This is a genomic window from Streptomyces fradiae ATCC 10745 = DSM 40063 (assembly GCF_008704425.1).
GTDB classification, from domain to species: Bacteria; Actinomycetota; Actinomycetes; order Streptomycetales; family Streptomycetaceae; genus Streptomyces; species Streptomyces fradiae.
Map to the genome: position 1 here is coordinate 3,647,443 of NZ_CP023696.1, position 113,835 is coordinate 3,761,277.

Below are 113,835 nucleotides of genomic sequence, written 5' to 3' on the forward strand. Positions count from 1 at the left end.
CAACCGCGTCGAGTTCGGCGTGTGGGGCGGGATGACGGAGCGCGAGCGGCGGGCCCTGCTGCGGCGGCGGCCGACCGTGACCTCCTGGCGGCGCCTCCTGGAGACGGCGCGCACGGAGTACGAGCGCAGCGCGGGCATCCTGCCGGTCGCGCTCAACGACGACGAGACGTACGAGACGTACGCCGCGGCCGGCTGAGCGCCGGCGCCCGTTCCGCTCCCAGGCCCGCGTGGGCACCCCCCGGCGGAACGACGCCCGATGAGGCCCCGCCGCGCGCGGCGGACCGGACGGTCGCCGCACAGCGGCCGCACGGCGCCGGGTGACCGCCGCACAGCAGTCGCACGGCCCCAGAGTGCCGGCCACACAGCAGCTGCGCGGTGCCGGAGTGACCGCCGCGCACACGGTCGGTTCGTAGCCGCCGAAGAGTCGGTCGCCGCCACGCGGGTGGCGCGTAGGCCGCCGCGCGGGTCGCCGCCGGGGTGTCGTCGCGCAGTGGCTCGTGCGCCGTTCCGTTGCGCGAGCCCTGCGCCGTTCGTGGTGGGCCGTGCCGGGACCGGCCGGCCGGGGTGCGGCGCGCGCGGCCGGTGCGCGCGGTCCGTACGTGCAGGGCCCGCTCACGCGCGGCCCTGCCGGTGGTGGCCCCGGTGCGCGGTCCGGTGGCCGTGGTGCGGTGTGGGTGGTCAGAGGTCCCGGTGCGGTGGAGACGCCAGGTGCGTGCCGATGGAGCGCAGCGCGGACAGGTCGTGGACGTCGGCGGCGAGCGCCGGGACCTCCGTCACCGGGACGTCCGGGTGGAGCGCGGTGAAACGGTTCCGCGTACGCCGCTCGCGGTCGAGTACCCGCATCCGCTCGGCGTGGAGGCGCAGCAGTCCCGCCGTCAACTGCGCCACGGCGGGCGGGATATCGGTCGTACGGGGGGAGCCGGTCGTGCGGGATGTGCCGGTCGGGCCGGTCGTGCGGTCGAGTGCGGGAGCCTCGGGGGAGGTGGCCGCGGGGCCACCGACACCAGTCTGCCCGTCCCCCTGATCCACAATCCCCGGCCCGGCAAGATTTTCCGCCGCGGTGAGTGCCCGCTCCGCCGACAGCCGACCGGCTCCGCTCCCGTGCACGCGGTTGAGGACCAGCCCCTCCAGCGGCATGTCGTCCGCCGCCAGCCGCTCCACGAAGTACGCGGCCTCCCGCAGCGCGTCCGGCTCCGGCGCCGCCACCACGAGGAACGCCGTGCCCGGCGCCTGGAGCAGCCGGTACGTCGCGTCCGCCCGCGTACGGAAGCCGCCGAACATCGTGTCCATCGCCGCCACGAACGTCTGCACGTCCCGCAGCAGCTGACCGCCCAGCAGCTTCCCGAGGGTGCCCGTCATCATCGACATGCCGACGTTCAGGAACTTCATGCCCGCCCGGCCGCCCACCTTCGCCGGGGCCGTCAGCGCCCGGATCAGCCGGCCGTCGAGGAACGAGCCCAGCCGCTTCGGCGCGTCCAGGAAGTCCAGCGCCGACCGCGACGGCGGGGTGTCCACGACGATCAGGTCCCACTCGTCGCGCGCCCGCAGCTGGCCCAGCTTCTCCATCGCCATGTACTCCTGCGTGCCCGCGAAGCCGGCCGACAGCGACTGGTAGAAGGGGTTCGCCAGGATGGCGCGGGCCCGCTCCGGGTCCGCGTGCGCCTCGACGGTCTCGTCGAAGGTGCGCTTCATGTCGAGCATCATCGCGTGCAGCTCGCCGCCGGCCGCGCCGTCGACGCCCGGCACCCTGCGTGGGACGTTGTCCAGTTCGTCGATGCCCATCGACTGGGCCAGCCGGCGGGCCGGGTCGATCGTCAGGACGACGACCCTCCGGCCCCGCTCCGCGGCCCGCAGGGCCAGCGCCGCCGCCGTCGTGGTCTTGCCGACCCCGCCCGAGCCGCAGCACACCACGATCCGGGTCGCCGGGTCGTCGATCAGCGGGTCCACCTCCAGCGCGCGCGGCGCACCGGCAGGCCCGTCCGGCGCCGCGGCTGTGGTGGTCGCCGGCCTGTCCGGGGTCTCAGCTGCACTGGTCGTCGGGTCGTCCGGCGTCTCAGCTGTGCCGGTTCGCCGCCCGTCCGGTGCCTCGGCGGTACCAGCTGGTGCCGTGTACGGCTCACCGGCCTCAGCCCCGGTCGGCATTCCGCCGGGCGCCCCGGCCGTGCCCCCCGCCCGTGTCGCCTCCGCGCCGGTCATGCGTCGCTCACCCCGAGGTCCCTCCGCAGCTCCCTTGCCAGGTGGTACAGCCCGGCGAGGTCCACGCCCCCGCCGAGCAGCGGCAGCTCGTACATGGGCACCCGCAGTTTCGCCAGCGCCTCGCGCTGCTCCCGCTCCAGCTCCACCCGCCGCGCGTGCTCGGCGGCCTGCTCGAACAGCGGGTCCACCAGCTGCTCGGCGCCGCCCACCCCGGCCGCCGCCAGGGCCCGCGCCACGTCGGCGCGCCGGTCGCCGGAGGGGGCCCGAACCGCGCCACCGGCATCCGCACGTGCCCCGCCTGCTGAGGCGGCCCGTACCGCGTCGTCGTCCAGCAGGCGCGGGCGGACCATGTTCACCAGGACGTTGCCCACCGGCAGCCCCGCCGCGCGCAGCTCCTCGACGCCGTCCGCGGTCTCCTGGACCGGCATCTCCTCCAGCAGCGTCACCAGGTGGACGGCCGTCTCCGGCGACTTGATGACCCGCATGACCGACTGCGCCTGGTGGTGGACGGGCCCCATCCGGGCCAGCCCGGCGACCTCGTCGTTGACGTTGAGGAAGCGGGTCACCCGGCCGGTGGGCGGCGCGTCCATCACGACGTGGTCGTAGACGAAGCGCCCGGACCGGTCCTTGCGCCGCACCGCCTCGCACGCCTTGCCGGTCAGCAGGACGTCCCGTACGCCCGGGGCGACGGTCGTCGCGAAGTCGATGGCGCCGAGCTTCCTGAGGGCGCGGCCGGCCGCTCCCAGCTTGTAGAACATCTGGAGGTAGTCGAGCAGGGCCAGCTCGGCGTCGATCGCGAGGGCGTACACCTCCCCGCCACCCGGTGCGACGGCGATCTTCCGCTCCTCGTAGGGGAGCGCCTCCGTCCCGAAGAGCTGTGCGATGCCCTGTCTGCCTTCGACCTCGACCAGGAGGGTGCGCTTCCCCTCCGCGGCGAGGGCGAGGGCGAGGGCGGCGGCGACCGTCGTCTTACCGGTACCGCCCTTGCCGCTGACGACCTGGAGCCTGCTCACAGGGCGAGCGTATCCAGTGGCGCCGCGGCCCACGCAGGAGGCTGCCCCGGGGCCGCGCGCGGCAGCGGATACAGTCGGCCCATGACCAAGTGGGAATACGCGACCGTGCCCCTTCTCGTGCACGCGACCAAGCAGATTCTGGACACCTGGGGCGAGGACGGCTGGGAGCTGGTCCAGGTCGTCCCCGGCCCGAACAACCCCGAGCAGCTCGTGGCGTACCTGAAGCGGGAGAAGCCGTGACGGGCCGTGTCGAGGCCGCCCTCGCGGAGCGCGGTCTGACGCTGCCGCAGGTGGTGCCGCCGCTGGCCGCCTACCAGCCGGCCGTGCGGTCCGGGGTGTACGTCTACACGGCGGGCCAGCTGCCCATGGTGGACGGCAAGCTCCCGGTCACCGGCAAGGTCGGCGCGGAGGTGACGCCGGAGGAGGCCAAGGACCTGGCCCGCGTCTGCGCGCTCAACGGGCTCGCCGCGATCAAGTCCGTGGCGGGTGACCTGGACCGGATCGCGCGCGTCGTGAAGGTCGTCGGCTTCGTCGCGTCGGCGCCCGACTTCACGGGGCAGCCGGCCGTCCTGAACGGTGCGAGCGAGCTGCTCGCCGAGGTCCTGGGCGAGGCGGGCGTCCACGCGCGCAGCGCCGTCGGCGTAGCGGTGCTGCCGCTGGACGCGCCCGTGGAGGTCGAGTTCCAGGTGGAGCTGCTGCCGGAGGCCTGACCGGCTGCTTTGTGCCGGGGGGCCGTACCGGTTCCCGCGCCGCCCCGCGCGCGTGGGGGTGCGGGAACCGGTACGGCCCCCCTACGCGCGAGGGGCCGCGCTTCGGGCGCGGTGGGCCGTGTACCGCGCGAAGGGCCGCGCTCCGTCCGTGCGGAGGGGCGTCCCCGCGCGCGTGGGCCCGCGAGGACGAGGGCGCCGACCCCGTACGGCGGCGTCGGCGTCCCCGCGCGCGTGGGGCCCGCTCTCCGGGCCCGCGCGGCCGACCGGGGAAGCTCTCGAACATCCGCTCCGATCGGCATAGGCTCCGGCCATGTCCAATGGTCAGTGGTACCCACCGGAATGGCCCGACCGGATCCGCGCCCTCGCGGCCGGTGAGCTGACGGCCGTGGCGCCCAGACGGGCCGCCACCGTGATGCTGCTGCGCGCCGCCGGCGACGCCACCGAGGTGCACATGCTGCGCCGCCGCGCCTCCATGGCCTTCGCAGGCGGCGCGTACGCCTACCCCGGCGGAGGCGTCGACCCGCGCGACGAGCAGCCGGTGCGCTGGGCCGGGCCCGCCCCGGCGGAGTGGGCCGAGCGGCTCGGCGTGGCCACCGAGGCGGAGGCGCGGGCCATCGTCTGCGCGGCGGTCCGCGAGACGTTCGAGGAGGCGGGCGTCCTCCTCGCCGGGCCCACGGCCGACTCGGTGGTCGACGACACCACCGGCGACGACTGGGAGGCGGCCCGCGCGGCGCTGGTCGCGCGCGAGCTGTCGTTCGCGGAGTTCCTCGACGGCCGCGACCTCGTCCTGCGTTCCGACCTGCTGGGCGCCTGGGCCCGCTGGATCACCCCCGAGTTCGAGCCGCGCCGCTACGACACCTGGTTCTTCGTCGCCGCGCTCCCCACCGGCCAGCGCGCCTCCAACGCCTCCACGGAGGCCGACCGGACGGTGTGGATCCGCCCCGCCGACGCGGCGGCCGGGTACGACCGCGGCGAGCTGCTGATGATGCCGCCGACCATCGCCACGCTGCGCGCCCTGACCGCGTACGGCTCCCCGCTCGCCGCCCTCGCCGCGGCCGGCGACCAGGACCTCGCGCCCGTGCTCGCGCGGGCCCGCCTCGACGGCGACCGGGTGGTGCTGAGCTGGCCCGGCCACGACGAGTTCACCAAGCACGTGCCGGGCGCCCCCGGTGAAAGCACCGGCGCGGTCGCCTCCGGCAGGACCACCGGCACGGGCGCCGCCGCCCCCGCCTCCGGTACGGCTCCGGGCGCGGTTCCCGCCTCCGGGGCGGCTTCCGGTACGGCTCCGGACGCGGCCCCCGCGTCCGCCGGAGGTGCCGTATGACCGACGCCGCCGCCCTTCCCGGCCAGCCGCGCGGCGCCGTCGTGTCCGGCCCCGCCACCGAGCGGGCCGTCAACGTCCTGGCGCCCAACCCGTCCGCCATGACCCTGGACGGCACCAACACCTGGCTCCTGTCCGAGCCCGACTCGCCGCTCGCCGTCGTCGTGGACCCCGGCCCGCTCGACGAGGGCCACCTCGCGCGCGTACGGGACACGGCCGAGCGCCTGGGCAAGCGCGTGGCCCTCACGCTGCTCACGCACGGCCACCCCGACCACGCGGAGGGCGCCGCCCGGTTCGCGGAGCTGACCAGGACGCGCGTGCGGGCCCTCGACCCGGCACTGCGCCTGGGCGACGAGGGGCTGTCCGCCGGCCAGGCCGTCACGGTCGGCGGCCTGGAGCTGCGGGTCGTGCCGACGCCCGGCCACACCGCGGACTCGCTCAGCTTCCACCTGCCGGCCGACCGGGCCGTCCTGACCGGCGACACGATCCTGGGCCGGGGCACCACGATGGTGGCGCACCCCGACGGGCGCCTCGGGGACTACCTGGACTCGCTGCGGCGGCTGCGCTCCCTGACCGTGGACGACGGCGTGCACACCGTCCTGCCGGGCCACGGGCCGGTGCTCGACGACGCGCAGGGCGCCGTCGAGTTCTACCTGGCGCACCGGGCGCACCGGCTCGCCCAGGTGGAGACCGCCGTGGAGGACGGCTACACGACGCCCGCGGAGGTGGTGGCGCACGTGTACGCCGACGTCGACCGGTCGCTCTGGCCGGCCGCGGAGCTGTCCGTACGGGCGCAGCTCGAGTACCTGGCGGAGCACGGGCTGATCTGACGCCGGCGGTGGCGAGGCCGGCGCGCGCCGACCACGCCGGTGTGCGGCACGCCCACGGCGGCCGGAGGCATCCGCCGGGGGCGTTCGGAGGCATCCGCGGGGAGCGTCCGGAGGCGTCCGCGGGGGGCGTCCGGAGGGGCCATGGCGGCGGCCGGGGGTGCCGCGGCGGCTTGTTGCGCGTCCGTGACGACGGGCGGGGCTCCCGGCGCACGGGCGATGCTTTAGCCTCCCTTTACATCAGCGTCCATCAAGCACACCTGCCGATGTGTCGCTTGTCGTACAAACGGGGGGTCGCATGTTCGTTCTGTCCATCCTGCTGCTCATAGCGGCGGTGGTGCTCTACTTCGTCGGGCGGGCCGCCGAAGGCCGCACCGGCTTCCGGCTCGGCGCGCTCGGCGCGCTGCTGGCCGGCCTCTTCGCGGGCGTCGTCAGCTGCGTGCACGTCGTCGGCGCGTACGAGGTCGGCGTCCCGGTGACCTTCGGCAAGGTCGGCACGCCCATGCACCCGGGCGTCAACGTCATCTCGCCGTTCACCAGCGTCACCAGCTTCTCCACCCGTCCCGTCGACCTCAGCCTGTCCGACAAGGACGTGGTGGAGGTCCGCTCCTCGCAGGGCGGGGTGATGTACGCGGAGCTGACCGTCAAGTGGGCGGTCAAGCCGACCAAGGCGGTCGAGCTGTACCGGCTCGCGGGCAACGAGGCGGCCATCCAGCAGCGGCTGGTCTTCCCGGACAGCCGCGAGATCGTGCGCAACGTCTTCGCGCGCCACACCAGCGAGGAGGGCTACACGTCCGCCCGCGAGAAGATCAACGCGGAGATCGGTGAGCTGATCAAGGAGCGCCTGGCGCCCCGCGGCATCGACGTGACCACCGTGAACCTGCGGAACGTGAAGCCGTCGGAGCAGCTGCAGGACCAGATCGACCGCAAGATCCAGCAGCAGCAGGCCACCGAGCGGGCCCAGGAGGCGGCCCGTACGGCCACGGCCGAGGCCGAGCGGCGCCGGATCGAGGCGGAGGGCATCGCCCGCGCCAACAAGATCCTCAACGACTCGCTCACCGACAAGGTGCTGCTCAACCAGTGCATCGACGCCTACAAGGAGGCCGCGGCGAAGAACCCGGTCTACGCGGTGCCGTGCGGCGGCGGCAGCGGTACGCCGGTGATCGTGGACGGCACCAAGAAGGACTGACGCGCCACCGGGCCGTACGCGTGTGAAGGCCCGCCCCGCGGTGACTGCGGGGCGGGCCTTCGTCTGTGCGTACGGGGGCCGAGGTGCGTCGGCGCCGACGCGCGCGCGTACGGGAGGCGACCCCGCGCGCGTACCGGAGGCGATCCCGCGCGCGTACGGGAGGCGACCCCGCGCGCGTACCGGAGGCGATCCCGCGCGCGTACGGGAGGCGACCCCGCGCGCGTAGGAGGCGCCGAGGCGCGCGTGCGGGACCGGGGGCCGCGCCCGGCGCGCCGTATCCGGCGGGCGGGCATGCGGGGCCGGGGCCCCACCGGGCGGGCGGCACCGGCGCCGTACCCCGGCGGGGCGGGGCGCCGGTCCGGTGGCTCAGCGGGAGCGCTTCGCCAGGCGCTCGACGTCCAGCAGGATCACGGCGCGCGCCTCCAGGCGCAGCCAGCCGCGGCCCGCGAAGTCGGCCAGCGCCTTGTTGACGGTCTCGCGGGAGGCGCCGACGAGCTGGGCCAGCTCCTCCTGCGTCAGGTCGTGCACCACGTGGATGCCCTCCTCCGACTGCACGCCGAACCGGCGCGACAGGTCGAGCAGGGCCCGCGCGACACGGCCCGGCACGTCGGAGAAGACCAGGTCGGACATCTGGTCGTTGGTCTTGCGCAGGCGGCGGGCGACGGCGCGCAGCAGGGCCGAGGCCACCTCGGGGCGGGCGTTCAGCCAGGGCTGGAGGTCACCGTGGCCGAGGCCGAGCAGCTTCACCTCGGTCAGCGCGGTCGCCGTGGCCGTACGGGGGCCCGGGTCGAACAGGGACAGCTCGCCGATCAGCTCGCCCGGACCGAGGACGGCGAGCATGTTCTCGCGGCCGTCGGGGGACGTGCGGTGGAGCTTGACCTTGCCCTCGGTGACCACGTAGAGCCGGTCGCCCGGGTCGCCTTCGTGGAAGAGGGCGTCGCCGCGGGCGAGCGTCACCTCACTCATCGAGGCGCGGAGCTCCGCGGCCTGCTCGTCATCGAGCGCCGCGAAGAGCGGGGCGCGCCGCAGAACGTCGTCCACGAGTTCACTCCTATGTCGACCTGCTCAGGGACGTTGGTCCCCATGATGCCGGACCGCGCGGCCCTCTTCCGGGGACGGAGCGCGACGCGGGCCCCTCCCGGGGGCCCGCCTCCGCCGGCCGACTGCCGTGCGATCAGTCACACCAAGTCTGACGTACCGGTACGGGTGCCCCCACGCCAGGGGCCCGATCGGGTCCACATCGCCGGTGTCCAGGGCGGATGTCGGTGGTGGCGCTTAGGCTGGCCGGGTGTCCAATTCGCCGGTGAGAGCGCACGCCGAGGGGGCCGGGAGCATGCCAGGGGAGCAGAATTCCGCTGTGGGCGAACAAGCCCCGGCGTCGGCTGGAAAGACCGCGCGGAAGCGCGTGAAGGCGACGAAGAAGGCGAGCGGGCCGGAATCGCGCCTCGCCCTGGTGCGCCGCGCGCGGCGGATCAACCGCGAACTGGCCGAGGTGTACCCGTACGCCCATCCCGAGCTGGACTTCCGCAGCCCCTTCGAGCTTCTCGTCGCGACCGTCCTGTCGGCGCAGACGACCGACCTGCGGGTGAACCAGACGACGCCGGCGCTCTTCGCCAGGTATCCCACCCCGGAGGACCTGGCGGCGGCCGTGCCCGAGGAGCTGGAGGAGATCATCCGGCCCACCGGCTTCTTCCGCGCCAAGGCCCGCTCCCTGATCGGCCTGTCCACGGCCCTGCGGGACCGGTTCGGCGGCGAGGTGCCGGGCCGGCTGGAGGATCTGGTCACGCTGCCGGGCGTCGGCCGCAAGACGGCGAACGTCGTCCTCGGGAACGCCTTCGGGGTGCCCGGGATCACCGTCGACACGCACTTCGGGCGGCTGGTGCGCCGGTGGAAGTGGACGGACGAGGAGGACCCGGAGAAGGTCGAGGCCGTCGTCTGCGACCTGTTCCCGAAGGCCGACTGGACGATGCTGTCCCACCGGGTGATCTTCCACGGCCGCCGCATCTGCCACGCCCGCAGGCCCGCGTGCGGCGCCTGCCCGATCGCACCGCTCTGCCCCGCGTACGGCGAGGGCGAGACGGACCCGGAGAAGGCGAAGAAGCTGCTCAAGTACGAGATGGGCGGGTATCCGGGGCAGCGCCTGGCCCCGCCCCCGGACTTTCCGGGCCGCCCGGCCGCCCCGCTGGGCACGGGCGACGCGGATGAAGCCCGGGAGGCGGTCTGACCGGGCGGAACGATCGGAGGGCCGGCAGGCGTTGGGTGAGCTGGGGGTGCCAATGACGCGCGCGAGAGAAGAGGCCGGGGCCGGTGGCGCCCCGCCGCGGGACGGCGGCGCCGGTCCGCGCGGCGGTGGCGCGGGTCCGCGGGGACGCGGTGCCGGGCCTCGGGGCGGTGGTGCCGGTCCGGCCGGCGGTGACGCGGCTGCGCCTGGCGCGGGCGCCGTGTCGCGGGACGGCGGTGGGGCCGGTCCGCCGGGCGGCCGTGCCACGCCGCGGGGCGAAGGCGCCGGCCGGCCGGCGGGCGGCGCCGATCCGCAGGCGGGCGGCGCCGATCCGGTGCCCGTCGAGGTCACGGTCGAAGGGCTGCCCGGCTGGCTGGAGCCCGTGGCCAAGGCGGCGCACACGGTCGCGCCCGAGCAGCTCAGCCGTTTCCTGCCGCCGCCGCAGGGCGGGCGCCAGGCGGCCGTCCTGATCCTCTTCGGCGAGGGCGCGCGCGGCCCCGAACTGCTGCTGATGGAGCGCGCCGGGACGCTCCGCTCCCACGCGGGGCAGCCGTCCTTCCCCGGCGGCGCCCTCGACCCCGAGGACGGCGACCCGGCGACGTACGGCCCGCTGCGCGCCGCGCTGCGCGAAGCCCGCGAGGAGACCGGCCTCGACCCCTCGGGCGTCCAGGTCTTCTCCGCGCTGCCCCGCCTCTACATTCCGGTGAGCGGCTTCGTCGTCACGCCCGTGCTCGGCTGGTGGCGGGAGCCGAGCCCGGTGGGCGCGGTGGACCCGGCCGAGACGGCGCGGGTCTTCACCGCGTCGGTGGCGGACCTGGCGGATCCCGCGAACCGCTCCATGGCCGTCCACCCCAGCGGTTACAAGGGCCCCGCGTTCCTGGTGGAGTCCGCGCTCGTCTGGGGCTTCACGGCGGGGCTGATCGACCGGCTCCTGCACTTCGCCGGGTGGGAGGAGCCGTGGGACCGGGGGCGCATGGTCCCGCTCGACTGGCGTGCATGACAGGCTGACCGCTGGGCTCCGCAGCCGTACGGGGCCGCCGGAGACGAATCTGCGAGGCTGACGACGGTGAACGTGCTGGACATCCTGCTGCTGGTCGCCGCCGTGTGGTTCGCGATCGTCGGATACCGACAGGGGTTCGTGGTCGGCATCCTGTCCGTGATCGGTTTCCTCGGGGGCGGGCTCGCCGCCGTCTACCTGCTGCCGCTCGTGTGGGGGCCCCTCACCGGTGACGCCGAGGTGTCCACCACCGCGGCCATCGTGGCCATCGCCGTCGTGCTGGTCTTCGCCTCCGTCGGGCAGACCCTCACCACCCACCTGGGCAACAGGCTGCGCGGCCACATCAGCTGGTCGCCGGCCCGCGCCCTCGACGCGACGGGCGGTGCGCTGGTCAACGTGGTGGCGATGCTCGTCGTCGCCTGGATCATCGGCGCCCTCCTCGCCAAGACGACGCTCCCGCCCTTCGGCAAGCAGGCCCGGGAGTCCCAGGTGCTGCAGGGCGTCACCCAGGTGATGCCGTTCGAGGCGACCGCGCTCTTCTCGGACTTCACGTCGATCCTCGCGCAGAACGGCTTCCCGCCGGTCTTCAGCCCCTTCGCCAACGAGCCCATCACGGAGGTCCTCCCGCCGGACCCGGCACTCGTCGACAGCCCCGTCGCCGCCCGGGCCAAGCAGTCCATCGTCAAGGTCGTCGGCACGGCCGGCGGCTGCGGCAAGGTCCTGGAGGGCACCGGCTTCGTCTTCGGCGAGCGCCGCGTCATGACCAACGCGCACGTGGTGGGCGGGGTGGACGAGCCGACCGTGCAGATAGGCGGTCAGGGCCGGCTGTACGACGCGACGGTCGTCCTCTACGACTGGCAGCGCGACATCGCCGTACTGGACGTGCCGGACCTGCGGGCGACGCCCCTGGAGTTCACCGAGGCGGACGCGCGCAGCGGCGACAACGCCATCGTCGCCGGCTTCCCGGAGAACGGCGCCTACGACGTCCGCTCGGCCCGCGTCCGGGGCCGCATCAACGCCAACGGCCCCGACATCTACCAGCGCGGGGAGGTCCGCCGCGACGTGTACTCGCTGTACGCGACGGTCCGCCAGGGCAACTCGGGCGGGCCGCTCCTGACGGAGGACGGCAAGGTGTACGGCGTGATCTTCGCGCGCTCGCTGGACGACGCCAACACCGGGTACGCGCTGACGGTGGACGAGATCCGCGAGGACATCAGCCGCGGTCTGAGCGCCAACCAGCAGGTCGACAGCCAGAACTGCGCGCTCTGACGGTCGCCGGCCGACGGCCGGTCAGTGGGCCGGGCGCCGCCGCCGGGCCCCGCGGTCCGGGCTCCGTTCACCGCTGACGCGGCGCCGAGTCCGTGCGGCGCCGGGCTGTGCGATGCCGGGCCCGTACGGCGGCTTCGTCGGCGTACGGACGTGTCGTCGGCGTACGGAGGCGAGGCGGGCCCCGGTGCGGCGACGCCACCGGCGGGCGCGGGGATGGCGCGGGACCGGCACGGGGCCTGCGCGCACGGCCGGTCAGTCGCGCTGGTGCCGGAGGCGGGCGGACACCCAGCGGGCACGGCGGCGCAGGATGTGCGGGATCCCGAGGCGGCCGTCCAGCTCCGGGTCACGCGGTCCGCCGCTCCTCTCGGGAGGCGGCACCGCGGCCGTGCGGCGGTTGCGTGCGGCGTCAACATGGTCGTGCGTCCAGCCCATACCCCGACGTGTGCCCGGGCCCCATGGTCGGTAACCTCCCGAGCGACGGCCAATCGGCCTATGCGCGGGGCATTTGGCCGATCGTGGGACCACGGTCCCCGCCGGTTCACGTCCCCTCGGCCGAACGGCCCGCGCGGCCCCGGCTCAGCGGTCCGGCTCGGGGTCCTTCAGCCAGTTGACGAGCTCCGAGGAGAAGGCCAGCGGGTCCTCCTCGTGCGGGTAGTGGCCCAGTCCGTCGAACAGGCGCCAGCGGTACGGGGCTTCGACGTACTCGCCGGAGCCCGCCGCGCTGCGGGTGCGCATCACCGGGTCGGCGGAGCCGTGCAGATGGAGCGTCGGCACGCGCACGGGGCGCTTCATGCGCCGGTTGAACTGGATGCCGTCCGGGCGGGCCAGCGAGCGGACCATCCAGCGGTACGGCTCGATGGAGCAGTGCGCGGTCGACGGGATCGACATCGCCCGGCGGTACACGTCCAGCGTCTCGTCGTCCGGCCCCGATGAGCCCGACGGGCCCGACGGCCCGGACCATTCGTGGATCAGCCTTCCCACGAGCGCCGCGCCGTCGGCGGCCAGCCGCCGCTCCGGCAGCCACGGGCGCTGGAAGCCCCACACGTACGAACCGGCGCGGGTCTGCGCGAAGTCGGAGAGCATCGCCGAGCGCCACCGCCGGGGGTGCGGCATCGACGACACGGCCAGGCGCCGCACCAGCTTGGGCCGCATCACCGCGGCCGTCCACGCCAGGTACCCGCCCAGGTCGTGGCCGACCAGCGCCGCGTCGGGCTCGCCCAGGGACCGCACGACGCCGGTGATGTCGAGGGCCAGGTTCGCCGGGTCGTAGCCGCGCGGGGTGCGGTCGCTGCCGCCCACGCCCCGCAGGTCCATCGCCACGGCGCGGAAGCCCGCCTCCGCGAGCGCGGGCAGCTGGTGCCGCCAGGTCCACCAGAACTGCGGGAAGCCGTGCAGGAGCAGGACGAGCGGGCCGTCACCCATCTCCGCGATGTGGAACCGCGCCCCGTTCGCCGCCACGTCGCGGTGCGTCCACGGGCCGTCGATCCGGACGGGGCCGCCGGGGGCGCCGGTACTGCTCTCAGGGACGGTCATGCGGACGAGCGTGCCACAACCGCCGCCTTCTCCCCGGCGGTCGGCCCCTCGGGGCGGGGGTGCGGCTTCACGTTCTGCAGCACCGCGGCCGTCTGCTTCACGGACGCGGCGGTCTTCTGCGCACCCTTGCCGCGCTTCGCCTTCTTGGCGAACACCGCGCCGATCAGGCCGAGAAGACCCGCCACGACCACGTTGACGGCGAAGGACAGCAGGAAGCACACCGACAGGTGCCAGCCGGTCCACGCACGGAAGCCGTACGCGAGCGCAAAGCTCAGCATCGGCAGCGAGAACAGCAGCACCATGCCCGCGGCCGTGAACCCCATGCCGCTGACGGCGCCGCGCTTGACGTCCTGCCGGAGCTGGGCCTTGGCCAGCGCGATCTCGTCGTGCACGAGCGCGGACATCTCGGCGGTCGCGGAGGCGACCAACTGCCCGAGGTTGTCCTCCGCACCGCTTCCGGCGATACCGGTCCTCCCGGCGGGGTCGCTCATCGTCTCGCTCCCTTACTCGTCTACGGTCCGACCTCAGATCATGCCGGACGGTCGCCGTTCGTGCGCGCTGCACCCGTCTCCTCGGCCAGGCGGCGGTGCTCGGCGGCCTTGCGCTCGTAGATGTCGGCGAGACGGCGGTGGTGCTCCGGGTCGTCCACCTCGTACACGTCGGGGATGCCGCTCAGGTCGTCGTCGCGCTCCTCCGCCTCGACCATCGCCTGGTACTTGCGGACGCGCAGCTTCAGCAGCACGGTGGCGAGGAGCGCGGCGATCAGCGAGCCGGCGAGGACGGCGGCCTTGACCTCGTCGGTCAGCCGGGCGTCGCCCTCGAACGCCAGCTCCCCGATGAGGAGGGAGACGGTGAAGCCGATGCCGGCGAGTGCGGAGACGGCGAACAGGTCGGCCCAGGCCAGGTCCTCGTTGAGCTTGGCACGGGTGAAGCGGGCGGTGAGCCAGGTGCCGCCGAAGATGCCGACGGTCTTGCCGACGACGAGGCCGAGGACCACGCCCAGGGTCTCGGGCTGGGTGAACACATCCCGCATGGCACCGCCGGACACCGCCACACCGGCGGAGAACAGCGCGAACATCGGCACGGCGAAACCGGCGGAGAGCGGGCGCACCTGGTGCTCGATGTGCTCGCCCGGGGAGTGCTCCTCGCCCTCGCGGCGGGTGCAGCGCAGCATCAGGCCCATGGCGACACCGGCGATGGTGGCGTGGACGCCGCTGTTGTACATCAGGCCCCAGATGGCCAGGGCGAGCGGCACGTAGACGTACCAGCCCCGGACGTTCTGGCGGAGCAGGAACCAGAAGAGGGCCAGCCCGGCGACGGCCCCGCCGAGCGCGGCGAAGTTCAGGTCGCTGGTGAAGAACACCGCGATGATCAGGATGGCGAAGAGGTCGTCGACGACGGCGAGGGTGAGCAGGAAGGCGCGGAGCGCCGAGGGCAGCGACGTGCCGATGACGGCCAGCACGGCGAGCGCGAAGGCGATGTCGGTGGCGGTCGGGACGGCCCAGCCGTCGAGCGAGCCGCCGCTGGTCGTGTTGATCACCACGTAGACGAGGGCCGGCGCGATCATGCCGCAGAGCGCGGCGACCACGGGGAGCGCCGCCGCCTTCGGGTCGCGCAGCTCACCGGCGACCAGCTCGCGCTTGAGCTCGATGCCGGCGACGAAGAAGAAGATCGCCAGGAGTCCGTCCGCCGCCCAGTGCTGGAGCGAGAGGTCCAGCCCGAGGGAGGAGGGTCCTATGTGGAAGTCCCGGACCGTCTCGTAGCTGTCGCTCAGCGGGGTGTTCGCCCAGAGGAGGGCAGCGATGGCGGCGACGAGCAGCAGGACGCCGCCTACGGTCTCGGCGCGCAGGGCGTCCAGTACGAACGTCCGCTCGGGCAGCGGGAGCCGGGAGAGGACTCTGCGCTCGGTGCCCTTCGTCTCGGTGGTCGCGGGGGCGCCGCCGGTCTTGTCGCTGCCGGGGGAGTGGGGCGTCTTGGGCGCGGTCACGGGTCGAAGACCTCCGGGGGTGTCGGTGGACATGGCTGTTCACATGCCGACCAGACTTCCCGGCGCCCCATTGGATTTTTATCGCTTTGTTGATGCGACGCACACCTTACAGGCAGGGCGCAAGGACTTATCTGACTATCGTGACTTTACGTGCGAAAAGGACACCCGGCACGGTGTGGCCGGGTGTCCTTCGCGTGCCCCGGGAGGCGCGGTTCAGTCCTGCCGCGCCCGCCGTCTGCCGGCCCCTGCGTGGGCCTGGCGGCCCCTGCGGGCCTGGCGGCCCCCGGAGGGCGCTGACGGCACACGGGGGGCTGACGGCCCACGGGAGGGCTGACGGGCCCCACGGGGGCTCTCCGTGCTCGCCCGCGTGCGTGTCAGTCCTCGCTGGGCGCCGCCGGCAGCTTGGCCTGGATCAGGCTCATCACCGACGAGTCGGTCAGGGTCGTGACGTCACCGAGCTCGCGGTTCTCGGCGACATCGCGCAGCAGGCGCCGCATGATCTTGCCGGAGCGGGTCTTGGGCAGCTCCGCGACGGGGAGGACGCGCTTCGGCTTGGCGATCGGGCCGAGCGTGGCGCCGACGTGGTCGCGCAGGGCGGCGACGAGCGCGTCGGTGTCCCCCTCGGCCTCCGCCGCCGCGTGCCCGCGCAGGATCACGAACGCCACGATGGCCTGGCCGGTCGTCTCGTCGGCGGCTCCGACGACGGCGGCCTCCGCGACCTTCGGGTGCGACACGAGCGCGGACTCGACCTCCGTGGTGGAGATGTTGTGGCCCGAGACCAGCATCACGTCGTCCACCCGGCCCAGCAGCCAGATGTCGCCGTCGTCGTCCTTCTTGGCCCCGTCGCCCGCGAAGTAGACACCCTCGAAGCGCGACCAGTACGTGTCGACGAACCGCTGGTCGTCACCCCAGATGGTGCGCAGCATGGACGGCCACGGCTCGGTCAGCACCAGGTAGCCGCCACCGCCGTCGGGGACCTCGCGCGCCTCGTCGTCCACGACGGTCGCGGAGATGCCGGGGAGCGGGCGCTGCGCCGATCCGGGCTTCGTGGCCGTCACGCCGGGCAGCGGTGAGATCATCATGGCGCCCGTCTCGGTCTGCCACCAGGTGTCCACGATCGGGCACCGCCCGCCGCCGATGTTCTCCCGGTACCAGATCCACGCCTCCGGGTTGATCGGCTCGCCCACCGAGCCCAGGACGCGCAGGCTGGACAGGTCGAACTTGGCGGGGATGTCGTCGCCCCACTTCATGAACGTCCGGATCGCCGTCGGAGCCGTGTACAGGATCGTGACGCCGTACTTCTGCACGATCTCCCAGAAGCGGCCCTGGTGCGGCGTGTCCGGCGTGCCCTCGTACATGACCTGCGTCGCGCCGTTGGCCAGCGGGCCGTAGACGATGTACGAGTGGCCGGTGACCCAGCCGATGTCGGCGGTGCACCAGTAGACGTCCGTCTCGGGCTTCAGGTCGAAGACCGCGTGGTGGGTGTACGCCGCCTGCGTGAGGTAGCCGCCCGAGGTGTGCAGGATGCCCTTCGGCTTACCGGTGGTGCCCGACGTGTACAGGATGAACAGCGGGTGCTCCGCGTCGAACGCCTCGGGCGTGTGCTCGGCGCTCTGCCGCTCCACGATCTCGTGCCACCAGACGTCCCGGCCCTCCGTCCAGGCGACGTCCTGCCCGGTGCGGCGCACCACGAGGACGTGCTCGACCCCCTCGACCCGGCCCAGGGCCTCGTCGACCGCCGGCTTCAGCGCGGACGGCTTGCCGCGCCGGTAGCCGCCGTCGGCGGTGATGACCACCTTGGCGTCGGCGTCCTGGACGCGGGCGGCGATGGCGTCCGCCGAGAAGCCGCCGAAGACCACGGAGTGCGCCGCGCCGATCCGTGCGCACGCCAGCATGGCCACGGCCGCCTCGGGGATCATCGGCATGTACACCGCGACCCGGTCGCCCTTGCGGACGCCGAGCTCCGCCAGCGCGTGCGCGGCCCGGCTCACCTCGTCCTTGAGCTGGGCGTACGTGATGGCGCGGCTGTCCCCGGGCTCGCCCTCGAAGTGGATGGCGACCCGGTCGCCGAGACCGGCCTCCACATGGCGGTCCACGCAGTTGTACGCCACGTTGAGCTTGCCGTCGGCGAACCACTTGGCGAAGGGCGGGTTCGACCAGTCGAGCGTCTCGGTGGGCTCGGTGGCCCAGCTGAGACGGCGCGCCTGCTCGGCCCAGAAGCCGAGCCTGTCCGACGCCGCCTGCTCGTACGCGGCCGCCGTCACATTGGCCTGCGCGGCCAGCTCGGCGGGCGGGGCGAACCGCCGCTCCTCCTTCAAGAGGTTGGCCAGGCTCTCGTTGCTCACGACATCTCCCATTCCCAGGGCGTCCGATGTGTCCCGGCTCATAGCTCACCAGCCCGACGCGCGGGTGACAAGGGTTTCCAGCGCATTGGTTTAGACCTCTCGGGCGGGTGGCCGAGCCGGGGCGCACCGGTCGGCACGTGCGGTCGGGCGGCCCCTCCCGTCGTCGGCGCGCGAGCACGGGCCACAGGCCACCCACCCCCACCACGTCCCCGCTCCCCGGCCGGTTCACCGCGCATCCACTCCAACGCCCGGCCCGCCGCTCCCGTGCCCGCCCTGCGCCCCCACGTCGCGAATCCGCCGGGATTCACCCGGGATGGTGATTAATCCTTCTATACGGCTTGTCATACCGTCTGTACGCGGGTTCGGGTGCGACGTTGGCGGCGCTCGCACACGAACCTGGCGAAACGGAAGGTCGGCCGATGAGGGCTGTCAGGAAGAGGATCACTGTCGGCGCCGTCGCGGTGGCGCTGATCACCGGGCTCGCGGGATGCGGCGGCTCCGACGAGTCTCCACAGAGCGGCGCCCGAGGCCCGGAGAAGGGCGCCGCCCCGCCCAAGAGCCCCGTCCGGTTGATCGGCGACGGCTCCACCGCGTACACCGGCGCCCAGCCGGGCCTCGCCAAGCCCACCCGCCTGGCCCCCGGCCAGCGGCCGCCGCAGTTCGTCGTCTTCTCGTGGGACGGCGCCGGCGAGGACAGCCAGAAGCTGTTCTCCCACTTCCGCGGCGTCGGCAAGAAGTACAACGCGACGATGACGTACTTCCTCAGCGGCGTCTACCTGCTGCCGGAGGAGAAGGCCGCCCTCTACAACCCGCCCGGCCACGCCCCCGGCCGTTCCGACATCGGCTTCAACGACACCGAGGGCATCCGCGACACCGTGCGGGAGCTGCGCGGCGCGTGGCTGGAGGGCAACGAGGTCGGCACGCACTTCAACGGCCACTTCTGCGGCCCGCAGGGCGGTGTGGGCACCTGGTCGGTCGAGGACTGGAAGAGCGAGATCGCCCAGGCCAAGTCGTTCGTGAAGAACTGGAAGACCAACTCCGGTCTGGTGAAGGAGGCGCCGCTCCCCTTCGACTACGACAAGGAGCTGATCGGGGCCCGGACCCCCTGTCTCGAAGGCCGCGAGAACTTCGTGAAGGCCGCGAGCGAACTCGGCTTCCGCTACGACACCAGCGGCGTCGGCAACCAGGTCTGGCCCAAGAAGAAGGGGTCCCTGTGGGACCTGTCCATGCACCTCGTACCCGTCCCCGGCCGGGCCTTCGAGACGCTGGCCATGGATTACAACTTCATGGTCAACCAGTCCGGCACCACCACCAAGGGCGACCCCGCCATGCACAAGTTCTGGGGCGACCAGATGCGGGACGGCCTCATCCAGGCGTTCAACCGCTCCTACCAGGGCAACCGGGCTCCCGTGATCATCGGCAACCACTTCGAGTCCTGGAACGGCGGCACGTACATGCGCGCCATTGAGGAAACGATTGCTCACGCCTGTGTGAAGCCCGAGGTCCGCTGTGTGTCGTTCCGTCAGCTCGCGGACTGGCTCGACGTCCAGGACCCCGACGTACTCGCCAGGCTGCGCACGCTGAAGGTCGGTCAGGCGCCGGCCGAGGGCTGGAACCGCTTCCTCGCGTCCGCGTCCGCGAAGGCGTCCTCGACGCCCGGCACGACGCCGTCGGACCAGGTGGCAGCCCGCGCCACCCTTCCGTCCGGGACCCGCGAGAACGGCTAGCCCCCGCCGCCCCCTCGCCTGCCGTCTGAGCCGGCCGTCTGCCCCACGCTGCCTGCCGCCTCCGGCCCGGTGCCTGCGGCCTCCGGCCCGGTGCCTGCGGCCTGGCGCCTGCGTCGCGCCTCGTTCCCGGTGTGCCGCCCTTCGGTGGAGGCGGCCCGGGGCGGCCGGCCCCGGCGCCAGGCTGCGGGTGTGCGCCGGCCGGCCGGCTCCGGGGCCGGGAGGGCAGTGGGATGCCGAGGCTCCGCGGGTGCCCAGGCCGCCGGTCTCCCGGAGTGTCAGACGGACAGCCGGCCGCGCGACTCCCCCAGGACGAAGCCGGGGTCGACCTGCGCCGCCAGATCGGCACCCGTCTTCGCGTTGCCCCAGCTCTCGGCGTTCTTCAGGTGGAAGTGCACCATCTGGCGTGTGTACCGCTCCCAGTCGCGCCGCGCGTACGTCGCGTCCACGGCGTCCCGCAGGACGCGCAGGGCTTCCCGGTTCTCCGGCTCGAGGGCCCCGAACGGGCCGGGGCGCCCCCGCTCCAGCGCTCGCACCCACTCCGACTGGCCCACCGTCGCCACCAGGTCCTCCCCAGCCGCGTCGCGCAGGAACTCCAGGTCGTCCCGGCTCTGCACCTTGTTGCCGACGACCTTGACGGTGACGCCGAAGTCCTGTGCGTACCGGGTGTACTGGCGGTAGACCGACACGCCCTTCCGCGTCGGCTCCGCCACGAGGAACGTCATGTCGAACCTGGTGAACAGCCCCGAGGCGAACGAGTCCGAACCGGCGGTCATGTCGACGACCACGTACTCGTCAGGGCCGTCGACCAGGTGGTTGAGGTACAGCTCCACCGCGCCGACCTTCGAGTGGTAGCAGGCCACACCCAGATCCGCTTCGGTGAACACCCCCGTCGCCATGATCCGGATCACGCCGCCGTCCAGCCGCAGCGGACGGGCGCACGCCTCGTACACCGGGTTGTCCTCCCGGACGCGGAGCAGTCGCGAGCCCTCACCGGGGGGCGTCGTCTTGATCATCGTGTCGGTGGAGCCGATCCGCGGATTCCTGCCGCGCAGGTACTTCTTGATCAGCGGCAGGTGCGCGCCCATGGAGGGCAGCGCCGCGGCCTCGCCCTCGCCGATCCCGAGCGCTGTGCCAAGGTGCTGGTTGATGTCGGCGTCCACCGCGACCACGGGGGCCTCGGTGCTCGCCAGGTGGCGAATGAAGAGCGAGGACAGCGTCGTCTTGCCGCTGCCGCCCTTCCCGACGAAAGCGATCTTCATGGTCACCTACAGTAGTGGGTCGATCTCGGTGGGTTGTCCATCCCTGCGGTCCGCCCTTATGAGGAACACCACTCGGGCTGGGTCGGCGCCGCCCGTGCGCGTAGCCTCGCTACTTATGAGTACGCATGCCGCCGACCCGCTGGCCGCCCTCGCCGCCCTGCCGGGTGTTCCCGACGCCGTGGACTCCGTGCGCAAGGCCGTGGACCGGGTCTACGGGCACCGTGTGATGCGCCGCCGCAGCAACGAGATCTCCTCGGAGGCCGCCCTGCGCGGCGCCCGAGCCTCGGCCGCGCTGTCCGGTGCCGACTGGGCGCTGGAGGAGGTCCGGAGGCGGACCGACTTCGGCGGGGACCCCGAGGCGCGCACCGTCGGCGCGGCGCTCCGGCTCGGCGTCGAGGTCGGCCAGCTGCTCTCCATCTGGCGTCAGTCCCCGCTCCGGGTGCTGGCCAGGCTCCACCTGGTGGCCGCCGGTGACGCCGCGGACTCGGTGGGGCGCCCGCGCAAGGCCGGCGAGGCGGTCGACGAACCGTTGATCGAGGCGCCCCTGCCCAGCGCCGCCGAGGTCGCCGCCCGGCTGGACGGCCTCGCCGAACTGGTCGTCGCCGGCACGTCCGCCCCCGCCCTGGTCACCGCGGCCGTGGTGCACGGCGAACTGCTGGCGCTGCGGCCCTTCACCACGCACAGCGGCCTGGTCGCGCGGTCCGTGGAACGCCTGGTGCTGATCGGCAGCGGACTCGACCCCAAGGCCATCTGCCCGGCCGAGGTCGGCCATGCCGAGCTGGGCCGCGCCGCCTACGCCGCCGCCTTCGACGGCTACCTGTCCGGGACCCCGCAGGGCATGGCCCAGTGGATCGCGCATTGCGGTCGTGCGGTGGAGCTGGGAGTACGGGAGTCCACGGCCGTCTGCGAGGCACTCCAGCGCGGCGCCGCCTGACATTTGCCCGCCCCACTCCGGCGGCGAGCCCGAACCGGGCTCGCGGCATACGCAAGGTCGAGCGCCTGGAAGGGGCTGTCGGAGAGAGCTGCGGAGAGGGTTGCGGCGGTACCGGAACCGGTACCGCCGCTGGCACGTCCGCCGAGTTACCAAGCGTCCTCGATATGTGCCCATCAGGCGGGGGACGTTGCCCTGCCTGGTGCGGCTGGCCCGTAATCGACGGGTCGACGTCGCGTGGGTGCTCGGCTTCCGTGCGGTGCGGTCCGTGGGGCCGTCTTGCTCAACAGGTGATCCTCGCGGATTGCCTTGGTCTCGCGGGCCGTACCTCCTTTGTACTACTACAGCCCGTGAAGCGGAAGTCCTCCCTGTAGGTCTTTACTTTTGCCTTCAAATACGGACATCTCGGGGTGGTGCGCCGACTCTGCCGACGCCTCTCGACGTCTCAGGCGGCCGGTGCCGGCTTGGTAGAGGTCGATCCGCCCAGTGCCGATCCGCCCAGTGTCGGTCTGGCCAGGGCCGGCTGGCGGCGCCGGCTCGCGTACCAGACGAGCCCCGCCGTCGCCGCCGCGGCCCCGATCGCGGCAGCCGCCATCAGCGCCGGACGCGGCGGCATCCGGAACGACGGCACCCGCTGCTTCAGCCGGACGGGCCGGTCGAAGACCAGGATCGGCCACTCCCGTGCCACGGCCTCCCGGCGCAGCGCCCGGTCGGGGTTGACCGCGTACGGGTGGCCGACGGCCTCCAGCATCGGCAGGTCGGTCGCCGAGTCGCTGTACGCGAAGCAGCGCGACAGGTCGTACCCCTCGGAGGCGGCGAGCTCTCGGACCGCCTCCGCCTTGGTGGGGCCGTACGCGTAGTACCCGATCTCCCCGGTGAAGCAGCCGTCCTCGCCCACGACCATGCGGGTGGCGACCACGCGGTCCGCTCCCAGCATTTCGCCGATCGGCTCCACGACCTCGGCGCCGGACGTCGAGACGATCACCACGTCCCGTCCGGCGGCGTGGTGTTCCTCGATGAGTGAGGCCGCCTCGTCGTAGATGATCGGGTCGATCAGCTCGTGCAGCGTCTCGGCGACCAGCTCCTTGACCTGCTGGACGTTCCAGCCCTTGCAGAGCCTGGAGAGGTACGCGCGCATCCGTTCCATCTGGTCGTGGTCGGCGCCGCCCACGAGGAAGACGAACTGGGTGTACGCGGTGCGCAGTGCGTCGCGGCGGTTGATCAGGCCGCCTTGGTAGAAGGACTTGCCGAAGGTCAGCGTCGAGGACTTCGCAATGACCGTCTTGTCCAGGTCGAAGAAGGCCGCCGTTCGGGGCGAGGAGTGGTTTTCCACGAGCCAGAGCATAGGTGCCCGCCATTCGGCGTACGCTGGCGCGTGTGGGTTTGCCTGAGAGGGCTCTCGGGTACACCATGGAAGTCACGGATCGTTCGCGACCGTGCTAACCCGGACCGGCTCCTCCCCCCCCCGAGTCGGCCGGATAGACGACCCCCGCTCTCCCCCCCGGCGGGGGTCGTCGCATGTCCGGATGGGTTTGCGCCTCTCGCGCCCGCCTTCTTCCCCTCATCGCGACTCCTCCTGTCGTGTCGTCGGCGCCGCCTGAGCGCTGCGCCTTTCCTCACTCAGAGTAGTCGAAGTGCTGCGCTGCGGAAGTCGCCGGTTCGGGTGATCGAGTTATTCACAAGCCGGGGCTTGTCCACAGTTTTCGAGCAAGATCCGCATGATTTCCGGAACCCCGGCACGGTGATTCCCACGCGGACCCGTGAGCGGAATCCGAGGATCTCCGGTCGCGCCGATGCGAACGCGGCCCGGTGCCCGTGCACCGAAAGCCGCACGCGCCTTGTGGATGGCACCTGTGCGCGACACGCGAGGGAAGCGCGGACACGGCGCCCAGACCGGTGCCGCCGCGAAGCGGAAGAAGGGGGCCAAGACCATGGAAGGACCCAGCGACGACTCCGGCACGCCGGCCGTGGAGAGCCCGCGGCCGGTACCGCTGATCGTGACCGAGGACCTCGAGCTCCTCGACGACCTGCTCAGACTGTGCGCCGCCGCGGGCTGCCGGCCCGTGGTGCACGCGGCCCCGCCCGACCGCGGAGCCGAGTGGGACGCGGCGCCGCTCGTCATCGTCGGCGATGACGCCGTCGCGCGTTGCCGGGGGCTGACGCGCAGGTCGGGCGTGGTGCTCGTCGGACGCGACCAGGACGATGCCGGGGTGTGGCGGCACGCGGTCGAGATCGGCGCCGACTGCGTCCTGCGGCTGCCCGACGCGGAGAGCTGGCTCGTCGACCGGATCGCCGACGTGGTCGAGGGCTCGGGGCGGCAGGCCCTCACCGTGGGGGTTCTGGGGGGCCGGGGCGGTGCCGGAGCCTCCACCCTGGCCTGCGCGCTGGCGGTGAGCGCGGCGCGCGGCGGGCACCGCACGATGCTGGTCGACGGCGACCCGCTCGGCGGCGGGCTCGACGTGCTCCTCGGAGCCGAGCGGGAAGAGGGGTTGCGGTGGCCTGACCTCGCCGCGTCCAAGGGACGGGTCGCCGCAGCCGCTCTCGAGGAGTCGCTGCCCGCTCCGCGCGGGCTGCGCCTCCTGAGCTGGGGCCGGGGTGACGCGGCCGCTCTCCCGCCGGAGGCCATGCGGTCGGTGCTCGCGGCGGCCCGCCGGCGCGGTGGTGTCGTCGTGGTGGACCTGCCCCGCCGCATGGACGACGCCACCGTCGAGGCGCTGGCCCAGGTCGACATGGGACTGCTGATCGTGCCGGCGGAGCTGAGGGCGGTCGCCGCGGCCAGGAAGGTGGCGTCCACGGCGGGCATGGTCCTCGACGACCTCCGCGTGGTCGTGCGCGGCCCGTACGCCACGGGGATGGACGAGTCCTGGGTCGCGCGGGTTCTCGGGCTCCAGCTCGCCGGCGAGGTGCCGGAGGATCCGCGGCTGCCGGTGTCCCTGGACAGCGGCGCTCCGCCAGGCGCCAGCCCGTCCGGGCCCCTGGGGCGGTTCTGCTCCGCCTTCTGGGAGCGGGTGCTCGTTCCGGGGGTCACGCCATGAGGATCGGACTGCTGGAAGCCGTGCGGCAGCAGCTCGCCGAGAGCGGCACCGAACCGACACCGGCCGGTGTCGCCGCCGCCCTGCGGGCGCAGGAGCGGCTGCTGGGCGACACGCAGGTCCTCGGGACGGCGGAGGAACTGCGCTGCGAACTGGTGGGCACGGGCCCGTTGGAACCGCTGCTCGCCGACCCGTCGGTCACCGACGTGCTCGTGTCCGCACCGGACCGGGTGTGGGTGGACCGGGGCCAGGGGCTGGAGCCGTCCGGCGTGTCGTTCCCCGACGCCGATGCCGTCCGCCGCCTCGCGCAGCGTCTCGCGGCCGTGGCCGGCCGGCGGCTGGACGACGCCCGGCCCTGGGTCGACGCCCGGTTGCCGGACGGCACCCGGATGCACGCCGTGCTGCCCCCGGTCGCCGTCGGCTCGACGTGCCTGTCGCTGCGGGTGGTGCGCCCACGCGCCTTCACCCTCACCGAGCTCCGGCGGGCCGGCACCGTGCCGCCGGGCGGCGGACGCGTCCTGCGGGCCCTCGTCGACAACCGTGTGTCGTACCTGGTCAGTGGCGGCACGGGCACGGGCAAGACGACCCTGCTGGCCACACTCCTCGGGCTCGTGGGACACCGTGAGCGGATCGTCCTCGCCGAGGACTCCGCCGAACTGCGCCCCGAGCACCCCCACGTGGTGCGGCTGGAGGCCCGCCCGCCGAACCAGGAGGGCGCCGGCCGGGTGACCCTGCGGGACCTGGTGCGCCAGGCACTGCGGATGCGGCCGGATCGCCTCGTCGTCGGGGAAGTGCGCGGCGCGGAGGTCGCCGACCTGCTCGCCGCCCTCAACACCGGGCACGAGGGCGGTTGCGGGACCGTCCACGCCAACACCGCGGCCGACGTGCCCGCCCGCCTCGAAGCACTCGGGGCGACGGCTGGGCTCGACCGCGCCGCGCTGCACAGCCAGCTGGCCGCCGGTCTGTCGGCCGTGGTGCACCTGGTGCGCGCGCCGGACGGCAGCAGGCGGGTCGCGCAGATCCACGTACTGGAGAGGGGGCCCGACGGACTCGTGACGACCGTGCCGGCGCTGACGTGGTCACCGGCGGGATTCGTGGAGGAGCGGGGCCGGCAGCGGCTGTACGCGTTGATCGGGGGTCCGCCGTGGTGACGGTCCCGTCGGCGTACACCGCTGCGCTCTGCGCGGGTGCGGCCGTGTGGCTCTGCGTGGCGGGCGGACCGGGCGCACGGCGCCGGCGGCTGCTGTTCGCGGCAAGCGCCGGGCTGAACGCCGGTGCGGCGCCGCACCGGCGGTGGGTGGCGCGGTCGGCTTCGCCGCTCCGGCGGTGGCTGGCGCGGCCGGTATCGCGGTTCCGCCCTGAGTGGCTGTGCCTGGCCGCAGGGGCCGGACTGGCCCTGCTGGGTGACTCCCCGCTGCCGCTGCTGGCGGGTGCCGCCGGCATCCCACTCGTCGGCAGGCGGCTGCGGGCACGGGCCCGCGCCGGGGAACGCGACCGGCGCGCCGACGCGGTGATCGACCTGTGCGCCACCATCGCCGCCGAGCTGCGCGCGGGAAGCCAGCCGGCGCAGGCGCTGTGCTTCGCCGCCCGCGCGACCGGCGCCCTCGGCGACGACGAGCCCGCCGTGGTGGCGGCCGCCCGCTTCGGCGGCGACGTGCCGGAGGCTCTGCGCGGCGCGGCGGCCGTGGAAGGCGCCGAGGGGCTGGCCGGGCTCGGAGCGTGCTGGCAGGTCGCCGTGGACGGCGGTGCGGGCCTGGCCGCCGGGCTGGACCGGCTGGAGGCGGCGCTGCGCGAGCGGAGGGAGGAGAGGGAACGGCTCCGCGCCCAGTTGTCGGGAGCGTGGGCGACCGTCGTCCTCCTGGCGCTGTTGCCCGTCGCCGGCCTCGCGATGGGGGCCGCCCTCGGGGCCGGCCCGCTGAGGGTCCTCCTGCACACCCCGGCCGGCCTCGCCTGCCTGGTCGTCGGGGGAGCCCTGGAGGCGGCGGGACTGTGGTGGGCCGGGCGGATCGTCCGGGCGGGGGCAGAGCCGTGACCGGGGAGGCATCGGAGGTCGTCCACCGCCTGTGGACAGTGCTCGCGATGCTCGCCGCCACGCTGTGGACGGGGTGGGCGATGAGCCGCTTGAGGCGGGGGCGGCGCAGCCGGGCGCGGATCCTGGACCTCCTCGCCGCCGAGCGCCCGCGTCCCCTGCGACCCCTGCGCCCCCGGTGGGCGCGGCGGGCGACGTCGGTGGCACGCCGGTGGGCCGGTCCGGTGGGGGCCTTCGCCGCCGGGTGGGCGCTGGTCGGCGGGTTGGCCGGGTGCGCCGTCGGGGTCGTCGGCGCGTACGGCGTACGGAGGTGGCAGGACCGGCCCCGTCCCGTGGCCGCCGAGGACGCGGAGGCGGCTCGGCTGCCGCTGGCGGCGGAACTGCTCGCGGCCTGCCTGTCGGCCGGGGCAGGCCCCCGGGAGGCGGCGGAGGCCGTGGGCCGATCGGTGGGCGGCCCGGTGGGTGAGCGGCTCAGACGGACGGCGGCGGAGCTGGCGCTGGGCGGCGAGCCGGGCGAGGCGTGGGCCCGGTTCGGCGACGTCCCGGGCGCGCGGCGGCTGGCCCGCTGCCTGGAGCGCGCCGCCGTCTCGGGGGCACCGGCGGCGATACCGGTGTCCCGGCTGGCCGCCGCGTTGCGCGCGGATCGTGCGAGAGCGGCAGCCACCCGGGCCCAGCGTGCGCAGGTGCTCATCACGGCCCCGGTGGGGCTGTGCTTCCTGCCGGCCTTCCTGGCGGTGGGTGTCGCGCCGGTCGTCATCGGACTCGCCGGCCGGCTGCTGTGACAACGGACGAGAGGTACAGGGAAAGGGAGGTTGCCGTGTGGCATCGCATGATGACGTGGACGAGGCGTCACTGGGTGGGGGTCCGGAGGGGGCTCCGCCGGGACGCGGGAATGAACACGGCGGAGTACGCGATGGGCACGATCGCCGCTTGCGCCTTCGCGGCCGTGCTGTACAAGGTCGTGACGAGCGACGCCGTGTCGTCGGGGCTGCGGTCGACGATCGAGAGGGCCCTCGATGCGCCGTTCTGAGGCGGCTCCTCCTCTCGCGTCGCGGCGGGGACCGGGGGTCGGTGACGGCGGAGGCGGCCCTGGCCGTGCCCGCGCTGGTGGTCTTCACCGTGGCTCTGCTGTGGGGGCTCGTCGCGGCGGCCGCGCAGATCCAGTGCGTGGACGCCGCCCGCGCCGGGGCCAGGGCTGTAGCGCGGTCGGAGCCGGAGTCGGCGGCGGTGGAGGCGGCCCGGGAGGCGGCACCGGCGGGAGCGCGGGTGGCGGTGGAGCGCACGGGCGACCTGTGGCGGGTACGCGTCGAGGCGCCCGCACCGGGGCCCGTGTCCTGGACGCTGACTCTCCGGGCGGAGGCGGCCGCCCTGGCGGAGGACACCCTGGCCGAGACGGCGGCGCCAAGCCCGTGAAGGCGGGTGGGCCGGATGGCGGCGAGGGGAGCGGGAGGGCCCGCGATCGGCACGGCGGTGGCGGGGCTCCGGGGGTCGGCAACGCCGGACGGCGAGCGGGCCCGAGGCCGGGCGGGGATCGCCGGGCGCCCGCGGGGGCCCACGGGTCAGGTCGCGGCGCGGCGCCGAGGCCGGTCGCGTGGCCCGCGGTCCGGGGCCGGGACCGCGGAGCCGCGACGGTCTGGGCGGTCATGGCCACGGGGGTGCTGTGCGTCGTGTTCGCCGCCGTACTCGCTCTGGGCCAGGCCGTCGCGGCCCGGCACCGGGCCGGCGGAGCCGCCGATCTGGCCGCCCTCGCAGCGGCAGACCGCGCGCTCTCGGGCGCCGAGGCGGCCTGTGCGGCAGCCGGCCGCGTCGCCAGGGCACAGCGGGCCGAGCTGACGAGCTGCGGTCTGCGGGGTGAGATCGCGGAGGTGACGGCAAGGGTCCGGTTCGGCCCGTACGCGCCGGCGGTCAGGTCCCGCGCGGGCCCCCCGGAGGCCTGGCCGGGACCGGGCGACATCCCGGAGCCGGTTGAGCCGGTCGAGCCGGTCCACGGGGCGGCGTCCCCGGGGCTGCCGGGCCGGGTGAGCCCGCCCGGCACGCCCAGGCGATCGAGGCGGTCCCGTCGTCGGAGGCACGCTCGGGACGCCGGTGGCCGTCCGGAGACGGGATGGCTGGCCGGCTTCCGGAGGTGTGGCCTTGACGTGGTGGTCGGACGGGGTGGCTGTGCCGGCAGCGGCCCGGTCGGGACGTGCCGCCGGGCCGAGACGGGCTGGGTGGCCGTACCTCCGCAGGCAGGGGCCTTTCGGCCGGGATGCGGCGGGCAGCACACGAAGCGGCGGACACGGGGCCGGGGCGACGCGCGGCGGCCGTTCCTACGGGGGTGGCGGCCGGTCGCCGCCGGGTGCGGCCGGATCCTCCCGCGGGGCGCCCCGCAGGAGCTCGGTGAGGAGGCGTACGGCGGCACGCTTGTGCAGCGGATCGTTGCCGTTGCCGCACTTGGGCGACTGGATGCACGAGGGGCAGCCCGCCTCGCACTCGCAGGACGCGATGGCCTCGCGGGTGGCACCGAGCCAGGCACGGGCGGTGTGGAAGGCGCGCTCGGCGAACCCCGCGCCGCCCGGATGGCCGTCGTAGACGAATACCGTCGGCAACAGCGTGTCGGGGTGGAGGGGCACGGACACACCGCCGATGTCCCAGCGGTCGCATGTGGCGAACAGCGGCAGCAGGCCGATCGAGGCGTGTTCGGCGGCGTGCAGGGCGCCGCCCAGCTGCTCGGGGTTGATTCGCGCGGCGTCCAGCTGGTCCTCCGTGACCGTCCACCACACCGCCCGCGTGCGCAGGGTGCGCGGCGGGAGGTCGAGCTTGGTCTCGCCCAGCACCTCACCGGTCATCAGCCGGCGGCGCAGGAAGGAGACGACCTGGTTGGTGACCTCGACGGAGCCGTAGCAGAGACGGCCGTCCCCCCACGGGACCTCGGTGTCCGTCTCCAGGACGGAGATGGAGGTGGTGTCGCGGGCGGTGGTCGAGTACGGGGGGCTCGCCTCCTCGACGAGGGCGACCGACTCCTTCAGGTCCAGGCGCCGCACCAGGTACGTGCGGCCCTGGTGCAGGTGGACGGCGCCCTCGTGGACCGTGGTGTGGGCGGCCGCCTCGTCCACGGTGCCGAGGAGCCGCCCCGTGCCCTCCTCGACGATCTGGACGGGGCTGCCGCCCCCGCCCCGGATGTCGGTGAGATCGGCGGCGCGCTCCCGCCGCGTCCAGTACCAGCCGGACGCCCGGCGCCGCAGCAGCCCCGCGGCCTCCAGCTGCGGCAGCAGGTCCGCCGCGGACGGCCCGAACAGCTCCAGGTCGCCGTCGGTGAGCGGCGACTCGGCCGCGGCGGCGCACAGATGCGGGGCGAGGACGTAGGGGTTGTCGGGGTCCAGCACGGTGGACTCCACCGGACGGCGGAACAGCGCCTCCGGGTGGTGGACCAGATACGTGTCCAGCGGGTCGTCGCGGGCGACCAGCACGGCGAGGGCGCCCTCGCCGGACCGTCCGGCGCGGCCGGCCTGCTGCCACAGGGAGGCGCGGGTGCCCGGGTATCCGGCGATGAGCACGGCGTCCAGGCCCGACACGTCGATGCCCAGCTCCAGAGCGGTGGTCGCCGCCAGCCCGAGCAGCTCGCCGGAGTGCAGCGCCCGCTCCAGGGCGCGGCGCTCCTCGGGCAGGTAGCCGCCCCGGTAGGCGGCCACCCGCCGGGCGAGGGAGCGGTCCACCTCGGCGAGCCGCTCCTGGGCGATGACCGAGATCAGCTCGGCGCCCCGCCGGGAGCGGACGAAGGCGACCGAGCGGACCCCCTGCACGGTCAGGTCGGTCAGGAGGTCGGCCGTCTCCGCGGTGGCGCTGCGTCGGACGGGCGCGCCGTTCTCGCCCTCCAGTTCGGTGAGCGGCGGCTCCCACAGGGCGAAGACGAGCTCGCCGCGCGGCGACGCGTCGTCGGCCACCTCCCGGACGGGCAGGCCGGTGAGGCGGCTCGCGGCGGCGGCCGGTTCGGCGGCGGTCGCCGAGGCGAGCAGGAACACGGGCGCGGAACCGTACCGCGCGCACAGGCGGCGCAGACGGCGCAGCACCTGCGCCACGTGGGAGCCGAACACCCCCCGGTACGTGTGGCACTCGTCGATCACGACGTAGCGCAGGGCGCGCAGGAAGGAGGACCAGCGCGGGTGGGACGGGAGCATGCCCCGGTGGAGCATGTCCGGGTTGGTCAGCACGTAGTTCGCGTACTGGCGGACCCACTCCCGCTCCTCGAACGGCGTGTCGCCGTCGTACACCGCCGGGCGGATCCGGGTGCCGAGCGGGGCGGACAGGGCGCGTACGGCGCGCCTCTGGTCGGCGGCGAGCGCCTTGGTGGGGGAGAGGTACAGGGCGGTGGCGCCCCGGCCGTTCGCCGCCTCGGAGCCGTCCAGGAGCGTCGACAGGACGGGGGCCAGGTAGGCGAGGGACTTGCCGGACGCCGTGCCTGTGGCGATCACCACCGACTCGCCGTCCAGGGCGTGCTCGGCCGCGGCCGCCTGGTGGGCCCACGGGTGGTCGATTCCGGCCTGCCGGATCGCGCGGAGCACTTCGGGACGGATGCGGTCCGGCCAGAGGGCATGCCGACCCGGCCTCGGGGGCAGGTGCTCCGTATGAGTGATGCGCGCAGCCCGGTTCGCCCCTGCGGTGAGCCGGTCGAGGACCGTGCCGGGGGAGGGGCGGGCGCCCCCGTTCTCGGGGGGTCGACTGGGGCGGTGATTCCTGGCCATCGACACCGAGTGTGTCACCGGCGTGACGGACAATGCTCCCAAGGCGTCGTGCATGGCTGCTGGTAAGTGATTGAATGCCATCGCGGCTGGCGATCCGTTCCCTGGCTCCGTCGGGGAGACCCGGGGGCGACCGCTCGATAGCAAGGTGCTGGAGGATCCGTGGACCTGTCCCTGTCGACTCGCAATGTGTCCGGCCCTGGTGGCGACCGTACGGTCGTCGAGGTCGGTGGCGAGATTGATGTGTATACCGCGCCCAAGCTGCGCGAGCAGTTGGTCGAGTTGGTGAACGACGGCAGCTATCACCTGGTCGTCGACATGGAGGGTGTGGACTTCCTGGACTCGACCGGTCTCGGCGTCCTGGTCGGCGGACTGAAGCGCGTGCGCGCCCACGAGGGCTCGCTGCGGCTGGTCTGCAACCAGGAGCACATCCTGAAGATCTTCCGGATCACGGGCCTGACCAAGGTGTTCCCGATCCACACCACGGTCGACGAGGCCGTCGCCGCCACCGACTGACCGGGCGGCGACGTCCGGCCCGCCCTGTGCCGGCCGGATGCCGCGTCGTGGTGCGTCCGGCCGTACCGGCACGAGCCGACGGGTGCCGGCCGGTGACCGCGCCCTGCGTGGTCCGGGCGTCCCCGGTGGCGCCGGACCCGTCCGGTGGCCGGCGGGCAGCTCGGCGCGGGTATCCCGCGGGCTGCCCACCGCGAGCCGTGCGGCTGGTACCGCGAGCCGTGCGGCTGCGCCGTGCGCCGTCGTGCGCCGGGCAGGTCCGGGGCCGCGTCGGTGGGCATCCGGCGCGGTGCGCTCCGCTACCGGCAGGCCAGGTGCGACGCGGCGGTGGATCGGCGACGTGCGATGCCGGCACCCCGAGAACGCGGCGGCCCGCGGGTCGCCGTGAGCCCGCGCCGGGCTCCCGCCAGGGCCCGGCGCCAGGGCGCGGTGCCGCTGCGGTGCCGGTCACGGCGCCGCGCCGGAGCCCGCGTCGGGCGTCCCGTGCCGCGTCCCCGCGTCCGGTCCGCCTGCCACGCCGGTCGGGCCTCGTGCCGTGCGGGCGCGGTCGGCGGAGGCGCGGTGGACGGCCGGGCGCGTGGCAATGGCCGGAACCGGGGCGTGTGCCTCCCGGGCGGGGCGTGAAGGCCCGCACGTGGGGCACATGGACCCCATGCGGCCCCGGTGCCGTACAGGCTCAGGACGCGCCGCAGGTGCATACCGCCGCCGGAGGCCGTGCCCCCGGCGGTGCGGACGTACCGGGCACCCCCGGACGTCCGGTGGAACGGCAGGGGTGGCGGGCAGCCGGCCCGGACCTCTGAGAAGCACGCTCGTACGCCCGAGGGGGACCGCATGGCCACCGTTGAACTCCGCTTCAGCGCCCAGCCCGAGCACGTCAGGACCGCCCGCCTGGTGGCGGCCGCCGTCGCCCGCCGGGCAGGGGTGGACGAAACCGTGCTGGACGAGGTCAGGCTCGCCGTCGGTGAGGCGTGCTCCCGCGCCGTGGGGCTGCACCGCAGCAACGGCGTCACCGCACCCGTCACCGTGCTGCTGACCGAGGAGGAGAAGGCGTTCTCCATCCAGGTCGGCGACGAGGTGCCCGGCGCGGGCGTCGCCGCGGCCGACGCGGCCGGCGTGCCGGGCTCCCGCGAGGGCGCCCCGGCGCGCGAGTTCGACGACGCCGAGGGCGAGGACCAGATGGGCCTCGCGGTGATCAGCGGGCTCGTCGACGATGTCGAGGTGTCCGCGGGCGAGCGCGGTGGCCTCATTCGGATGAGTTGGCCCCGCGCGGGTTCCGCCGAGATCCTCTGAGGCCCCTCGACCCGCACACGCCCCCGCACGCGAGTCCACTTCCGGCCCCGCCGGGCCGGGGCCTTCACCCTCCTCCGCGCCGGGCCCGGACCGGACCACTCCGTTCCGCGCCGCGTGTGCCGCGTCGGCCGCCGCCCCGCCCGGCCCCCGCCCGGCCCCCGCCCCGCCCGGCCGCTTTCTGGCCCCTCCTCGCCTTCCTCCGTCCGGGTGGATCACGGGAAGCGGATCGTCCACGGATCATTTGCCGACCGCCATGTCCCGGTTGATCCTGGTCTTCCGTACCCCCCGTCTCCAGCCGGGTACCGCGTGCCGCAGGCCGCCCCGGTCGTGAGCCGACGTCAAGGAGGACCAATGGCGGGGCTTCCCGACCCACAGCGGTCCCACGACCCGGTCGCCCTCGCCGCCGCGGTCCTCACCGAAGGCAACCGGATCGTCGTCGCCGTGATCGCCCTGGTGGCGCTGCTCGCGCTGGTCGTCGCGCGGCTGCTCGTCCGCCAGGTGCTGGCCGCCGGTGAGGGCACGGCGTCCATGAAGCGCATCGCGGCCGCCATCCAGGAGGGCGCGAACGCCTACCTCGCGCGGCAGCTGAGGACCGTCGCGGTCTTCGCCGTGGCCGTCTTCTTCCTGCTCATGGTGCTGCCCGCGGACGACTGGCCGCAGCGCGCCGGGCGCTCGCTGTTCTTCCTCGTGGGCGCGCTCTTCTCGGCCGTCACCGGATACGTCGGCATGCGCCTCGCCGTGCGGAGCAACGTACGGGTCGCGGCGGCGGCGCGTGAGGCGACGCCGGCACCGGGCGAGCCGGAGAGGGACCGGGCGGCGGTCTCGCACCGGGCCATGCGGATCGCCTTCCGCACGGGCGGTGTGGTCGGCATGTTCACGGTCGGTCTCGGCCTGCTCGGCGTCTGCTGCGTGGTCCTCGTCTACGCGGCCGACGCGCCCAAGGTGCTGGAGGGCTTCGGCCTCGGCGCCGCCCTGATCGCCATGTTCATGCGTGTCGGCGGCGGCATCTTCACCAAGGCCGCCGACGTCGGCGCCGACCTGGTGGGCAAGGTCGAGCAGGGCATCCCCGAGGACGACCCGCGCAACGCTGCGACCATCGCCGACAACGTCGGGGACAACGTGGGCGACTGCGCAGGCATGGCCGCCGACCTCTTCGAGTCGTACGCGGTCACGCTGGTCGCCGCGCTGATCCTCGGCACGGCCGTCTTCGGGGACATCGGCCTCGTCTTCCCGCTGATCGTCCCGGCGATCGGCGTCCTCACCGCCATGGCCGGCATCTTCGCGGTCGCGCCGCGGCGCGCCGACCGCAGCGGCATGTCCGCGATCAACCGGGGCTTCTTCCTCTCGGCGGTGGTCTCCCTCGTCCTCGTGGCCGTCGCCGCGTACGTCCTCCTGCCGTCCTCGTTCGCGGAGCTGGCGGGCGTCACCGATCCGGCCGTGCGGGCGCACGACGGCGATCCGCGCGTCCTGGCGCTCGTCGCCGTCGCCCTCGGCATCGTCCTCGCCGCGCTCATCCAGCAGCTCACCGGCTACTTCACCGAGCCCGGCCGCCGCCCGGTGAAGGACGTGGGGAAGTCGTCGCTGACCGGCCCCGCCACCGTCGTCCTCGCCGGGATCTCCCTGGGCCTGGAGTCGGCCGTCTACGCCGCACTGCTGATCGGGCTGGCCGTGTACGGCGCGTTCCTGCTCGGCGGCGCGTCGATCATGGTGGCGCTGTTCGCGGTGGCGCTCGCCGGGACCGGGCTGCTCACCACCGTCGGGGTCATCGTCGCGATGGACACCTTCGGTCCCGTCTCCGACAACGCCCAGGGCATCGCCGAGATGTCGGGCGACGTGCGGGGCGCCGGTGCGCAGGTCCTCACCGATCTGGACGCGGTCGGCAACACCACCAAGGCGATCACCAAGGGCATCGCCATCGCGACCGCGGTCCTCGCCGCCGCCGCGCTGTTCGGGTCGTACCGGGAGGCCATCGCGACCGCCGTCGCCGACGTCGGCGCCCGCGCCACCGAGACGACCCTCAGCATGGACATCTCCCAGCCCAACAACCTCGTCGGCCTCGTCCTCGGCGCCGCGGTCGTCTTCCTCTTCTCCGGACTGGCGATCAACGCCGTCTCCCGCTCGGCGGGCTCGGTGGTGTACGAGGTGCGCCGCCAGTTCCGCGAGCACCCCGGAATCATGGACTCCAGCGAGAAGCCCGAGTACGGCCGGGTCGTCGACATCTGCACCAGGGACGCCCTGCGCGAACTGGCGACTCCCGGCCTTCTGGCCGTGATGGCGCCCATCGCGGTCGGCTTCGCCCTCGGCGTGGGCGCGCTCGGCGCGTACCTCGCGGGCGCGATCGGCACGGGTCTGCTGATGGCCGTCTTCCTGGCGAACTCGGGCGGTGCCTGGGACAACGCCAAGAAGCTGGTCGAGGACGGCCAGTACGGCGGGAAGGGCGGCGAGGCCCACGCGGCGACGGTCATCGGCGACACGGTCGGCGATCCGTTCAAGGACACCGCGGGCCCGGCGATCAACCCGCTGCTCAAGGTGATGAACCTGGTCGCGTTGCTGATCGCGCCCGCCGTCGTCCGGTTCGGCCACGGCGAGGACGCCAGTGCCGGGGTGCGGGCGGCGGTGGCGGCCGTCGCGATCGCCGTCATCGTCGGCGCGGTGTACGCCTCCAAGCGCCGTACCGTCGCCGGGGACGGCGACGACACGCCCGGGCGCGTCACCGGGTCCCCGGACGAGGCCGCCCCCGTCCCGTAGCGGGGTGGGCGGTGTCGCGGTGAGCCTTCTCTCCCTTGGTTCAAATGGTGCAAAAGGGTGCGAAAGGGGTGCACGACACGCGGATGTCGCCCACTTGGCGTGTATGTTCCGGGGCCGAGGAGCCTTGGAAGGGACCAATCCGGTGAACAAGAAGCTTGCAGCCGCGCTGTCCGGCGGTGCGGTGCTGGTACTCGCTCTGTCGGGCTGCAGCGGGGACGAGGCCGAAGACGACGGCAAGAAGGTGGAGGCCTGGGCGAAGACCTTCTGCGACCAGGCCAAGCCCCAGATCCAGAAGCGGGCCGACGCCCAGCAGACCATCATCTCGACGGCCGCCGACGGCAAGCCCGCCGACGTCCAGGCGGCGGACTCGAAGGCGTTCCAGGACATCGCCGACACGGACAAGGCGCTGGCCAAGGCCGTCGCGGGCGCGGGCGTCCCGCCCGTCGAGAACGGCGAGAAGCTCCAGCAGGACGCGATCAAGGAGCTCAACTCCACCGCCACCGCCTACGAGGGCCTCCGAAAGCAGGTCGACGCCCTCGACCCCAAGGACCAGCAGAAGTTCGCCGACGGCCTGCAGGGCGTCGCGGACGGCCTGAAGCGCATCGAGAAGATGGACCAGGACGCGCTGGCCAAGCTCCAGTCCGGCGAACTCGGCCAGGCCATGGCCAAGCAGCCCGGCTGCCAGAAGGCCCGGCCGTCCGCCGCGCCGACCGCGACCAGCGGCCCGGCCTCCAAGCCCGGCGGTGCCCCGGCCGCCTCGCCGTCCCCCGCGGCCTCCGGCGCGGCGTCGTCGAAGCCGGCCGCGTCCGCGAAGCCGTCGGGCTCGGCGGACGCCGCGTAGGACCGCCCTCGACGCCGCGTGGGCCCGGCGGGCCAGGTCCCGCGGAGCCCGGCGTGTACGGAACCCGGGTGCTCGGTGTGCCCGGAGGCTCGGGTTCCGGCGTGTCCGGAGGCGGGTTCCGGCGGCCGTGCCGTACGGGGAGACCGTCGGCTCCGCGCGGCGGAGCGTGGCGGTCCGCGGCCGTCGCGTGGCGCGTCGCGCGCCGTGTCCCGCGCCGTGCGGCCCGGTTGTCCACAGGGGCGACCGGGCCGTTCGTCATTGTCCGTGGCGCCGGTCACAATGAGTGGGTGAGTACGACCAGCCTGGCCACCCGCCTCCCCGTGCCCGACCACGCCGACCGCCTGCGCGCCGCCCTCCTGGCCGCGGGGTTCACCGCCGACGGCCTCCTCGACCTGCTCGGCGCGACCGCCTACGCCGCGCTCGCCCGCAGCGAGACGGTGCCCGCCCTGCGGGCCACGCGCGGGGACGGGGTGCTGGACCTGCTCGTCCGGCTGTTCCTCCTCCAGCGGCCGGTGCCGTACGGGCGGGCGGGCGCGGCCCTGCCACTGGACGAAGCGCTCGCCGACGGCTGGGTGATACGGGACGGTGACGACGTCCGGGCGACGGTCGACGTCCGCCCGTACGGCGGCCCCGACGGCGAGGACTGGTACATCGTGTCCGACCTCGGGTGCGCCGTGGGCGGCGCGGGCGGGGCCGGGGGGCGGGGCGAGGGGGTCGTCCTCGGCGTCGGCGGCGCGTCCACCACGCTCGCCGGGCTCACCGTACGGACGCCCGTCGCCTCCGCGCTGGACGTGGGCACCGGCTCCGGCCTCCAGGCCCTGCACGCCACCCGGCACGCCACGCGTGTGACGGCGACGGATCTGAACCCGCGCGCGCTGGAGTTCACCCGCCTGACGCTGGCGCTCTCCGGGGCGCCGGAGGCGGAGCTGCGGGCCGGCTCGCTCTTCGAGCCGGTGGGCTCGGAGACGTACGACCTGATCGTGTCGAACCCGCCGTTCGTCATCTCCCCGGGTGCCCGCCTTACCTACCGGGACGGCGGGATGGGCGGCGACGACCTGTGCCGGACCCTCGTCCAGCAGGCCGGGGAGCGGCTCAACGACGGCGGTCACGCCCAGTTCCTGGCCAACTGGCAGCATGTCGAGGGCGAGGACTGGAAGGACCGGGTCCGCTCCTGGGTGCCGCGCGGCTGCGACGCGTGGATCATCCAGCGCGAGGTCCAGGACGTCACGCAGTACGCGGAGTTGTGGCTCCGGGACGCGGGGGACCACCGCGCGGACCCGGAGGAGTACGGGGCGCGGTACGAGGCGTGGCTCGACGAGTTCGAGGCGCGCCGGACCACAGCGGTCGGCTTCGGCTGGATCACGCTGCGCAAGACCGGTGCCGCCGAGCCGTCCCTCGTCATCGAGGAGTGGCCGCACCCGGTGGAGCAGCCGCTCGGCGAGACGGTCCTGGCGCACTTCGCCCGCCAGGACTACCTGCGGGAGCGGGACGACGCGGCGCTCCTGGCCGACCACTTCGCCCTCGCTCCCGAGGTGACGCAGGAACAGGTCGGGCTGCCGGGCGCGGAGGACCCCGAGCACGTCATCCTCCGGCAGAGCCGGGGCATGCGGCGCGCGACCAAGGTCGACACGGTGGGTGCCGGGTTCGCGGGTGTCTGCGACGGGACGCTCAGCGCCGGCCGCATCCTGGACGCCATCGCCCAGCTGATGGGTGAGGACCCGGTCGTCCTGCGGGACCGCACCCCGCGGGCGATCCGCCTCCTGGTGGAGGAGGGGTTCCTGGAGCCGGTCCGCCCCGGCGCCGGCGGCTGAGGGCGGGCCGGGCGAGGCCGGTGAGGCGCCGGCTCCCCGTCCGCGCGCGGCGCCGGGCGGGCGCGCGGCCTGCCCTGCGGGCGGCGCCGGCCGGCCAGGCGGCCTCCCGCTCGGCCTGCGTCGGCCAGGCGGCCTCCGTGCTCCGCCCGCGTCGGCCAGGCGGCCTCCCGCTCGGCGCCGGGTGGGTGAACGGCGGCGCCGGGTCCCGTGGCGTTCACCCGCAATTCGCGCGCTCGACGCCCCGAGGTGCCAGCCTCCCTCCTGGGACACTCCGCACCGTCGATCCGGCCCCAGGCCATCGGCCCGGCCCGGACCGGCTCGACCAGCACGGACCCGGACCCGGGCCATCGGCCCGGACCGGGACCCGGACCGCCCGGAGCGACCCGGACCCGCGCGGTCCGGCTCGCCCCGCGCACGGGTGGCCGACCGGTGCGGTCGGCGGAGTCCCGGCGGACCGGCACGACGGAACGGGGTTACGGGCATGGAGAGCGGACCGGCCATCTTCGCGGGAGCGGCGTTCACGGTCTTCGGCGCGGGGCTGCTGGTGTGGACGGCGGCCCGGCTGATGCACCGCGCCCCGGTGGCGCACGGGGTGAGCCCCGCCACAGCCGTCGCCTACGCCCTCGGCGCGGGCGTGGCGTTCCTGGCGCTCGGCGTGTGGTGCTTCAGCCGGATCTGAACCTGGTACGCCCCCGGCCCCGCCCCCGCGGGCGGACGCCCGGCACACACCGCCGCGACCGGGGACGTACGCCCTGAGCAGCCAGAACCAGGTAGGAACCGGTCCGGAACGGGCGGCCCCGGCAGCGCCTCGCGAGGCACCGCGCACCGCCCCCGGGCCCTCTGGCCGGAACAGGGCCCTCCGCGCCGAGAAGGGACTCCGGGCGGCAGGAATGCCAGAAGTCGGGTTACCGTTCGAGTGGCCGTTGCGGGCTTTGGCCGTTTGACACGGGGGCGGGTTGTACCGTCACACTCCGCAGCGACAGCAGCGTCACAGCCGTGGCGCAGTGCCCGCAGTGCCCGAGGCGCGCCCCACGCGGGGCCGCGCAGCGCCGCACATGCACCGAGCGCCGACCGGAGAGAAGAGCGAAGAGTTGTCCCCGACACGCGAGACCGCACAGGGCGGCCGCCGACTCGTCATCGTCGAGTCCCCTGCCAAGGCGAAGACGATCAAGGGCTACCTCGGCCCCGGCTACGTCGTCGAGGCGAGCGTCGGGCACATCCGCGACCTCCCGAACGGCGCCGCGGAGGTGCCCGAGAAGTACACCGGCGAGGTGCGCCGCCTCGGCGTGGACGTCGAGCACGACTTCCAGCCGATCTACGTCGTCAACGCCGACAAGAAGGCCCAGGTCAGGAAGTTGAAGGAGCAGCTCGCCGAGTCCGACGAGCTCTTCCTGGCCACCGATGAGGACCGCGAGGGCGAGGCCATCGCCTGGCACCTCCTGGAGGTCCTCAAGCCCAAGGTCCCCGTCCACCGGATGGTCTTCCACGAGATCACCAAGGACGCCATCCAGCAGGCCGTGGCGAACCCGCGCGAGCTGAACAAGCGGATGGTCGACGCCCAGGAGACCCGCCGCATCCTGGACCGGCTTTACGGCTACGAGGTGTCGCCGGTCCTGTGGAAGAAGGTCATGCCCCGGCTGTCCGCCGGCCGCGTGCAGTCCGTCGCGACCCGGCTCGTCGTCGAGCGTGAGCGCGAGCGCATCGCGTTCCGCTCCGCCGAGTACTGGGACCTCACCGGCACCTTCGGCACCGGCCGTGCCGGCGACCCGTCCGACCCGTCGACGCTGACGGCCCGCCTGGCCTCGGTGGACGGGCGCCGCGTCGCCCAGGGCCGCGACTTCGGCCCGGACGGCCGCCTCAAGAGCGACCAGGTACTCCACCTCGACGAGGCGAGCGCCCGCTCCCTGGCCGCCGCGCTCGCCGAGACGCGGTTCAGCGTCCGCTCGGTCGAGTCGAAGCCGTACCGCCGCTCCCCGTACGCGCCCTTCCGCACCACGACCCTCCAGCAGGAGGCGAGCCGCAAGCTCGGCTTCGGCGCGAAGGCGACGATGCAGATCGCGCAGAAGCTGTACGAGAACGGCTTCATCACCTACATGCGCACGGACTCCACGACGCTCTCCGACACGGCCGTGGCCGCCGCCCGCGCGCAGGTCACCCAGCTGTACGGAGCCGACTACCTGCCTGCCGCACCGCGCACGTACGCCGGCAAGGTCAAGAACGCGCAGGAGGCGCACGAGGCGATCCGCCCCTCCGGCGACCGCTTCCGCACGCCCGCCGAGACCGGGCTGACCGGCGACCAGTTCAGGCTGTACGAGCTCATCTGGAAGCGGACCGTCGCCTCGCAGATGAAGGACGCGGTCGGCAACTCCGTCACCGTCCGGATCGCCGGCCGGTCCGCCGACGGCCGCGACGCCGAGTTCAGCGCCTCCGGCAAGACGATCACCTTCCACGGCTTCATGAAGGCGTACGTCGAAGGCGCCGACGACCCGAACGCCGAGCTCGACGACCGCGAGCGCCGCCTCCCGCAGGTCGCGGAGGGCGACGCGCTGACCGCCGAGGAGATCACGGCGGACGGCCACGCCACCAAGCCGCCGGCCCGCTACACCGAGGCGTCGCTGGTCAAGGAGCTGGAGGAGCGGGAGATCGGCCGCCCCTCCACGTACGCGTCGATCCTCGGCACGATCCTGGAGCGCGGCTACGTCTTCAAGAAGGGCACGGCGCTCGTCCCGTCGTTCCTCTCCTTCGCCGTCGTCAACCTGCTGGAGAAGCACTTCGGCCGACTCGTCGACTACGACTTCACCGCCAGGATGGAGGACGACCTCGACCGCATCGCGCGCGGCGAGGCGCAGGCCGTGCCGTGGCTGAAGCGCTTCTACTTCGGTGAGGGCACCGGGTCCGGGACGGGCGGTGCCGCCGACGCGGGCAACGGCGACGGCGACCACCTCGGCGGCCTGAAGGAGCTGGTCACCGACCTGGGCGCCATCGACGCCCGCGAGATCTCCTCGTTCCCTGTGGGCAACGGCATCGTGCTGCGCGTCGGCCGCTACGGCCCGTACATCGAGCGCGGGGTGAAGGACGAGGAGGGTCACCAGCGCGCCGACGTCCCCGACGACCTGGCGCCCGACGAGCTGTCCCCCGAGTACGCCGAGGAACTGCTCGCCAGGCCGAGCGGCGACTTCGAGCTGGGCACCGACCCGGCGACCGGTCACACGATCGTCGCCAAGGACGGCCGCTACGGCCCGTACGTCACGGAGATCCTGCCCGAGGGCACCCCGAAGACCGGCAAGAACGCGGTGAAGCCGCGCACGGCCTCCCTCTTCAAGTCGATGTCCGTGGACACGGTGACGCTGGAGGACGCGCTCCGGCTGATGTCGCTGCCCCGCGTCGTCGGCACGGACGCCGAGGGCGTCGAGATCACCGCGCAGAACGGCCGCTACGGCCCGTACCTGAAGAAGGGCACGGACTCGCGCTCCCTGGGCAGCGAGGAGCAGCTCTTCACGATCACGCTGGACGAGGCGCTCGCCATCTACGCCCAGCCCAAGCAGCGCGGGCGGGCCGCGGCCAAGCCGCCGCTGAAGGAGCTGGGCAACGACCCGGTGAGCGAGCGTCCCGTCGTCGTCAAGGACGGCCGCTTCGGCCCGTACGTGACGGACGGCGAGACCAACGCGACGCTGCGCAGCGGCGACAGCGTGGAGACGATCACTCCGGAGCGGGGCTTCGAGCTGCTCGCCGAGAAGCGGGCCAAGGGCCCGGCGAAGAAGACCGCCAAGAAGGCCCCGGCCAAGAAGACCGCCGCCAAGAAGACCACGGCGAAGAAGACGGCCGCCAAGAAGACGGCGGCGGCCAAGACGACCGCCTCGAAGGCGACGGCGACGAAGACGGCGACGAAGAAGACGGCCGCCAAGAAGACGACGGCGGAGAAGACGGCTGCTGCGAAGGCCGCGTCCTCCGGCGCCTCCGACGAGTAGGCGCGGCGCCTTCTCCGGACGACGGTACGGGCCCGACCGGCAGCACGGCCGGTCGGGCCCGTACCGGCTCTCCGGCAGGTGCTGCCCGGTGCCGAGAGGCCCGGTGCCGAGGGGCCCGGTGCCGAGGGGCCCGGTGCCGAGGGGCCGGGTGGTCCGCGATGCGCGGCACAGCTGAGGTCCCGCCGCCGCCGGGCGCTCCCGGGGCCGCGGCCTGCGGTGGCCGGTACGCCGTTCGAGGGACACGCCCGGACCCGGTACCGGCCCCTGTGACGGCTGTCACCCGTCTGGAGCGCGCCGGTGCCGTGAGTCCGGGCGGCCCGTCCCCGTGCCGCCCTCCCGGCGAGGTCGTGCGGCATGCGTTCGCGCGTTCGGTCGGGGCGTATGAGTGTCACCGGGGGCGGATAGGCTGAGGGGATGACGCGAGCCGAGCAGCCAACGGCCCTGGGCCCCACCTCAGACCCCGAAGTCTCCGACGCCGCACTCGCCGCGGACTCCCGCGAGCGCGCGGTACGGGCGCTGCTGCGCAACCCCCGGCTCCGACGGCTGTGGAGCGCCTCGCTCATCGGCGGCACCGCCGACGCGCTCGCCCTGCTCGTGCTGATCCTCCTCACCGTGCGCGCCGCCGTCACGGCGGAGACGTTCGGCGGCGGTGTGCGCGGTGCGGCCTTCGCGGTCGCCGCCGTCCTGGGCGCCCGCGCCCTGTCCACCCTGCTGCTGGGTGCCGTCCTGCTCGGCCCGATGAGCGGCCTGGTCGCCTCCAGCGGCCCCCTCGACCGCCGATGGACCATGATCGCGGCCGATGGCGTACGGGTCGCGCTCCTGGTCGTGGCCCCGCTGTGGATCGTGTGGACGCCCCCGCACGCCGTCCTGCTGCTCCTGATCACCGCCTTCCTGGCGGGCGCCGCCGAGCGGTTCTGGACGATCACCAAGGAGAGCGCCGCCCCGGCCCTGCTGCCCGCCCCGCCGCTGGAGGGCGCCGCCGTACGGCCGCTCCCCGACCACCTGGGCGCGCTGCGCCGCCTGTCGCTCCGCACCGCGTTCGCCGCCATCCCGGCGGCCGCCGCCGTACTGCTCGTCACCGCCCTGGCCTCCAGGCTGCTGGCGCTCGGAGTCGACTGGTTCGGCACCCACCAGGCGGCGCTCGGCTCGTACGCCGCGGCCGGCCTGTTCGGCGGATCGCTGGCGCTCCTGTACTTCCTGCGCCTCCCCGGCACGCAGACCCCGCGCCCCCGGTCTCCGCTGGAGGGGCTGCGCCGCCCGTCCACCGGCACGGGGCCGGAGAAGGGCCGTACGGGCGCCATACCGCTGCTCGTCCTCGCCTGCGCCGCCGTCGCCGGTGCGGTCGCCGCCGCCGCGGCCGTCTCCGTGCTGCACGCCGCCGAGCTGGGCGGCGGGCCCGTCACGTACGCCCTGCTGGTCCTCGCCCTGACCGGCGGCACCGGGCTGGGCATCCGCGCCGGGCGGGCCGTGCTGCCCGCGCTGTCCCGGCGCAGGCTCCTCGCCCTGGCGACCGCCGTCACCGGGGTGCTGCTGCTCCTGACCGGCCTCGTGCCCGACACGGCGACCGTCCTCTTCCTGGCGCTCGCCGCCGGACTGTCCGCCGGCGTCGCCGCGAACGTCGGCCACACACTGATCGACCAGGAGACCGAGGAGTTCCGCCGGCCCCGGCTGACCGAGCACCTGCAGGCCGTCGTGCGCGTCGCCATAGGGCTCGGCGCCGTCACCGCGCCGCTGTTCGCCGCCGCGATCGGGTCGCGCCGCCTCGCCGCCGGGGACACGGTCCTCGCGCACGGCGGCGCCGCTTTCGCGCTGATGCTGGTGGGCGCGCTGCTCCTGCCGGTCGCCGCCCTGGTCCTCGCCAGGACCGACGACCGGTCGGGCGTCCCGCTCCGCCGCGACCTGCGGGACGCGCTGCGCGGCGCCGACCCGGCGCAGGCCCCGGCGCCGACCGGTTTCTTCATCGCCATCGAGGGCGGCGACGGCGCCGGCAAGTCGACGCAGGTCGCGGCGCTGGCCGAGTGGATCCGCGGGAAGGGCCACGAGGTGGTCGTCACGCGCGAGCCGGGGGCCACGCCCATCGGCAAGCGGCTCCGCTCGATCCTGCTCGACGTGTCGTCCGCCGGGCTCTCCCACCGCGCGGAGGCGCTGCTGTACGCAGCCGACCGCGCCGAGCACGTCGACTCGCTGGTCCGCCCGGCCCTGGAGCGGGGCGCCGTCGTCATCTCCGACCGGTACATCGACTCGTCCGTCGCCTACCAGGGCGCCGGCCGCGACCTGTCCCCGACCGAGATCGCCCGCATCTCCCGCTGGGCGACCGGCGGGCTCGTCCCCCATCTGACGGTGCTGCTGGACGTGTCGCCGGAGGCGGCGCGCGAGCGGTTCACGGAGGCGCCCGACCGGCTGGAGTCGGAGCCCGCCGAGTTCCACGCGCGCGTGCGCTCCGGTTTCCTCGCCCTCGCGGCGGCCGACCCCGCCCGCTACCTCGTCGTGGACGCCGGCCAGGAGCCGGAGGCCGTCACCACCGTCGTACGGCACCGCCTCGACCAGGTGCTCCCGCTGTCCGACGCCGAGGTGAAGGCCCTGGAGGAGGCGCGGAAGGCCGCCGAGGAGGAGGCCCGCCGCAGGGCGGAGGAGGAGGCCAGGCGGAAGGCCGAGGCGGAGCGGCTGGAGCGCGAGCGCGAGGAGCAGCTGGCCCGGCTGCGTGCCGAGGAGGAGGAGCGCAAGCGCCGCGAGGAGGAGGAGGCCCGGCGCCGCGAGGCCGAGCGCCAGGCCGAGGAGGCCCGCCAGCGCGCGGCGGAGGCGCGTCGGCTCGCCGAGGAGGAGCGGCGCCGCCGCGAGGCGGAGGAGAAGGCCCGCCGCGAGGAGCAGGAGCGGCTGCGCAAGCGCGCCGAGGAGGAGGCCAGGCTCCGCGCCGAGGCCGAGGAGCGGCGCCGCGAGAAGCAGCGCAAGGCCGAGGAGGCCCTGCTGCGCGCGGAGGAGGCCCGCCGCCAAGCGGCGGCCGAGGCGGAGGCGGCGGCGGCTGCCGCCGCTGCCGCGGCGGCGGCCCGGCCGGCGGTGTCGCCGCACGACGTGACGGTGCCGACCCCGGTCGTACGGCCCGACGAGATCACACAGCCTCTGCCGCAGGCCCGCATCGACCTGCGCAAGGACGACGCCCCCGACGTGTCCGACGCGTCCGGCGCGTCCCGTGTGCCGGGGGCCGCCTCCGGCGACGACGAGACGCGGCGCATCGACCTGCGCAAGGACGAGCCGCCCGCCGTACGGCCGGAGGAGGAGACCCAGCGCATCAACATGCGCAAGGACGACATGGCTCCCGACGCCGCCGAGACGGCGGTCCTGCCGCCCGTACGGGACGAGCGCCCCGACGACCGCGTGCCGCCGGGCTTCTTCCGCGACGAGGTGCGGCCCGCCCCCGCTGCGGAGCCGCCCGGCGCGAACGAGCGGACGCGCGAGCTGCCGCAGGTCGACGAGGAGGGCCGGCCGCACCGGGGCCGCTCCGACTGGGCGGAGGAGACCCCGCTCGACGACCTGCCGTCGCTCGCCGACGAGCTGCTCGGCGGTCACGACGACGAGAACGGCGGTACGGGCGGCGGGCGCGGCCGGAGCTGAGTCCGCGAGCGGCGCGGGGTGCTCACCGCGGGCACCCCGCGCCGCGGCCCCGGCACGGCCCGACGCCGCACCACAGGCGCCCCCTCACCCTCCCGCCGTCTCACGCGGCGTGGATTGTCAGAGCGCTCCGCCACAATGGGTGTCGCCGGTGGAGAGGCCGCGGCGTGAGGAGAAGGTGGTGACCCGTGCCCGTTTGGGATGACCTGGTGGGCCAGGACCGCGTGCAGGCGCAGCTCGCCGCCGCCGCGCGGGACGCCGACGCCCTCGTCACGGCCGAGGCGCAGGGCGTCTCCCCGCCCGACGCGGCGAAGTCGAAGATGACGCACGCCTGGCTGTTCACCGGCCCGCCCGGCGCGGGCCGGGACACCGCCGCGCGCTGCTTCGCCGCCGCCCTCCAGTGCGTCAGCCCCGACCGCGCGCTCGGTGGCGAGCCGGGCTGCGGCTTCTGCGACGGCTGCCACACGGCGCTGATCGGCACCCACGCCGACGTGGAGGTCATCCGCACGGACCTGCTGTCCATCGGTGTCAAGGAGACCCGCGAGCTGGTCCGGCGCGCCCAGCTCTCCCCGGCGGGGGGCCGCTGGCAGGTCATCGTCCTGGAGGACGCCGACCGCCTCACCGAAGGCGCGGGGAACGTCCTGCTGAAGGCCGTCGAGGAGCCCGCGTCCCGTACGGTCTGGCTGCTGTGCGCGCCTTCCGTGGAGGACGTGCTGCCCACCATCCGCTCCCGCTGCCGGCACCTCACCCTGCGGACGCCCCCGGTGGAGGCCGTCGCCGAGGTCCTGGTGCGGCGGGACGGCATCGACCCGCAGACGGCGGCGGCCGCCGCCCGTGCCACCCAGGGCCACATCGACCGGGCCCGCCGGCTCGCCACCGACGAGGGCGCCCGAGCCCGCCGCGCCGCCGTCCTCAAGCTTCCCCTGCGCGTGCAGGACGTCGGCGGCTGCCTCAAGGCCGCCCAGGAGCTGATCGATGCCGCGGGGGAGGACGCCAAGCAGCTCGCCGAGGAGACGGACGTCAAGGAGACCGAGGAGCTGAAGGCCGCGCTCGGAGCGGCCCAGGGCGGTCGCATGCCGCGGGGCACGGCGGGCGTGATGAAGGACCTGGAGGACAAGCAGAAGCGCCGCAGGACCCGCACGCAGCGCGACAGCCTGGATCTGGCCCTCCGCGACCTCACGGGCTTCTACCGGGACGTCCTCGCCCTCCAGCTCGGCACGCGCACGGCCCTCGCCAACGAGGACGTTCAGGACGCCCTGGACCGCGTCGCCCGCGACAGCACGCCCGAGGCGACCCTGCGGCGGATGGAGGCGATCCTCGCCTGCCGCGAGGCCCTCGACCGGAACGTGGCACCCCTGCTGGCCGTGGAAGCCATGACCATGGCCCTGCGCGCCGGCTAGCCACCCCGCCACACCCGGCCGACCAGCACACTCGGACCGGCCGAAGCGGTGTGACAGACGGGTGTGCGGAGCACCCCGTTCACCTGTGTAGACTTGTCCTCGCTGCCACGCCCCCAGGGGAGTGAGCGGTGCCGCCTTAGCTCAGTTGGCCAGAGCAACGCACTCGTAATGCGTAGGTCTCGGGTTCGAATCCCGAAGGCGGCTCAGAGGAAGACCAGGTCAGATGCCCATCTGACCTGGTCTTTTCTGTTGCCGGCGCATTGGCAGGGCATGCGGCTGGAGTGCCGCAGGTTTGCGTGCGTGAGCGATGCGTGAGCGGAGCGAAGAAGTCCCAGACGGTGATTCCATCCGCACGGCAGCCTGACCGCCCCCATACTCCCAGGACGGGGCGCTGCCGCCTGACGGCAGAAGGGCCCACATCGCGGCTGCGCGAGGCCTGTTGTGCCGACCAGTAGGAAGGGCTACAGATCGCCGGCGATACGGACACCCAACGTTGCCGATGATGCTGAGATGGCAGCGTTGCCGATCTGGACCACTACTCCGGCATAGGTGGCGTGTCGAGTGCCTGCCGGGCCTTGCTGGTGAAGCGCTCCCGGCTGAGCTCCCGAGCCTCTCTGCTGCGCTTCAGTACATCCAGCATTGCTTGGGCCTCCCGCACTGTTTCCGAGAGCCGCTCGACGTTCTCCAGTAGCGCATCCCGCGCATCTCCGGACACCTGTAGGTACTTCTCGATACTCCTCATCCCCTCCGCCAACAGAGGGTGACCGTCAAGATCTCGTAAGTCTCGGTCCTGGCCACGATAGGTACTCACGAGCTCCGCAAGCTGTTCCGAGTGCTGCACGTACTCCTCTGTCGCTACGGCCACCGCCTCTGTTTAACTGGGCGGCCGTCGATCGCAGCTATTGCGGCTTGCGATGCCTTGATAAACCGGATAGGGACCTCGACATCTTCCTGCATCGCCTCGGTCAGGCTCTCAGCCGCTTGGGTGACTTCCTCCGGCCCCAAGAGGGCTAAACGCCGTGCCCGCTCCGCCATACGTCCTGCGGCTTCTCTGAGGTCGTCGAGGCATGTCGAGTCAGGGTCAGGCACATCTGCGGACGCTTGGGTAATGTGCAGACACTCGTCCCATGCCGCCAGGAAACTCTCGTAAGTACTGAGCCGCTGCTGCCTAAGCCAGTGGCCATGCTCCACGGTGCTCTGGTCCCGCACCTGTCGCCGTACAGTCTCGGCGTTCTTCTCTGCCCCGAACCTGGCTGCTCGTGCTCCAACAATGGCGCCCAGCCCGGTTGCAGCCAACCCGATCACTGCGACGAGGAGGGGGATCACTAAGTCCTTCGCGGCAACTCATCATGTCGGCCGGACCGGTCCTTGGAAACCACGCACCGCGCAAACCGGTCACAGCACACCAGCGGTGATGCGAGCACTCGGCAGCTTCGTTGCCGTGTCAGCGAAGCGGGACCCAGTCCTACGTCTACGGCTTCCCTCGCCCACTTTTCTTCTTGGCCTTTGCCTTGGCTTGGGCTTTCGCCCTTTCCTTGGCCTTCATCTTCTCGGCCCGCCTGGCTTTCTTGGCGGCCTTGCGAGCCTGCTCCTCCTGCTCGGCCTTGCGCTGGAGGGGGACCAGCCTGGCAGTGGCCTCGGCGGCGCCCATTTCTTGGGACGGCTGACCCGTCGACGTCGTGCAGTTCGCCGCGCCGGGCGGCGGCTCATCGAGTCTCGCCCAGCTGCGCCGAGGTGGAGGAAGTAGACAGGTGCGCCTTGCATGTGGCACCGCCTGCCGCGGTTGATCCCACATGCCACCGTGTCCGCGCCCACACCGGGACGTCATCCCGAACGTGGTCCGCAAGTTGAACCGCCATGAAGGAATTCCCCCTCTATCCAAGGCCGTTAGTGCATCCCTGCGCCAGTCGTATGACAGCACGCACCACCGACAGCATGTAAGAAGTCGATCACCAGGAGTGATGGGTTTTCGGTCAGAAAAACCCCGCACCTCATCCGTTGCTCGTTGTTCGACCTGCGTGTCTACGGCTCGACCTACCAGCTTCAGCCGTTTCGAGGCTTGGGGCGAGAACGAGCGCTGCACACAACTGCTATGCCGCCAGGGCCGAGCGCGTCGCCTCCCCCTCTCCCTCGATGACGCGAGCGATCTCCGGCCATGGAGCACGCAAGGCGCCGAAGAGCGACCAGTAGTCGTAGGCGGCTCGAACCATGGCGCTGACGCCGAGGCGGGTGGCTTCGGGATCGATGGCGCCTATGACGCGCCGTGTGATTCCGCCGGCACCCCGAGCTGCTGGGGCGATCCCGTGGCCGAGCAGGAGCGTGGCGGTACGGAGGGCATCCAGCGTCGGTGGTGGCGCCATCTGTGCGAAGCGCCCAAAGATCAGGAGGTGCCAGCTCGCCCTGGTACGCGCCCAGGCCAGGCGTTCCAGCCCAGTGCCGAGGTCAACGGCCATCCGGTCCGGGTGATCCGTGTTCCACAGGAGGACGATGTCGCCGAGGGTGAGGTCCAGGTGGCGGAAGCGCAGTGTGATGCCTTCGACCTGCCGTCGGCGCCACGGGGCGAGCGTTCCGCAGACGCTCAGGTGCCGTGCGTGGAAGCCGAGTTGGGAGAGGACGGTCAGCCAGCCGTCGAGGATGGCGCCGTACTCGTCCAGGCCGCCTATGGGTTGGACTCGGGAGACGTTGACGAAGGAGGTCAGGAAGCCGTCCATCAACTGGCCTTCCGCGTCCCGTTGGCCGGTGAAGCGGACGACCGGCTGCGGGATGAATCCGCTTCTATATGTGCGGGGTTGGCCGTCCTTGAGGACTGGGTCCAGGGCCTGGATAGCGGAGATCGTCAGTTCGGTCTCCCTGCCCCACCGGAGTGGGAGGCAGGCGTCACGTGGGGCGCCGTCCCGCGCGAAGCCGGCTTCCAGGGAGCCGAGGATCTCCCTCCATGTGGGTGATCTGCGTGGCGGCTGGTAGGGGCTGCCCCGGTGCGGGTGAAGAATCTCGATGTGGGGGCCGTCGGCGGTGAACTCCCAGTGGGAGCCTAACGCGGCGTTTAATGCGCCGGGTATCCGCTGGGCAAGGTCGTCTCCGACGGTGCCGGCGGCGCGGGTCAGCACGATCGGGCCGACATCGCCTGGAAGTGGCGCGCCGGGTCGAAGCGCTGCATTCCGATCGCCTGGACACGCTGGTGGTCGAGACTTTCCGCCTGTTCGATCGCGTCGGCGAGCCTTCGTGCCGCGGTCTCGTCCTCCTCCCTGGGGTCGACGACCGCGACCGCGCCCGTCTCGTCGCACAGGGCGGCGTGGGCGCAGGTTCCTTCGCGCCAGGTCAGGGCGGCCATGGGGGTCCCGGCGCGGAGGGATTCTCCGAACACCGCAGCACCGGCTTCCACGTACGGCCGGGCGTACGTGTAGACGAAGACCGAGGCTTCGGCGATGGCTGCGGTCTTGGCGGGACCGCCGAGTTCGCCGATCCACTTCACGTGGTCGGCGCTGAAGAGCCGTTCGTGGCGTCGCACGTACGCCTCATCGAAGACGGGGCCGACGATCCGAATGCGGCGTCCGAGGATCTGGGCCGCCCGTACGGCGATGTGCGGTGCCTTCTCCTCGTCGATCCGGCCGAGCCAGACGAGATCGGTGCCCGCGGTGGCCGGCGGCTCCTCCTCGTCGAGGCCGAGATGGACGGCGAGCTCAGGGATCGGCCGGTGGTCCGCGTACCGTTCGATCATCTCGGGCGAGTAGCAGTAGAGCCGCGAACGCTGGCCGTCGAAGGCGGTGGCGGTGTGCTGGAAGACGGGCGAGTGCTGGAAGGTGGCGACGTCGCAGTCCAGCTCGTTCCAGGTGCGCGTCCACGCGGGAAGCGACGGGTACTCGTGGCCGACGACCAGGAGGTCGTAACCCGTGTCGCGCAGCTCGCGCTCGGCGAGCGATCCGGTGGAGATGTCCTCCAGGCGGACCGGCTTGCGGACCCAGTCGTGCTCCAGGTCCGTGAGCCAGCCCGGCCCGAGGAGGTGTACGTCGGCGCCTGCGGCACGGGCGCCTACGGCGACCGCCCACAGCCATCGTTCGATCCCGCCGTATCCGGCGGGTGGAAAGGCGTAGCTACCAGGGAAGTCGCAGACGCCGACGAGCACGTTATGCCTCCGGTGTTCCGTACGGCTTCCACAACCCTGACCAAGTGCCTGGGCTCACCACCCCCCGCCTCGCACGCCGAATCGCAGCAGCAATCCAGGCCCGAACAAACGGCCTGACCGCTTACCTCGAACACGGCCAGTCGCCGGAACCAGGGGCCTGACTGCTCCCCATCACGGCCACGGGGAATGGGAAGCACGGCCCGTGGCACACTGCGCAGGCCGCAGGGTGGTCTCGCTGTCGCCTGTGAGCTCCGGCAAGGCTCTGACCTGCCGTTCTGGTGCAGTTCAGCCCTTCGGTCGCCGCGTAGTCGCGTGCTCCGGTGCACAGTCGGTGGACAAGCGTGCCTGGACGCTGTGTCAGGCCGCCTCCGGCCGTCCTGCCGAAGCGTGCTCGCCAGACCGCGATGCCCTGAGCCGCTACCGCCTGGACATCGGCGAACCGTAGTCGGCGCGGTCCGCCGCCGTACGTGCCTGGTCCCTGTCGGCCGGTACGACGCTGCGCGGACGACACGGATGCGGCGTGCGCCTGCCCGGCGCTGCCTTCACTGCGGGGCGTCGTCGCTCTCGCTTTCCGCGGTGTCGTTCTCGACGAGGATGCTGTGGACGCGTCGCAGCACGTCGAGGTGCGCGCGGTTGTAGAACTCGGCCAACGCTTGCACGGCGACCGACTCCGCAACAGCCCTCTCCCGGTGCGACGCCAGCCCGAGGTCGGCCAGATCAGGGTGATCCCGGTGCTGCCGGCGGACTTCGGGTGCCATCTGCTCGGCCAGCCGCTGCCGTACGTCGTCGGGAGCGTCCTCGTCGAGCGCCGCGAATTCCGCTTCGAGGTCCGTGCGAGGCCCCGAGAGCTGTTCTCGGAGCGCTGCCATCGCTTCGGGGGTGAGGATGCTGGAGTAGGCGATCAGCAGGGATCGCTGGGTCTCGGGCAGGTCGTCGGCCAGCGTCTTGAAGTCCGGGGGCATGTCGAGCGCGGCCCTGTTGTCGATGACGGCCGCCAGGTCCCGCCGCATCCGCCGTCGGCGTTCGATGTCCGCCGCGAGTTCGGCGTCCAGGTCCCGAAGGATCTGCCGTGCCCTCTCATCACCGCTCTCGACCGCGGGGACGTCTGCGAGGGCCACGCCGAGGTCGGTCAGCCTGCGGATACGCAGCAGGCGCACCAGATGGCTGACGCCGTATCGCTTGTAGCCGTTGGACGCCCGTTCCGGCTCGTCCAGCAGGCCGATCTCGTGGTAGTGCCGGACGGCCTTCGGCGTCGTCCCCGCGAGTTCCGCCAGCTGACGGGTACTCCACGCCACCAGGAGCCCCCTCTCCGGGATCGTGCCCGGAGGCCATTGAAAACCCTGCCCCTGGGGCACGGTCAACTCCGGTCGGTTCCGGGCCGCCGCCGGTTGACCGTGCCCCAGGGGCAGGGAGTGGGATGGTCGCGACCACGCCCCACGCACCGTTATGCGGAGACTGGACATGAAACGACGAAGCAGTGTCGGCCGAAGCCTGGCCCTCTTGGCGGTCATCGGCCTGGGCGCGTCACTGACCACGGTGCCCGCCACCGCCGAGGAGACGAGTACGCCTCAGGTGAAGTGGGGCCAGTGCCCCGACCACGTGGTGGCAGAAGCCGCTCCGACCGTACTGCACTGCGCCCATGTGCCCGTGCCGCTGGACTACGCCCGACCGGAGGGCGAGCAGATCGACCTCACCATCTCCCGGCTCGCCGCCACCGACCCGGACAAGCGGCGCGGCATCCTCATGCTCAACCCGGGCGGTCCCGGCGGGTCCGGGCTGGCGCTGTCGGCGCTGCTGGTGGCCCAGGGCCTGCCCAGCAGCGTCACCGACCGCTACGACCTGATCGGCATGGACACCCGCGGGATCGGTCATTCCACGCCGGTCAGCTGCGGCTTCACCACAGACAGCCCCTACTACGCCAACATCCCGCCCTATGCGGTCGACGACGCCGCAGTCACCGCACAGGCGAAAGTCGCTGAGCAGGCAGCCAAGCAGTGCGCGGACAACGACGACGACGGCCGGCTGCGCCACATCACCACCGCGAACACCGCCCGCGACCTGGACCGGATCCGGGCCGCGCTCGGCGAGGAGAAGACCAGCTACCTGGGCTATTCCTACGGCACGGCACTCGGATCCGCCTACGCGTCGATGTTTCCCGAGCGTTCCGACCGGATCGTGCTCGACAGCAACATCGGAGACACCCACCTCGACCGCGACGGCATGCGCCGCTACGCACTCGGCATGGAGCAGACCCTGCCGGACTTCGCGAAGTGGGCCGCCCGCCGGCACGACAGCTACGGTTTGGGCCGCACGCCTGGGCAGGTACGGGCGTCCTACCTCGCCATCGCCGGCAGGCTCGACAAGGCTCCGGTCGCAGGGATCGACGGCAACATCTTCCGGCTCCTGACATTCGGCCACCTCTTCAAGCAGACGCTGTACCCCAAGCTGGCGCAGACCTGGCAGACGCTGCTCGAAGGCGACGCGACGGCGGCCCGCGGTCTGACGGTCGCCCCCGCGGAAACGGCGGACGGCGGGCTGTTGCCGACCGACAACGCCCTGACCGTGTTCCTCGCCGTCACCTGCAACGACGTCGAGTGGCCCGAGGACGTCAACACCTACCGGCAGGGCGTCGCCGAGGACCGCGAACGCTACCCGCTGTACGGGGCCGCCACCGCCAACATCACCCCCTGCGCCTTCTGGCCGTACGCCCCCGCCGAACCGCCCGTGGCGGTCGACGCCGAAGGCCCGCGCAACGTGCTGCTGCTGCAGAACCGGCGGGACGCGCCGACCCCGCGTCTGGGCGGGAAGATGCTGCGCGAGAAGTTCGGCGACCGTGCCCGGCTGATCAGCGTCGACGACAGCGGGCACGGCGTCTACGTCCTGGGCAAGAACTCCTGCGCGTTGAACACCACCACGCGCTACCTCGTAGAGGGCGAGATGCCCGGCAAGGACATGTCCTGCCGCGCGGATTGAGGGCGAACGGGCGGGGGCGGAATGAGCGGGACGGTGTAGCAGGGGGCAGCGGCAGCCCGTACTCGTTCACCAAGCCCGACCGGGGCGGCATCGTCCCGCTCGCCGGGCTCGGCGCCGGCAGCCCCCGGCATGGTCGGTCGCGGTCCCGTCGTGCGTGGGTCCCGGGTTCGAATCCCGATGGCGGCTCAGTGGGAAAGCCCCAGATCGGTTCGTCCGATCTGGGGTTTTCCGTCTCTGCGGTGTCCGTGCCGGATCACGCCGGGCGGGTGCCGGGGGAGTGGGGCGCCGCGGGCTCAGTTCCGGGGGAGCGTCCGCTGGAGGAAGGCGGTCAGGAGGGCGGTGGTCTCCGCGGGGCGTTCCACGGTGGGGAGGTGGCCCGCCCAGGGGAGTTCCACGTGGTCGGCAGCCGGGAGGCGGGCGGCGAGGGACACGGCGATGTCGCGGAAGTCGCGCAGGTCGTGGGCGCCCGAGACCACCAGGCACGGGGCCGTGACGCGGGCGGGGTCGGCCGGCGGACGGGGTGCGCCGAAGTCCTCCGCCGTCCACTGGAGCTCGAACGCCCGGCGCTGCATCCGGCGGACCAGGTCGCGCGTCGCGTCGTCCGCCTCGGGGCCCAGCCAGGTCGCCACGTTCAGCTCCACGGCGCCGTCCAGGTCGTCCGCCTCGAAGAGGGCGTCCTCCCGCTCGTCGAAGGCGCGCAACTCCGGACCCGGCTCGTGGCCCGGCAGGGCGGTGCAGAACAGGGCCAGGGCGGTGACCGCCTCCGGGCGGGCCGCCGCCGTCTCGAGGGCGACCCGCCCGCCGTACGAGGAGCCGATCAGCGCGGCCCGTTCGATGCCGAGATGGTCCAGGAGGTCCGCGACGTCGGCCGCGTCGGTGTACGGGCGGTCCGCCGCCGGGGAGTCGCCGTGCCCCCGGAAGTCGCACCGCACCACGCGGTACCCGGCGTCGGCCAGGACCGGCCACTGCGGGTCCCACATACGGCGGTCGCACACCGTGGAGTGGAGGAGCACCACGGCCGGGCCGGTGCCTGATACGTCGTGAGCGAGAGTCATCCGGCGGACGTTACCCCGCGGCGGCCCCGCGGCGGCCCCGCGGCGGCCCCGCGGCGGCCCCGCGGCGGCCCGGTGGAGGCCCGGCGGCGGCCCGGTGGAGGCCCGGCGGCGGCACCGGATGGGGCGGCGGACTCAGCGGAGGCTCTCGATGATCCGCGCGAAGCCCTCCTTCCCGTGACCCGCGTCGATCTGGCGCCGGATCAGCTGCTGCACCGCGTCGACCACCTCGGTGCCGACACCCTGCTCGGCGCTGGCCGCCAGGATGTCGCCGAGGTCCGAGAACTCCAGGCTCTGCTGCCCCGCGACGGTGTAGTCCCCGCCGTCGACGACCGCCGCGAACCCCTCAAGACCGCTGGTCATGGCGCTCAGCCACGGCGCCGCCATCCCGGCGAAAGCGCGTGCTGTCATCCCCGACGGAGCCACCATCGCGGCGCCGTGCAGGAACCCGGCGAACATGACGTACATGCTCGCGAGCAGGGCCAGGTCGTACAGGGACGCCAACCCGGCGTCCTCGCCGAAGTACGTGCCCGTGCCCCACAGGTCGAGCACGGTCCGGTACTCCCGGAACACCTCGCCGGAGCCGCTGTACAGGATCGACGAGCCGGGCTTTCCGATCATGTGCGGTACGGCCAAGATGCCGCCGTCCAGGTAGGTGGCCCCGGCCGCCGCGGCCCATTCCGCCAGCTCCCGCGACTGCTCGGGGGTCGTCGTGGTGACGTTGACCAGGGCCCGCCCGGCCAGGTCGAGGGCGAGCGGGTCGAGCACCTCGCGGACGGAGGCGTGGTCCAGCAGGCACACGATCACCAGACGGCCGGCCCGGACGGCGTCCCGCGCGCTCGCGGCCTCCGTCGCGCCGTGTGCCGCGAGCGCGTCGGCCCAGCCCGGTGTGCGGTTCCAGACCGTCGTCCCGTGTCCCGCCCGCACGAGGGCTTCCGCCAGGGCGCCGCCCATCGCGCCCAGTCCCAGAACGCTCGCCTGAATGCTGCCGTTCTCCGTCATCTCCGGTACCCCTTCGTCGGTTCGCCCTTCCTTTCGATCCTCGCCCTCGCCGATAGGCTTGACCAGTACCGACTAAAGAGTGGGGTACTCACCTGAAGGTAAGTGCCCCTGGCGTTCGCACACCTGGAGGGGCGCATGGCCGGATCAGCGCGACGGGGGCCCTACTTCTGCGGCATCGACGCGGCGATGGACGTCGTCACGGGCAAGTGGAAGTCGCTGATCCTCTGGGAGCTGCGGCAGCACGGCCCGCGCCGCTTCGCCGAGTTGCGGCGCGCGCTGCCCGGCGTCAGCGAGAAGATGCTGGTCCAGCACCTGCGCGAGATGGAGGAGGACGAGCTGGTCCACCGCGAGGTGTACCGCCAGGTGCCGCCGAAGGTCGAGTACTCCCTGACGGAGCACGGCGTCTCCCTCGACAAGGCCCTGGAGGCACTGGGCGAGTGGGGTGTGGCGCGGATGCGGCGGATCGGGGCGGAGCGGGTCCCCACCGACTGAGGCCGGGACCGCGTCAGGCCGGTATGCCGCCGTCCGGAGGAGCTGCCGCCAGGTCCGCCAGGGCCCGCAGCGCGCGGGCGAGGTCGTCGCGCTCGGGTGAGGCGAGGCCCAGCCGGACGGCGTTCGGCGCCCGGTGGGGGTCCGCGGTGAAGGCCGACGCGGGCGTGACGGCGATGCCCTGGCGGGCCGCCGCCGCCACGAACAGGTCGGCCCGCCAGGCCGGGGGCAGGTCCCACCAGCAGAAGCACGAACGCGCGGCGGTGCGCGTGGCGAACCCGGACAGGTGGCTGCGGGCCAGCGAGTGCCGGGCCTCGACCTCCGCGCGCTTCGCCCGCACCAGCGCGTCCGCCGCGCCCGACGCCTCCCAGCGCGCCGCCGCCTCCAGGGCGAAGCCCGACGGGACCCAGCCGCCGGAGCGGATCGCCGCCTCCACCGGCCGCGCCAGCCGGTCCGGTACGACGGCGAAGCCCGCGGTCAGGCCGGGCGCGAGGCGCTTGGAGAGGCTGTCCACCACGACCGTCCGCTCCGGCAGGAGCGCGGCGAGCGGCGGCACGTCGTCGTGGAGGAACGCCCAGACGGCGTCCTCGACGACCGGCACGTCCAGCTCCCGCAGCGTGCCGGCCAGGGCGGCTCGGCGGGCGGGCGGCACGGTGAGGGACAGCGGGTTGTGCAGCACCGGCTGCAGGTAGACGGCGTGCAGCGGGGCCGAGCGGTGGGCGGCGGCGAGGGCGTCGGGCCGTATGCCCTCCTCGTCCATGGCCAGCGGGACGACGGTGACGCCGAGGCGGGCCGCGAGTGACGTCAGCACCGGGTACGTCAGCTCCTCGGCGCCGAGCCGCCCGCCCGGCGGGACCAGCGCGGCCACGGCGGCCGAGATGGCCTGGCGGCCGTTGCCCGTGAACAGCACCTGGTCGGGCCGGGGCCGCCAGTCCGCGCGGGCCAGCAGCCGGGCGGCCGACGCGCGGGCGTCCGCGGTGCCGGTCGCGCCGACCGGGCGCAGCGCGCCGTCCAGCACGTCGGTGCGCAGCAGTCCGGTGAGCGCCTCGGCGAGGAGGGCCGCCTGGCCGGGCACCGCCGGGTGGTTCAGCTCCAGATTGATCCGCAGCGGTGGCGGATCGCTCAGCGCGGGGCCGGCCGGGGGCGTCGTCGCCGCGCGGACGAACGTACCGCGCCCGACCTCGCCGACCGTCAGCCCGCGCCGCGCCAGCTCCTGGTAGACGCGGGCCGCCGTGGACGCGGCGATGCCCCTGTCGCGGGCGAACCGCCGCAGCGGAGGCAGCCGGTCGCCCGGTCTGAGCCGTCCCGTTGTGATGTCCACCGCGACCGCGTCGGCCACCTTCCGGTACTGGTCCTGCACTCCGGACACTCCCCTTCCGCGCTCCACATTGCACCGAGTGCAATGTTTGCATTGCTCTGAGTGGTGGTCGGTCCCTATGCTCGTCCCGTCCGAAGGCGTGCACGTCGAGGGGGGCAGGCATCGTGGTGGACGGCAGCGCACTGCTGGGGGTCTTCGTCGTGGCGCTCGGCATGGTGCTCACCCCGGGGCCGAACATGATCTACCTCGTCTCCCGCTCCCTCACCCAGGGGCGCCGGGCCGGAGTCGTCTCGCTCGGCGGTGTCGCCGTCGGATTCCTCGTCTACCTGGTGGCCACCAACCTCGGCCTGTCCGTGCTCTTCGTGGCCGTCCCCGAGCTCTACCTCCTCGTGAAGCTCGCCGGGGCCGCGTACCTCGGCTGGCTCGCCTGGTGTGCCCTGCGCCCCGGCGGCGTGTCCGTCTTCACCCCGCAGGACGTGCCGCCGGACTCGCGCCGCAGGCTCTTCACGATGGGGCTGATGACCAGCCTGCTCAACCCCAAGATCGCCATCATGTACCTGTCCCTCATCCCCCAGTTCGTCGACGTCGAGGACGGGCACGTACTCGCCCAGGGGCTCCTTCTCGGCGCCGTGCAGGTCGCGGTGAGCGTCGCCGTCAACCTCGCGATCGTCGTCGCCGCGGGCGCGATCGCCGTCTTCCTCGCCCGCCACCCCGCCTGGCTGCGGACCCAGCGGTACGCCATGGGCGCCGTCCTGGGCGCGCTCGCCGTCACCCTCGCCGCGGACACCTCCACGCCCCGTGCCGCGGCACGCTGATCACCGCCCCTCCGACGCCCTGGGCCCGATGTCCCGATGTCCGGATGTCCCGATGTCCGGAAGCCTTGGTGTCCTGGTGTCCCGTCCTCTGGATGGTGGCCGATGGGGCGTGATCGCGGGAGCCCTGTGGACAACCGCGGGTAAGCGTCGCGGCCCCCTGTGGACAACCACAGGGGGCCGCGGGAGGCGCCCTCGGAAGGCCGCGTGCACGGGTGGGTCAGCCGGTCCAGAAGTCCCACCAGCGGGTCAGGACGAGCATGCCGGTGATCCCGAGGTGCAGGACGGGCGCGACCCACGGGAGCTCGCCCAGGAACCGCCGCGCGCCCTCCGGGGCGGGCAGCCGGCCGTGCCGCGCGTTCTCGGCGGTGACCCGCCAGAACATGACGATCGTCGCCGCCCAGGCGAGGCAGCACCACAGGCACAGGGCGTTGATCCGGTACAGGGACTGGACCATCAGCCAGGTGCAGAAGGCCACGCCGAACAGCGTGCCCGCGTTCAGGCCGAGCCAGAACCAGCGGCGGTGCCGGGCACCCGCCAGCAGACCGGCGCCGATCGCCACGACCATGCCGTACGTGACGAGCCCGAGCATCGGGTTCGGGAAGCCGAACACGCCCGCCTGCTCGCTCCGCATGACGCTGCCGCACGACACGACCGGGTTCAGACTGCAGCCCGGCTGGAAGTCCGGGTCCTCCAGCAGCCGGAACTTGTCCAGGGTGATGACCCAGGAGGCGAGCACCCCAGCCGCCCCGGTCACCACCAGCAGCCAGGCGAAAGCGCGGCTCGCACCCGCCGTGCCCGCCGCGTCCCCGTCACCCGCCGGCGGCGGTGCCGTGGCGGGGCGGGCATGGGCGGGCGCTGCGGGACGGGCGTGTGCGGGAGCGGGCCGGGTGTGGGCGCCGCGGGTCGTCGTCATCGATCCGCCGGTCCTCTCCGGTCAGGTGCGCACGCGCAGGACGGGGAGCAGGCAGTGCGCGCTGCCCTCCAGGAACCCCTCGCCGGAGACGAAGGCGCGCAGCTCCTCCGGCGGCACCGCCCGCCCCGGAACGGCCTGCGGCCACGGGCGGACCGCGAGGATCAGGTAGGCCTGACCCTTCGCGTACGCGGCGTACTGCCACTCCGGCGGCACCGGGCACTGGGCGCGCATGAACGGCAGTGTCAGGACGGCCCGCTCGGCCTCCACCAGCAGTGAGGCGGAGAACCGCCTGTCGCTGCCGAGGTCCACGAGGTGCTTGCCGACCGACAGGCCCAGCTGCTCCAGCTGGGCGCGCATCGCCGCCTGACCGGCCTCCGGGCCGCCCGCGCCGTCGCCGAGGGAGTACACCATCAGCAGCGGGTCGCCCGGGTCGTCGGCGGTCGGTTCGCTGCACCACGGGATGACGGTGAGCGTGCCCAGCGGGGAACGCCGGCTGTCCGGGAACACGGCGGTGGAAGAGGTCATGGGCTCGGATCCTAGGGTGTCAAAGCGAGCGACCCGGTGGTTTTCCACCCGTTCGGGTGTTACCCGTTCGGATCGTTTCTCCTTGACGCTCACGAGTCCGGGCTCCCGCGGCGGAACGGTTCGGTGACCGGGTCGTTGGGCCGACGGGGAGGGAAGTCCACCGCCCGCACGACCCGTACGGGAGTCCGCGTCATGACCGCCAGCAGACCGAAGCCGCCGCCCGCCGCCCGCACGCGCGGGCACCTGCCCCGCCGTACCGCCCTGCGGGCCCTGTTCACGGCCGCCGTGGCCGCCCTCACCGGCGGGGCCCTCGCGCGCGTGGCCGCCACCCCGCACGACGCCCCCGGCGTTGCGCCGGGCGGTGCCCGCGCGGGAGGGGGAGCCGATCCGGGCCCGGTCCCCCACACGTCCGGGAGCGGGCCGCACGCGTCGGCCGGGGACCCGCACGGAACCGCCGCCGGACCGGGCGCGGACGGCGGCCCCGCGCGCGTGGTGGGCGCGTTCGCGGAGACGTACCGGGGCCGCCGCATCGAAGGGCGGCCCGTCGCCGCGTCGACCGGTGGCTTCGAGGTGCTGGTGGACGGGCGGCCGCTGCACCTGATGCGCTGCGCCGACGGCGGCTATCTGAGCCTGGTCAACCACTACGAGGCGTATCCGACGGCGCTCGCCGCGACCCGGGCCGCCGTGGACGAGCTGGGCGGTGCGGTGCTGGCCGCGCACGGCCTCGCGCACGGATCGGCCGTGCGGAGCGCCCACGGGGCCGCCGTACAGCTGGAGGGGGGCCGACGTGGCGTACACGCGTAAGGACCAGCGGGACCTGACGAAGGCGGAGCGGCGGCGGTTCGTCGCCGCCGTGCTGGAGCTGAAGCGGAGCGGCCGGTACGACGAGTACGTCCGCACCCACGTCAGGTACTACAACGCCGACGGCGAGACCGGGCTGCGGACCGCCCACATGGCGCCGTCGTTCCTGCCCTGGCACCGGCAGTACCTGCTGGACTTCGAGCGGGACCTGCGGCAGGTCGACCGCACGGTGACCGTGCCGTACTGGGACTGGACGCGGGACCGCGGCCCGGTCGGGCCCCTGTGGGGCGAGGACTTCATGGGCGGCAACGGGCGGCGCGGCGACCACCAGGTGACGACCGGCCCCTTCGCGTACCGCACGGGCGACTGGCCGATCACCGTGGGCGTCACCGAGAACCGCTTCCTCACCCGGGACTTCGGCCACCCCAGGGACCCCGTGCAGCTGCCGACCCGCTCCGAGCTGGCGTGGGCGACGCAGGAGCGGACGTACGACGTGGCGCCCTGGGACTCCACCGGCCGCGGCGGGTTCCGCAACCGCCTGGAGGGCTGGACGGCCGGTACGGGCAGCGCACGGCTGCGCAACCACAACAAGGTGCACCGCTGGGTGGGCGGACTGATGCTGGGCGCCGCGTCGGTCAACGATCCGGTGTTCTGGCTGCACCACGCCTTCGTCGACGCCGTCTGGTCCCGCTGGCAGAGCCGCAACCCGGACGCGCGCTACCTTCCGGCGACGCCGCCGCTGCCCGGCACCCCGCAGTTCGGGCGGGTCGTCTCGCGGGACGAGCCGATGCCGCCGTGGACCGTCACACCGGGGCAGCTGGCCGACCACAGCCGCGTGTACCGGTACGCCTGACGGGTATGCCGGCCGGGCCGCCGTCCTGTCCGGCGACTGCCGGGTGCCGGACAGGACGGCGGCCCCCCGGTCGAGGAACCGGGGGGCCGCCGCGGGTGCCGGACGGGGCTCAGCTGCCGTAGCCGTGCTCGCCGTGGTGGCCCTTGCCGTCCTCGTGGCCCTTGCCGTCCTTGTGCTCCTTGTGGTCCTTGCCGACGTTCGCGCAGGTGTTGCCGAAGGCCGGGTTCAGCACGCCGACGACGTCGATCGTGTTGCCGCACAGGTTGACCGGGACGTTGACCGGGATCTGCAGGATGTTGCCGGAGAGGACACCGGGGGAGTTGGCGGCGACCGCGCCGGCCCCCGCGTCGGCGACGGCCATGCCGGCTCCGCTCAGGGCCGCGGCGCCCGTGCCGACGATGACGACGGCGGCCTTCGCGATGCGAGACATAGAGGTTCTCCTTGTACGTGGAAGCGTGACCGCGGACCAGCGGTCGTCACTCGGCTACAACGCTGTATCTCACGGTCGGTAACGGCACAAACACCCCACTCACACCAAGGGCCCAACGCGCCCCACGCCTCGCACGCGCGCGGGTGCGGGGACCGGAGGCGGGCGGCGTCGGGCCGCGGAGAGGGGCGGAACGGGCAGGGCGGAGCCCGCGGCACCCGGGGCGACGGCACTGGAGGTGCCGGCGCCTGACGGGGCGCCACGGGCGGTGCCGGCGCCTGACGGGGCGCCACGGGCGGTGACCATGCGACAAGCCGACGGGTGTAACGAGCGGCCGGTGCGCGGGTGCCGGTCGGAGGGCCTTCTGCACTCCGCCTTCACCCCGCATGGCGGCGGGGTGCGACTGCGGGGCGGGGTACGGCTGCGGGGTGGGGGTACGGGGCTGCCGTACAGCTGCGGGGCGGGACCGGCACCACCGGTCCCGCCCCGCTCCACGCGCGCGGGTCAGCCGCCGAGCGGCAGGCCGCCCAGCAGCGGCGCGGCCTTCTGGGTGGCACCGAGGCCGGTGCCCGCGACCTTGCCGACCAGCTTGTTGTCGGTGAGCTCGCCGACGCGGTCGGCGGGGACCGCCTCGGGCAGACCCCGCTGGCCCAGGGTGTCGACCGCTCCGTTCAGGCTGGAGGGGGTGAGGGGGTTGGCGGCGAAGGCCGGTGCCGCCACGCCCATCGCCATCACAGAGCCGGCGAGGACCGCGGCAACCTTCGTGGGCTTCATCGGGGGAGTCCTTCCTGGAAAGGGCGGTGTGCGGAGCGACGCACGCGTGGGCGGGCGGTCGCCGGTCGCCGGGACGTGCGTCTGCCCTCTGTAACGAGCCGGGCCCGCCCCGGAAACCCCGTCCCGGCCGAAATCCCACCGACGCACACGGACGGGGCGCCATGGTCCGGTCAGCGGACTGTCGTTGCATCCGCCGGTCAGTCGATCGAGTGATCCGTTGATCCGTTGATCCGTTGGCTCGTCGGTCCGTTGATGTGCTGATGCGGTGGCTGTAAGCCTGATGGTCCGTGCCTCGGGTCCGGGGGCGGGCGGCTTCCTCGGGCGTGTGCGGGCACGCGGCGGCGCCCGGTGTGCGGGCACACGACGGCGCCGCCCCGGCTGGAGGCCGGGACGGCGCCGTCGTGTGGGGGAACCGGGTGGCGCGTCAGTCGTTGATGCAGACGTTGCCGAAGGCCGGGTTCAGCAGGCCGATGATGTCGATGGTGTTGCCGCACAGGTTGACCGGGATGTGGACCGGGACCTGGAGGACGTTGCCGGAGAGGACGCCCGGGGAGCCCACGGCCGCGCCGTGCGCACCGGCGTCGGCGTTCGCGACGCCGGCGGCGCCGGCCACGGAAGCGGCGACGGCGGAGGTCAGTACGGCAGCCTTCGCGATTCGGGACATGGTGGAGCACTCCTAGGTGTCAGGTGGGGCATGGCGGCCGACGAGGCCGACTGCATCAAGAACGCGTGAGCCGTGCGCGGGTTGCGCCACCGAACGGGTGAACCGTCTGGCGTCGTGACGCCAACTGCCCTCGTGGCGAGCGCTGGTGGGACCGCCTCGCCCGCGACCCACCGGCACGTGCCACCGGCGCCGGCCGCCTCCGTGTGCCGCGCCACGTGCCACTGCCATGCGCGACGGATGTCCGTCATGCTTCGCATTTGACTTATCTGGTTATAACGTGCGTGCTGTTGTGCCGGTTTACCCCGGTTTGGTGGGAGCCGTTTCCTTACTCCTCACAGCGGAGAACCCCTATGCGGATTCCAGTGGTTCCAGCCGTGCGGCGCGGGCTGGTCTGCGCCCTCTCCTTCGCCGCCCTGTCGGCCGTGCTCCCCGCCTCCGCCGCGCCCCGCGCGCAGGAACGGCCGCGCATCGCGTTCACCGAGCGCTACCACGTCGTCCAGCAGGGCGGGCTGGCCCGTGCCGCCAACTCGGCGGTCACCTGCCGTGCGGCCTCCTCGCCGCGCGACAGCGCCGCCGCCCCGCGCTGCTCCTCCGCCCGGAGCGGGAAGCCGGCCGCGGCCAACCACCAGTACGACATGTTCTACACGGACGTCGACGACGACCCGAACACGTTCAACTCCAGCCGTGCCGAGCTGGTCCTCCCCAAGGGCGCCAAGGTCACCTACGCCCGGCTCTACTGGGGCGGCAACCTCCGCGTCGGCGAGCAGAAGCCGCCCAAGGACAACGGCCGCGTCCTCATCGCCGAACCGGGCGGCGCCTACAAGGAGGTGCTCGCCGACTCCGTCATCGGCCACCGCACCGCGAACGGCGCCGACGCCTTCCAGGCCACCGCCGACGTCACCCGGCTCGTCGCGGGCAGCGGACCGGGCCTCTACACCGTCGCACAGGTCAACGTCGCCATGGGGCGGACCGCCGTCGGCGCCTGGGGCGGGTGGACGCTCGTCGCGGCGTACGCGCGACCTGGGTCGCCGCTGCGCCACCTCTCCGTGTGGGACGGCTTCGAGACGCTCGCCGAGGGACGCCGCTCGGTCCGCTGGCCGCTCGGCACGATGCGGGTGCCGGTCGGGGGCGCGGGACGGCTCGGCCTCGTCACGTACGACGGGGACCGGGGCATCGACGGGGACACCCTCGCCTTCGAGGCGCACCCCGGCCGCGCGGTCGCGCTGGCCGGCACGGCGAAGGGCGGCGACGTCTTCGACTCCACCGTCGCGGACGGCGGCGCGGCCCGTATCCGCCGCGAACCGGCCCACCACAACACCCTGGGCTACGACTCCGACTTCGTCGACCTCTCCCCGGCCCTGGTGCACGGCGCGAGCGACACCGCCGTACGCATCGGCGCGGCCCGCGACTACCTGTGGCTCGGCGCGCTGTTCGTCGAGGCCGACGCACGCCGCTGAGCGGCGCCCCGCCCGCGCCACCGCCACCCCGCACCGCTTCGTCAGAAAGGGGCACGCGTGCGTCCTCCCCTCACCGCACTGCACGTCGTCCAGCCGGGGGACGGCGGCGTGGCCCGGGTGGTCACCGATGTGGTCGGCGCCCATGTGGCGCGGGGCATGCGGGTCGCGGTGGCCTGCCCGCCCGGCACCCCGCTCGCCGACGCCGCACGGGCGCGGGGCGCCGAGGTGCTCCCCTGGCCCGCCCGCCGCGAACCCGGCCCCGACGTCCTCGCCGAGAGCCGTGCCGTCACCGAACTCGTCGCGCTCGTACGGCCCCACCTCGTCCACGCGCACAGCGCCAAGGCGGGACTCGCCGCACGCCTCGCCCTGCGCGGCGCCGTCCCGACCGTGTACCAGCCGCACGCCTGGTCGTTCGAGGCCGTCGAGGGGGCGACCGCCGCCCTGGCCCGCCGCTGGGAGCGGTGGGCCGCCCGCTGGACCGACCGGGTCGTCTGCGTCAGCGAGGCGGAGCGCCGCCGCGGCGAGCTGGCCGGGGTGCGGGCCTCCTGGACGGTGGTCCACAACGGTGTGGACACCGGCAGGTTCGGCCCCTTCCCGGCCGCCCCCGCGCGCGCAGCCGCCCGCGCCGCGCTGCTGCCGGGCACGCCACCGGGCGCGCCCGTCGTCGTGTGCGTCGGCCGGCTGTGCCGCCAGAAGGGCCAGGACCTGCTGCTGAGCGCCTGGAACACCGTCCACGCGCGCGTGCCGGGCGCCCGGCTCGTGCTCGTCGGCGACGGGCCGGACGCGGCCGGGCTGCGGCCGGGCGCCCACCCGTCCGTGGTCTTCGCCGGGAGCGTCGCCGACCCGCTGCCCTGGTACCGGGCCGCCGACCTCGCCGTCCTGCCGTCCCGCTGGGAGGGCATGGCACTCGCCCCGCTGGAGGCCATGGCGTCCGGCCGGCCGGTGCTCCTCACCGACGTGGACGGCGCCCGCGAGAGCCTGCCGCCCGGACACGCCGCGCACTGCCTCGTACCGCCCGGCGACGCCGGGGCGCTGGCCGGGGCGCTGGTCCGCCTCCTGCTGCGGCCGATCCTCCGGCAGTCCCTCGCCCGCCAGGCGCACCAGCACGTCCACGCCCGCTTCGACGTACAGCGCGCGGGCGCCGCCCTCGCCGACGTGTACCGCGAGGTGGCCGCCCTCCCGCGCCACCGCCCGCTCAGGGAGCCGATCGCCCAGTGACCACGGAAAGCACCAGCACGGCGGCCACTCGCGCCACCCGCGCCATCCGGCCGCCCGCCCCCGTCCCGCGGCGCCGCCTCGCCCGCTCCGCCCCGCGGCGCCTCCGGCCCGCGGCGGAGGGCCCGTTCGCCGCCGCCCTCGTCGCCGCCGACTGCGCCGCCGTCCTGCCCGCGGCGACCGCCCTCACCCCCGGACAGCGGTCCGCGGCACTGCTGCTCCAGCTCACCGTGGCCGTCGTCGCCCTCCACGCGCGCGCGGGCCTGTACCGCCCCTCCGCGCTCGGCTCCGTACGCGCCGCGGCCCACGCCACGTTGGCGGACGAGGTCCCCGCGGTCGCCGCGCGGCTGGCGTTCCTGTGGTGCGCCGCCGCCGCGCTGCTGGCGGCCCGGTCGCCGGACCTGGCGCTGGCGCCCGGCGCGCTCGCCGCCGCGTACACGCTGCACCTCGCGTCGGCGCTGGCCCTGCGGGGCGCCGTCCACCTGCGGCGCCGCCGCACCGCGCGCGACCAGCCCGGCGCGGCGCTCGTCGTGGGGGCCGCGCCCGCCGCGCAGCGGCTCGCCGCACTGCTGCACCAGCACCCCGAGTACGGCGTGCGTCCGGTCGGCCTGGTCACCCCCGCGGACGAGCCGGACATCCCGCCGCCCGCCGGACAGGCGCCGGCGGTGCCCGCGCTGCCGGTGCTCAGCTCCCCGGAGGACGTGGGGCGGGCCGTCATCCAGAACGGCGTGCGGGACGCCCTGTTCGTCTCGGGCGCGGACGGCGCGCCCCGGCCCGACCACGTCGCCCTGCTGCGGCGGCACGGCTGCGCCACCTGGCTGGTGGGCGGCCCCGCGCGCGTGGAGGGCCGTCCCGCGCCGATGGGGCGGCACCTGTGGGGGTACTCGTTCCGCCTGCTGGAGCCGGCGCCCGAAGCCGGTGGGGGACGGGCGGCCAAGCGGGCCCTGGACGTCGTCGGCGCCGTGCTGTTGCTGGTGGCCGCCGCGCCCGTGCTGCTGCTGTGCGCCGCCGCCGTGCGCCTGGCCGACGGGCCGGGCGTCCTGTTCCGGCAGGAGCGCGTCGGCGAGGGCGGGCGCCTCTTCACCCTCCTGAAGTTCCGCACCCTGCGCCCCGCGGACGAACGGGAGGCCGCGACGCGCTGGAGCGTCGCCCACGACGAACGGCTGGGCGCCGTCGGCGCGTTCCTGCGCCGCACCTCCCTGGACGAGCTGCCGCAGCTGTGGAACGTGCTGCGCGGCGACATGAGCCTCGTCGGGCCCCGTCCGGAGCGCCCCTACTTCGTCGAGCGCTTCAGCCGGCTCCACCCCGACTACGCCGCACGGCACCGGATGCCCGCCGGGCTGACGGGCCTCGCGCAGGTGCACGGACTGCGCGGGGACACCTCCATCGAGGACCGCTGCCGCTTCGACAACCACTACATCGACCACTGGTCGCTCCGGCAGGACGTGCGGATCCTGCTGCGCACCGCCGCCGCCCTGTTCCGCCCCGCGGGCAGCTGATGGCCGCCTCCGCCCTTCCCCCCGCCTCGACCGCGGCCGCTCCCGCCGCCTCGGCCGCGGCCGTTCCCACCGCCTCGCGGGCCGTGTGTGCCCCCGCCGCCGCGCGGGGCCCCGCCTCGCGCGGCGGCGGCGCCGCGGGTGGCGCGCGCGCCGGGTCCCCCGGGTCCCCCGTGCCTCCCCCGCCGCCCGTGCCCCGGGCGTCCTGCGGGGCCTTCGCGTACGGGCTCCGCCTTCCCGCCGCCCGGGCCGCCGCGGGCCGCCACGCCCACCTCCTGCCGCTCCTCGCCGTCGTGGCACTCCTCCTCGTGCCGCCCGGCCGGGGGCCGGACGCCGGGGGCGGCACCCTGGCCGACGCCGCGTCAGGACTGCTGGTCCTCTGGTGCCTCGTACGCGTCGCCCGCGCGCGCGTGCGGCCCCTCACGCGGCTGGCGGCGGTCGTCGTCGGCCTGCCGGTCGTCGGGCTGTGCGCCGCCGCCGTCACCGCCCACGACCCGGCCGCGGCCCTGCCCGGACTCGTCCGCCACCTCCAGGTGTTCGTCCTGGTCCCGGCCGCCGTCGTGCTGACCCTGCGCGACCGCCGCGACCTCGTCGCCGTCGCCTGGGCGCTGATCGGCCTCGCGCTCGTCCAGGGCGGCGTCGGCGTCGTCCAGTACGCCACCGGGACGGGCGCCTCGTACCGGGGCGAGGACGTCCGCGCGGTCGGCACGTTCGGCCCGACCGACGTGATGGGCATGGCGACCGTCGTCGCGTACGGGATCGTCGCGGCCGTCGGTCTCGCGCTCGGCGCGCCCGCCCGCAGCCGGGCGCGGTTCGCCGCCCTCGGCTGCGCGGCGCTCCTCGCCGTCCCGCTCGTGCTGTCCTTCAGCCGGGGCGCGTGGATCGCCACCCTGCTGGCCTGCGCGGCGCAGCTGGTGGCGACGGGGCCGCGCCGCGCCCTCCGCGCGGCCCTGGCGGCGGGCGCCCTCGCCGTCGTCCTCGTCGGCGGGCTCGGAGTGGGCTCCGCCATGGTGCAGGAGCGGGTCGCCAGCATCACCCGGGTCGCCGCCGCGCCGGACCGGTCCGTCACCGACCGGTACGCGATGTGGGCGGCCGCCGCCGGGATGTGGCGCGACCGGCCCCTCACCGGCGTCGGCCTGAAGGGCTTCCCCGCCCACCGCGACAGCCACGCGTCGCTCGCCCTGTCGTCGGGGAGCGACACGGCCGGGGCGGGCATGGGGTTCCGGCGGCAGCCGCTGCTGTCGCCGCACAACATGTACCTGCTGGTCCTGGGCGAGCAGGGACTGCTGGGCCTGCTGGCGCTCGGGGGCGGCTGGCTGGCGCTGCTGCTGTGCGGCTGCCGCCGCCTCCCGGCCGCCCTGCGCACCGGCCGGGAGGCGGACTGCGCGCTGGTCGCGCTCGGACTGCTGGGGTGGCAGCTGGTGGACTTCCTGTACGCCGACATCGGCGGTCCGTCCACCGTCCTGACGGCCGTCGTGCTGGGCGTCTCCGCCTGGTGGGCGCTCGCACCCCGCGACGCCGAGGCCGGGACCGCAGCCGGGGGCCGGAGCCGGTCGGCGTCCGGGGAGGGGGCCGGGGCTGCCGGGGGCGGGCCCGGGGTCGGGGCCGGGGCCCGGAGGAGCGGGTGCGGGGTCCGGAGCGGGGCCGGGCTTCGGAGTGGTGCCGGGGTCCGGTGCGGGTTTCGGGGCGGGCCTGGCACCGTGCCGGGAGCCGTGCCGCCGGGAGGCCGCCCGTGAGCCGGGGGGCCGCCGCACCGGTGGAGAGGCCGCGGCCGGCCGGCGGCGCGTGGGCGCCGTCCAACCGGTTCCTCGCGCGCGCCGCGCTGCTGACGGGCGCGTTCACCGCGGTCGGCGCCCTGCTGGGCCTGCTCCGCGACCAGTTGCTGGCCCACACCTTCGGGGCGGGCCCGGACACGGACGCGTTCCTCGTCGCCTGGACGGTGCCCGAGTTCGCCTCCACGCTGCTCATCGAGGACGCCATGGCGCTCGTCCTCGTCCCCGCCTTCAGCCGCGCCCTGGCGGCGCGGGCCGACGCGGGCGCGGGCGGGCACGACCCGGTGCGGGACCTCGTGAGGACCACGCTGCCCCGCACGGCGGCGGTCACCGCCGCGGTGGCCGCGCTCGTCGCCGCCGCCGCGCCCCTGCTCGTACCGCTGCTCGCGCCGGGGCTCCCCGAGCAGCGGCTCGCCGTCGACTGCACCCGGCTGACCGCCACGTGCGTCCTGTCCTTCGCGCTGGCCGGCTACTTCAGCGCCGCGCTGCGGGCGCACGGGCGGTACCTGGCGCCCGCCGCGATCTACGTCGCGTACAACACCGGCATCATCACGGCGGTCGTCCTGTTCGGCCCCGCGGGGGGCGTACGGGCGGCGGCGGCCGGGGTCGCGGCCGGCGGGGCGCTCATGGTCCTGATCCAGGCGCCCGACCTCGTACGGCGGCTGCGGCGGCGCTCGCCCGGCACCGCGGCGGAGCGCGGCGCGGGAGGGCGCGGCGGAGGCCCGGCCGCGGCGCGACGGACCGCAGCCGATCGGGGGCCGACGGAGCCGGCGACAGCCGGTGGGGGCGCGGGGGATCGGGGCCCGGCCGCGGGTCTCCGCGCGGGGCGGGGTGCGGCCGGTGGGGACGTGGCGGTACCGGCCGCCGGGGGGCGGGCCGCGGAGGGCGGGGACGCGCCCGCGCCCCCGGCGGGCTCGGGGGGCGGCGGGGCCGGGTCGGCCGGGCTCGTGACGGCGCTCGTCGCACCGGTCGTCCTCTTCGCCGTCGGCAGGCAGTCGCAGGTCCTCGTCGAGCGCTTCCTCGCGGCGCCGCTGCCCGCGGGCGCGATCTCCCACCTCAACTACGCGCAGAAGGTGGCCCAGCTGCCGATGGTGCTGTCGCTCATGCTGTGCACCGTCAGCTTCCCGGTCATCGCGCGGGCGCTGGCCGCCGGCGACCGGGAGGCCGCACGGCGCCGCGCGGAACGCGACCTGCTGCTCGCGGGTGTCGTCGTCCTCGTCGGCGCCGCGACCGTCGCCGCCGCCGCCCCGCAGATCGTCGGGCTCCTCTTCCAGCGCGGCGCGTTCGACGCCGCCGACACCGCCGCCACGGCGTCCGTCATGCGCGTCTACGCCCTCGGCCTCCTCGGCCACGCCATGGTCAGCGCGCTCGGCCGCTGCTACTTCTCCGAGTCCCGCCCGCTGTGGTTCCCCGCCGCCGCGATGGCCCTCGGCGTGGCCGTGAACGCCGCGCTGGGCGCCCTGTGGGCGGACCGCTGGGGCACCGCGGGCATCGCGCTCGCCAACGCCGCGGGCATCACCCTGACCGCCGCCCTGCTGCTCGCCGGGACGGGCCGGCGCCGGGTCCCGCTCTCGGCCCCCGCCGTCGCGGGCGGCCTCGCCCGGCTCGCGGCGGCCGCCGCCCTGGCGACCGCCGCCGGACGGCTGTGCGCCCCGTGGGCCGCCCACCCGCTGCTCGGCACCGCACTCGCCGCCGCCGCCGTCCTCGCCGTCTTCGTCACCGCCGCCCACGTCCTGCGGGCGCCGCTCGTCCCCCACCTCACGCGCGTGGCGCTGACCGCCGCGCGCCGCCCCCTCCCGCGAAAGCACCGCCATGCTCCGACGCACCCCGCCGCCCCCCTGGATCGCGATGTACCACTCCGTCGACACCGACAGGGATGACCCGTACCGCGTCACCGTCACGCCCGGCCGGCTCGACGCCCAGCTGCGCTGGTTGCGCGCGCGGGGGTTGCGCGGCGTCGCCGTGCGCGACCTCCTCGCCGCCCACGCGCGTGGCGCGGCCCACGGGCTGGTCGGGCTCACCTTCGACGACGGGTACGCCGACTTCCTCCGGCACGCCGTCCCGCTGCTGCGCCGCCACGGCTGCACGGCCACGGTGTTCGCCCTGCCCGGCCGGCTGGGCGGCGACAACGCCTGGGATCCGCTGGGCCCCCGCAAGCCGCTCCTCACCGCGGAGGGGCTCCGCAGCTGCGCCGAGGCCGGCATGGAGGTCGCCTCGCACGGTCTGCGCCACGTCTCCCTGCCGCCCGCCGACGACACGACCCTCCAGGACGAGCTGCGCGGCAGCCGCGACCTGCTGCACGCCCTGACCGGCGAGCCGCCGGCCGGCTTCTGCTACCCGTACGGGCACGTCGACGCGCGCGTGGCGGCGGCGGCGCGGGACGCCGGGTACGCGTACGCCTGCGCCATCGACCCCGGACGGCTGAGCGGCGTACACGCCCTGCCGCGCGTCCACGTCGGCCAGCGGGACACGGCGCTGCGGCTGCACGCCAAGCGCCGTCTGCACGCCCTGCGCCGCCGCACCCCCGCCGGCCTGCCTGCCGCAGTCGCGGACCCAGCCGCAGCCGCGGACTCAGCCGCAGCCGCGGAGACGGACACGGGCACGTACGCGGGTCCCCGCACGGGGACGCGGGCGTCATGAGGGTCCTGCACGTCATCACCGGCCTGGGCATCGGCGGCGCCGAGCAGCAGCTGCGGCTCCTGCTGCGCCACCTCCCGGTCCGCAGCTCCGTGGTCACCCTCACCAACCCCGGCCCCGTCGCGGACGCCCTGCGCGCCGACGGTGTGCCCGTCACCCACCTCGGCATGCGCGGCAACCGCGACCTGGCCGCCCTGCCCCGCCTCGTCCGGCACATCCGGCGCGGCCGGTACGACATCGTCCACACGCACCTGTACCGGGCCTGCGTGTACGGCAGGGTCGCCGCCCGCCTCGCGGGGGTCCGGCACATCGTCGCGACCGAGCACTCCCTGGGCGCCGCGCAGATCGAGGGCCGCCCGCTGAGCGCCGGCGCCCGCGCCCTGTACCTGGGGACCGAGCGCCTCGGCAGCGCCACCGTCGCCGTCTCCGACACGGTCGCCCGGCGTCTGGCGGACTGGGGCGTCCGCCCGCACCGCATCAGCGTCGTCCCGAACGGGGTCGACGCGGCGCGCCTCGCCCACGACCAGGAGGCCCGCCGGGTCGCCCGGAGGCGGCTCGGCATCCCCGCCGGCGCGTACGTGGTGGGCGGCGTCGGCCGGCTGGTGCCCGGCAAGCGGTTCGACGCGCTGGTGGGCGCCCTCGCCGAGCTCCCCGCCGACGTGCGGCTGCTCCTCGTCGGCGAGGGCCCCGAACGGCGGCGCCTGGAACGGCTGGCCGCCGCCGAAGGCGTGGACGGGCGGGTCGTGTGGGCGGGCGCCGTGACGCGGGAGCTGCCGGCGCTGCTGTCCGCGATGGACCTCTTCGTATCGCCGTCCGCCGACGAGGCGTTCGGGCTCGCCGTCGTGGAGGCCCTGGCCGCCGGGCTGCCCGTCCGGTACGCGGCCTGCCCGGCGCTGGACGACCTGCCGCCGCACGAGGCGCCCGGGGCCCGGCGGATCGGCGGCACCGTCGCCGACGTGGCCGCGGCGGTACGGGCGGCCCGCGCCGCCCACGCGGAACACCCCCGGCACCGGCCCGCGCCCCCGGCTGTGCACCGCTACGACGTCGCGCGCAGCGCGCGGCAGCTCACCACCCTCTACCGGACCCTCTACCGAGAAGCGAGTGACCGATGACCCCCCGAACCCTCCCCGAACGGCGGCCTGCCGCGAGGCTCATCCGCCGAGGCGCCGGGCTGCCGCGCCCGGGCCGCGCCTGGACCGTCCCGGTGGCGGCGCTGGCCGGCGCCCTCGCCGGCGGCGCATACGGCCTGCTGGCCCCCGCCGAGTACGCGGCCACCAGCTATGTGGTGGTCGTCCCCGAGGAGGGCTCCGACCCGGCCGGGGCGATGGGCCTGGCCCAGGCCTACGGGCGGGTCGCCACGGATGTCGCCCTGGCCGGGGACGCCGCCGTCTGGGCGCGGGTGTCCCCGGCTGTGCTCAGGGCGGGCGTGGCGGCCGCCACCTCCCCCGACGCGCCGATGATCTCGATCACGGCCCGCTCCGGGAAGCCCGCGACCGCCGCCGCGATGGCCGACGGGGTGGCGCGGGCCCTGGTGCAGAAGGGCACCCACGCGGAGGCCAGCACCCATGTGAAGGTCGTCCAGTTCTCGCGCGCGACGACCCCGACGAGCCCCGCCTCGCCGTCGGCGCCGCTGGCGGCGCTGGTGGGCGCCGCCGGGGGAGGGCTGCTGGGCGGCCTGGCGCTGCTGGTCCGCCCGCGCCGGGACGCGGTGGGCGAGGGCGCGGAGGGTGCGGCGGGCGAGGGCGCGGAGGGCCCGGAGGGCGCGGAGGGCGGCACGACGGCTGTCCCCGGCGCATCGGCTGTCCCCGGCACGACGGCCGGCCCTGCCACGACGGCCGGCCCTGGCGGGGCGGCCGGCCCTGGTGGTTCGGTTGCGCACGGTGGGGCGGTCGCACGCGGCGGGGCGGGGGAGCCGGTCGCGGGCGACCACAGGGCCGATGAACCGGTCGCGGGCGACCACGAGGCGGGGGAGCCGACCGAGCGCGCCGGGGCGGGGACGGAACCGGCCCCCGGCACCGGCAGGGCGGCGCCGGAGAAGGCGGCGGACGCCGGTGGGGCGCCGGAGCCGTCCTCCGGCACCGGTGAAGCCGCGGAAGGGGCCGCAGGCACCGGCAAGGCGGCCAAGGGGGCCTCCCGCTCCCGCAAGGCGGCGAAGGGGGCACCCGGCACCCGCGAGCGCGGGGCGGCCGTGCCGGGGCCCGCTGTCGGCGACGCGTCGCAGGCGGGGGCCGTATGAGCGCGCTCGGCACCCGCGCCCCGGCGGCCGGCCCGCGGCGGACCGGGCGGCTCCTGACCGCCTCCGTCTGCCGGGACGAGCGGCACTTCGCCGCCCTCGCCGCCGAGTGGGACGACCTGTTCGGGCGCAGCTCCGCCGCCACCCCCTTCCAGACGCACGCCTGGCTGCACTCCTGGTGGCTGTCGTACGGGGCCCCCGGCCGGCTGCGGCTCGTCCTCGTCCGGGACGCCGCCGACGGTCGCCTGGTGGCCGCCGCCCCCCTGTGGCGCACCCGCGCGCGCGTGCCCACCGTGGAGTTCCTGGGCGGCGCCCTCACCGACTACGGCGACGTGCTCGCCGACGACGACCGTCCCGAGGCGGTGCCCGTCCTGGCGGACGCGCTCGCCCGGCTCGCCCGGAGCACGGTGCTCGACCTGCGCGAGGTCCGGCCCGGAGCCGTGGCCGAACGGCTGCTCGCGTTCTGGACGGGGCCCCGTACGCGCCTGGCGGACTCCCTGTGCCTGGAGCTGCCGCCCGTGCCCGTCGAGGAGCTGGTGGGCCGGCTGCCGTCCGCGCGGGCGCAGCGGGCGCGGGCGAAGCTGCGCAGGATCGACCGGGAGGGCGTCGAGGCGCGGCCCGTCCCCGCCGACGAGGTGCCCCGAGCGCTGCGCCGCCTGCTCGACCTGCACCGCCGCCAGTGGGCGGGGCGTGGCGTGACGGCGGAGCACCTCACCGAGCGGTTCGCCGCGCATCTGGGCCGGGCCGTGCGGGCGATGGCGGAGACCGGGCACGCGCGCGTGACGGAGTTCCTGATCGGCGGTGAGGTGGTGGCCGCCGACCTGACGCTGCTGTCGCCCCGGCTGTCCGGTGGCTACCTGTACGGCGCCGACCCGCTGCTGAGGTCCCTGAAGGTGGACGTCGCCGCGCTGCTGCTGCGCAACGGCGTACGGCTGGCGGCGGACGCGGGGTGCGGGACGCTCAGCCTGCTGCGCGGCGACGAGCCGTACAAGCAGCACTGGCGTCCGTCCGCCGCCCGCAACCAGCGTCTGCTGCTGGCCGGCCGCCGTACCGCCCCCCTGCTGTGGCTGCGGGCCGCGCACGCGGCCGGGCGGTGCTGGGCGGCGGACCGGCTGCGGGGCCGCGCGTGGGTGCGGCGGCTGCGCGGCTGGGCGGGCCCTGAAGGGCGCTTGCGGGCCGGTACCGGAGCGCGCGGTGCCGGCTACGAGGCGTCCACCGGGGACGGCCCGGGCAAGCGCGGGGCCGGCTCCGGGAGGGCACCCGGCGGACGCACAGCCCCGCGCCGGGCCATCACCTGATCCGGGGTCCGGGGGTCCCGGCGGCAGGGGGCCCGGGTCCGGGGCGGCACAGCTCCCGGCCGGCCGACGGCGGCGAGCCGGTACCGCCCGCGGCGCCTCGGGCGGTACCGGCTACACCGCCGGCGGCGCGGCCGCTTCGGCGGGCGGGGCCGCCGGGACGGGCGCGCCGCCCGGGACCGCCGGCGCGTCGCCCCGGGGCGCGGACGCGCCGGGCGGCTCGGCGGGCACGGTGCCCGGCGGCACCGCGGTGGGCGCCGGACCGGCCGGGGCGCCGGGATCCGTCGGCGCGCCGGGGCCCGGCGGCGCGCCGGGGTCCGCCGGCGCCTCGGGGCCCGGCGGGGCGTCGGGGCCGACCGGGTCCGGCGCCGGGCCGGAGGCGGGCGCCGGGTCCAGCGCGGACACCGGGCCGGAGGAGGGCGGGACCAGCCCAAAGAGCGCGGAACGGAACACCTCCGACGCCTTCGGGTTCGTCCCGCACTGCCACACGCCGTGCGGGCAGTAGTCGCTGATCGAGTGGTACAGCGGTTTGTGCTCCTTCATCCACGCGAGCATCCGCCGCATGTACTCGGGATTGTCGCCGTTTCGGAACAGGCCCCACTCGGGATAGGAGATAGGCTTTCCGCGGGCGGCGGCGAATTCCACGTGGTCGCGCAGTCCGTACGGTTCGTTCGCCTGCTCGTCGAATGTCCGGCCCGGCGGCTGGTCGTAGGAATCCATTCCCACGATGTCCACGACGTCGTCGCCCGGATAGCACTCGGTCCACGGAATGGCGTCCCGGCCCCGATTGGGCGCGAAGTCGAACCGGAAATCCTGGCCGGGCACCTCACGCATGGTGGTGACGATGCGTTTCCAGTACTCCTTCCACGCCCGCGGGTCCGGCCCGCACCGGTGGCTGTACGTCGAGCCGTTCATCTCCCAGCCGAGGACGATGACCGTGTCCGGCACGCCCAGCCCCACCAGCCGCTCGGCGAGCGCCCGGAAGTGCTGGTCGAAGCGCCCGTCGGCGCCCGCCCGCAGCATCCGCCGGACCAGGAAGTCCGGCAGCCGGCTCTCGTTGAGCTCCAGCATCGGCACGTTCAGCACGAACATCCGGTCGGCCCTCTCCCGCCGCCACCGCGCCCAGTCCTCCAGGAAGCCGACCTGCCCCGCGATGTTCGACCACCGGTCGCCCGGCAGGTAGGTGTGGCCCACCCGCAGTTCGGTGCCGCCCAGCCACCGCGTGAGTTCCTCCATGCGCCGGACGCCGTCCGTGCCGTAGTGCAGATAGGCGCCGAGCGCCGTCTCCCCGGTCGCCACGGGATCGGGGGCGGACCGGAATTCGTGGGCCCGCGCCGCCTGGGCCGTGAGCACGGAACCAGAGATGAGCAGACCGGCCGTGCACACGCCCAGCCAGGCTCTCGTCTTTCCGCTCCGGAAGTCCATCGCCACTCCTCCGCCGGCCGCCAAGCCGTAGAAATCCGTTCGAGAGCCCGTCAAAGGGTCGTCCGGTCCGAACGTATTGCGTGAATGCCGGCGGCGAACCCGCTCCGGCCCGCGCCTAGCCCATCAGTGCACTTCACCGCCCAATCGGGGCATCGAGACGAGGACATGCCGTGCCGCTCTTCGACACCCGGGTCGCCGCCGTGCTGCTGCGCCTGGACCGGAACCCGTTCCACCACGGCACGCTCGGCGCCGCCCGGTCCCTCGGCCGCGCCGGCGTGCCCGTCCACGTCGTGGCGGGGGCTCCCGGCGAGCCGGTGACGCGGTCGCGGTACGTGCGGGAGTGCCACCCCCGTCCGGCCGGCGACGGCCTCGCCGGCGTCCGCCACGCGCTCGCCCGGGTCTGCGGAGCCCTCGGCGGCGCGCCCGCCGTCCTGCTGCCCCTGGACGACGCCACCGCCCTCGCCCTGGACGAGCTGCGCCGGGAACCGGACGGCCCCACCGGCCGCTTCCTCCTGCCCGACCAGCCGCCGGGGCTCGCCGCGCGCGTCGCCGACAAGGCCGGGCTCGCCGCGACCTGCCGCCGCCTGGGCGTCCCGCACCCGCGCACCCTGGTGCCCGCCGACGCCGACGAGGCCGCCGCCATGGCCGCCTCCCTGGGGCTGCCCGTGGTCGCCAAGTGGAGCCGTCCCTGGCTGCTGCCGCCGGGCGCGGGGCTGCGCAGCACCGTCCTGGCCCGCTCCACGCGCCAGGTACGGGACCTCCACGCGCGCGTGGCGCAGGCCGGCAGCCCGCTGCTGCTCCAGCGGTACCTGCCGGCCAGCCGGGACGGCGACTGGTTCTTCCACGCGTACTGCGACCGCGCCGGGGCGTGCGGGGTGGCCGCGACCGGGCGGAAGGTCCGCTCCTGGCCCGACGGCGCGGGACTGACCGCCGTGGGCGCCTGGGCGCCGAACCCGGCCGTCGAGCGCCTGGCCCGCGACCTGCTCGCCGCGCTGGGCTACCGGGGCGTCGCCGACCTGGACTTCCGCCGCGACCCGGAGACCGGCACGTACCACCTGCTGGACTTCAACCCCCGGCCCGGCGCCCAGTTCCGGCTGTTCTCCGACCCCTGGGGCCTCGACGTGGTGCGCGCCCTGCACCTCGACCTGACGGGCCGGCCGGTCCCGGACCTCGTCCGGTCGTACGGACGCCGGTTCGCCGTCGAGAACTACGCCGCGCTCTCCGTGCTGGCCTCGCCCCGGCGCCGTACGGGCCCTCACGGGGCGTCAGGCGGCCTGGAGACGGCCTGGTACGCGGCGGACGACCCGGCGCCCGCGCTCGCCATGGCGGGCGCCTGGGCGGCCCATCTGGCCCGCCGCGCCTGGGCGGTCCCGCGCCGGGCCGGGCGGGCGGGACGGGTCGGGGCGGATGCCGCCGCCCCCATCCCCGTCCAGCCGCCGGCCCGTACGGCGGGCCCCTCCGCCCCACGGTGCCCGCCCCTTGCGAGCCCCGCAGACCCGTCCGCCCCGGCAGCCCCCGCAGACCCCGCCGGCTCCAGCGGCCCCTCTGCCCCCGTGAGTCCCTCCGTCCCCGCGAGCCCCTCTGCCCCCGTGAGTCCCTCCGCCCCGGCGAGTCCCTCCGCCCCTTCCCCCCGACGATGACGAAAGCGGTGCACCGATGCACGACGACGATCTGGTGATCGTGGGCGCCGGCCCCTACGGCCTGTCCGTGGCCGCCCACGCGGCGGCGCGCGGCCTGTCCGTGCGCGTCCACGGACAGCTGATGCGCTCCTGGCGCGACATGCCGGCCGGCATGCTGCTGAAGTCCGAGCCGTGGGCCTCCGACCTGTCGGATCCGGCCGGCGCGTACCGCCTCGCCGCGTACGCCGCCACGCGCGGGATGCGGGCCGAGCACGGGGTGCCGCTGCCGGTCGGGTTCTTCACCGCGTACGGCGAGTGGTTCGCCCGGAACGCCGTGCCCGCCGTGGACCCGCGCACCGTCGTGCGCGTCCGCCCCCGCCCCGAGGGCGGGTTCACCGTCACGACCGAGGACGGCGAGGAGACCGGAGCCAGGACGGTGGCGCTGGCGCTGGGCGTCGCGCCGTTCGCCGACGTACCGGCCGCGCTGCGCCCGCTCGTGCCGCACCTGGCCTGCCACAGCAGCGGCCACACCGACCTGACCGCCTTCGCGGGCCGCGACGTGACCGTCCTGGGCGGCGGCCAGGCGGCGCTGGAGACGGCGGTGCTCCTCACCGAGTTCGGCGCCCGCGCGCGCGTGGTGGCCCGTACCCGACGCCTGGTGTGGAACACCGTCCCGCCGCCGCTGCGCCGGAGCGCCCTGGAGGCCCTGCGCGCCCCGCACACGGGTCTGGGCTGCGGCTGGCGGAACCTGCTCTACGCGCGCACGCCCGGGGTGTTCCGGCGCCTGCCCGACGCCACCCGCGAGCAGCTGTTCGGCACGGCCCTCGGCCCGGCCGGCGCATGGTGGCTGCGGCGCCGCTTCGAGGCCGTCGCCGACGTGCGGCTCGGCCGCGCCGTCGTGGCGGCCTCGCCCGCCGGGCGGCGCGGGGAGCGGGTACGGCTGTTCCTCGCCGACGGCGAGGGCACCGGCGCCCCGACGGCGGAGGTGGTCACCGACCACGTCATCGCGGCGACCGGCTTCGTGCCCCGCCTCGACCGGGTGGACGTGCTCCCCGAGGAGGTGCGCGCCGCGCTGCGCACGGTCGGCGGGAGCGGCGCCCCGGAGGTGAGCGGCTCCTTCGAGTCGTCCCACCCCGGCCTGTTCGTGGCGGGGCTCCTGACGGCCCCCTCGTACGGCCCGGCGATGCGCTTCGTGTACGGCGCCGCCTACACCGCCGAGCGGCTCGTACGGGGCGTGGAGCGGCGGCTGGGGGCGGCGCGGCGCGGGGCGACGGTGCCGGGGGCGCGCGCCCGCACCGCCCCGGACGCGGCCGTGACCGGCGTGACGGGCCGGTCTGGCCGCGGCACGGGCGCGGGGGCACGCGCGAGGGGCTGACGCCCCGCCGCCCTCCTCCCGCGGGGCCGCCGCCCCGCGGGGCGGCGAGGGCCGGACACGGGAAAGCCGGTCGCGGAGGCGCCTCCGCGACCGGCGTCACGCCGGCCGGTGTACCGCTGCGTCAGTCGTTGATGCAGACGTTGCCGAACGCCGGGTTCAGCAGACCGATGACGTTGATGCTGTTGCCGCACACGTTCACCGGGATGTGGACCGGCACCTGGACGACGTTGCCGGACAGGACGCCCGGAGAACCCACAGCCGCACCGTTGGCGCCGGCGTCGGCCATCGCCGGAGCGGCCGCACCCACGGCCAGGAACACACCGGCGACGGCCACGAGGGCCTTCTTGCACTTCATTTATCGGCTCCCTTTCCGCGGCGGAAGTCCTGCCACGGATTTCGTGACCTCGGGCCGGCGGGCCCGGCTGCCGCCGCAAACAACCACAACGAATAGGACACCGAAAGGACACCTGGGAAACAGCTGCGCCGGGGGATTCACCCGAACGCCAACGGGCTTTTCTTCCATGGGAGTAGAGAGACAACTGGCGCCCCGTCAGTCGCTGCGGCCGGGCCGGCGGCGCCGACCGGTCCCGCGCATCGGCCCCGCGCAGCGGCCCGGCGCCCGGCGACGCGCCCGGGCGGCCCGGAGCGGCGCCCCTCGGCGTGCGGTGCGGCCGGCCGGTCCCCCGCGCTCAGTGCCGCGGCCAGGCGGGGCGGCCCATGAGGAACTCCCACTCGTGGTCGCGGGCCCCCGGCACGACCCGCCCCTTGGCGCGCCACTCGCGGGCGAGGGCCGCGAACAGCGGGGCCGCGTCGCCTTCCCCGTGGCGGGCGGCGGACGGTGCCGCGGTCCTGCCGTGGCCGGGGCGCGGCACCAGGGGTACGCGCTCCCACTTGCCGGTGTCTGAGGCCATGACCACCTTCCGTTCACTGGGCGTGTCGGAGTCATCGCATCATGTCACAGCGGCCCGGCCGGCACCGGAACTCACCGGACACCGGCGCGACCGCCCTGGTCAGCGGTCCGGGAGCACCGCGAACCGCAGCCCGAAGTGGTCCAGCGTGCGCGGCAGCGGCCGGTCGGGGCGCAGCCGCCCCGGCCGGTCCGGCAGGAACGAATGCCGTTCCACGAGCGCGGCGAGCAGGGTCGACGTCACGAAGAGCACGAGGTCCTCGCCCGGACAGGCGCCGGGGCCGGCGCTGAACGGGAACAGCCCCCGGGTGTCCTGCGCCGTCCCGTCGAGCCAGATCTCGGGGGCGAACCGGTCCGCGTACGGCAGCGCGTCGGCCCGGTGGAACAGCGGCGTGTAGATCAGGAACTCGGTTCCCGCAGGCAGCGTGCCGGCGCCCCAGACGGTGTCCCGGACGGCCTCCCGCAGCAGGAAGGGCGTCGTCGGCCACAGCCGTACGGACTCCAGGACGCACGCGCGCGTGTAGGGCATCAGGTGCGGCTCGGTCAGGTCGGTGACGGCCACCTCGTTGCGCACCTGGGCGTCCTGCGGCGTGTGGGTGGCCAGCAGTGCCAGGGTCCGCAGCGCGGCGATGCCGGCCGCGTCGAAGGCGAACAGCCAGTGCGGCACCTGTCCCGCCGGATCGAGGTCCGGCGGCGCATGCGCGGCGCCCAGCGCGGCGGCGAGGCTGCCCGGCTCGGCGCGGGCCACATGGCCGCGCAGCCGCTCCTCGAAGCGGTCCCGCAGGCCGCTGCGGCGCGGGGCGGCGACCGACCAGTTCGCGGCCGCCCTGAGGCGGCCCAGCATGGCGGTGAGCGCGGTGTCGTCGCGCGCGCCGTCGCCCAGGGTGATCCGCCGCACGACGCGGTCCCAGGCCGGGGCGAAGTCGTCCCACCCCAGCTCGCCCGAGTCCGCCGCGACCTCCCGCAGCAGGGCCCCGGCCTCCTCGCGGACGGCGCGCACCAGCCGGGGCGCGAGGCTGTGCAGCTGGTTGCCCGCCTCCAGCACGGACTCGTTCAAGGCCCGCCGCCCGGTCCGCTCGGCGCCCCGCGAGATCAGCACGCCGTGCGGCTGGAACTGCTCCAGCGCGGCCCGCTTCTCGCGCGTGGCGGGCGAGTACGGGTCGGGGGTCTCCTCCAGCACGCGTACGGCGTCGTCGGAGTCGAGGACCAGCGCGAAGTGGCGCCCGGCCACGTCGGCGCGCAGCGGGCCGGGTCCGTAGCGCCGCCGCAACTCGCCGAGGAGGCCGATGGCCCGCCGGTCCACCGCGTAGCGCTCGGCCAGCGCCATGCCGCCCCGGCGCCGTACGACGACCCCCGCTGCGAGGGTCGGCGCGACGACCACGGCGGCGACGCGGGCGGCGTCCCGCGCGGAGACGCGCACGGCTCCCGTGTCCATCATCACCATGCCCCTGCGGGTGCCCCCCTTCCCCCCGCCCATGCCCGCCACCGCGCACGGTCCGTGTGCCCGGCCCCCGGGTGCCGGCCGCGCTCCGGAGCGAGTGGCCCTGAGCGCGGTACGCGCCTGCGCCACCGGTTGACCGTGCCCCAGGGGCAGCGCCGCGTGCCGCGGTGGCGGGTCCGGCCGCCCTGTGCCCCACCCGCACGCGCCGGCACGGCCGCCGGACACGCACGGGCCCGGCCCCGCGACGGGGGCCGGGCCGTGGCGCGGGCGACCGCCCCGCCGGCGGGGCGGGACCGCGGGGCGGGTGCCGGGTCAGCCGCCGGTGGTGGGGCCGCCGCTGCCGAAGCCGCCGCTCGGCGAGCCCCTCCACTTGCGGTCGTCGTCCGACTGGGGCGACATGTCCGGCTCGGTGCTCTCGTGCTTCAGCTCGTACGGCATCAGCCGCCGCTCGCTCTGCGGCACCTCGGCGGGCCTGCGGCGGCCCTCCACCTCGCCCGGCAGCCCGGAGTCCGGCGGCCGGTGGGGCTGCTCCTCCAGGGTCGGCGGCGCCGGCTCCCTGGTCCAGATCCGTCGGCCCAGCCAGAACGCGCCGATGAGGAATCCGACCAGCAGGACACCCGCCACCAGCGGACCGATCCCCACGAGGTGGTCCTTCGTCGCGGCGAATTCCGCGCTGTGCGTGATGAGTGCGTTCATAAAATATGAGTACCCCGTCGGGGTCGAAACAGGCACCCGTGAACACGGAGCCCCGCGGCACGCCATCCGCGTACTTTCGTCATTCCCTTCCAGAGCCTTTATTCGCCCGTTGAGCCCTTCGGGTGACCTGGCGCAACCTAAACAGCGCCGTGGTGTTGGGCAGGGCGACCCGACACCGGGTCTCTCGACGAGAAGGATCACCCAAATGATCAAGAAGGCTCTGGCTACGGCCGGCGTCGCGGCGGCCGTCCTCGGCGCCGGCGCGCCGATGGCCGCCGCCGTCGGCGACCACGGCGTGGAGACCGCGAACGGCAACTTCGCCACGCAGTCCTACGGCAACACCTACACCGGCGGGTACATGAGCCCGCAGATCGGGCTCATCCAGGGCTCGTTCAACAAGCCGTGCCTGGGGCTGCCGGTCCAGGCCGACGTCCAGAACGTCGTGGGCCTGCTCAACATCGGCGTCCAGGACATCCTGAACGACACGCAGAACCAGCAGTGCGCGGAGAACTCCACCGCGGTCAAGGGCGACAGCGCCCTGTCGCACATCCTGGAGAACGTCCTCTCCGAGAACGGCTCCGCCGCCGTCGACTGACGCCGCGCAGCCGCGCGCGGCCCGCGCGGGTGGACCACCCCGCGGGCCGCGCCGCCCGTGGCCCCGCGGCCACAGCTCCACCTTTCGACCAAGCGCCCATCAGGGGTGCGGCACGACGACCCGGACGCCGGGTCTCTCGACGAGAAGGATCAACCATGATCAAGAAGGTTCTGGCCGGCGCCGGTATCGCCGCGGCCGTCCTGGGCGCGGGTGCCCCGATGGCCGCCGCCGTGGGCGACCACAACGTGGAGACCGCGAACGGCAACTTCTCCAAGCAGGCCTACGGCAACACGATGACCGGCGGCCACATGAGCCCGCAGATCGGCCTCGTCCAGGGCACGCTGAACAAGCCCTGCCTCGGCGTGCCGGTCCAGGCCGACATCCAGAACGTCGTGGGCCTGATCAACGTCGGCGTCCAGGACATCCTGAACGACACGCAGAACCAGCAGTGCGCGGAGAACTCCACCGCGGTCAAGGGCGACAGCGCCCTGTCGCACATCCTGGAGAACGTCCTCTCCGAGAACGGCTCCGTCGCCGTCGACTGACGCCGCCCGGTGCCGGTGAGTGTCCGGACGGGCCCCGCTTCCGTGCTCACGGGAGCGGGGCCCGTCCGCGTGCGCAGCGGCGAGGCGGCCGGGACGGGAGGCGGGGGCATCGAGCAACTGAAGGCGCCGGCCCCCGGTGAGAAGCGGCCGGCGCTCATGGGTCGGTGCCCCGGCCGGTAGCGCGCGGACGGGCGGCCCCGCGCGCGGTCACTTCGCGTCGGAGTACCGCTCCACCACCGCCACCGTGAACGGGAACCGCACCGGTGTCGCCCCGAAGGCGATCCGCCCGGCCAGGTCGCCGGCCGCGCGGATCGCCCCGGCGACCGCCTCCGCCTCGTGCGCGGGGCAGTGCACCACCACCTCGTCGTGCTGGAAGAAGACCAGCTCGGCCCGCATCCCGGCGAGGGCCCGGCGCAGCGCGGCCAGCATCAGCAGCGCCCAGTCGGCGGCGCTGCCCTGCACCACGAAGTTCCGTGTGAACCGGCCCCGCGCGCGGGCGTCCGCGCCGGTGCCCACCGGGGCGTGCCCGTCGTCCTGCGGGATGCCTGCCTCCTCGGCGTCCCCGGCGCCCACCGCGCGCGGGCTGGTCCGGCCCAGCCACGTGCGGACGAAGCGGCCCTCCTCGCCCGCGCGCGCCGCGTCGTCCACGTACGCCACCGCGCGCGGGAAGCGGCGCCGCAGCGCCGCCAGGTTCTTCAGGCCGTCGCCGCTGGTCTGTCCGTAGATCGCGCCCAGCAGCGCCAGCTTCGCCTGGTCGCGGCTGCCCGCGAAGGCCCGGTCCGACAGCCGTGTGTACAGGTCGCCGTCATGCCCCGCCACCTCCATGAGTCCCGGATCGCGGGAGATCGCCGCCAGCACGCGCGGCTCCAGCTGGTCGGCGTCCGCGACGACGAGCCGCCAGCCGTCGTCGGCGACGACCGCCCGCCGGATCACCTTCGGGATCTGCAGGGCCCCGCCGCCGTTGGTCGTCCACCGGCCGCTGACCGTGCCGCCCGGCACGTACTCGGGCCGGAACCGCCCGTCGCGCACCCAGTCCTGCAGCCAGCTCCACCCGTGCGCCGTCCAGATCCGGTAGAGGCTCTTGTACGCGAGGAGCGGCTCCACCGCGGGGTGGTCCACCTCCGCGAGCTCCCAGCGGCGCGTCGAACGCACCCTGATCCCGGCCTCCGCGAACGCCTTCACCACGTCCGCCGGCAGGTCGGGGCGGACCGGCCGGCCGAACGCCGCCGACACCGCGGCCGCCAGCTCCGCGAGGCGGCGCGGCTCGCCCCCGCCCGCGTACCGCTCGCCGAGCAGCTCGTGCAGCACCGCGCGGTGCACGTCCGCCCGCCACGGCAGGCCCGCCCGGTGCATCTCGGCGGCGACCAGCGTCCCGGCCGACTCGGCCGCCGTCAGCAGCCGCATCCGGTCCGGGTGCTCGGCCGCCCCGTGCCGGCGCTGCTGCTCGGCGTAGACCTCCAGCAGGCCCGCGAACGGCAGCTCCGGGCCGCCGGGGTCCGCCTCGAACAGGGGGGACTGCGCCCCCGGCTCGGCCGCGCGCGCCGGCCGGTCGGGCGGGACGGGGCGGTGGTGCAGCCGCGCCCAGGCCGCCGCGGCCGACCGGGGCTCCCCGAGCCGCCCCTCGTGCCCGAGGAGCAGCTGCTCGGCGGCCTCGACGTCGTAGCACCGCTCGACGCGGACCCCGGCGGCGAGGAGGAGCGGATAGAGGCCGGCCGTGGACCGCCACACCCACCGGCCGGCCTCCGGCCGCGACCGCACCGCCGTCACCAGGTCGGGCTCGGTGACGACGGGCCCGGCGGGCATGCCGTCCCGGTCGAGGGGGACCAGCCTCGCCCCGCCCCCCTCGACCGCGTCCAGCACCCACCGATCGCTCACACCGCGAGTCTCGCAGCCGCCACTGACAACGGCCCCGGACGGCGGGACCGGGGCCGGCCGGAGCGGGGCGCGGCCGAGGTCCGCGCCGTCGGCCGGAGGCGGGGTCCGCGCCGTCGGCCGGAGGCCGGGGCTCGTCCCGATGTGGGGGATCGTCCCGGAGCGGGCGCGGCACACCAGGAGGGCACCCCGCTCCCACGCGCGTGCGCGCGGCGGCCATGCTGGTCGTGGTGGCGGCGTACGCACGAGGAGGCAGGGTGATGTCCGTGGGGCACACGGAGAGGACCGGAAGGGCGCAGCCCGCCGGGTGGGGCCGCAGGGCCGGCACCGTACGCGGGGGAGCGCGCCCGGCCGGGGCGGCGGTCCGGCGCGGCGGCGACCGGCGGCTGCCGTGAGCGCCCGCCGGGGCACGGGCCCGGACGCCGGCGCGGAACCCGGTCCGGGCGCCGGGGCGGACGCGGGCCGGGGCGCCGGGGCGGACGCGGGCCGGGGCGGCGGGGCGGACGCGGGCCGGGGCGGCGGGACGACCGTGGAGCGGGCCCTCGGGACGGCCCTGTACGCGGAGGGCACGGCGGCCCTCGACACGGCCGCCTCGCTGCTCGCCGCCGACCCGGCGGCCGACGCGGAGCTGGCGCGGCGCGGCGGGGAACTGCTGGGCCGGGCCTGGGCGCGCGGCTGGCAGCCCGCCGACGTGGTGCGGCTCGTCCGCCGCGACCTGGAGCAGCACCACGTGCGGCTCGTGTCCGGACTGGTGGCCGCCGAGTCCGCCGGGTACGCGCACCTGCCGCCGCGCTGGCGGGAGCAGCTCGCCGCGCTGGACGCCGCACCGTGGCGGGCCGACCGGTTCTCGTACGCGACGGCCGTGCTGGAGCTGTACCGCCTGCTGTCCCGGCTGCCCGCCCTGGAACCGGTCGCCCCGCCGCCGGGCGCGCAGTCGCCGGCCACGCCCGTCGTGGGAGAGCCGCGCATGCTGGCCCGCATCCGCGCCCTGCTGGCCAAGGCGGAGGCGACCGGGTACCCCGAGGAGGCCGAGGCGCTCACCGCGAAGGCCCAGGAGCTGATGGCCCGCCACAGCCTGGACGAGGCGGCCCTGGCCGCCCGCGCGCACGGGGGCGGCTCCGCGGACGGGCCCGCGGCGGTGCGGATCGGTGTGGAGCCCCCGTACGAGACGGCGAAGGCCATCCTGCTGGACGCGGTCGCCGGCGCGAACCGCTGCAGGGCCGTGTGGAACGAGGAGTTCGGCTTCTCGACGGTGGTGGGCTACGAGGCCGACCTGGAGGCGGTCGAGCTGCTGTACACCTCGCTGCTGGTGCAGGGGCAGGCCGCGATGGCCACGGCGGAGGCGGCGCAGCGGGCGGGCGGCCGCAAGCGCACCAAGACCTTCCGCCAGTCGTTCCTGCTGGCGTACGCGCAGCGGCTCGGCGACCGTCTGGCGGCCACGTCCCGGCGGGTGGCCGCCGAGGAGCCGACGCTGCTGCCCGTCCTCGCGGCGCGGGACGTGGCCGTGTCGGCCCGTACGGACAGCATGTTCCCCGGGGCCACGACGACCAGGGTGCGGGGTGCCACGGACCAGGCCGGGTGGGACCACGGCAGGGCGGCGGCCGACCGGGCCGACACGGGCGGCGCGGCGCACCGGGCCGTACGCGGCGGTGCCCCCGGCTCCCGGCCGCGCGCGGGGGGCGGGGGAGGGGCGGCGTAGGCGGCGCGGCGGACGGCGGCCGAGCCGTCACCGCGCCCGGGACGACGACCCGCAGCCGGTACGCCGCCGAACAGGGACCGCTGCCGGCGGCCCCGCGGCCGTGTGCCGTACGGGCCCGCTGCCGGTGCGTGCGCACCCGGCTGTGTGCCGCTGACGGCCCCGTGATCGTGCCCGCGTGTCGTGCCGACCCGCGGCTGTACCCCGGCCGCGCCACGGACTCGCAGCCGTGCCGCGGCTCCGGGGGCGGCGCGACCGGCGCGCACGGCCGTACGGGGCGGAGCGCCGCCGTACGGCCGTACGCCTCGGTGCTGCTACGGCTGCGGCGGCAGGGACGGAAGCGACGGGATGGACGGCATGTTGGTCGGCAGTCCGGTGACGGCCGGCTTGGACAGCGTGTCCGTCAGGCCGGAGGCCCAGGTGACGACGAGCCGCCCGCCCTCCGCCGAGCCGACGGTGCCGGACTCGCGGTCGGTGTTGCCGTCCTTGCAGCTGAGGGTGAGCGTCAGGGTCTCGCCCTCCTTGGCGACGCCCTGGCAGACGTGCGCGTCGCTGATCACCACGGTCTGGCCGCCCGTGCTGATCGTCAGCGTCACGGGCTTGCCGTCCGTCGTCCCCAGCCACGCCCCCGCGGCGTCGGCCAGGGTCACGCCCCCGGCGCCGCCCTGCGAGGCGCCGGCGGACGGAGCCGCCGAGTCGCGCTTGCCGTCGGGCTCCGGGCCCTTCTCCTGCGAGCCGCAGGCGCTCAGCGCGACGGCCGAGACCACTGCCGCGGCGACGGCCGCGCCCTTCCGTACCCACGTGCGCACGTCGGCATCCCCCTTGTCGGTTGATCGGATCGCGACAAGCTACCAGGAAGGGCGCCGCCGCCTACCAGGACGACTTGCGCACGCCGGGGAGCTGGCCGGCGTGTGCCAGCTCCCGCAGGCGCACCCGTGAGACACCGAACTTGCGCAGGTGGCCGCGCGGCCGGCCGTCCACGGCGTCGCGGTTGCGCACGCGCGTGGGGCTGGCGTCGCGCGGCTGGCGGCGCAGCTCCGCCAAGGCGGCCGTCCGCTCCTCCTCCGGGGTGCCCGGACGGCGGATCAGTTCCTTCAGCTCGGCGCGGCGTTCGGCGTACCGGTCGACGACGGCCTTCCGCCGCTCGTTCCGCGCGATCTTGCTCCTCTTGGCCATCAGACCTTCCCCCCTCGCGCGCGGATGCGGGCCACGGCGGCCTCGACGCCGATCACGTCCACGGTCTTGACGCCGCGGGCGCTGAGGGTGAGCCGCACGTACCGGCCCTCGCTGGGCAGCCAGTAGCGCTTGCGCTGGATGTTGGGGTCGAAGCGGCGGGAGGTGCGCCGGTGGGAGTGGGAGATGCGGTTGCCGAAGCCCGGCTTGGCGCCGGTCAGCTGGCAGTGGGCGGACAAGGGTGACCTGCCTCTCTCTGACTTGGTAATGGAAACCATTTCCATCTACTCTACCGCCATGGCCCGCGACGAAGTACGCCCGATCATCAAGCTCCGGTCCACCGCCGGAACCGGCTACACCTACGTGACCCGCAAGAACCGCCGGAACGACCCCGACCGCCTGACCCTGCGCAAGTACGACCCGGTGGTCGGCCGGCACGTCGACTTCCGAGAGGAGCGCTGACCGCCGTGCAGCCCGGAATCCACCCCCCGTACGAACCCGTCGTCTTCCGCGACAAGGCCGGCGGCTTCGCCTTCCTCACCCGCTCGACGATGACCAGCGCCAAGACCGTGGAGTGGGAGGACGGCAACACCTACCCGGTCGTGGACGTCGAGATCTCCTCCGCGAGCCACCCCTTCTACACCGGCCAGGCGCGCGTCCTGGACACCGCCGGCCGCGTGGAGCGCTTCCAGCGCCGCTACGGCGCGCAGGGCGCCCGCCGGGCCGGCGCCGACGCCCGCCGGGCCGGCGCCGACGGGCCGGACGGAGCCGCCGACGCCGGCCGGGCCGGGGCCGACGGGCCGCGCGAGGTCCGCTGATGTCCGTCCCGCTCTCCGTCGCCCTCGTCGGCGGCCTGCACTCCGAAGCCCGCCGCGCCGCGGTCGACCGGCTCCTCGCCTCCGTACCCGGCAGCGTCGCCCTGCACCACGACCTGTCCACCGCGGCCGAGCGCGGCACCGTGGTCCGCACGGTCCGCGACGCGACCGGCGTGCTGTCCACCGGCGAGGCGCCCCTCGTCAACGACTGCGCCTGCTGCGCGCTGCGCGAGGACCTGGTGCCCGAGCTGGAGCGGCTCGCCGATGCCGGGCTGACCCGGCTCGCGGTCGTCGAGCTGTGGGACTCCGTGGAGCCCAAGGCGATGGCCGAGGTGGTGGCCGCCGCCGGGCTCGACCTGACCGGTGTCGTCACCGCCGTCGACCCCGCCCTGGTCCTGCCCTGCCTGGGCAACGGCGACGACCTGGCCGACGCGGGACTCGCCGCCGCCGCCACCGACCAGCGGACCGTCGCCGACACCTGGGCCCGGCAGCTCGAGTACGCTCCCGTGCTCGCCGTCCTGGACAGCCCGGAGGCCGATGACGAGGACCGGGCCCTGCTCGCCCAGCTCCACCCGACCGCCCGTCACGTCGCCGTACCGGACGGGGACCTGGCCGCTGCCGTACTCGCCGGGTTCGACGTGGAGGCCGCCGCGGCGGCGCAGCACCCGGCCTGCGCGCTGCTGCCGCAGGAGGCCGACGCGGCCGGGGTGGGCACGTACGTGTGGCGCGCCCGGCGGCCCTTCCACCCCGGCCGGCTGTACGCCGCCCTGGAGGACCTGACGTGCGCCGCCGCCCGCAGCCGGGGCCGCTTCTGGCTCGCCGACCGCCCCGACACGCTGCTGCACTGGGACGCGGCGGGCGGCGCCCTGTGCGTGGAGGGCGTGGGCCCCTGGCTGGCCGCCCTGCCGGACGCCGCCTGGGAGATGGTCCCCCCGGTGCGCCGCGCCGCCGCCGCGCTGGACTGGGACCCGGAGTTCGGCGACCGCTGCCAGCACCTGGTCTTCACCTCGCCCGGCCTGGACCGGGAGGGGCTCGCCGAACTGCTCGGCTCCTGCCTGCTCACCGACGCCGAGTACGCCGCCGGCCGCACGGCCTGGCAGCGGCTCCCGTCCGCCTTCGACACCCTCCTGGAGGTCTGAACCGTGTCCCCCCGCCGCTCCGCCGACCGCAAGCCGCCGAAGGCCCGCCCGAATCCGCTGGACCGGGCCGGCATCACGTACATCGACTACAAGGACACCGACCTGCTGCGGAAGTTCATCTCCGACCGGGGCAAGATCCGCAGCCGCAGGGTGACCCGTGTCACGGCGCAGCAGCAGCGGCAGCTCGCCCGCGCCGTGAAGAACGCCCGCGAGATGGCGCTGCTGCCGTACGCCTCCGCCCCCCGCTGACCGGCCGGAAACGGCGGCGGCCGGCCAGGGCCCCCCCGCGCCTCGCGCGCGTGGGGGCCCTTTTCCGTATTCGAGGACGGAAAGGAGGAGAGAAAAGGGAGCCCGAAAGCCCCGGACACCGTCTCAGTAGTCGAAGGAACACCCCGTGTGCACGTGCATCTGCCCATGCATCCGCAGGTGAACGCAGCTATGATCCCGGATAGTTGACACCTGCAACATCACTCACTCATGTAACTCATGTGACTCGGGGAGCGTCCTGTGCACCACGTGTTGAACGTGTACAACGGCATGGCGGCCACGGAGCTTCATGGGGCCGTCTGGCAGAAGAGCCGGCACAGCAACTCGCAGGGCTCGTGTGTCGAATTCGCCAAGCTGCCCGGCGGGGAGGTGGCGGTGCGCAACTCGCGCTTCCCGGACGGCCCCGCACTGGTCTACACCCCGGCGGAGATCGAGGCGATGCTGCTGGGAGTCAAGGACGGGGAGTTCGACCACCTGGTCGGCGGCTGACGGCCGGTGGTCCGGGCCGGCCGCCGGCGGACGCGGACGCGGGTGCGAGCCACGGGCACGGGGCCTGGTGCGGGTGCGGGCGACGGCCGTGGGGGCCGGGCACGGGGCCGGGCACGGAAAAGGGGACTCCGCGAGCGGAGCCCCCTCCATCGGCCGGCGAGTCCCCCGTGGCCTCGGGCCGACGTTCTTTTCCGTGTCCGCGCGATGCGCGGAGCCGCGGTGCCGACGGGTGCGGTGCCGCCGCGGGCGGCCCGTGCGGCCCGTGGGCCCGGCTACCGCGGCCGTTCCCCCAGCCGGAACAGCGCCCAGACGACCTTCCCGTGCAGGGTCCCCGCCAGCGGGTGCCACCCCCAGCTGTCGCTGAAGGACTCGACCAGGAACAGACCGCGGCCCGACTCGGCGGCGAAGTCCTCGCCCGAGCCGCGCGCCGCCGGGGTGTCCGGGCTCGGGTCGCGCACCGCGCACACGAGGCGGCCCGCCCAGCGCATCAGGTGCAGCCGTACGGGCGGGTCGAGGGGCTGCTCGCGCGGGGGTCCGGCGGGCAGGGCGTGCCGCAGCGCGTTGGTGACGAGTTCGGAGACGACGAGCGCCACGTCGTCGAAGCGCTCGCTGAGGTTCCACTGGGTGAGCGTGACGCTGGTGAACTGGCGGGCGCCCCGCACCGCCTCGTACCGGGCGGGCAGGGCGCAGGAGGCCGAGCTCGACACGCTCGCGGCGTCGACGGGAGGAAGCCCCTGCCTTAACGGCTCGAGCATGGTCGATCCATTCGTCCCCATGCGAGGCACTCCCCGGATTCGCAGCTGTGGTGCTACAACACGAACGACTACGCAGGTGCGCGGGGACCATGGTTGCGAAAGGAAGGGGCAGATGCAAGGGCAGATGCACGTGCACGCGCCCGAGCTGTCCCGCCCCGTGATGGTTCTTGGCCATATCTTCCCCGGGGTTTCCACGGGGCCGTGGCCGAAGTGGTCGCCGGTCTGTAATCGTTCGCGTACGGGGTGAAGCGTTTTGGTGGCAGAATCCGCTTCCTCGGGGCTCGGGGGGCGCTCCGTCGTACACATCAGCGATGGGGAGGGTTGGAGACGTGACCGCGACTGAATCCGGCGGTTCCGTGGTGCGGCGCATCCTGCTGGGCTCGCAGCTGAGGAGGCTGCGCGAGGCGCGCGGCATCACCCGCGAGGCGGCCGGCTACTCGATCCGGGCGTCCGAATCCAAGATCAGCCGGCTGGAGTTGGGAAGGGTGAGCTTCAAGGCGCGCGACGTGGAGGACCTGCTCACGCTCTACGGGGTCACCGACGAGAAGGAGCGCGAGGCGCTGCTGGGCCTCGTCCGCGAGGCCAACCTCGCGGGCTGGTGGCACAGCTACGGCGACGTGCTGCCCGGGTGGTTCCAGACGTACATCGGGCTCGAGGGCGCCGCCTCGCTCATCCGCATCTACGAGGTCCAGTTCGTCCACGGCCTGCTGCAGACCGAGGCGTACGCCCACGCGGTCGTCGCGCGCGGAGCGTGCCCCAACGCGTCGGCCGCCGACATCGACCGGCGCGTGGCCCTGCGCCTGGAGCGGCAGAAGGTCCTGGTGTCGGAGCGGGCCCCGCGATTTCACGCCGTTCTGGACGAGGCCGCGCTGCGCCGCCCGTACGGCGACCGTGCCGTCATGCGCGAGCAGCTCAAGCACCTCATCGAGATGTCGGAGCGTCCCAACATCACCCTCCAGGTGATGCCGTTCAGCTTCGGCGGGCACTCCGGCGAGAGCGGCGCCTTCACCATGCTGCGCTTCCCGGAGTCGGACCTCTCCGACATCGTCTACCTGGAGCAGCTGACGGGCGCGCTGTACATCGACAAGCGGGACGAGGTGACCCAGTACGAGCGCGCCATGGAGAAGCTCCACGAGGACAGTCCGGGCCCGGAGGAGAGTCGGGATCTGCTCAGAGGACTCCTTCAACTCATCTGATCCGTCAGTAGTATGACGTCCCGTCACGAGCGTCAGGGAGCGGCCCTGCGGGCCACACGGCCATCGGAAGGGATGCCATGTCCTACTTCAGAGATCTGGCCCTGCAGTACATCGACGGTGAATGGCGGGCCGGCGGCGGCTCGTGGGACATCATCGACTTCAACCCGTTCAACGAGGAGAAGCTCGCCTCCATCACCGTCGCCACCGTCGACGAGGTGGACCAGGCGTACCGCGCCGCCGAACGGGCGCAGGCCGGGTGGGCCGCGACCAACCCGTACGCGCGGCGCGGCGTCTTCGAGCGGGCGCTGCGGATCATCGAGGACCGCGAGCCCGAGCTGATCGAGGCGATCGTCGCGGAGCTCGGCGGCACGCGCGGCAAGGCCGCCTTCGAGCTGCACCTCGCGCGCGAGTTCATGCGCGAGGCGATCCACCTGTCGCTGCGGCCCGAGGGCCGGATCCTCCCGTCGCCCATCGACGGCAAGGAGAACCGGCTCTACCGGCTGCCCGTCGGCGTCGTCGGCGTGATCAGCCCGTTCAACTTCCCCTTCCTGCTCTCGCTGAAGTCGGTGGCCCCGGCGCTCGCGCTCGGCAACGCGGTGGTGCTCAAGCCGCACCAGAACACCCCGATCCTCGGCGGCACCATGGTGGCCAAGGTCTTCGAGGACGCCGGCCTGCCGCCGGGCGTGCTCAACGTCGTGGTCACCGACATCGCCGAGATCGGCGACGCGCTGCTGGAGCACCCCGTCCCGCGGGTCATCTCCTTCACCGGCTCCGACCGGGTCGGCCGCCACGTGGCCACCGTGTGCGCCAAGCACTTCAAGCGGGCCGTCCTGGAGTGCGGCGGCAACAGCGCGCTCGTCGTCCTGGACGACGCGGACCTCGACTACGCGGTGGACGCCGCCGTGTTCAGCCGCTTCATCCACCAGGGCCAGGCGTGCATGGCCGCCAACCGCGTCCTGGTCGACCGCTCCGTCATGGAGGAGTTCACCGAGAAGTTCGTCGCCAAGGTCCGCACCCTGAAGACGGGCGACCCGGCCGAGGACGGCACCCACATCGGGCCCCTGATCAACTCCTCGCAGGTCGAGTCGGTCATGGCCGCGGTGCAGCAGGCCGTCGCGGCCGGGGCGCGGGTCCTGACCGGCGGCACGTCCGAGGGGAACGTCGTCGTGCCGACCGTCCTCGCGGACATCCCGGCCGGCGCCCCGGTCCTGAGCCAGGAGATCTTCGGGCCGGTCGCGATGCTCATCCCGTTCGACGGCGAGGACGAGGCGGTGCGCATCGCCAACGACAGCCCGTACGGGCTCAGCGGCGGCGTCCACACGCGCGACGTCGAGCGCGGCGTGCGGTTCGCCCAGCGCGTCCACACGGGCATGATCCACATCAACGACGGCATCATCCACGACGAGCCGATCGTCCCCTTCGGCGGCGAGAAGCACTCCGGGGTGGGCCGGCTGAACGGCGACGCGACCGTGGAGGCGTTCACCACCCACAAGTGGATCTCCGTCCAGCACGGGCGGAGCACCTTCCCGATCTGACCCCGCACCCGGTCCGGCCGCGCCCCGTCCTGCCGTCCGGCCCGTGGGCTCGCGGCCGTGCGGGGCCGGACCGTGCCGGGGTCGCCACCGGACCGGGGCCGCACCGGACCGGGGTCGCACCGGACCGGGGCCGGACCGTGCCGGCCCCGGACACGTCGCGCCATCGAGGACGGATCCCGACCTCGATGGTCCGTAACGTGCGAGGTGTCAGGTCGGGGCGACGCGCCCCCACCCACCCCACCGAAAGGCGGACCCCGTCATGGTCGCTCTTGTTCCGGCGGAAGCACACGGCGACGAGCGCGGCGCGCTGCTCAACTTCATCGAGGCCCAGCGCGCCGCCCTCCGCCGCTCGGTCCTCGGCCTCACCGAGGAGCAGGCGGCGAGCCGTCCCAGCGCCAGCGAGCTGTCGCTGTCCGGGCTGCTCAAGCACGTGGCGGAGGTCGAGCTCAACTGGCTCCGCCTCGCCCAGCAGCGCCCCAACGAGCGCGGGCGCACCCCGGACACCTGGCACGAGGCGTTCCGGCTCTCCGGCGACGAGACCGTGCCCAAGGTCCTCGCCTTCTGGGACGGCGTCGTGAAGGAGACCGAGGAGTTCATCCGCACGGCGCCCAGCCTGGAGGACACCTTCCCGCTGCCGGAGGCGCCCTGGTTCCCGAAGGACGGCCGGGTCTCCGTGCGGTGGATGGCGCTGCACCTGGTGCAGGAGTTCGGCCGCCACGCCGGGCACGCCGACATCATCCGCGAGTCCCTGGACGGGAAGACGTCCTTCGAGCTGATCGCCATGGAGGGCGGCCAGGAGTCCTGACCGGACACGATCCGCCTGGCGGTCCCGTCCCCGTCCCCGTCCCCGTCCCCGTGCCCCTCCCCGTCCCCGTCCCCGTTCCCCGTCCGCCGTGCCGGGTCCGGGGCGGGGCGGCGCCGGGCCCCGTTGCGGGACCGGCTCGCCTCCCCCGTACGCTAGTCAAAGTTGACGTGACGGTACGGAGGGCAGGTGCGGATGTCGGCGATCCGGCTTCTGGTGCTCGGCGCGGTCCGCCAGCACGGACGGGCACACGGCTACCAGGTGCGCAACGACCTGGAGTACTGGGGCGCCCACGAGTGGTCCAACGCCAAGCCCGGCTCCATCTACCACGCGCTGAAGCAGATGGCGAAGCAGGGGCTGCTGCGCGCCCACGAGACCGCGCCCAGCACCGCCGGCGGGCCGCCCCGCACCGAGTACGAGATCACCGAGCGGGGCACCGAGGAGTACTTCGCCCTGCTCCGCGAGGCCCTCACGGCCCACGACCAGAAGCCCGACAGCCTCAGCGCGGCGCTCGGCCTCATCGTCGACCTGCCTCGTGAGGAGGCCGTCGCCCTGCTCCGCCGGCGCGTGGCGGGCCTGGAGCGCTGGCGCACCACCGTCCTGGAGCACTACACGCCCGAGGACGGCCCCGAGCAGCTGGGCCACATCGGGGAGATCATGAACCTGTGGCTCCACCAGGCCGACGCGGGCGCCTCCTGGACGCTCGGCCTCGTCGAGCGGATCGAGGCCGGCGCGTACACCTTCGCGGGCGAGGGCGAGCCCTTCGTCGGCGTCCTCGCGGAGGGCCAGGAGAACCCGTACGCCACCGGCACCGCCCACCCCGGCGACCAGGGCTGACGCCCGGCGCGCGGGCCCTGCGGAGACTCCCCGCGAAAAGCGGCTTGCACCTCACGTCGCGTGAGGACCCAGGCTGAGGGCGTACCGAAGGAAGGAGCGGTGAGCGATGAGCCACACCGTCGGACAGGTCGCCCGCCTCGCCGGGATCACGGTGCGCACCCTGCACCACTACGACGAGATCGGGCTGCTCCGCCCGAGCGGGCGCAGCCGTGCCGGGCACCGGCGCTACGAGGACGACGACCTCGACCGGCTGCAGCAGATCCTGTTCTACCGTGCGCTCGGCTTTCCGCTCGACCAGGTCACGGCCCTCCTCGACGACCCGGACACGAACCCGCGGGAACACCTGCGGCGCCAGCACCGGCTGCTGACCGCCCGGATCGCCGAACTGCAGAGGATGGCCGAGGCCGTCGAACACGCCATGGAGGCGAAGAAGATGGGCATCAACCTCACCCCCGAGGAGAAGTTCGAGGTCTTCGGGGACCACGACCCCGAGCAGTACGCCGACGAGGCCGAGCAGCGGTGGGGCGACACGGACGCCTACCGCGAGTCCCAGCGCCGCGCCGCCCGCTACACCAAGGACGACTGGCAGCGCATGCAGGACGAGTCCAAGGAGTGGGCCGACCGCTACACGGCGCTCATGGCGGAGGGCGCGGAGCCCTCCGGCGAGCGGGCCATGGAGCTGGCGGAGGAGCACCGGCTGCACATCGCCCGCTGGTTCTACGAGTGCCCCTACGAGATGCACCGCTGCCTGGGCGACATGTACGTCGACGACGAGCGCTTCACGGCGTTCTACGACGCCATGCGCCCCGGCATGGGCCGGCACCTGCGGGACGCGATCCACGCGAACGCCGACCGCCACGCGTAGGCGCGCCGGCCCGGCTCCCGGCGCCAGGCCCGCGGCGGCCGGGAGAGGCCGGGAGAAGGCCGCGCGCCCCGTACGACCCGTACGAAAGGAGGCGCCGCCGGGACCCCGCAGGGCCCCGGCGGCGCCTCCTCGTCCGCCGTCCCGCCGTCAGCCGCACAGGGCGGCGGACGACGGCTGTTTCCGGTCGACCGGTTCGGTCACCTCACGCTGGTGTCGCGCGCGTACTCCGTCCTCGCCTCCGGCGCCGCCGGAACCCGCGCGTGCCGGCCGCGCCCGGCCGGGGGGTTCGCCCGCCGCCTCTGCGCGCGGATCTCCACGACCAGCACGACGACGACGACCAGCGCGCCCACCGCCGCCAGCACGGCCGTCAGCCCGACCGCCCCGCTCGGGGCGAGCAGCGTGCGGTCGTCGTCCTGCCACGGCCACAGCGCGCGCAGCGAACCCGCCATCAGGCCGGTCATCACGACCAGCGTCATGTGGTGGTGGTGCTCCAGCAGCCACTTCAGCAGCTTCACGAACAGCGCGAGCCCCACCAGGCAGCCCAGCGCGAAGGCGCTCAGGTACCCGAAGTCCCGCTGGTTGACCGCCTCGATGGTCGGCTCGTACAGGCCGAGCGTCAGCAGGAGGAAAGAGCCCGACACACCGGGCAGCACCAGCGCGCAGATGGCCACCGCGCCCGCCGCCGCGACGATCAGCGGATGCGTGGGCACCTGCGAGGGCGGCAGCCCCGTCAGGAGGAAGCCGCCGGCGGCCACGACCAGGCCGATCAGGTAGTCGATCGGCCGCCAGGGCCGTCCGGAGCTGGAGTACGGCACCCACAGGGACGCGAGCACCAGCCCGAAGAACACCGCGTAGGAGTACTGCGGGTGCTCCTCGACGAGCGGGGCGATCAGCTTCGCGGCGAGGACCAGCGCGACGGCCATGCCGACGAGCAGCGGGAGGACGACGCCCCAGTCGACCTTCCTCGCCTCGGCGGCGGCCCGGGCGCCGCCCTTCCCGCGCGGCAGGTCCGCGGCGGCCATGCGGGCCGCGCTCGTCAGGTGACCGGCGCCCCCGATGAGTTTCTCGTACACACCGGTGATCAGGGCGACTGTGCCACCGCTGATGCCGGGCACGGCCTCGGCGGCCCCGATGAGGGAGCCGCGGAGCATGTTGAAGAGGTGGGGGCCGGCCAGCTTAGCCATGATCTCCCGTTTCGTAGCAGAACGGCGCCAGCGTCGACCGTCCTGGAGGGCGGGCTGGAACGATCCACCATCCTAGGCGGTGCGCGACACGCCGCCCGTGCCGCGGCGGCCCCGTCAGAAGCCCCTCGTGCGCTTCGCGGCCCGGCGGGTCGCCGCCGTCGCCGGCGCCCGCAGGAACATCCGGGCCAGCTCGCCCCCGAGGTTCACGCCGATCGCGATGGCCAGCGCCAGGGCGGCGGCCCGCGCCAGCGACGCGAAACCGGCGTCCATGTCGTTCTGCGCGATGTTCAGCACGCCGTAGTACATCGCGGAACCGGGCAGCAGCGGCCCGATCGCGGCCGTCACGTACGGCAGCGACGTCGACCGCTCGTACCGGGCCATCAGCTGTCCGAACAGTCCCACCAGACCGGCCGCCAGCGCCGTGGCCAGCACCGCCGACCCCTCCGCCGTCACGGCGACCGCCCCGTAGACCACCCACGCCACCGCGCCGTTCACCATCACGAACACGACCGTGAAACGGTCCTGCTGGAGCAGGATCGCGAACGTCAGCGACAGCGCCATCGCGGCGAGGATCGAGACGACCGGCCGCTCCACCGGCACCGCGGCGCCCTCCGGGCTCAGCTCGGCGCCCAGCTGCACCCCCACATAGAGGGTCGTCAGCACGCCCACCACGATCGCGACGAAGAAGTACACGACCTCCAGCAGCCGCGCCGACGCGGTGATGTAGAAGCCCGTCAGCCCGTCCTGGACCGCGGCGACCAGCGCCCGCCCCGGGATCAGCGCGAACAGCCCACCCGTGATCACCGCGGACGGCCGCAGCCCCGCGTGGAGCAGGTTCAGCGCCACGCCCAGCGCCGCCGGCGGCACCGCCGCCACCGCGAACTGGTAGAACTCCGGCAGCCCGCGCCCCGCCGCCAGCCACGCCAGCCGGTCGCCGAGCATCGCCCCCGCCGCCGCGATCAGGAACACCGCCCAGTCGCCGCCCAGCAGCACCGACGCCGCCCCCGCCAGCCCGCCGGCGGCCAACGTCAGCGCCCAGCCGGGGTACGGGTGCCGGTTGCGCCGGATCAGCGCCAGCCGCCGGTACGCCTCCTCCAGGGTGACGTCGACGTCCTCGGTGCTGATGTCGGTCACCAGCTGGTAGACGGCCGTCAGCCGCGTGTAGTCCGTGCCGCGCCGCCGCACGATCCGGCTCGCCGTCACCGGGTCGTCCACCAGGGACGGCTGGTACGTGACGGACAGCAGGGTGAACGTGACCGTCGGCTCGCAGCGGTCCATCCCGTACGAGCGGCAGATCGCGAACATGGCCGCCTCGACGTCCTCGGCGCCCTCGCCGCCCGCCAGCAGCAGCTCACCGATACGCAGCGTCAGGTCCAGCACGCGCGGCACGGCCGGGCCCGCGCCCTCCTCGTGCCGCTGCGCGGGCTCGGTCAGCGGCCGTTCGCTGACCGGCATCCGCAGCATGGTCCGCATCCGGTCCTGCCACGGCGCGTCCTTCGACAGCCGCACCGGGGGCACGCCGTGCGCGGGCGTGTACGCCGGATGGGCCAGCCGGGAGTCGAACGTGGAGGGCCGCGCGAACGCCGACCTCTCCGGCTCCCCGGAAGGCTCCGTCGCCAGCCCCTCCGGGACGGCGAACTCCGAGCTCGGATGGTCGTCCTCCGGCGGGCCCGGCGGCTCCACACCAGCGGGCGGCGCGAAGGCGCTGCGGGCCTCGTCCGCCTGCGGTTTGCGGTCCTCCTCGGGACCGTGCGGCTCCGCCACCACTGCCTGCCACTCCTGACCTGGTCGTCCGTCGCGTCGTTTCACCTGCCCCGGGGAGCCGCGCCGTAACTCCCGGTGTCATGCGCACGCCGCGCCACGCGCGTGTGCCGCGCCCGCCCGCCCAGTATGGGCACGGCGGCGGCCGGCACGGACGGCGCACCCCGTCGGCCGGCACGGCGGCCGGTGCGGTGGGGCGCGGCGCGCCCGGCCCGCACAGCGCGGCGGGCGGCGCACCCGTGACACCCGGGGTGCGCCGCCCGCCGGCGGAACGTGCGAGGGGGCTGCCTCAGTGGGCGCCGCCCTGCTCCTTCAGGCGCTTGATGGACGCCTCGATCTCGGCCTCGGCCTCGGCGCGGCCCACCCAGTCGGCGCCCTCGACGGACTTGCCGGGCTCCAGGTCCTTGTAGACCTCGAAGAAGTGCTGGATCTCCAGGCGGTCGAACTCCGACACGTGGTGGATGTCGCGCAGGTGCTCCATGCGCGGGTCCGACGCCGGGACGCAGAGCAGCTTGTCGTCGCCGCCGGCCTCGTCGGTCATGCGGAACATGCCGATGGCGCGGCACTTGACCAGCACACCGGGGAAGGTCGGCTCGTCCAGGATGACCAGCGCGTCCAGCGGGTCGCCGTCCTCACCCAGGGTGCCCTCGACGAAGCCGTAGTCCGCCGGGTACACGGTCGAGGTGAACAGGTGGCGGTCGAGCCGGATGCGACCGGTCTCGTGGTCCACCTCGTACTTGTTCCGCGAACCCTTCGGGATCTCGATGCAGACGTCGAACTCCACGGGTGGCTCCTCCAAGATCAATCACAATGTCGGGTCACTGGACCGCCGTGATCACCGGGGTGCCGTGCTCGTGGCCCAGCTCAGTGGTTAAGTGTCCCTCACGCAACCATGTGCTCGCGAAAGGGGCTGGTCAGCCGTGCTGGAGCGGAACGTGCTGCGGCTGGCCGCGGGCTCCGCCGTCGCCGGAGTCGCCCTGGCCGCCACGGCGGCGGGTCTCGCCGGTCCCTGGGACGGGGGTCAGCGTACGGCGGAACGCGTCCGCGCCGCTGCCCCGGCGGCGACAGGTGGCGCACATCACGGCCCCGGCACGGCGGCCCCCGGCGCAGCCGCCCCCGGGCCCGCCACCGCCCACGGCCCCGGCCACGGCCCCGCCCCCGGCCGCGGGACCTCCGCCGACCGGGGCTCCGCGGGCCGGGCCCCCGCCCCCGCACCCAGCGCCCCGGCCGTCCTCGCGCCCCTCACGGCGTCCGCCCGCCCGCAGCACGCCCACGCCCCCGCCCTCGCCCGGACGCTCGACCAGCTGCTGCGCGCCCCCGGACTGGGCGCCGCGCGCACGGCGTCCGTCGTGGACGCGGCCACCGGGCGACCGCTGTACGGCCGCGGGGAGGCGGCGCCCATGGCCCCCGCCTCCACCATCAAGATCGCCACCGCGGTGGCGGCCCTCTCCGCCCTCGGCCCCGACCACCGCCTCACCACCGCCGTCGTGGCCGGTCAGGACGGCCGCACGGTCACCCTCGTCGGCGGCGGCGACCCCACCCTCGACCGCGCCCGCCTGAAGGCTCTCGCGGCGGACACCGCCAAGGCCCTGCGCGCGCGAGGCGCGGCGCCCACGGCCCTGGCGTACGACACGAGCCTCTACTCGGGCCCCGTCCGTCACCGGATCGGCGTCAACGACAACATCGCCCCCGTCACGGCCCTGATGACCGACGCCGGCCGCCTCGACGGCTCCACGCACGGCCCCGCCCCGCGCGCGGCCGACCCGGCCCGGGAGGCGGCACGCGCCTTCGCCGGCCAGCTCGCCGCCCACGGCGTGCAGGTGCCCGCCCCCGTACCCGGCCGCGCCCCGAGCCGCCCGGTACGGCTCGCGGTGACCCGTTCGGCCCCGCTCTCGGCCCTGGTGGAGCGCACCCTGACGCACAGCGACAACGACCTGGCGGAGGCACTCGCCCGCGCGACCGCCCGCGCCTCCCGGCGCCCGGCCTCCTTCGACGGCGCCGGGGCGGCGGTGCGCGACCGGCTGGGGAAGCTCGGCGTCCCGCTGGACGGCGCCGCCTTCCGGGACGGCAGCGGCCTGGACCGCCGCGACCGCGTCTCCGCCCGCCTCCTCACCGCGCTGCTGGCCCGTGCCGCCGACCCCGCCCACCCGCGGCTGCGCCCCGTCCTGACGGGCCTGCCCGTCGGCGGCTTCACCGGCACCCTCCGGGAGCGCTACACGGACGGCTCCCCGGCCGCCGGCCTGGTCCGCGCCAAGACGGGCACCCTGTCGGGCGTGAACGCCCTGGCGGGTACGGCGGTGACCCGCGACGGGCGCCTGCTGGCCTTCGCGTTCCTGGCGTCGAACACCCCTTCCCCGTACGAGGCCCAGCCCGCCCTGGACGCCCTGGCGACCGCCCTGACGGCGGGATGACCGCAGGCCCCGCCCGGCGACGAGCCGGACGGAGCCGGGCGTCGAGCCGGAACGGAGCCGGGCGCGGGCCGGAACGGAGCCAGGCGTCGAGCCGGGCGTGGGCCGGGCGCGGGCCGGGCGCCGGGCGGGTGCGGTGCGGGTGCCCGCGGCCGGGCGCCGGGCGGCAGGGGCGCCAGCGCGCGGGACGTTCGCGGCCTCTCCCTCGTGGCGCCGAGCACGTACGGTTGACGCATGACGAGCATCGGTGGTGCCGAGATGGTCGACTGGAATCTCGCGGTGGCGACCGCGATCCGCTTCGTGCGGCCGGGTCCGGAGGTGAGCCGCGACGAGGCGCGGGAGGTCGTCGCCGAGCTGCGGCGGCACGCCAAGGCGTCCGAGGAGCACGTCCGGTCGTTCACCCGCATGGTCCCGGAGGGGCACGAGCCGGAGGACACCCCCGTCCTCGTCGTCGACCGGGCCGGGTGGGTCCGGGCGAACGTGGCGGGCTTCCGCGAGCTGCTCAAGCCGCTGCTGGAGAAGATGTCCGAGCGCCGCTCCGCGAGCCCCGGCGGCGCCGTCCTCGGCGCCGTCGGCGGCAAGGTGACCGGAGTCGAGCTGGGCATGCTGCTGTCCTTCCTCGCCTCGCGCGTCCTCGGCCAGTACGAGACCTTCGCCCCCGCCACGCGCGAGCTGCCCGCCGGTGAGAACGGCGGCGGCCGGCTGCTGCTCGTCGCGCCCAACATCGTCCACGTCGAGCGGGAGCTCGCCGTCGACCCGCACGACTTCCGGCTGTGGGTGAGCCTCCACGAGGAGACCCACCGCACCCAGTTCACCGCCGTGCCGTGGCTGCGCGACCACCTGCGGAGCGAGATCCAGGCGTTCCTCGCCGCCACCGACATGGACCCGATGACGGTGCTGGAGCGCCTGCGCGACGCCGTGCAGAGCTTCACGGGGGCCCGCCCCGAGGCGGAGGAGGACGAGCCGGGCCGCTCCCTCGTGGAGCTGGTGCAGACACCGGAGCAGCGCGAGATCCTGGGCCGCCTGACCGCCGTGATGTCGCTCCTCGAGGGCCACGCCGACTTCGTCATGGACGGCGTCGGCCCGCAGGTGGTGCCGTCCGTCGCGGAGATCCGCGAGAAGTTCCAGCAGCGCCGCGCGCGCGGGGCGTCCCGCCTCGACATGGCGCTGCGCAAGCTGCTGGGCCTCGATGCCAAGCTGCGGCAGTACCGCGACGGGGAGCGGTTCGTCAGCGCCGTCGTCGAGCAGGTCGGCATGGACGGCTTCAACCGCGTCTGGACCTCCCCGAACACGCTCCCCACCAAGGCGGAGATCGCGAAGCCCGCCGACTGGGTGGCACGGGTGCACCGCAAGGCGGACTGAGGAGCGCCCCTCCGGGACCTGCCGGGCCCCGGGGGGCCTTCCGGGGCCTCCGGGGCCCGGCAGTGGGTCTCCCGGGGTCTCCCGGGGTCTCCCGGGGTCTCCCGGGGTCTCCCGGGGTCTCCCGGGGTCTCCCGGGGTCTCCCGGGGTCTTCCGGGGTCTTCCGGGGAACCGGAATCCCCGGCTCTCCCGAACGGCGCCGTCCCTATCACCCATCCGAGGGACCGTGGGCGAGGGATAGGCGTGCGATGCTCGGGTAAGGGCCGTGCTCTGTCACCATCGACGCACGCTGAGTGACGACCTGAGTGACCGAACCCCCCGTTCCGACCGTTAAGACTCCGACCGAGGCACCCCCAACTTCCACGAAGGGCACCGGACATGGGTCCCCATCCTGCGGTCGCGGCGATACGCCTGGCGGTTCGCCGCGTACTCCACGACGTACTCAACGAGCTCTCCCGGGACAGCGCCGCCGGCGCGGCGGCCGCTCCCGCGCCCCCCGGCCCCACCCCGCCGGACGGCGGGACCGCGCCCCCCGGCGGCGGTCGCGCGGACGCGCGACCCGCAGCCGCGCGACCCGCGGGCGAGCCCCCGCTCGTGCTGGTCGCCTGCTCCGGTGGCGCCGACTCCATGGCGCTCGCCTCCGCCCTCGCCTTCGAGGCCCGCAAGCTGGCCATCCGGGCCGGCGCGATCACCGTCGACCACGGCCTGCAGCCCGGCTCCGACCTGCGCGCCGCCGAGGTGGCCGCCCGCCTCGGCGCCCTGCGGCTGGACCCGGTCGAGGCCGTCGCGGTGACCGTCGGCCGCGAGGGCGGGCCCGAGGCCGCCGCCCGCGACGCGCGGTACGCGGCGCTGGACGAGGCCGCCGAGCGCCTGGGCGCCGCAGCCGTGCTGCTCGGCCACACCCGCGACGACCAGGCGGAGACCGTACTCCTCGGCCTCGCCCGCGGCTCGGGCATCCGGTCCCTGTCGGGCATGGCCGCCGTCTCCGGCTCCGCCGGCCGCTACCGCCGCCCCTTCCTGCACCTCGACCGGCAGACCGCCCGCACGGCGTGCCTGGTCCAGTCCCTGCCCGTCTGGGACGACCCCATGAACGCCGACCCGGCGTACACCCGCTCCCGGCTGCGCCACGAGGGCCTGCCCGCCCTGGAGAAGTCGCTCGGCAAGGGCGTCGTGGAGGCCCTCGCCCGCACCGCGCAGCTGTGCCGCGACGACGCGGACGCCCTGGACCGCTGGGCCGCCGAGGCCGACGCCACCGTGCGGGACGAGGCCGGGCTGCTGGAGTGCGCCAAGCTGTACGCGCTGCCGCCCGCCGTGCGCCGCCGCGTCCTGCGCCGCGCGGCCATCGCCGAGGGCGCCCCGGCCGGCTCCCTGTTCGCCCGGCACATCGAGGAGCTGGACCGGCTGATCACCGGCTGGCGGGGCCAGGGAGCCATCAATCTGCCCGGCCGCGTCGTCGCCCGGCGGCAGGGTGGCAGACTGGTCATTCGGCAAGGCTGACCGAAAACGGGCCGAGGCGTCGGTCAGGAGGCCGTCACAGGCCGGCCCAGGCTGACGCAGGCTGCAACGAAAGTGACCCGGGTGAACCAGAACGACATGGGTGCCGACCTCAAGTCCGTGCTCATCACCAAGGAAGAGATCGACGCCAAGCTGGCCGAGCTGGCTTCGAAGATCGACGCGGAGTACGCGGGCAAGGACCTGCTCATCGTCGGCGTCCTCAAGGGCGCCGTGATGGTGATGGCGGACCTGGCTCGCGCCCTGTCCACCCCCGTCACCATGGACTGGATGGCCGTCTCCTCGTACGGGGCGGGCACCCAGTCCTCCGGCGTCGTCCGGATCCTCAAGGACCTGGACACCGACATCAAGGGCCGGCACGTCCTGATCGTCGAGGACATCATCGACTCCGGGCTGACCCTGTCCTGGCTGCTGTCCAACCTCGGCTCGCGCGAGCCGGCCTCCCTGGAGGTCGTCACGCTGCTGCGCAAGCCGGAGGCGGCCAAGGTGGCGATCGACGTGAAGTGGATCGGCTTCGACATCCCCAACGAGTTCGTCGTGGGATACGGGCTGGACTACGCCGAGAAGTACCGGAACCTCCCGTTCGTCGGGACGCTCGCACCGCACGTCTACGGCGGCTGACGGCCGGGTACGGGCGGTCCGGGAACCCCGGCCGCCCGCTCCGCGTTGGACGTGGGGAAGGCGGCCACGGGCCACGATGCTGGGGTACCGTCCGAAGAACAGCTTTTCCGCCGCACCCGTGCTGACCGAGACGCCAGCACGTAGTCTCACAAGTCTCACACTCTCACAGCAGCATTTACCTACGGGCAGGAGGGACGGGGCGTCATCGCTCCGTATGGATGGACGTGAAGCGATACTTCCGTGGGCCGGTCATGTGGATCGTGCTGGCCGTCCTCGCCGTGGTCGTGTTGATGCAGGTCGTCGGCTCGTCGGGCGGCTACAAGACGGTGGACACCGCCAAGGTCATCAAGGCGATCGCCACCAACCAGGTTGATCAGGCCAAGCTGACCACCGGCGACGAGCAGATGATCAAGGTCGACCTCAAGGACGGCCAGAAGATCGACGGCAGCGACAAGGTGCAGGCGAGCTACATCGGGACCCAGGGTTCCGACCTCGCCACGACGCTGCAGCAGAAGTACGAGGCGGGTGAGATCGACAAGGGCTACACGGTCTCGCCGACCAAGCAGAGCGCCTTCGTCTCCGTGCTGCTGTCGCTGCTGCCCTTCGTCCTGATCGTCCTGGTCTTCCTCTTCCTGATGAACCAGATGCAGGGCGGCGGCTCCCGAGTCATGAACTTCGGGAAGTCCAAGGCCAAGCTGATCACCAAGGACACCCCCAAGACGACGTTCGCCGACGTCGCCGGCTCGGACGAGGCCGTCGAGGAGCTCCACGAGATCAAGGAGTTCCTCCAGGAGCCGGCCAAGTTCCAGGCCGTCGGCGCCAAGATCCCCAAGGGCGTGCTGCTCTACGGCCCGCCCGGAACGGGCAAGACGCTCCTCGCGCGCGCCGTCGCGGGCGAGGCCGGCGTGCCGTTCTACTCGATCTCCGGCTCCGACTTCGTCGAGATGTTCGTCGGCGTCGGCGCCTCCCGCGTCCGCGACCTCTTCGAGCAGGCCAAGGCGAACGCCCCGGCGATCGTCTTCGTCGACGAGATCGACGCCGTCGGACGGCACCGCGGCGCGGGCCTCGGCGGCGGCCACGACGAGCGCGAGCAGACGCTGAACCAGCTGCTCGTCGAGATGGACGGCTTCGACGTGAAGGGCGGCGTCATCCTGATCGCCGCCACGAACCGCCCGGACATCCTCGACCCGGCCCTCCTGCGCCCCGGCCGCTTCGACCGCCAGATCGCGGTCGACCGCCCGGACATGCAGGGCCGTCTGGAGATCCTCAAGGTCCACCAGAAGGGCAAGCCGGTCGCGCCCGACGTCGACCTGGCGGCCGTCGCCCGCCGCACGCCGGGCTTCACCGGCGCCGACCTGTCGAATGTGCTGAACGAGGCCGCGCTCCTGACGGCGCGCAGCGACAAGAAGCTCATCGACAACCACATGCTGGACGAGGCGATCGACCGCGTGGTCGCGGGCCCGCAGAAGCGGACCCGCATCATGTCGGACAAGGAGAAGAAGATCACCGCGTACCACGAGGGCGGCCACGCCCTCGTCGCGGCGGCGTCCCCGAACTCCGACCCGGTCCACAAGATCACCATCCTGTCCCGCGGGCGGGCCCTCGGCTACACGATGGTCCTGCCGGACGAGGACAAGTACTCGACCACGCGCAACGAGATGCTCGACCAGCTCGCGTACATGCTGGGCGGGCGCGCCGCCGAGGAACTGGTCTTCCACGACCCGACCACGGGCGCGGCCAACGACATCGAGAAGGCCACGGCCACGGCCCGCGCGATGGTGACGCAGTACGGCATGACCGAGCGGCTCGGCGCCATCAAGTTCGGCGGCGACAACACCGAGCCCTTCCTCGGCCGCGAGATGGCCCACCAGCGCGACTACTCCGAGGAGGTCGCCGCGCTGGTCGACGAGGAGGTCAAGAAGCTCATCGAGGCCGCGCACAACGAGGCGTGGGAGATCCTCGTGGAGAACCGGGACGTCCTGGACAACCTGGTCCTCCAGCTCCTGGAGAAGGAGACGCTGAACAAGGAGGAGATCGCCGAGATCTTCGCCCCGATCGTGAAGCGTCCTCCGCGCCCGGCGTGGACCGGCTCCTCGCGGCGCACCCCGTCCACGCGCCCGCCGGTGCTGTCGCCGAAGGAGCTGGCGCTGACCAACGGCGCGACCCCGTCGACGGCCACCACGGCGACGTCGGCCGCGGTGGACACCACGAAGACCGCGGAAGCGGTGCCGGAGGAGCGTCCGGAGTCCTGACTCCGAACCCCACCCGGAATGGATGCCGCGCCCCCCAGGTTCTAGCCTGAGGGGGCGCGGCATCCGCGCACTCAGGGCAATTCGCGCACGCAGGGCACGACGGAACGAGGCACAGATGACCGACGCGGTGACGCTGGACGGCGAGGGCAGGATCGGCGAGTTCGACGAGCAGCGCGCCGTGGCCGCCGTACGCGAACTCCTCATCGCGGTCGGTGAGGACCCGGACCGCGAGGGCCTGCGCGAGACGCCGGCGCGGGTCGCGCGGGCGTACAAGGAGATATTCGCCGGGCTGTGGCAGGAGCCGGAGGACGTGCTGACGACGACCTTCGACCTGGGCCACGACGAGATGGTGCTGGTCAAGGACATCGAGGTGTTCTCGACCTGCGAGCACCACCTGGTGCCGTTCCGCGGGGTGGCCCACGTCGGCTACATCCCGTCGACCACGGGCAAGATCACGGGCCTGTCGAAGCTGGCCCGGCTGGTGGACGTGTACGCGCGCCGCCCGCAGGTGCAGGAGCGGCTGACCACGCAGATCGCCGACTCCCTGATGAAGATCCTCGAACCGCGCGGTGTGATCGTGGTCATCGAGTGCGAGCACATGTGCATGTCGATGCGCGGCATCCGCAAGCCGGGCGCCAAGACCATCACCTCCGCCGTGCGCGGTCAGCTGCGCGACATGGCGACCCGCTCGGAGGCGATGAGCCTCATCATGGCGAACTGACGCCGGGAGCCGGGAGCCGGGAGCCGGGAGCCGGGAGCCGGGAGGCCCGGACCGTGACGGTGCCGGGAGGCGCCCGGCGGTCCGGAGACGGCCGGGAAGCCGTGACGGGCCCGGGGGCCCCGAGCGGCGGCCCCGCCGTCCCGGCGGGGCTCAGGCGGTGGCCGTGGGGGCGCCGGGCGGCTCGTCGTCCTCGGGGAGGCGGCAGACCCGCTCCAGGAACAGCGCCGCCGCGATCACCGCCAGGCCGGCGAGCACGGCGAAGCCCGCGTAGATCGCCTGGTCGCGGCGGGCGGGCACGTCCAGCGAGCCCAGCAGGAACACGCCCGTCCCGGCGTACATCCCGCTCACCACGGCCGTGACGAGTGCGCTGGCCTGCCCGAAGACGACCGCGCGCGCCGCGACCATCGGCTCGACGCCCTTCGCTCCGGGGCGCCGCTCCCGCTGGGCCTTCAGCCGGGCGCGGAGGGACAGCGCCGTCGCCGCCAGGACCGCCGCGATGGCGGCCAGCACGATCGGCGCGGCCAGCGGGACGCTCGGCAGCGTGCCGAACGCGTCCCACAGCCGGGCGCCGCCCCAGGACAGGATCCCGGCCACCACGAAGAGCCCGGCCAGTACCTTGACCCTCAGTTGCCTCACGGTGGTCCTTCGTCTCTGTCGTGCCGTCGCCTGCCGTTCCCCGCGGGAGCGCGGGGCCGCCGTCCCTCAGGGACAACGGTCAGTCGGGCAGGCGGAGTTCCAGGTCCTCGCGGACGGCGACGCCCTCCTCGCCGATCCCGGCCAGCACGTCCGCCACCCGCCCGGCGCCCGGGAGGTGGGCCTCCGGCTCCACGTCCAGCCACGGGCGCAGCACGAAGGCCCGCTCGTGGGCGCGCGGGTGCGGCAGGGTGAGGACCGGGTCGCCGGAGACCACGTCCCCGTACACGACGATGTCCACGTCGACCGTCCGGGCGCCCCACCGCTGGGTGCGCACCCGGTCGAACGCCTCCTCCACGGCCTGGGCCCGCTCCAGCAGCGAGGACGGCGGCAGCGTCGTCTTCACGACGACCACGGCGTTCAGGTACGGCGGCTGGGTGTCGGGCTCGACGCCCCAGGGAGCGGTCTCGTAGACCCGGGACACGGCCTTGACGCGGACGCCGGGGGTGTCCTCCAGGGCGTCGACGGCGCCCTGGAGGTTCTCCAGGCGGTTGCCCAGGTTCCCGCCCAGGGAGAGGACGGCCGGCTTCGGGTTGGACAGCGTCGTGTCGGCGGCGTCGACCTGCGCCGTCACGGAGGCGGGCACCGGCTGTACCGTCGGGTCGGTCGGGGTGCGGTTCATACGCGGCTCCGGGTGATGGTGATGGTCACGTCGTCGAACGGAACGGTGATCGGGGCGTCCGGCTTGTGCACGCACACCTCGACCTCCTGGACACCCTCGTGCTTGAGGCAGCGCTGGGCGATGCGCTCGGCCAGCGTCTCGATCAGGTCGACCGGCTCGCCGCGCACCACGTCGACGACCTCCTCCGCCACGATGCCGTAGTGGACGGTCTTCTCCAGGTCGTCCTCCGCGGCGGCGGGCCGGGTGTCGAGGCCCAGGACCACATCCACGATGAAGGTCTGGCCCTCTTCCCGCTCCTTGGGGAAGACGCCGTGGTGCCCGCGGGCCTTGAGGCCGCGCAGCGCGACACGATCCACGCGAATCACTCCTGCTGTCGTAGGTCCGGGCGGCCTCCGGCCGGGTGCGGTCGGTCCGGTCGCCACCCCTCGAATCTACCCGCGTCCACCGACAGGGCCCGCGCGCGGCCCCGTGCGACGGCCTCCTCACCGCTCCTCTACCCGCTCGGGGCGCTCACACCGCCACCCGGTCGGGGTGCTGCTCCCACCGCCGTACGCCCGGGGTGCCCGATCCGCCGTACGCTCGGGGTGGCTCGATCCGCCGTCCGCGCGCGGCACCCGTACCGCCGTCCGCGCGCGGCACGCCTGCCGCCGCCCGCGCCGGCCCCGTGCAGCGGTCCCGCCCGGTGCGCTCAGCTCACACCGCGCCCTCGGCGTCCTCGTCCTCGTCGTCCGACTCCGCCAGGACCGGAGAGCCGTGGTGGGACCACACCTTCCAGCCGTCCGGGGTGCGGCGGAACACGTTCGTCGCGACGACCAGCTGGCCGACCAGCGGGCCCAGCTCGGCGCCGTCCTCGGCGGGCCCGCCGCTGAGGATGTTCTCCGTGCAGGTGACCACCGCCGTGTCCGCCGCGACGGCGACCTTCACATCGGTCAGGAAGAACTGGATGTACTCGGTGTTCGCCATGATCAGCGCGTACGAGCGGAGCACCTCGCCCCGGCCGGACAGCACCGGCCAGCCGGGGTGGACGCAGGAGACGCCGCCGTACCGCTCGTCCAGCCACAGGTCGGCGACCGCCTCGAAGTCGCCGCGCTCCACCGCCTCGTAGAAGGCGGTGTTGGCCAGCTCGACGTCCTCGGTGTCCGTGCGGGCGGCGCTCACGAGGCGGCGCCCTCGACGGCGCGGGCCACGCGGACGGCGTCGGCCGTCGCCCGCACGGCGTGGACGCGCACGGCCCAGGCGCCCTCGTGGGCGGCGATGGCCGACACGGCGGCCGTCGCGGCGTCCCGCTCGCGGGCGGGCGGCGGGGTGTGGCCCTCCCCGGCCAGGACGCGGCCCAGGAACCGCTTGCGGGAGGCGGCGACCAGCAGCGGGCGGCCGAGGGACCGCAGCGCGTCCAGGTGCGCCACGAGGGCCAGGTCGTGCTCGGCCTGCTTGGCGAAGCCCAGGCCGGGGTCGACCACGATCCGCTCGGGGGCGACACCGCCCGCGACGACGGCCTCCACGCGCGCGCGCAGCTCGGCGACGACCTCGGCGACCACGTCGTCGTAGACGGCGAGGCTGTTCATCCGCTCGCTGAAGCCCCGCCAGTGCATCACGACGAACGGCACCCCGGCCGCGGCGACCGCCGGGACCATGCCGGGGTCGGCGAGGCCGCCGCTGACGTCGTTGACGAGCACGGCGCCCGCCTCCACGGCCCGGCGGGCGACGGAGGCGCGCATGGTGTCGACGGAGACGACGACGCCCTCCGAGGCCAGGCCGCGCACGACGGGGACGACGCGCCGCAGCTCCTCCTCCTCGTCCACCCGGGTGGCGCCGGGCCGCGTGGACTCGCCGCCCACGTCCACCAGGTCGGCGCCCTGGGCGACCAGCTCCAGGCCGTGCTTGACCGCGGCCGTGGTGTCGAACCAGCGCCCGCCGTCCGAGAAGGAGTCGGGCGTCACGTTGACGACGCCCATGACCGCACAGCGGTCCCACTCCGGCAGCCCCTGGACCGTACCGCGTCCGCGCAACGTACTCATGCCCCCAGCCTAGGGCCGTACCGGCGGCGGGGCGGCGACCGGGCCGGGCGCACGGGTCCGGGCGGGTGGCGCCCCACCGCCGCCGCCCCGCCACCGCACGGGCGGGCGTCAGGCGGCGCGCGCTCCGGCCCCGGGCGCGGCGGGCGCGGGCGGGGCGGCCGGGCCGGCGGACGGGGCCGGCGCGATGTGGGCGCAGGGCCGCTCGGGCCGCTCGCCCCGGCGGCGGAACGGACGCGGCGGCGCGAGGTTCACGAAGCCCTCGGCCTGCATCGCGGCGAAGCCGATGCGCGGCAGGTCGCGCGTGCTGCGGTACACGACGAAGCG

The 113,835-nt window shown here is 74.6% G+C and carries 103 protein-coding genes, 1 tRNA gene and 2 pseudogenes (2 of these 106 cut by a window edge); 63 read left to right on the forward strand and 43 right to left on the reverse strand.

What is annotated here, in order from left to right; translation table 11 throughout:
• Positions 1-196, forward strand: the 3' portion of a protein-coding gene (locus CP974_RS16275) for a WhiB family transcriptional regulator (protein ID WP_031128177.1). The gene continues 149 nt to the left of window position 1, outside the view; only the last 196 of its 345 coding nucleotides appear in the window; its start codon lies off the left edge, out of view; it ends in the stop codon at positions 194-196.
• 482 nt (positions 197-678) lie between these two features.
• On the opposite strand, the gene bagB is transcribed toward CP974_RS16275, so the two are convergent.
• Positions 679-2,142 (reverse strand): ATPase BagB, encoded by a 1,464-nt coding sequence (gene bagB, locus CP974_RS16280; protein ID WP_223844381.1) that lies wholly within the window; start codon positions 2,140-2,142, stop codon positions 679-681.
• A gap of 50 nt (positions 2,143-2,192) precedes the next feature.
• Positions 2,193-3,209, reverse strand: coding sequence for an ATPase BagA (bagA, locus tag CP974_RS16285; RefSeq protein WP_031128175.1), 1,017 nt, complete (start codon positions 3,207-3,209; stop codon positions 2,193-2,195).
• An 81-nt stretch (positions 3,210-3,290) separates the two neighbouring features.
• Here bagA and sp36 point away from each other — a divergent pair, with 81 nt between their 5' ends.
• The 5 genes from sp36 (at position 3,291) to CP974_RS16310 (ending at position 7,256) form a co-directional block, all read left to right on the forward strand.
• Positions 3,291-3,449: a Sp36 family protein gene (sp36, locus tag CP974_RS16290; RefSeq protein WP_019992579.1), complete on the forward strand. Its 159-nt coding sequence runs from the start codon at positions 3,291-3,293 to the stop codon at positions 3,447-3,449.
• The gene (locus CP974_RS16295; protein ID WP_031128174.1) at positions 3,446-3,919 is read left to right on the forward strand and encodes a RidA family protein; all 474 of its coding nucleotides are present in this window, start codon (positions 3,446-3,448) and stop codon (positions 3,917-3,919) included. Before sp36 ends, CP974_RS16295 begins: the two co-directional genes overlap by 4 nt.
• A 310-nt stretch (positions 3,920-4,229) precedes the next feature.
• Entirely contained in the window at positions 4,230-5,243 is a 1,014-nt protein-coding gene (locus CP974_RS16300) for an NUDIX hydrolase (protein ID WP_223844380.1), read from the forward strand.
• Positions 5,240-6,070, forward strand: a complete 831-nt coding sequence (locus CP974_RS16305; protein ID WP_031128172.1) for an MBL fold metallo-hydrolase — start codon at positions 5,240-5,242, stop codon at positions 6,068-6,070. Before CP974_RS16300 ends, CP974_RS16305 begins: the two co-directional genes overlap by 4 nt.
• A 295-nt stretch (positions 6,071-6,365) precedes the next feature.
• Positions 6,366-7,256, forward strand: coding sequence for a prohibitin family protein (locus CP974_RS16310; RefSeq protein WP_031128171.1), 891 nt, complete (start codon positions 6,366-6,368; stop codon positions 7,254-7,256).
• 366 nt (positions 7,257-7,622) lie between these two features.
• Here the strand turns inward: CP974_RS16310 and CP974_RS16315 are convergent, their stop codons facing one another.
• Positions 7,623-8,297, reverse strand: coding sequence for a Crp/Fnr family transcriptional regulator (locus CP974_RS16315; RefSeq protein WP_010473292.1), 675 nt, complete (start codon positions 8,295-8,297; stop codon positions 7,623-7,625).
• A gap of 292 nt (positions 8,298-8,589) precedes the next feature.
• Between CP974_RS16315 and nth the strand changes: the two genes are divergently transcribed.
• The 3 genes from nth (at position 8,590) to CP974_RS16330 (ending at position 11,743) form a co-directional block, all read left to right on the forward strand.
• Positions 8,590-9,480, forward strand: a complete 891-nt coding sequence (gene nth, locus CP974_RS16320; protein ID WP_078915281.1) for an endonuclease III — start codon at positions 8,590-8,592, stop codon at positions 9,478-9,480.
• Positions 9,481-9,811: 331 nt separating this feature from the next.
• Positions 9,812-10,477, forward strand: coding sequence for an NUDIX hydrolase (locus CP974_RS16325; protein WP_069979822.1), 666 nt, complete (start codon positions 9,812-9,814; stop codon positions 10,475-10,477).
• Positions 10,478-10,543: 66 nt separating this feature from the next.
• Complete coding sequence (locus CP974_RS16330; protein ID WP_031128168.1) at positions 10,544-11,743, forward strand: MarP family serine protease; 1,200 nt, start codon at positions 10,544-10,546, stop codon at positions 11,741-11,743.
• Between the two features lie 252 nt (positions 11,744-11,995).
• Here CP974_RS16330 and CP974_RS30300 read toward each other — a convergent pair whose 3' ends face one another.
• The 5 genes from CP974_RS30300 to acs form a co-directional block, all read right to left on the reverse strand.
• Complete coding sequence (locus CP974_RS30300) at positions 11,996-12,175, reverse strand: hypothetical protein (protein ID WP_031128167.1); 180 nt, start codon at positions 12,173-12,175, stop codon at positions 11,996-11,998.
• A 144-nt stretch (positions 12,176-12,319) separates the two neighbouring features.
• Positions 12,320-13,276, reverse strand: a complete 957-nt coding sequence (locus tag CP974_RS16340; protein ID WP_031128166.1) for an alpha/beta fold hydrolase — start codon at positions 13,274-13,276, stop codon at positions 12,320-12,322.
• Positions 13,273-13,767 (reverse strand): phage holin family protein, encoded by a 495-nt coding sequence (locus tag CP974_RS16345; protein WP_031128165.1) that lies wholly within the window; start codon positions 13,765-13,767, stop codon positions 13,273-13,275. The genes CP974_RS16340 and CP974_RS16345 overlap by 4 nt, the downstream gene beginning before the upstream one ends.
• A 38-nt stretch (positions 13,768-13,805) precedes the next feature.
• A complete protein-coding gene (nhaA, locus tag CP974_RS16350; RefSeq protein ID WP_031128163.1) occupies positions 13,806-15,296 on the reverse strand; it encodes a Na+/H+ antiporter NhaA in 1,491 nt (496 codons plus the stop codon).
• 341 nt (positions 15,297-15,637) lie between these two features.
• Positions 15,638-17,650 (reverse strand): acetate--CoA ligase, encoded by a 2,013-nt coding sequence (gene acs, locus CP974_RS16355; RefSeq protein WP_078915279.1) that lies wholly within the window; start codon positions 17,648-17,650, stop codon positions 15,638-15,640.
• Positions 17,651-18,027: 377 nt separating this feature from the next.
• Between acs and CP974_RS16360 the strand changes: the two genes are divergently transcribed.
• Positions 18,028-19,335: a polysaccharide deacetylase family protein gene (locus CP974_RS16360; RefSeq protein WP_031128161.1), complete on the forward strand. Its 1,308-nt coding sequence runs from the start codon at positions 18,028-18,030 to the stop codon at positions 19,333-19,335.
• 275 nt (positions 19,336-19,610) lie between these two features.
• Here the strand turns inward: CP974_RS16360 and CP974_RS16365 are convergent, their stop codons facing one another.
• Entirely contained in the window at positions 19,611-20,594 is a 984-nt protein-coding gene (locus tag CP974_RS16365; RefSeq protein WP_031128160.1) for an ATP-binding protein, read from the reverse strand.
• 115 nt (positions 20,595-20,709) lie between these two features.
• Here CP974_RS16365 and CP974_RS16370 point away from each other — a divergent pair, with 115 nt between their 5' ends.
• Positions 20,710-21,528 carry a Fic family protein gene (locus CP974_RS16370; RefSeq protein WP_031128159.1) on the forward strand — a complete coding sequence of 273 codons (819 nt, stop codon included), beginning with the start codon at positions 20,710-20,712 and terminating at the stop codon, positions 21,526-21,528.
• Between the two features lie 442 nt (positions 21,529-21,970).
• Here CP974_RS16370 and CP974_RS16375 read toward each other — a convergent pair whose 3' ends face one another.
• Positions 21,971-22,870, reverse strand: coding sequence for an HAD family hydrolase (locus CP974_RS16375; protein WP_051838844.1), 900 nt, complete (start codon positions 22,868-22,870; stop codon positions 21,971-21,973).
• A 586-nt stretch (positions 22,871-23,456) separates the two neighbouring features.
• Between CP974_RS16375 and ssd the strand changes: the two genes are divergently transcribed.
• The 7 genes and pseudogenes from ssd to CP974_RS31000 all read left to right on the forward strand — a co-directional run.
• Positions 23,457-24,560 carry a septum site-determining protein Ssd gene (gene ssd / locus CP974_RS16380; RefSeq protein WP_031128157.1) on the forward strand — a complete coding sequence of 368 codons (1,104 nt, stop codon included), beginning with the start codon at positions 23,457-23,459 and terminating at the stop codon, positions 24,558-24,560.
• Complete coding sequence (locus CP974_RS16385; RefSeq protein WP_031128156.1) at positions 24,557-25,708, forward strand: TadA family conjugal transfer-associated ATPase; 1,152 nt, start codon at positions 24,557-24,559, stop codon at positions 25,706-25,708. Before ssd ends, CP974_RS16385 begins: the two co-directional genes overlap by 4 nt.
• Positions 25,705-26,589 (forward strand): type II secretion system F family protein, encoded by an 885-nt coding sequence (locus tag CP974_RS16390; RefSeq protein WP_031128155.1) that lies wholly within the window; start codon positions 25,705-25,707, stop codon positions 26,587-26,589. The genes CP974_RS16385 and CP974_RS16390 overlap by 4 nt, the downstream gene beginning before the upstream one ends.
• Positions 26,586-27,368, forward strand: coding sequence for a type II secretion system F family protein (locus CP974_RS16395; protein WP_031128153.1), 783 nt, complete (start codon positions 26,586-26,588; stop codon positions 27,366-27,368). Before CP974_RS16390 ends, CP974_RS16395 begins: the two co-directional genes overlap by 4 nt.
• A 110-nt stretch (positions 27,369-27,478) precedes the next feature.
• Entirely contained in the window at positions 27,479-27,616 is a 138-nt protein-coding gene (locus CP974_RS16400) for a DUF4244 domain-containing protein (RefSeq protein ID WP_231717367.1), read from the forward strand.
• A gap of 41 nt (positions 27,617-27,657) precedes the next feature.
• Complete coding sequence (locus tag CP974_RS16405; RefSeq protein ID WP_031128151.1) at positions 27,658-27,999, forward strand: TadE family type IV pilus minor pilin; 342 nt, start codon at positions 27,658-27,660, stop codon at positions 27,997-27,999.
• Positions 27,996-28,499, forward strand: a pseudogene (locus CP974_RS31000) (Rv3654c family TadE-like protein); the annotation flags it as partial. The gene CP974_RS16405 and the pseudogene CP974_RS31000, both read left to right, overlap by 4 nt.
• Before the next feature lie 396 nt (positions 28,500-28,895).
• On the opposite strand, the gene sftH reads toward CP974_RS31000, so the two are convergent.
• On the reverse strand, positions 28,896-31,388 hold the full coding sequence (gene sftH, locus CP974_RS16415; protein WP_031128150.1) for a DEAD/DEAH box helicase: 2,493 nt from the start codon (positions 31,386-31,388) through the stop codon (positions 28,896-28,898).
• 78 nt (positions 31,389-31,466) lie between these two features.
• Between sftH and CP974_RS16420 the strand changes: the two genes are divergently transcribed.
• The 10 genes from CP974_RS16420 to CP974_RS16470 all read left to right on the forward strand — a co-directional run bounded on the left by CP974_RS16420 (position 31,467) and on the right by CP974_RS16470 (position 47,685).
• The gene (locus CP974_RS16420) at positions 31,467-31,820 is read left to right on the forward strand and encodes an STAS domain-containing protein (RefSeq protein WP_150485820.1); all 354 of its coding nucleotides are present in this window, start codon (positions 31,467-31,469) and stop codon (positions 31,818-31,820) included.
• 828 nt (positions 31,821-32,648) lie between these two features.
• Positions 32,649-33,107, forward strand: coding sequence for an ATP-binding protein (locus CP974_RS16425; RefSeq protein WP_031128149.1), 459 nt, complete (start codon positions 32,649-32,651; stop codon positions 33,105-33,107).
• A 351-nt stretch (positions 33,108-33,458) separates the two neighbouring features.
• On the forward strand, positions 33,459-35,855 hold the full coding sequence (locus tag CP974_RS16430; protein WP_031128148.1) for a sodium-translocating pyrophosphatase: 2,397 nt from the start codon (positions 33,459-33,461) through the stop codon (positions 35,853-35,855).
• Positions 35,856-35,997: 142 nt separating this feature from the next.
• Positions 35,998-36,696: a hypothetical protein gene (locus CP974_RS16435; protein WP_031128147.1), complete on the forward strand. Its 699-nt coding sequence runs from the start codon at positions 35,998-36,000 to the stop codon at positions 36,694-36,696.
• Between the two features lie 287 nt (positions 36,697-36,983).
• Positions 36,984-38,507: a DUF7059 domain-containing protein gene (locus tag CP974_RS16440; protein ID WP_031128145.1), complete on the forward strand. Its 1,524-nt coding sequence runs from the start codon at positions 36,984-36,986 to the stop codon at positions 38,505-38,507.
• Positions 38,508-38,988: 481 nt separating this feature from the next.
• Positions 38,989-39,186, forward strand: coding sequence for a hypothetical protein (locus tag CP974_RS16445; protein WP_031128144.1), 198 nt, complete (start codon positions 38,989-38,991; stop codon positions 39,184-39,186).
• A gap of 412 nt (positions 39,187-39,598) precedes the next feature.
• A complete protein-coding gene (gene topA / locus CP974_RS16455) occupies positions 39,599-42,475 on the forward strand; it encodes a type I DNA topoisomerase (protein ID WP_031128143.1) in 2,877 nt (958 codons plus the stop codon).
• Positions 42,476-42,889: 414 nt separating this feature from the next.
• Positions 42,890-46,084 carry a dTMP kinase gene (gene tmk / locus CP974_RS16460; RefSeq protein WP_031128142.1) on the forward strand — a complete coding sequence of 1,065 codons (3,195 nt, stop codon included), beginning with the start codon at positions 42,890-42,892 and terminating at the stop codon, positions 46,082-46,084.
• A gap of 185 nt (positions 46,085-46,269) precedes the next feature.
• Positions 46,270-47,481, forward strand: coding sequence for a DNA polymerase III subunit delta' (locus CP974_RS16465; protein WP_031128140.1), 1,212 nt, complete (start codon positions 46,270-46,272; stop codon positions 47,479-47,481).
• A gap of 130 nt (positions 47,482-47,611) precedes the next feature.
• A tRNA-Thr gene (locus CP974_RS16470) sits at positions 47,612-47,685 on the forward strand.
• 331 nt (positions 47,686-48,016) lie between these two features.
• Here the strand turns inward: CP974_RS16470 and CP974_RS16475 are convergent.
• The 5 genes from CP974_RS16475 to CP974_RS16500 form a co-directional block, all read right to left on the reverse strand.
• Positions 48,017-48,346 carry a hypothetical protein gene (locus CP974_RS16475; protein WP_140160903.1) on the reverse strand — a complete coding sequence of 110 codons (330 nt, stop codon included), beginning with the start codon at positions 48,344-48,346 and terminating at the stop codon, positions 48,017-48,019.
• A gap of 606 nt (positions 48,347-48,952) precedes the next feature.
• Positions 48,953-49,132 carry a hypothetical protein gene (locus CP974_RS16480; RefSeq protein WP_176605649.1) on the reverse strand — a complete coding sequence of 60 codons (180 nt, stop codon included), beginning with the start codon at positions 49,130-49,132 and terminating at the stop codon, positions 48,953-48,955.
• A 439-nt stretch (positions 49,133-49,571) separates the two neighbouring features.
• A complete protein-coding gene (locus tag CP974_RS16485) occupies positions 49,572-50,588 on the reverse strand; it encodes a hypothetical protein (protein ID WP_031128138.1) in 1,017 nt (338 codons plus the stop codon).
• A complete protein-coding gene (locus CP974_RS16490) occupies positions 50,582-51,604 on the reverse strand; it encodes a glycosyltransferase (RefSeq protein WP_031128137.1) in 1,023 nt (340 codons plus the stop codon). Before CP974_RS16490 ends, CP974_RS16485 begins: the two co-directional genes overlap by 7 nt.
• 542 nt (positions 51,605-52,146) lie before the next feature.
• The gene (locus CP974_RS16500) at positions 52,147-52,899 is read right to left on the reverse strand and encodes a helix-turn-helix domain-containing protein (protein WP_031128136.1); all 753 of its coding nucleotides are present in this window, start codon (positions 52,897-52,899) and stop codon (positions 52,147-52,149) included.
• A 166-nt stretch (positions 52,900-53,065) separates the two neighbouring features.
• Here CP974_RS16500 and CP974_RS16505 point away from each other — a divergent pair, with 166 nt between their 5' ends.
• Positions 53,066-54,577, forward strand: a complete 1,512-nt coding sequence (locus CP974_RS16505; protein WP_031128135.1) for an alpha/beta hydrolase — start codon at positions 53,066-53,068, stop codon at positions 54,575-54,577.
• A 293-nt stretch (positions 54,578-54,870) separates the two neighbouring features.
• On the opposite strand, the gene CP974_RS16510 is transcribed toward CP974_RS16505, so the two are convergent.
• Both CP974_RS16510 and CP974_RS16515 read right to left on the reverse strand, forming a co-directional pair.
• Positions 54,871-55,632, reverse strand: coding sequence for an alpha/beta fold hydrolase (locus CP974_RS16510; RefSeq protein WP_031128134.1), 762 nt, complete (start codon positions 55,630-55,632; stop codon positions 54,871-54,873).
• A 132-nt stretch (positions 55,633-55,764) separates the two neighbouring features.
• A complete protein-coding gene (locus CP974_RS16515) occupies positions 55,765-56,631 on the reverse strand; it encodes an NAD(P)-dependent oxidoreductase (protein WP_031128133.1) in 867 nt (288 codons plus the stop codon).
• 135 nt (positions 56,632-56,766) lie between these two features.
• Between CP974_RS16515 and CP974_RS16520 the strand changes: the two genes are divergently transcribed.
• The gene (locus CP974_RS16520; RefSeq protein ID WP_031128132.1) at positions 56,767-57,123 is read left to right on the forward strand and encodes a winged helix-turn-helix transcriptional regulator; all 357 of its coding nucleotides are present in this window, start codon (positions 56,767-56,769) and stop codon (positions 57,121-57,123) included.
• A 13-nt stretch (positions 57,124-57,136) separates the two neighbouring features.
• On the opposite strand, the gene CP974_RS16525 is transcribed toward CP974_RS16520, so the two are convergent.
• Positions 57,137-58,489, reverse strand: coding sequence for an aminotransferase-like domain-containing protein (locus CP974_RS16525; RefSeq protein ID WP_085921637.1), 1,353 nt, complete (start codon positions 58,487-58,489; stop codon positions 57,137-57,139).
• A gap of 161 nt (positions 58,490-58,650) precedes the next feature.
• Here CP974_RS16525 and CP974_RS16530 point away from each other — a divergent pair, with 161 nt between their 5' ends.
• Positions 58,651-59,253, forward strand: a complete 603-nt coding sequence (locus tag CP974_RS16530; RefSeq protein ID WP_373276715.1) for a LysE family translocator — start codon at positions 58,651-58,653, stop codon at positions 59,251-59,253.
• Between the two features lie 217 nt (positions 59,254-59,470).
• Here the strand turns inward: CP974_RS16530 and CP974_RS16535 are convergent, their stop codons facing one another.
• Complete coding sequence (locus CP974_RS16535; RefSeq protein ID WP_078915278.1) at positions 59,471-60,166, reverse strand: vitamin K epoxide reductase family protein; 696 nt, start codon at positions 60,164-60,166, stop codon at positions 59,471-59,473.
• 21 nt (positions 60,167-60,187) lie between these two features.
• Positions 60,188-60,691 carry a DUF5949 family protein gene (locus CP974_RS16540; RefSeq protein WP_031128128.1) on the reverse strand — a complete coding sequence of 168 codons (504 nt, stop codon included), beginning with the start codon at positions 60,689-60,691 and terminating at the stop codon, positions 60,188-60,190.
• A gap of 192 nt (positions 60,692-60,883) precedes the next feature.
• On the opposite strand from CP974_RS16540, the gene CP974_RS16545 reads away from it, so the two are divergent.
• Positions 60,884-61,495, forward strand: coding sequence for a tyrosinase family oxidase copper chaperone (locus tag CP974_RS16545; RefSeq protein ID WP_051838843.1), 612 nt, complete (start codon positions 60,884-60,886; stop codon positions 61,493-61,495).
• The gene (locus tag CP974_RS16550) at positions 61,479-62,345 is read left to right on the forward strand and encodes a tyrosinase family protein (RefSeq protein ID WP_031128126.1); all 867 of its coding nucleotides are present in this window, start codon (positions 61,479-61,481) and stop codon (positions 62,343-62,345) included. The genes CP974_RS16545 and CP974_RS16550 overlap by 17 nt, the downstream gene beginning before the upstream one ends.
• A 109-nt stretch (positions 62,346-62,454) precedes the next feature.
• Here the strand turns inward: CP974_RS16550 and CP974_RS16555 are convergent, their stop codons facing one another.
• From CP974_RS16555 to CP974_RS16565, 3 genes are all read right to left on the reverse strand, one after another.
• On the reverse strand, positions 62,455-62,775 hold the full coding sequence (locus CP974_RS16555; RefSeq protein ID WP_031128125.1) for a chaplin: 321 nt from the start codon (positions 62,773-62,775) through the stop codon (positions 62,455-62,457).
• Positions 62,776-63,276: 501 nt separating this feature from the next.
• Positions 63,277-63,546, reverse strand: coding sequence for a hypothetical protein (locus CP974_RS16560; protein ID WP_031128124.1), 270 nt, complete (start codon positions 63,544-63,546; stop codon positions 63,277-63,279).
• 424 nt (positions 63,547-63,970) lie between these two features.
• The gene (locus tag CP974_RS16565) at positions 63,971-64,210 is read right to left on the reverse strand and encodes a chaplin (protein ID WP_031128123.1); all 240 of its coding nucleotides are present in this window, start codon (positions 64,208-64,210) and stop codon (positions 63,971-63,973) included.
• A 350-nt stretch (positions 64,211-64,560) separates the two neighbouring features.
• On the opposite strand from CP974_RS16565, the gene CP974_RS16570 reads away from it, so the two are divergent.
• The 9 genes from CP974_RS16570 to CP974_RS16610 all read left to right on the forward strand — a co-directional run bounded on the left by CP974_RS16570 (position 64,561) and on the right by CP974_RS16610 (position 76,318).
• Positions 64,561-65,667, forward strand: a complete 1,107-nt coding sequence (locus tag CP974_RS16570) for a hypothetical protein (RefSeq protein ID WP_031128122.1) — start codon at positions 64,561-64,563, stop codon at positions 65,665-65,667.
• A 57-nt stretch (positions 65,668-65,724) separates the two neighbouring features.
• The gene (locus CP974_RS16575) at positions 65,725-66,885 is read left to right on the forward strand and encodes a glycosyltransferase (RefSeq protein WP_037936242.1); all 1,161 of its coding nucleotides are present in this window, start codon (positions 65,725-65,727) and stop codon (positions 66,883-66,885) included.
• Positions 66,882-68,381 (forward strand): sugar transferase, encoded by a 1,500-nt coding sequence (locus CP974_RS16580; RefSeq protein ID WP_031128120.1) that lies wholly within the window; start codon positions 66,882-66,884, stop codon positions 68,379-68,381. The genes CP974_RS16575 and CP974_RS16580 overlap by 4 nt, the downstream gene beginning before the upstream one ends.
• A 188-nt stretch (positions 68,382-68,569) precedes the next feature.
• The gene (locus CP974_RS16585; RefSeq protein ID WP_373276714.1) at positions 68,570-70,114 is read left to right on the forward strand and encodes an O-antigen ligase family protein; all 1,545 of its coding nucleotides are present in this window, start codon (positions 68,570-68,572) and stop codon (positions 70,112-70,114) included.
• A gap of 20 nt (positions 70,115-70,134) precedes the next feature.
• Entirely contained in the window at positions 70,135-72,030 is a 1,896-nt protein-coding gene (locus CP974_RS16590) for a lipid II flippase MurJ (RefSeq protein ID WP_223844378.1), read from the forward strand.
• Positions 71,963-72,790, forward strand: a complete 828-nt coding sequence (locus tag CP974_RS16595; protein WP_078915888.1) for a polysaccharide deacetylase family protein — start codon at positions 71,963-71,965, stop codon at positions 72,788-72,790. Before CP974_RS16590 ends, CP974_RS16595 begins: the two co-directional genes overlap by 68 nt.
• Positions 72,787-73,899 carry a glycosyltransferase gene (locus CP974_RS16600; RefSeq protein ID WP_031136215.1) on the forward strand — a complete coding sequence of 371 codons (1,113 nt, stop codon included), beginning with the start codon at positions 72,787-72,789 and terminating at the stop codon, positions 73,897-73,899. Before CP974_RS16595 ends, CP974_RS16600 begins: the two co-directional genes overlap by 4 nt.
• Entirely contained in the window at positions 73,896-75,023 is a 1,128-nt protein-coding gene (locus CP974_RS30860) for a YveK family protein (protein WP_140160902.1), read from the forward strand. Before CP974_RS16600 ends, CP974_RS30860 begins: the two co-directional genes overlap by 4 nt.
• A complete protein-coding gene (locus CP974_RS16610; RefSeq protein WP_078915889.1) occupies positions 75,020-76,318 on the forward strand; it encodes a GNAT family N-acetyltransferase in 1,299 nt (432 codons plus the stop codon). The genes CP974_RS30860 and CP974_RS16610 overlap by 4 nt, the downstream gene beginning before the upstream one ends.
• A 111-nt stretch (positions 76,319-76,429) precedes the next feature.
• On the opposite strand, the gene CP974_RS16615 is transcribed toward CP974_RS16610, so the two are convergent.
• Positions 76,430-77,740 carry a glycoside hydrolase family 26 protein gene (locus CP974_RS16615; protein WP_107426967.1) on the reverse strand — a complete coding sequence of 437 codons (1,311 nt, stop codon included), beginning with the start codon at positions 77,738-77,740 and terminating at the stop codon, positions 76,430-76,432.
• Between the two features lie 170 nt (positions 77,741-77,910).
• On the opposite strand from CP974_RS16615, the gene CP974_RS16620 reads away from it, so the two are divergent.
• The gene (locus CP974_RS16620; protein ID WP_031132074.1) at positions 77,911-79,380 is read left to right on the forward strand and encodes a carboxylate--amine ligase; all 1,470 of its coding nucleotides are present in this window, start codon (positions 77,911-77,913) and stop codon (positions 79,378-79,380) included.
• A 16-nt stretch (positions 79,381-79,396) separates the two neighbouring features.
• Positions 79,397-80,734, forward strand: a complete 1,338-nt coding sequence (locus CP974_RS16625) for an FAD-dependent oxidoreductase (RefSeq protein WP_031132076.1) — start codon at positions 79,397-79,399, stop codon at positions 80,732-80,734.
• 121 nt (positions 80,735-80,855) lie between these two features.
• Here the strand turns inward: CP974_RS16625 and CP974_RS16630 are convergent, their stop codons facing one another.
• From CP974_RS16630 to CP974_RS16645, 4 genes are all read right to left on the reverse strand, one after another.
• Positions 80,856-81,089: a chaplin gene (locus tag CP974_RS16630; RefSeq protein WP_031132078.1), complete on the reverse strand. Its 234-nt coding sequence runs from the start codon at positions 81,087-81,089 to the stop codon at positions 80,856-80,858.
• Positions 81,090-81,423: 334 nt separating this feature from the next.
• Complete coding sequence (locus CP974_RS16635; RefSeq protein WP_037937996.1) at positions 81,424-81,645, reverse strand: hypothetical protein; 222 nt, start codon at positions 81,643-81,645, stop codon at positions 81,424-81,426.
• Between the two features lie 99 nt (positions 81,646-81,744).
• Positions 81,745-83,079 (reverse strand): cytochrome P450, encoded by a 1,335-nt coding sequence (locus CP974_RS16640; RefSeq protein ID WP_223844671.1) that lies wholly within the window; start codon positions 83,077-83,079, stop codon positions 81,745-81,747.
• A 315-nt stretch (positions 83,080-83,394) separates the two neighbouring features.
• Positions 83,395-83,778 carry a DUF6479 family protein gene (locus tag CP974_RS16645; RefSeq protein ID WP_031132082.1) on the reverse strand — a complete coding sequence of 128 codons (384 nt, stop codon included), beginning with the start codon at positions 83,776-83,778 and terminating at the stop codon, positions 83,395-83,397.
• Positions 83,779-83,983: 205 nt separating this feature from the next.
• Between CP974_RS16645 and CP974_RS16650 the strand changes: the two genes are divergently transcribed.
• Both CP974_RS16650 and CP974_RS16655 read left to right on the forward strand, forming a co-directional pair.
• Positions 83,984-84,373 (forward strand): rodlin, encoded by a 390-nt coding sequence (locus CP974_RS16650; RefSeq protein ID WP_069977444.1) that lies wholly within the window; start codon positions 83,984-83,986, stop codon positions 84,371-84,373.
• Between the two features lie 155 nt (positions 84,374-84,528).
• Positions 84,529-84,918 (forward strand): rodlin, encoded by a 390-nt coding sequence (locus tag CP974_RS16655; RefSeq protein ID WP_069977446.1) that lies wholly within the window; start codon positions 84,529-84,531, stop codon positions 84,916-84,918.
• A gap of 207 nt (positions 84,919-85,125) precedes the next feature.
• On the opposite strand, the gene CP974_RS16660 is transcribed toward CP974_RS16655, so the two are convergent.
• A complete protein-coding gene (locus CP974_RS16660; protein ID WP_031132088.1) occupies positions 85,126-86,793 on the reverse strand; it encodes a bifunctional 3'-5' exonuclease/DNA polymerase in 1,668 nt (555 codons plus the stop codon).
• A gap of 526 nt (positions 86,794-87,319) precedes the next feature.
• Here CP974_RS16660 and CP974_RS16665 point away from each other — a divergent pair.
• Positions 87,320-88,489: a DUF2786 domain-containing protein gene (locus CP974_RS16665; RefSeq protein ID WP_051839478.1), complete on the forward strand. Its 1,170-nt coding sequence runs from the start codon at positions 87,320-87,322 to the stop codon at positions 88,487-88,489.
• 311 nt (positions 88,490-88,800) lie between these two features.
• Here the strand turns inward: CP974_RS16665 and CP974_RS16670 are convergent, their stop codons facing one another.
• The 3 genes from CP974_RS16670 to rpmB all read right to left on the reverse strand — a co-directional run bounded on the left by CP974_RS16670 (position 88,801) and on the right by rpmB (position 89,898).
• Positions 88,801-89,295, reverse strand: coding sequence for a hypothetical protein (locus tag CP974_RS16670; RefSeq protein WP_031132094.1), 495 nt, complete (start codon positions 89,293-89,295; stop codon positions 88,801-88,803).
• A gap of 61 nt (positions 89,296-89,356) precedes the next feature.
• A complete protein-coding gene (gene rpsN, locus CP974_RS16675; RefSeq protein ID WP_031132096.1) occupies positions 89,357-89,662 on the reverse strand; it encodes a 30S ribosomal protein S14 in 306 nt (101 codons plus the stop codon).
• Positions 89,662-89,898 carry a 50S ribosomal protein L28 gene (gene rpmB / locus CP974_RS16680; protein WP_031132099.1) on the reverse strand — a complete coding sequence of 79 codons (237 nt, stop codon included), beginning with the start codon at positions 89,896-89,898 and terminating at the stop codon, positions 89,662-89,664. Before rpmB ends, rpsN begins: the two co-directional genes overlap by 1 nt.
• Positions 89,899-89,956: 58 nt before the next feature.
• On the opposite strand from rpmB, the gene rpmG reads away from it, so the two are divergent.
• The 5 genes and pseudogenes from rpmG to CP974_RS16705 all read left to right on the forward strand — a co-directional run bounded on the left by rpmG (position 89,957) and on the right by CP974_RS16705 (position 92,369).
• On the forward strand, positions 89,957-90,121 hold the full coding sequence (rpmG, locus tag CP974_RS16685; RefSeq protein WP_031132101.1) for a 50S ribosomal protein L33: 165 nt from the start codon (positions 89,957-89,959) through the stop codon (positions 90,119-90,121).
• Positions 90,122-90,126: 5 nt separating this feature from the next.
• Positions 90,127-90,381, forward strand: a pseudogene (locus tag CP974_RS16690) (type B 50S ribosomal protein L31); the annotation flags it as partial.
• Positions 90,382-90,476: 95 nt separating this feature from the next.
• Entirely contained in the window at positions 90,477-91,613 is a 1,137-nt protein-coding gene (locus tag CP974_RS16695) for a CobW family GTP-binding protein (protein WP_031132105.1), read from the forward strand.
• Between the two features lie 3 nt (positions 91,614-91,616).
• On the forward strand, positions 91,617-91,862 hold the full coding sequence (rpsR, locus tag CP974_RS16700) for a 30S ribosomal protein S18 (protein ID WP_031132107.1): 246 nt from the start codon (positions 91,617-91,619) through the stop codon (positions 91,860-91,862).
• 288 nt (positions 91,863-92,150) lie between these two features.
• Entirely contained in the window at positions 92,151-92,369 is a 219-nt protein-coding gene (locus CP974_RS16705; protein WP_085921602.1) for a DUF397 domain-containing protein, read from the forward strand.
• A 272-nt stretch (positions 92,370-92,641) separates the two neighbouring features.
• Here the strand turns inward: CP974_RS16705 and CP974_RS16710 are convergent, their stop codons facing one another.
• Entirely contained in the window at positions 92,642-93,145 is a 504-nt protein-coding gene (locus tag CP974_RS16710) for an ATP-binding protein (RefSeq protein ID WP_031132111.1), read from the reverse strand.
• Positions 93,146-93,435: 290 nt separating this feature from the next.
• Here CP974_RS16710 and CP974_RS16715 point away from each other — a divergent pair, with 290 nt between their 5' ends.
• The 5 genes from CP974_RS16715 (at position 93,436) to CP974_RS16735 (ending at position 98,359) form a co-directional block, all read left to right on the forward strand.
• On the forward strand, positions 93,436-94,320 hold the full coding sequence (locus tag CP974_RS16715) for a Sco1979 family transcriptional regulator (RefSeq protein ID WP_051839472.1): 885 nt from the start codon (positions 93,436-93,438) through the stop codon (positions 94,318-94,320).
• A gap of 77 nt (positions 94,321-94,397) precedes the next feature.
• Positions 94,398-95,855 (forward strand): aldehyde dehydrogenase family protein, encoded by a 1,458-nt coding sequence (locus CP974_RS16720; protein WP_031132116.1) that lies wholly within the window; start codon positions 94,398-94,400, stop codon positions 95,853-95,855.
• Between the two features lie 259 nt (positions 95,856-96,114).
• Entirely contained in the window at positions 96,115-96,660 is a 546-nt protein-coding gene (locus CP974_RS16725; protein WP_031132118.1) for a DinB family protein, read from the forward strand.
• A gap of 192 nt (positions 96,661-96,852) precedes the next feature.
• Complete coding sequence (locus CP974_RS16730; protein WP_031132120.1) at positions 96,853-97,494, forward strand: PadR family transcriptional regulator; 642 nt, start codon at positions 96,853-96,855, stop codon at positions 97,492-97,494.
• Positions 97,495-97,600: 106 nt separating this feature from the next.
• Complete coding sequence (locus tag CP974_RS16735; protein WP_031132122.1) at positions 97,601-98,359, forward strand: MerR family transcriptional regulator; 759 nt, start codon at positions 97,601-97,603, stop codon at positions 98,357-98,359.
• Between the two features lie 197 nt (positions 98,360-98,556).
• Here the strand turns inward: CP974_RS16735 and CP974_RS16740 are convergent, their stop codons facing one another.
• The 3 genes from CP974_RS16740 to CP974_RS16750 all read right to left on the reverse strand — a co-directional run bounded on the left by CP974_RS16740 (position 98,557) and on the right by CP974_RS16750 (position 102,088).
• Positions 98,557-99,543 carry a DUF368 domain-containing protein gene (locus CP974_RS16740; protein ID WP_051839474.1) on the reverse strand — a complete coding sequence of 329 codons (987 nt, stop codon included), beginning with the start codon at positions 99,541-99,543 and terminating at the stop codon, positions 98,557-98,559.
• A gap of 114 nt (positions 99,544-99,657) precedes the next feature.
• On the reverse strand, positions 99,658-101,310 hold the full coding sequence (locus CP974_RS16745; protein ID WP_031132126.1) for a threonine/serine exporter family protein: 1,653 nt from the start codon (positions 101,308-101,310) through the stop codon (positions 99,658-99,660).
• Between the two features lie 283 nt (positions 101,311-101,593).
• Entirely contained in the window at positions 101,594-102,088 is a 495-nt protein-coding gene (locus tag CP974_RS16750) for an inorganic diphosphatase (protein ID WP_069977454.1), read from the reverse strand.
• A gap of 136 nt (positions 102,089-102,224) precedes the next feature.
• Here CP974_RS16750 and dacB point away from each other — a divergent pair, with 136 nt between their 5' ends.
• The 6 genes from dacB to folE all read left to right on the forward strand — a co-directional run bounded on the left by dacB (position 102,225) and on the right by folE (position 110,178).
• Complete coding sequence (gene dacB, locus CP974_RS16755; RefSeq protein ID WP_031132130.1) at positions 102,225-103,715, forward strand: D-alanyl-D-alanine carboxypeptidase/D-alanyl-D-alanine endopeptidase; 1,491 nt, start codon at positions 102,225-102,227, stop codon at positions 103,713-103,715.
• Positions 103,716-103,946: 231 nt separating this feature from the next.
• Positions 103,947-105,074 carry an Rv3626c family coenzyme F420 biosynthesis-associated protein gene (locus tag CP974_RS16760; RefSeq protein WP_031132132.1) on the forward strand — a complete coding sequence of 376 codons (1,128 nt, stop codon included), beginning with the start codon at positions 103,947-103,949 and terminating at the stop codon, positions 105,072-105,074.
• 376 nt (positions 105,075-105,450) lie between these two features.
• Complete coding sequence (gene tilS, locus CP974_RS16765; RefSeq protein WP_031132134.1) at positions 105,451-106,569, forward strand: tRNA lysidine(34) synthetase TilS; 1,119 nt, start codon at positions 105,451-105,453, stop codon at positions 106,567-106,569.
• 96 nt (positions 106,570-106,665) lie between these two features.
• Positions 106,666-107,205, forward strand: coding sequence for a hypoxanthine phosphoribosyltransferase (hpt, locus tag CP974_RS16770; protein ID WP_031132136.1), 540 nt, complete (start codon positions 106,666-106,668; stop codon positions 107,203-107,205).
• A gap of 218 nt (positions 107,206-107,423) precedes the next feature.
• The gene (gene ftsH, locus CP974_RS16775; protein WP_031132138.1) at positions 107,424-109,457 is read left to right on the forward strand and encodes an ATP-dependent zinc metalloprotease FtsH; all 2,034 of its coding nucleotides are present in this window, start codon (positions 107,424-107,426) and stop codon (positions 109,455-109,457) included.
• Between the two features lie 115 nt (positions 109,458-109,572).
• Entirely contained in the window at positions 109,573-110,178 is a 606-nt protein-coding gene (gene folE, locus CP974_RS16780) for a GTP cyclohydrolase I FolE (RefSeq protein ID WP_031132140.1), read from the forward strand.
• 150 nt (positions 110,179-110,328) lie between these two features.
• Here folE and CP974_RS16785 read toward each other — a convergent pair whose 3' ends face one another.
• The 6 genes from CP974_RS16785 to CP974_RS16810 form a co-directional block, all read right to left on the reverse strand.
• The gene (locus tag CP974_RS16785) at positions 110,329-110,814 is read right to left on the reverse strand and encodes a DUF3180 domain-containing protein (RefSeq protein WP_031132142.1); all 486 of its coding nucleotides are present in this window, start codon (positions 110,812-110,814) and stop codon (positions 110,329-110,331) included.
• Between the two features lie 79 nt (positions 110,815-110,893).
• The gene (gene folK / locus CP974_RS16790; protein WP_031132144.1) at positions 110,894-111,493 is read right to left on the reverse strand and encodes a 2-amino-4-hydroxy-6-hydroxymethyldihydropteridine diphosphokinase; all 600 of its coding nucleotides are present in this window, start codon (positions 111,491-111,493) and stop codon (positions 110,894-110,896) included.
• Entirely contained in the window at positions 111,490-111,849 is a 360-nt protein-coding gene (gene folB / locus CP974_RS16795) for a dihydroneopterin aldolase (protein WP_031132146.1), read from the reverse strand. Before folB ends, folK begins: the two co-directional genes overlap by 4 nt.
• Positions 111,850-112,186: 337 nt before the next feature.
• Positions 112,187-112,651, reverse strand: a complete 465-nt coding sequence (locus CP974_RS16800; protein WP_031132148.1) for a nuclear transport factor 2 family protein — start codon at positions 112,649-112,651, stop codon at positions 112,187-112,189.
• The gene (gene folP / locus CP974_RS16805; RefSeq protein ID WP_078915624.1) at positions 112,648-113,511 is read right to left on the reverse strand and encodes a dihydropteroate synthase; all 864 of its coding nucleotides are present in this window, start codon (positions 113,509-113,511) and stop codon (positions 112,648-112,650) included. The genes CP974_RS16800 and folP overlap by 4 nt, the downstream gene beginning before the upstream one ends.
• A gap of 108 nt (positions 113,512-113,619) precedes the next feature.
• Positions 113,620-113,835, reverse strand: partial view of a phosphatidylglycerol lysyltransferase domain-containing protein gene (locus tag CP974_RS16810; RefSeq protein ID WP_085921601.1) — the final stretch only. It continues 1,659 nt past the right edge of the window; 216 of the gene's 1,875 nt are visible here — the last part of the coding sequence; its start codon lies beyond the right edge, outside the window — the gene reads right to left on this strand; the stop codon is at positions 113,620-113,622.

Excerpts from the sequence above, each read along its gene's own strand:
- ftsH (WP_031132138.1), top strand. The coding sequence starts at position 107,424 with ATGGACGTGAAGCGATACTTCCGTGGGCCGGTCATGTGGATCGTGCTG.
- CP974_RS16710 (WP_031132111.1), bottom strand. The coding sequence starts at position 93,145 with ATGGGGACGAATGGATCGACCATGCTCGAGCCGTTAAGGCAGGGGCTT.
- tmk (WP_031128142.1), top strand. The coding sequence starts at position 42,890 with ATGACGCGAGCCGAGCAGCCAACGGCCCTGGGCCCCACCTCAGACCCC.
- CP974_RS16695 (WP_031132105.1), top strand. The coding sequence starts at position 90,477 with ATGTCCGTCCCGCTCTCCGTCGCCCTCGTCGGCGGCCTGCACTCCGAA.
- folK (WP_031132144.1), bottom strand. The coding sequence starts at position 111,493 with ATGAACCGCACCCCGACCGACCCGACGGTACAGCCGGTGCCCGCCTCC.
- CP974_RS16365 (WP_031128160.1), bottom strand. The coding sequence starts at position 20,594 with ATGAAGATCGCTTTCGTCGGGAAGGGCGGCAGCGGCAAGACGACGCTG.
- CP974_RS16400 (WP_231717367.1), top strand. The coding sequence starts at position 27,479 with ATGAACACGGCGGAGTACGCGATGGGCACGATCGCCGCTTGCGCCTTC.
- CP974_RS16595 (WP_078915888.1), top strand. The coding sequence starts at position 71,963 with ATGCTCCGACGCACCCCGCCGCCCCCCTGGATCGCGATGTACCACTCC.
- CP974_RS16640 (WP_223844671.1), bottom strand. The coding sequence starts at position 83,079 with ATGATGGACACGGGAGCCGTGCGCGTCTCCGCGCGGGACGCCGCCCGC.
- CP974_RS16340 (WP_031128166.1), bottom strand. The coding sequence starts at position 13,276 with ATGACCGTCCCTGAGAGCAGTACCGGCGCCCCCGGCGGCCCCGTCCGG.
- CP974_RS16600 (WP_031136215.1), top strand. The coding sequence starts at position 72,787 with ATGAGGGTCCTGCACGTCATCACCGGCCTGGGCATCGGCGGCGCCGAG.
- CP974_RS16715 (WP_051839472.1), top strand. The coding sequence starts at position 93,436 with ATGGGGAGGGTTGGAGACGTGACCGCGACTGAATCCGGCGGTTCCGTG.
- CP974_RS16560 (WP_031128124.1), bottom strand. The coding sequence starts at position 63,546 with ATGAAGCCCACGAAGGTTGCCGCGGTCCTCGCCGGCTCTGTGATGGCG.
- CP974_RS16615 (WP_107426967.1), bottom strand. The coding sequence starts at position 77,740 with ATGGACTTCCGGAGCGGAAAGACGAGAGCCTGGCTGGGCGTGTGCACG.
- CP974_RS30300 (WP_031128167.1), bottom strand. The coding sequence starts at position 12,175 with ATGGGCTGGACGCACGACCATGTTGACGCCGCACGCAACCGCCGCACG.
- folE (WP_031132140.1), top strand. The coding sequence starts at position 109,573 with ATGACCGACGCGGTGACGCTGGACGGCGAGGGCAGGATCGGCGAGTTC.
- CP974_RS16655 (WP_069977446.1), top strand. The coding sequence starts at position 84,529 with ATGATCAAGAAGGTTCTGGCCGGCGCCGGTATCGCCGCGGCCGTCCTG.
- CP974_RS16705 (WP_085921602.1), top strand. The coding sequence starts at position 92,151 with ATGGCGGCCACGGAGCTTCATGGGGCCGTCTGGCAGAAGAGCCGGCAC.
- CP974_RS16530 (WP_373276715.1), top strand. The coding sequence starts at position 58,651 with ATGGTGCTCACCCCGGGGCCGAACATGATCTACCTCGTCTCCCGCTCC.
- CP974_RS16635 (WP_037937996.1), bottom strand. The coding sequence starts at position 81,645 with ATGGCCTCAGACACCGGCAAGTGGGAGCGCGTACCCCTGGTGCCGCGC.
- CP974_RS16565 (WP_031128123.1), bottom strand. The coding sequence starts at position 64,210 with ATGTCCCGAATCGCGAAGGCTGCCGTACTGACCTCCGCCGTCGCCGCT.
- nth (WP_078915281.1), top strand. The coding sequence starts at position 8,590 with ATGCCAGGGGAGCAGAATTCCGCTGTGGGCGAACAAGCCCCGGCGTCG.
- CP974_RS16730 (WP_031132120.1), top strand. The coding sequence starts at position 96,853 with ATGTCGGCGATCCGGCTTCTGGTGCTCGGCGCGGTCCGCCAGCACGGA.
- CP974_RS16535 (WP_078915278.1), bottom strand. The coding sequence starts at position 60,166 with ATGACGACGACCCGCGGCGCCCACACCCGGCCCGCTCCCGCACACGCC.
- CP974_RS16740 (WP_051839474.1), bottom strand. The coding sequence starts at position 99,543 with ATGGCTAAGCTGGCCGGCCCCCACCTCTTCAACATGCTCCGCGGCTCC.
- rpsN (WP_031132096.1), bottom strand. The coding sequence starts at position 89,662 with ATGGCCAAGAGGAGCAAGATCGCGCGGAACGAGCGGCGGAAGGCCGTC.
- CP974_RS30860 (WP_140160902.1), top strand. The coding sequence starts at position 73,896 with ATGACCCCCCGAACCCTCCCCGAACGGCGGCCTGCCGCGAGGCTCATC.
- CP974_RS16300 (WP_223844380.1), top strand. The coding sequence starts at position 4,230 with ATGTCCAATGGTCAGTGGTACCCACCGGAATGGCCCGACCGGATCCGC.
- ssd (WP_031128157.1), top strand. The coding sequence starts at position 23,457 with ATGGAAGGACCCAGCGACGACTCCGGCACGCCGGCCGTGGAGAGCCCG.
- CP974_RS16510 (WP_031128134.1), bottom strand. The coding sequence starts at position 55,632 with ATGACTCTCGCTCACGACGTATCAGGCACCGGCCCGGCCGTGGTGCTC.
- acs (WP_078915279.1), bottom strand. The coding sequence starts at position 17,650 with ATGAGCCGGGACACATCGGACGCCCTGGGAATGGGAGATGTCGTGAGC.
- CP974_RS16375 (WP_051838844.1), bottom strand. The coding sequence starts at position 22,870 with ATGCTCTGGCTCGTGGAAAACCACTCCTCGCCCCGAACGGCGGCCTTC.
- CP974_RS16360 (WP_031128161.1), top strand. The coding sequence starts at position 18,028 with ATGAGGGCTGTCAGGAAGAGGATCACTGTCGGCGCCGTCGCGGTGGCG.
- CP974_RS16645 (WP_031132082.1), bottom strand. The coding sequence starts at position 83,778 with ATGAACGCACTCATCACGCACAGCGCGGAATTCGCCGCGACGAAGGAC.
- sp36 (WP_019992579.1), top strand. The coding sequence starts at position 3,291 with ATGACCAAGTGGGAATACGCGACCGTGCCCCTTCTCGTGCACGCGACC.
- CP974_RS16610 (WP_078915889.1), top strand. The coding sequence starts at position 75,020 with ATGAGCGCGCTCGGCACCCGCGCCCCGGCGGCCGGCCCGCGGCGGACC.
- CP974_RS16310 (WP_031128171.1), top strand. The coding sequence starts at position 6,366 with ATGTTCGTTCTGTCCATCCTGCTGCTCATAGCGGCGGTGGTGCTCTAC.
- CP974_RS16725 (WP_031132118.1), top strand. The coding sequence starts at position 96,115 with ATGGTCGCTCTTGTTCCGGCGGAAGCACACGGCGACGAGCGCGGCGCG.
- sftH (WP_031128150.1), bottom strand. The coding sequence starts at position 31,388 with ATGGCATTCAATCACTTACCAGCAGCCATGCACGACGCCTTGGGAGCA.
- CP974_RS16545 (WP_051838843.1), top strand. The coding sequence starts at position 60,884 with ATGACCGCCAGCAGACCGAAGCCGCCGCCCGCCGCCCGCACGCGCGGG.
- CP974_RS16520 (WP_031128132.1), top strand. The coding sequence starts at position 56,767 with ATGGCCGGATCAGCGCGACGGGGGCCCTACTTCTGCGGCATCGACGCG.
- CP974_RS16505 (WP_031128135.1), top strand. The coding sequence starts at position 53,066 with ATGAAACGACGAAGCAGTGTCGGCCGAAGCCTGGCCCTCTTGGCGGTC.
- folP (WP_078915624.1), bottom strand. The coding sequence starts at position 113,511 with ATGAGTACGTTGCGCGGACGCGGTACGGTCCAGGGGCTGCCGGAGTGG.
- CP974_RS16720 (WP_031132116.1), top strand. The coding sequence starts at position 94,398 with ATGTCCTACTTCAGAGATCTGGCCCTGCAGTACATCGACGGTGAATGG.
- CP974_RS16760 (WP_031132132.1), top strand. The coding sequence starts at position 103,947 with ATGACGAGCATCGGTGGTGCCGAGATGGTCGACTGGAATCTCGCGGTG.
- tilS (WP_031132134.1), top strand. The coding sequence starts at position 105,451 with ATGGGTCCCCATCCTGCGGTCGCGGCGATACGCCTGGCGGTTCGCCGC.
- rpmG (WP_031132101.1), top strand. The coding sequence starts at position 89,957 with ATGGCCCGCGACGAAGTACGCCCGATCATCAAGCTCCGGTCCACCGCC.
- CP974_RS16305 (WP_031128172.1), top strand. The coding sequence starts at position 5,240 with ATGACCGACGCCGCCGCCCTTCCCGGCCAGCCGCGCGGCGCCGTCGTG.
- CP974_RS16480 (WP_176605649.1), bottom strand. The coding sequence starts at position 49,132 with ATGGGCGCCGCCGAGGCCACTGCCAGGCTGGTCCCCCTCCAGCGCAAG.
- CP974_RS16430 (WP_031128148.1), top strand. The coding sequence starts at position 33,459 with ATGGCGGGGCTTCCCGACCCACAGCGGTCCCACGACCCGGTCGCCCTC.
- CP974_RS16540 (WP_031128128.1), bottom strand. The coding sequence starts at position 60,691 with ATGACCTCTTCCACCGCCGTGTTCCCGGACAGCCGGCGTTCCCCGCTG.
- CP974_RS16345 (WP_031128165.1), bottom strand. The coding sequence starts at position 13,767 with ATGAGCGACCCCGCCGGGAGGACCGGTATCGCCGGAAGCGGTGCGGAG.
- CP974_RS16515 (WP_031128133.1), bottom strand. The coding sequence starts at position 56,631 with ATGACGGAGAACGGCAGCATTCAGGCGAGCGTTCTGGGACTGGGCGCG.
- bagB (WP_223844381.1), bottom strand. The coding sequence starts at position 2,142 with ATGCCGACCGGGGCTGAGGCCGGTGAGCCGTACACGGCACCAGCTGGT.
- CP974_RS16555 (WP_031128125.1), bottom strand. The coding sequence starts at position 62,775 with ATGTCTCGCATCGCGAAGGCCGCCGTCGTCATCGTCGGCACGGGCGCC.
- CP974_RS16445 (WP_031128144.1), top strand. The coding sequence starts at position 38,989 with ATGGAGAGCGGACCGGCCATCTTCGCGGGAGCGGCGTTCACGGTCTTC.
- CP974_RS16425 (WP_031128149.1), top strand. The coding sequence starts at position 32,649 with ATGGCCACCGTTGAACTCCGCTTCAGCGCCCAGCCCGAGCACGTCAGG.
- nhaA (WP_031128163.1), bottom strand. The coding sequence starts at position 15,296 with ATGTCCACCGACACCCCCGGAGGTCTTCGACCCGTGACCGCGCCCAAG.
- CP974_RS16650 (WP_069977444.1), top strand. The coding sequence starts at position 83,984 with ATGATCAAGAAGGCTCTGGCTACGGCCGGCGTCGCGGCGGCCGTCCTC.
- hpt (WP_031132136.1), top strand. The coding sequence starts at position 106,666 with ATGGGTGCCGACCTCAAGTCCGTGCTCATCACCAAGGAAGAGATCGAC.
- CP974_RS16385 (WP_031128156.1), top strand. The coding sequence starts at position 24,557 with ATGAGGATCGGACTGCTGGAAGCCGTGCGGCAGCAGCTCGCCGAGAGC.
- CP974_RS16735 (WP_031132122.1), top strand. The coding sequence starts at position 97,601 with ATGAGCCACACCGTCGGACAGGTCGCCCGCCTCGCCGGGATCACGGTG.
- CP974_RS16630 (WP_031132078.1), bottom strand. The coding sequence starts at position 81,089 with ATGAAGTGCAAGAAGGCCCTCGTGGCCGTCGCCGGTGTGTTCCTGGCC.
- CP974_RS16570 (WP_031128122.1), top strand. The coding sequence starts at position 64,561 with ATGCGGATTCCAGTGGTTCCAGCCGTGCGGCGCGGGCTGGTCTGCGCC.
- CP974_RS16625 (WP_031132076.1), top strand. The coding sequence starts at position 79,397 with ATGCACGACGACGATCTGGTGATCGTGGGCGCCGGCCCCTACGGCCTG.
- CP974_RS16370 (WP_031128159.1), top strand. The coding sequence starts at position 20,710 with ATGAGTACGCATGCCGCCGACCCGCTGGCCGCCCTCGCCGCCCTGCCG.